At 73.0% G+C, this 114,744-nt stretch carries 99 protein-coding genes, 1 tRNA gene and 1 riboswitch (2 of these 101 only partly in view); of the genes, 56 read left to right on the forward strand and 44 right to left on the reverse strand.

What is annotated here, in order from left to right; all coding sequences use genetic code 11:
* The 6 genes from AOM46_RS18900 to AOM46_RS18925 all read left to right on the forward strand — a co-directional run.
* A protein-coding gene (locus tag AOM46_RS18900) for an FGGY-family carbohydrate kinase (RefSeq protein ID WP_062213443.1) crosses the window boundary here: on the forward strand, positions 1–665 show its 3' end. Its footprint begins 811 nt before the window's first position; the window shows 665 of its 1,476 coding nt (coding positions 812–1,476); its start codon lies off the left edge, out of view; its stop codon occupies positions 663–665.
* 67 nt (positions 666–732) lie between these two features.
* Positions 733–1,782: a 2-hydroxyacid dehydrogenase gene (locus AOM46_RS18905; RefSeq protein WP_078856960.1), complete on the forward strand. Its 1,050-nt coding sequence runs from the start codon at positions 733–735 to the stop codon at positions 1,780–1,782.
* On the forward strand, positions 1,779–2,393 hold the full coding sequence (locus AOM46_RS18910) for a histidine phosphatase family protein (protein ID WP_062213445.1): 615 nt from the start codon (positions 1,779–1,781) through the stop codon (positions 2,391–2,393). Before AOM46_RS18905 ends, AOM46_RS18910 begins: the two co-directional genes overlap by 4 nt.
* A 12-nt stretch (positions 2,394–2,405) precedes the next feature.
* The gene (locus AOM46_RS18915; protein WP_062213447.1) at positions 2,406–3,482 is read left to right on the forward strand and encodes a substrate-binding domain-containing protein; all 1,077 of its coding nucleotides are present in this window, start codon (positions 2,406–2,408) and stop codon (positions 3,480–3,482) included.
* The gene (locus AOM46_RS18920; protein ID WP_062213449.1) at positions 3,482–4,297 is read left to right on the forward strand and encodes an ATP-binding cassette domain-containing protein; all 816 of its coding nucleotides are present in this window, start codon (positions 3,482–3,484) and stop codon (positions 4,295–4,297) included. The genes AOM46_RS18915 and AOM46_RS18920 overlap by 1 nt, the downstream gene beginning before the upstream one ends.
* Positions 4,290–5,546 (forward strand): ABC transporter permease, encoded by a 1,257-nt coding sequence (locus AOM46_RS18925; protein WP_062213451.1) that lies wholly within the window; start codon positions 4,290–4,292, stop codon positions 5,544–5,546. The genes AOM46_RS18920 and AOM46_RS18925 overlap by 8 nt, the downstream gene beginning before the upstream one ends.
* A gap of 61 nt (positions 5,547–5,607) precedes the next feature.
* Here the strand turns inward: AOM46_RS18925 and AOM46_RS18930 are convergent, their stop codons facing one another.
* Genes AOM46_RS18930 through AOM46_RS18940 form a run of 3 tightly spaced genes read right to left on the reverse strand, consistent with a single transcriptional unit; the run spans position 5,608 to position 8,983 of the window.
* A complete protein-coding gene (locus AOM46_RS18930; protein WP_107080111.1) occupies positions 5,608–6,507 on the reverse strand; it encodes a CPBP family intramembrane glutamic endopeptidase in 900 nt (299 codons plus the stop codon).
* On the reverse strand, positions 6,504–8,102 hold the full coding sequence (locus AOM46_RS18935; protein ID WP_062213453.1) for an ABC transporter permease: 1,599 nt from the start codon (positions 8,100–8,102) through the stop codon (positions 6,504–6,506). Before AOM46_RS18935 ends, AOM46_RS18930 begins: the two co-directional genes overlap by 4 nt.
* Complete coding sequence (locus AOM46_RS18940; protein ID WP_062213455.1) at positions 8,099–8,983, reverse strand: ATP-binding cassette domain-containing protein; 885 nt, start codon at positions 8,981–8,983, stop codon at positions 8,099–8,101. The genes AOM46_RS18935 and AOM46_RS18940 overlap by 4 nt, the downstream gene beginning before the upstream one ends.
* A 133-nt stretch (positions 8,984–9,116) precedes the next feature.
* On the opposite strand from AOM46_RS18940, the gene AOM46_RS18945 reads away from it, so the two are divergent.
* The 4 genes from AOM46_RS18945 (at position 9,117) to AOM46_RS18960 (ending at position 13,008) form a co-directional block, all read left to right on the forward strand.
* Positions 9,117–10,361 (forward strand): sensor histidine kinase, encoded by a 1,245-nt coding sequence (locus tag AOM46_RS18945; protein WP_067226360.1) that lies wholly within the window; start codon positions 9,117–9,119, stop codon positions 10,359–10,361.
* Positions 10,358–11,032, forward strand: coding sequence for a response regulator transcription factor (locus tag AOM46_RS18950; protein WP_062213458.1), 675 nt, complete (start codon positions 10,358–10,360; stop codon positions 11,030–11,032). Before AOM46_RS18945 ends, AOM46_RS18950 begins: the two co-directional genes overlap by 4 nt.
* Positions 11,033–11,126: 94 nt before the next feature.
* Positions 11,127–11,984: a maleylpyruvate isomerase family mycothiol-dependent enzyme gene (locus AOM46_RS18955; protein ID WP_062213461.1), complete on the forward strand. Its 858-nt coding sequence runs from the start codon at positions 11,127–11,129 to the stop codon at positions 11,982–11,984.
* A 49-nt stretch (positions 11,985–12,033) separates the two neighbouring features.
* Positions 12,034–13,008 carry a CehA/McbA family metallohydrolase gene (locus AOM46_RS18960; protein WP_078856961.1) on the forward strand — a complete coding sequence of 325 codons (975 nt, stop codon included), beginning with the start codon at positions 12,034–12,036 and terminating at the stop codon, positions 13,006–13,008.
* 32 nt (positions 13,009–13,040) lie between these two features.
* Here AOM46_RS18960 and AOM46_RS18965 read toward each other — a convergent pair whose 3' ends face one another.
* The 3 genes from AOM46_RS18965 to AOM46_RS18975 are packed head-to-tail and all read right to left on the reverse strand — an operon-like array spanning position 13,041 to position 17,311.
* The gene (locus AOM46_RS18965) at positions 13,041–14,138 is read right to left on the reverse strand and encodes a PQQ-binding-like beta-propeller repeat protein (RefSeq protein WP_062213464.1); all 1,098 of its coding nucleotides are present in this window, start codon (positions 14,136–14,138) and stop codon (positions 13,041–13,043) included.
* A 46-nt stretch (positions 14,139–14,184) separates the two neighbouring features.
* A complete protein-coding gene (locus AOM46_RS18970; RefSeq protein WP_062213466.1) occupies positions 14,185–16,380 on the reverse strand; it encodes a bifunctional serine/threonine-protein kinase/ABC transporter substrate-binding protein in 2,196 nt (731 codons plus the stop codon).
* Between the two features lie 49 nt (positions 16,381–16,429).
* Complete coding sequence (locus AOM46_RS18975) at positions 16,430–17,311, reverse strand: hypothetical protein (protein WP_199824002.1); 882 nt, start codon at positions 17,309–17,311, stop codon at positions 16,430–16,432.
* Positions 17,312–17,675: 364 nt separating this feature from the next.
* On the opposite strand from AOM46_RS18975, the gene AOM46_RS18980 reads away from it, so the two are divergent.
* From AOM46_RS18980 to AOM46_RS19005, 6 genes are all read left to right on the forward strand, one after another.
* Entirely contained in the window at positions 17,676–18,176 is a 501-nt protein-coding gene (locus tag AOM46_RS18980; RefSeq protein ID WP_062213470.1) for a hypothetical protein, read from the forward strand.
* Positions 18,176–19,567, forward strand: a complete 1,392-nt coding sequence (locus tag AOM46_RS18985) for a hypothetical protein (RefSeq protein WP_062213795.1) — start codon at positions 18,176–18,178, stop codon at positions 19,565–19,567. Before AOM46_RS18980 ends, AOM46_RS18985 begins: the two co-directional genes overlap by 1 nt.
* Positions 19,564–20,934: a VWA domain-containing protein gene (locus AOM46_RS18990; RefSeq protein ID WP_062213472.1), complete on the forward strand. Its 1,371-nt coding sequence runs from the start codon at positions 19,564–19,566 to the stop codon at positions 20,932–20,934. Before AOM46_RS18985 ends, AOM46_RS18990 begins: the two co-directional genes overlap by 4 nt.
* A 9-nt stretch (positions 20,935–20,943) precedes the next feature.
* A complete protein-coding gene (locus AOM46_RS18995) occupies positions 20,944–22,080 on the forward strand; it encodes an AAA family ATPase (RefSeq protein ID WP_062213473.1) in 1,137 nt (378 codons plus the stop codon).
* A gap of 50 nt (positions 22,081–22,130) precedes the next feature.
* Positions 22,131–24,965: a DUF5682 family protein gene (locus AOM46_RS19000; RefSeq protein WP_062213797.1), complete on the forward strand. Its 2,835-nt coding sequence runs from the start codon at positions 22,131–22,133 to the stop codon at positions 24,963–24,965.
* A gap of 402 nt (positions 24,966–25,367) precedes the next feature.
* Complete coding sequence (locus AOM46_RS19005) at positions 25,368–26,762, forward strand: endo-1,4-beta-xylanase (protein WP_062213475.1); 1,395 nt, start codon at positions 25,368–25,370, stop codon at positions 26,760–26,762.
* 389 nt (positions 26,763–27,151) lie between these two features.
* On the opposite strand, the gene AOM46_RS19010 is transcribed toward AOM46_RS19005, so the two are convergent.
* Both AOM46_RS19010 and AOM46_RS19015 read right to left on the reverse strand, forming a co-directional pair.
* Positions 27,152–27,811, reverse strand: a complete 660-nt coding sequence (locus AOM46_RS19010) for a permease prefix domain 1-containing protein (RefSeq protein WP_062213477.1) — start codon at positions 27,809–27,811, stop codon at positions 27,152–27,154.
* Positions 27,808–28,149, reverse strand: coding sequence for a PadR family transcriptional regulator (locus AOM46_RS19015; protein ID WP_062213479.1), 342 nt, complete (start codon positions 28,147–28,149; stop codon positions 27,808–27,810). The genes AOM46_RS19010 and AOM46_RS19015 overlap by 4 nt, the downstream gene beginning before the upstream one ends.
* A gap of 84 nt (positions 28,150–28,233) precedes the next feature.
* Between AOM46_RS19015 and AOM46_RS19020 the strand changes: the two genes are divergently transcribed.
* The 3 genes from AOM46_RS19020 (at position 28,234) to AOM46_RS19030 (ending at position 30,292) form a co-directional block, all read left to right on the forward strand.
* Entirely contained in the window at positions 28,234–28,710 is a 477-nt protein-coding gene (locus tag AOM46_RS19020; RefSeq protein ID WP_062213481.1) for a hypothetical protein, read from the forward strand.
* Between the two features lie 71 nt (positions 28,711–28,781).
* Positions 28,782–29,468, forward strand: coding sequence for a hypothetical protein (locus AOM46_RS19025; RefSeq protein ID WP_062213483.1), 687 nt, complete (start codon positions 28,782–28,784; stop codon positions 29,466–29,468).
* Positions 29,469–29,560: 92 nt separating this feature from the next.
* Positions 29,561–30,292 carry a siderophore-interacting protein gene (locus tag AOM46_RS19030; RefSeq protein ID WP_062213485.1) on the forward strand — a complete coding sequence of 244 codons (732 nt, stop codon included), beginning with the start codon at positions 29,561–29,563 and terminating at the stop codon, positions 30,290–30,292.
* Between the two features lie 48 nt (positions 30,293–30,340).
* On the opposite strand, the gene AOM46_RS19035 is transcribed toward AOM46_RS19030, so the two are convergent.
* A complete protein-coding gene (locus AOM46_RS19035; protein ID WP_062213486.1) occupies positions 30,341–31,270 on the reverse strand; it encodes an aldo/keto reductase in 930 nt (309 codons plus the stop codon).
* Between the two features lie 301 nt (positions 31,271–31,571).
* Here AOM46_RS19035 and AOM46_RS32095 point away from each other — a divergent pair, with 301 nt between their 5' ends.
* A complete protein-coding gene (locus AOM46_RS32095) occupies positions 31,572–32,618 on the forward strand; it encodes a porin PorA family protein (RefSeq protein ID WP_158920485.1) in 1,047 nt (348 codons plus the stop codon).
* Positions 32,619–33,103: 485 nt separating this feature from the next.
* Positions 33,104–34,639, forward strand: coding sequence for a PQQ-dependent sugar dehydrogenase (locus AOM46_RS19045; protein ID WP_234313855.1), 1,536 nt, complete (start codon positions 33,104–33,106; stop codon positions 34,637–34,639).
* 88 nt (positions 34,640–34,727) lie between these two features.
* Here the strand turns inward: AOM46_RS19045 and AOM46_RS19050 are convergent, their stop codons facing one another.
* Positions 34,728–36,050, reverse strand: coding sequence for a pyridoxal phosphate-dependent aminotransferase (locus tag AOM46_RS19050; protein WP_078856964.1), 1,323 nt, complete (start codon positions 36,048–36,050; stop codon positions 34,728–34,730).
* Positions 36,051–37,057: 1,007 nt separating this feature from the next.
* Between AOM46_RS19050 and AOM46_RS19055 the strand changes: the two genes are divergently transcribed.
* Positions 37,058–37,894, forward strand: a complete 837-nt coding sequence (locus AOM46_RS19055) for a lytic polysaccharide monooxygenase (RefSeq protein WP_078856998.1) — start codon at positions 37,058–37,060, stop codon at positions 37,892–37,894.
* An 86-nt stretch (positions 37,895–37,980) separates the two neighbouring features.
* Here the strand turns inward: AOM46_RS19055 and AOM46_RS19060 are convergent, their stop codons facing one another.
* Complete coding sequence (locus tag AOM46_RS19060; RefSeq protein WP_062213494.1) at positions 37,981–39,174, reverse strand: RtcB family protein; 1,194 nt, start codon at positions 39,172–39,174, stop codon at positions 37,981–37,983.
* 82 nt (positions 39,175–39,256) lie between these two features.
* The gene (locus tag AOM46_RS33265; RefSeq protein WP_062213496.1) at positions 39,257–39,499 is read right to left on the reverse strand and encodes a hypothetical protein; all 243 of its coding nucleotides are present in this window, start codon (positions 39,497–39,499) and stop codon (positions 39,257–39,259) included.
* A gap of 150 nt (positions 39,500–39,649) precedes the next feature.
* Between AOM46_RS33265 and AOM46_RS32105 the strand changes: the two genes are divergently transcribed.
* Positions 39,650–40,366: a trans-aconitate 2-methyltransferase gene (locus tag AOM46_RS32105; protein WP_062213498.1), complete on the forward strand. Its 717-nt coding sequence runs from the start codon at positions 39,650–39,652 to the stop codon at positions 40,364–40,366.
* Positions 40,367–40,378: 12 nt separating this feature from the next.
* Here AOM46_RS32105 and rph read toward each other — a convergent pair whose 3' ends face one another.
* Entirely contained in the window at positions 40,379–43,018 is a 2,640-nt protein-coding gene (rph, locus tag AOM46_RS19075) for a rifamycin-inactivating phosphotransferase (RefSeq protein WP_062213500.1), read from the reverse strand.
* Between the two features lie 990 nt (positions 43,019–44,008).
* Here rph and AOM46_RS32110 point away from each other — a divergent pair.
* Positions 44,009–44,725 (forward strand): HAD hydrolase-like protein, encoded by a 717-nt coding sequence (locus AOM46_RS32110; RefSeq protein ID WP_078856967.1) that lies wholly within the window; start codon positions 44,009–44,011, stop codon positions 44,723–44,725.
* 9 nt (positions 44,726–44,734) lie between these two features.
* Here AOM46_RS32110 and AOM46_RS35440 read toward each other — a convergent pair whose 3' ends face one another.
* Positions 44,735–46,303, reverse strand: coding sequence for a helix-turn-helix transcriptional regulator (locus AOM46_RS35440; RefSeq protein WP_234313856.1), 1,569 nt, complete (start codon positions 46,301–46,303; stop codon positions 44,735–44,737).
* Positions 46,304–46,742: 439 nt separating this feature from the next.
* Here AOM46_RS35440 and AOM46_RS19080 point away from each other — a divergent pair, with 439 nt between their 5' ends.
* Positions 46,743–47,054, forward strand: a complete 312-nt coding sequence (locus AOM46_RS19080; RefSeq protein ID WP_062213502.1) for a hypothetical protein — start codon at positions 46,743–46,745, stop codon at positions 47,052–47,054.
* 174 nt (positions 47,055–47,228) lie between these two features.
* Here AOM46_RS19080 and AOM46_RS19085 read toward each other — a convergent pair whose 3' ends face one another.
* Positions 47,229–47,615 (reverse strand): VOC family protein, encoded by a 387-nt coding sequence (locus AOM46_RS19085; RefSeq protein ID WP_062213504.1) that lies wholly within the window; start codon positions 47,613–47,615, stop codon positions 47,229–47,231.
* A gap of 198 nt (positions 47,616–47,813) precedes the next feature.
* Here AOM46_RS19085 and AOM46_RS19090 point away from each other — a divergent pair, with 198 nt between their 5' ends.
* Positions 47,814–49,538, forward strand: a complete 1,725-nt coding sequence (locus tag AOM46_RS19090) for a cellulase family glycosylhydrolase (protein ID WP_062213506.1) — start codon at positions 47,814–47,816, stop codon at positions 49,536–49,538.
* 54 nt (positions 49,539–49,592) lie between these two features.
* On the opposite strand, the gene AOM46_RS19095 is transcribed toward AOM46_RS19090, so the two are convergent.
* From AOM46_RS19095 to AOM46_RS19110, 4 genes are all read right to left on the reverse strand, one after another.
* The gene (locus tag AOM46_RS19095; RefSeq protein ID WP_078856968.1) at positions 49,593–51,068 is read right to left on the reverse strand and encodes a PQQ-binding-like beta-propeller repeat protein; all 1,476 of its coding nucleotides are present in this window, start codon (positions 51,066–51,068) and stop codon (positions 49,593–49,595) included.
* A 214-nt stretch (positions 51,069–51,282) separates the two neighbouring features.
* Entirely contained in the window at positions 51,283–53,115 is a 1,833-nt protein-coding gene (locus tag AOM46_RS19100; RefSeq protein ID WP_062213799.1) for a glycoside hydrolase family 15 protein, read from the reverse strand.
* On the reverse strand, positions 53,112–54,569 hold the full coding sequence (gene zwf, locus AOM46_RS19105) for a glucose-6-phosphate dehydrogenase (RefSeq protein ID WP_062213511.1): 1,458 nt from the start codon (positions 54,567–54,569) through the stop codon (positions 53,112–53,114). The genes AOM46_RS19100 and zwf overlap by 4 nt, the downstream gene beginning before the upstream one ends.
* 206 nt (positions 54,570–54,775) lie before the next feature.
* On the reverse strand, positions 54,776–56,524 hold the full coding sequence (locus AOM46_RS19110) for a BTAD domain-containing putative transcriptional regulator (RefSeq protein ID WP_062213514.1): 1,749 nt from the start codon (positions 56,522–56,524) through the stop codon (positions 54,776–54,778).
* Positions 56,525–56,723: 199 nt separating this feature from the next.
* Here AOM46_RS19110 and AOM46_RS19115 point away from each other — a divergent pair, with 199 nt between their 5' ends.
* Together AOM46_RS19115 and AOM46_RS19120 are read left to right on the forward strand one after the other, a co-directional pair.
* A complete protein-coding gene (locus AOM46_RS19115) occupies positions 56,724–59,690 on the forward strand; it encodes a type 2 lanthipeptide synthetase LanM family protein (RefSeq protein ID WP_062213516.1) in 2,967 nt (988 codons plus the stop codon).
* A gap of 5 nt (positions 59,691–59,695) precedes the next feature.
* On the forward strand, positions 59,696–59,899 hold the full coding sequence (locus AOM46_RS19120; protein ID WP_158920487.1) for a hypothetical protein: 204 nt from the start codon (positions 59,696–59,698) through the stop codon (positions 59,897–59,899).
* Between the two features lie 123 nt (positions 59,900–60,022).
* On the opposite strand, the gene AOM46_RS19125 is transcribed toward AOM46_RS19120, so the two are convergent.
* From AOM46_RS19125 to AOM46_RS19135, 3 genes are all read right to left on the reverse strand, one after another.
* Positions 60,023–62,989, reverse strand: a complete 2,967-nt coding sequence (locus AOM46_RS19125; protein ID WP_062213520.1) for an AAA family ATPase — start codon at positions 62,987–62,989, stop codon at positions 60,023–60,025.
* Positions 62,990–63,210: 221 nt separating this feature from the next.
* Positions 63,211–63,555: a hypothetical protein gene (locus AOM46_RS19130; protein ID WP_062213523.1), complete on the reverse strand. Its 345-nt coding sequence runs from the start codon at positions 63,553–63,555 to the stop codon at positions 63,211–63,213.
* An 85-nt stretch (positions 63,556–63,640) separates the two neighbouring features.
* Positions 63,641–64,117, reverse strand: a complete 477-nt coding sequence (locus tag AOM46_RS19135; protein WP_062213525.1) for a MarR family winged helix-turn-helix transcriptional regulator — start codon at positions 64,115–64,117, stop codon at positions 63,641–63,643.
* A 60-nt stretch (positions 64,118–64,177) separates the two neighbouring features.
* Here AOM46_RS19135 and AOM46_RS19140 point away from each other — a divergent pair, with 60 nt between their 5' ends.
* The 4 genes from AOM46_RS19140 (at position 64,178) to AOM46_RS19155 (ending at position 68,759) form a co-directional block, all read left to right on the forward strand.
* Complete coding sequence (locus AOM46_RS19140; protein WP_062213529.1) at positions 64,178–64,672, forward strand: MarR family winged helix-turn-helix transcriptional regulator; 495 nt, start codon at positions 64,178–64,180, stop codon at positions 64,670–64,672.
* Between the two features lie 155 nt (positions 64,673–64,827).
* On the forward strand, positions 64,828–65,142 hold the full coding sequence (locus AOM46_RS19145; protein ID WP_234313857.1) for a hypothetical protein: 315 nt from the start codon (positions 64,828–64,830) through the stop codon (positions 65,140–65,142).
* A 237-nt stretch (positions 65,143–65,379) separates the two neighbouring features.
* The gene (locus AOM46_RS19150) at positions 65,380–67,125 is read left to right on the forward strand and encodes a CoA transferase (protein WP_062213534.1); all 1,746 of its coding nucleotides are present in this window, start codon (positions 65,380–65,382) and stop codon (positions 67,123–67,125) included.
* On the forward strand, positions 67,122–68,759 hold the full coding sequence (locus AOM46_RS19155; protein WP_062213536.1) for a class I adenylate-forming enzyme family protein: 1,638 nt from the start codon (positions 67,122–67,124) through the stop codon (positions 68,757–68,759). The genes AOM46_RS19150 and AOM46_RS19155 overlap by 4 nt, the downstream gene beginning before the upstream one ends.
* Before the next feature lie 33 nt (positions 68,760–68,792).
* Here AOM46_RS19155 and selB read toward each other — a convergent pair whose 3' ends face one another.
* From selB to AOM46_RS19170, 3 genes are all read right to left on the reverse strand, one after another.
* On the reverse strand, positions 68,793–70,628 hold the full coding sequence (gene selB, locus AOM46_RS19160) for a selenocysteine-specific translation elongation factor (protein ID WP_234313858.1): 1,836 nt from the start codon (positions 70,626–70,628) through the stop codon (positions 68,793–68,795).
* Between the two features lie 4 nt (positions 70,629–70,632).
* Positions 70,633–71,940 (reverse strand): L-seryl-tRNA(Sec) selenium transferase, encoded by a 1,308-nt coding sequence (gene selA, locus AOM46_RS19165; protein ID WP_062213539.1) that lies wholly within the window; start codon positions 71,938–71,940, stop codon positions 70,633–70,635.
* Between the two features lie 24 nt (positions 71,941–71,964).
* A tRNA-Sec gene (locus AOM46_RS19170) sits at positions 71,965–72,060 on the reverse strand.
* A 64-nt stretch (positions 72,061–72,124) separates the two neighbouring features.
* On the opposite strand from AOM46_RS19170, the gene selD reads away from it, so the two are divergent.
* The 8 genes from selD to AOM46_RS19205 all read left to right on the forward strand — a co-directional run bounded on the left by selD (position 72,125) and on the right by AOM46_RS19205 (position 77,775).
* On the forward strand, positions 72,125–73,132 hold the full coding sequence (selD, locus tag AOM46_RS19175; RefSeq protein WP_062213541.1) for a selenide, water dikinase SelD: 1,008 nt from the start codon (positions 72,125–72,127) through the stop codon (positions 73,130–73,132).
* A 95-nt stretch (positions 73,133–73,227) separates the two neighbouring features.
* Positions 73,228–73,932: a hypothetical protein gene (locus AOM46_RS19180; protein ID WP_062213543.1), complete on the forward strand. Its 705-nt coding sequence runs from the start codon at positions 73,228–73,230 to the stop codon at positions 73,930–73,932.
* 7 nt (positions 73,933–73,939) lie between these two features.
* Positions 73,940–74,593 carry a MauE/DoxX family redox-associated membrane protein gene (locus AOM46_RS34630; protein ID WP_067226362.1) on the forward strand — a complete coding sequence of 218 codons (654 nt, stop codon included), beginning with the start codon at positions 73,940–73,942 and terminating at the stop codon, positions 74,591–74,593.
* A complete protein-coding gene (locus tag AOM46_RS19190) occupies positions 74,581–75,102 on the forward strand; it encodes a hypothetical protein (RefSeq protein ID WP_062213545.1) in 522 nt (173 codons plus the stop codon). The genes AOM46_RS34630 and AOM46_RS19190 overlap by 13 nt, the downstream gene beginning before the upstream one ends.
* Positions 75,102–76,022, forward strand: a complete 921-nt coding sequence (locus AOM46_RS19195; RefSeq protein ID WP_062213547.1) for a peptidoglycan-binding protein — start codon at positions 75,102–75,104, stop codon at positions 76,020–76,022. The genes AOM46_RS19190 and AOM46_RS19195 overlap by 1 nt, the downstream gene beginning before the upstream one ends.
* A complete protein-coding gene (locus AOM46_RS34635; protein ID WP_199824004.1) occupies positions 76,023–76,199 on the forward strand; it encodes a hypothetical protein in 177 nt (58 codons plus the stop codon). It begins immediately after the preceding gene.
* A gap of 81 nt (positions 76,200–76,280) precedes the next feature.
* Positions 76,281–76,775, forward strand: coding sequence for a hypothetical protein (locus AOM46_RS19200; RefSeq protein WP_234313859.1), 495 nt, complete (start codon positions 76,281–76,283; stop codon positions 76,773–76,775).
* A 67-nt stretch (positions 76,776–76,842) separates the two neighbouring features.
* A complete protein-coding gene (locus AOM46_RS19205; protein WP_062213549.1) occupies positions 76,843–77,775 on the forward strand; it encodes a LysR family transcriptional regulator in 933 nt (310 codons plus the stop codon).
* Positions 77,776–77,798: 23 nt separating this feature from the next.
* Here the strand turns inward: AOM46_RS19205 and AOM46_RS19210 are convergent, their stop codons facing one another.
* Positions 77,799–79,121, reverse strand: a complete 1,323-nt coding sequence (locus AOM46_RS19210; protein WP_062213551.1) for an aminotransferase class V-fold PLP-dependent enzyme — start codon at positions 79,119–79,121, stop codon at positions 77,799–77,801.
* Between the two features lie 124 nt (positions 79,122–79,245).
* Positions 79,246–79,362, reverse strand: a riboswitch (SAM riboswitch).
* A 149-nt stretch (positions 79,363–79,511) separates the two neighbouring features.
* Between AOM46_RS19210 and AOM46_RS19215 the strand changes: the two genes are divergently transcribed.
* The 5 genes from AOM46_RS19215 (at position 79,512) to AOM46_RS19235 (ending at position 85,728) form a co-directional block, all read left to right on the forward strand.
* Positions 79,512–80,258: an SDR family oxidoreductase gene (locus AOM46_RS19215; protein ID WP_062213553.1), complete on the forward strand. Its 747-nt coding sequence runs from the start codon at positions 79,512–79,514 to the stop codon at positions 80,256–80,258.
* A gap of 151 nt (positions 80,259–80,409) precedes the next feature.
* Positions 80,410–81,738 carry a hypothetical protein gene (locus AOM46_RS19220; protein WP_062213555.1) on the forward strand — a complete coding sequence of 443 codons (1,329 nt, stop codon included), beginning with the start codon at positions 80,410–80,412 and terminating at the stop codon, positions 81,736–81,738.
* A gap of 72 nt (positions 81,739–81,810) precedes the next feature.
* Positions 81,811–83,073 (forward strand): AAA family ATPase, encoded by a 1,263-nt coding sequence (locus AOM46_RS19225; RefSeq protein WP_107080113.1) that lies wholly within the window; start codon positions 81,811–81,813, stop codon positions 83,071–83,073.
* Complete coding sequence (locus AOM46_RS19230; protein ID WP_062213559.1) at positions 83,070–84,314, forward strand: VWA-like domain-containing protein; 1,245 nt, start codon at positions 83,070–83,072, stop codon at positions 84,312–84,314. The genes AOM46_RS19225 and AOM46_RS19230 overlap by 4 nt, the downstream gene beginning before the upstream one ends.
* A gap of 178 nt (positions 84,315–84,492) precedes the next feature.
* Positions 84,493–85,728, forward strand: a complete 1,236-nt coding sequence (locus tag AOM46_RS19235; protein ID WP_078856973.1) for a right-handed parallel beta-helix repeat-containing protein — start codon at positions 84,493–84,495, stop codon at positions 85,726–85,728.
* A 49-nt stretch (positions 85,729–85,777) separates the two neighbouring features.
* Here AOM46_RS19235 and AOM46_RS19240 read toward each other — a convergent pair whose 3' ends face one another.
* Positions 85,778–86,419, reverse strand: coding sequence for a TetR/AcrR family transcriptional regulator (locus tag AOM46_RS19240; protein ID WP_062213561.1), 642 nt, complete (start codon positions 86,417–86,419; stop codon positions 85,778–85,780).
* A gap of 157 nt (positions 86,420–86,576) precedes the next feature.
* On the opposite strand from AOM46_RS19240, the gene AOM46_RS19245 reads away from it, so the two are divergent.
* The gene (locus AOM46_RS19245; protein WP_078856975.1) at positions 86,577–88,106 is read left to right on the forward strand and encodes an MDR family MFS transporter; all 1,530 of its coding nucleotides are present in this window, start codon (positions 86,577–86,579) and stop codon (positions 88,104–88,106) included.
* A 106-nt stretch (positions 88,107–88,212) separates the two neighbouring features.
* Here the strand turns inward: AOM46_RS19245 and AOM46_RS19250 are convergent, their stop codons facing one another.
* The 7 genes from AOM46_RS19250 to AOM46_RS36110 all read right to left on the reverse strand — a co-directional run bounded on the left by AOM46_RS19250 (position 88,213) and on the right by AOM46_RS36110 (position 93,682).
* Positions 88,213–88,728 carry a hypothetical protein gene (locus AOM46_RS19250; RefSeq protein WP_062213563.1) on the reverse strand — a complete coding sequence of 172 codons (516 nt, stop codon included), beginning with the start codon at positions 88,726–88,728 and terminating at the stop codon, positions 88,213–88,215.
* Positions 88,729–88,940: 212 nt separating this feature from the next.
* The gene (locus AOM46_RS19255; protein ID WP_199824005.1) at positions 88,941–89,780 is read right to left on the reverse strand and encodes an ABC transporter permease; all 840 of its coding nucleotides are present in this window, start codon (positions 89,778–89,780) and stop codon (positions 88,941–88,943) included.
* Positions 89,777–90,985: an ABC transporter substrate-binding protein gene (locus tag AOM46_RS19260; protein ID WP_062213565.1), complete on the reverse strand. Its 1,209-nt coding sequence runs from the start codon at positions 90,983–90,985 to the stop codon at positions 89,777–89,779. Before AOM46_RS19260 ends, AOM46_RS19255 begins: the two co-directional genes overlap by 4 nt.
* Positions 90,982–91,764: an ABC transporter ATP-binding protein gene (locus tag AOM46_RS19265; protein WP_062213567.1), complete on the reverse strand. Its 783-nt coding sequence runs from the start codon at positions 91,762–91,764 to the stop codon at positions 90,982–90,984. The genes AOM46_RS19260 and AOM46_RS19265 overlap by 4 nt, the downstream gene beginning before the upstream one ends.
* Complete coding sequence (locus tag AOM46_RS19270; RefSeq protein WP_062213569.1) at positions 91,740–92,798, reverse strand: acyl-CoA dehydrogenase family protein; 1,059 nt, start codon at positions 92,796–92,798, stop codon at positions 91,740–91,742. Before AOM46_RS19270 ends, AOM46_RS19265 begins: the two co-directional genes overlap by 25 nt.
* Entirely contained in the window at positions 92,795–93,337 is a 543-nt protein-coding gene (locus tag AOM46_RS19275; protein ID WP_062213572.1) for a DUF4242 domain-containing protein, read from the reverse strand. The genes AOM46_RS19270 and AOM46_RS19275 overlap by 4 nt, the downstream gene beginning before the upstream one ends.
* 255 nt (positions 93,338–93,592) lie before the next feature.
* Positions 93,593–93,682 carry a putative leader peptide gene (locus AOM46_RS36110; protein ID WP_370592741.1) on the reverse strand — a complete coding sequence of 30 codons (90 nt, stop codon included), beginning with the start codon at positions 93,680–93,682 and terminating at the stop codon, positions 93,593–93,595.
* Between the two features lie 50 nt (positions 93,683–93,732).
* Here AOM46_RS36110 and AOM46_RS19280 point away from each other — a divergent pair, with 50 nt between their 5' ends.
* The 4 genes from AOM46_RS19280 to AOM46_RS19295 all read left to right on the forward strand — a co-directional run bounded on the left by AOM46_RS19280 (position 93,733) and on the right by AOM46_RS19295 (position 96,190).
* Entirely contained in the window at positions 93,733–94,341 is a 609-nt protein-coding gene (locus tag AOM46_RS19280) for a TetR/AcrR family transcriptional regulator (protein ID WP_062213573.1), read from the forward strand.
* 209 nt (positions 94,342–94,550) lie between these two features.
* Positions 94,551–94,739 carry a hypothetical protein gene (locus AOM46_RS19285; protein WP_062213575.1) on the forward strand — a complete coding sequence of 63 codons (189 nt, stop codon included), beginning with the start codon at positions 94,551–94,553 and terminating at the stop codon, positions 94,737–94,739.
* 133 nt (positions 94,740–94,872) lie between these two features.
* Positions 94,873–95,250 (forward strand): VOC family protein, encoded by a 378-nt coding sequence (locus AOM46_RS19290; RefSeq protein ID WP_062213577.1) that lies wholly within the window; start codon positions 94,873–94,875, stop codon positions 95,248–95,250.
* 193 nt (positions 95,251–95,443) lie between these two features.
* Positions 95,444–96,190 (forward strand): chitinase, encoded by a 747-nt coding sequence (locus tag AOM46_RS19295; protein WP_078857002.1) that lies wholly within the window; start codon positions 95,444–95,446, stop codon positions 96,188–96,190.
* A 71-nt stretch (positions 96,191–96,261) separates the two neighbouring features.
* On the opposite strand, the gene AOM46_RS19300 is transcribed toward AOM46_RS19295, so the two are convergent.
* A complete protein-coding gene (locus tag AOM46_RS19300) occupies positions 96,262–96,753 on the reverse strand; it encodes a glutathione peroxidase (protein ID WP_062213579.1) in 492 nt (163 codons plus the stop codon).
* 149 nt (positions 96,754–96,902) lie between these two features.
* Positions 96,903–98,183 carry an MFS transporter gene (locus tag AOM46_RS19305; RefSeq protein ID WP_078856976.1) on the reverse strand — a complete coding sequence of 427 codons (1,281 nt, stop codon included), beginning with the start codon at positions 98,181–98,183 and terminating at the stop codon, positions 96,903–96,905.
* 170 nt (positions 98,184–98,353) lie between these two features.
* Between AOM46_RS19305 and AOM46_RS19310 the strand changes: the two genes are divergently transcribed.
* On the forward strand, positions 98,354–99,088 hold the full coding sequence (locus AOM46_RS19310) for a type 1 glutamine amidotransferase (RefSeq protein ID WP_062213583.1): 735 nt from the start codon (positions 98,354–98,356) through the stop codon (positions 99,086–99,088).
* Between the two features lie 13 nt (positions 99,089–99,101).
* Here the strand turns inward: AOM46_RS19310 and AOM46_RS19315 are convergent, their stop codons facing one another.
* The 8 genes from AOM46_RS19315 to AOM46_RS19350 form a co-directional block, all read right to left on the reverse strand.
* Positions 99,102–100,076, reverse strand: coding sequence for a bile acid:sodium symporter (locus AOM46_RS19315; RefSeq protein ID WP_062213586.1), 975 nt, complete (start codon positions 100,074–100,076; stop codon positions 99,102–99,104).
* A gap of 11 nt (positions 100,077–100,087) precedes the next feature.
* Positions 100,088–100,822 carry a MerR family transcriptional regulator gene (locus AOM46_RS19320; RefSeq protein ID WP_062213588.1) on the reverse strand — a complete coding sequence of 245 codons (735 nt, stop codon included), beginning with the start codon at positions 100,820–100,822 and terminating at the stop codon, positions 100,088–100,090.
* Positions 100,823–100,950: 128 nt separating this feature from the next.
* Positions 100,951–101,652 (reverse strand): response regulator transcription factor, encoded by a 702-nt coding sequence (locus AOM46_RS19325; protein ID WP_062213590.1) that lies wholly within the window; start codon positions 101,650–101,652, stop codon positions 100,951–100,953.
* On the reverse strand, positions 101,645–102,919 hold the full coding sequence (locus AOM46_RS19330; RefSeq protein WP_062213592.1) for a sensor histidine kinase: 1,275 nt from the start codon (positions 102,917–102,919) through the stop codon (positions 101,645–101,647). Before AOM46_RS19330 ends, AOM46_RS19325 begins: the two co-directional genes overlap by 8 nt.
* 35 nt (positions 102,920–102,954) lie before the next feature.
* Entirely contained in the window at positions 102,955–103,695 is a 741-nt protein-coding gene (locus tag AOM46_RS19335) for an ABC transporter permease (RefSeq protein ID WP_062213593.1), read from the reverse strand.
* Positions 103,692–104,684, reverse strand: a complete 993-nt coding sequence (locus AOM46_RS19340) for an ABC transporter ATP-binding protein (RefSeq protein ID WP_062213595.1) — start codon at positions 104,682–104,684, stop codon at positions 103,692–103,694. The genes AOM46_RS19335 and AOM46_RS19340 overlap by 4 nt, the downstream gene beginning before the upstream one ends.
* Before the next feature lie 161 nt (positions 104,685–104,845).
* On the reverse strand, positions 104,846–105,760 hold the full coding sequence (locus tag AOM46_RS19345; protein ID WP_062213597.1) for an ABC transporter substrate-binding protein: 915 nt from the start codon (positions 105,758–105,760) through the stop codon (positions 104,846–104,848).
* A gap of 40 nt (positions 105,761–105,800) precedes the next feature.
* Entirely contained in the window at positions 105,801–107,492 is a 1,692-nt protein-coding gene (locus tag AOM46_RS19350) for an ABC transporter substrate-binding protein (RefSeq protein ID WP_062213599.1), read from the reverse strand.
* Between the two features lie 293 nt (positions 107,493–107,785).
* Here AOM46_RS19350 and AOM46_RS19355 point away from each other — a divergent pair, with 293 nt between their 5' ends.
* The 5 genes from AOM46_RS19355 to AOM46_RS19375 form a co-directional block, all read left to right on the forward strand.
* Positions 107,786–110,737, forward strand: coding sequence for a glycoside hydrolase family 2 TIM barrel-domain containing protein (locus AOM46_RS19355; RefSeq protein ID WP_062213601.1), 2,952 nt, complete (start codon positions 107,786–107,788; stop codon positions 110,735–110,737).
* 83 nt (positions 110,738–110,820) lie between these two features.
* The gene (locus AOM46_RS19360; protein ID WP_062213603.1) at positions 110,821–111,849 is read left to right on the forward strand and encodes a nitronate monooxygenase family protein; all 1,029 of its coding nucleotides are present in this window, start codon (positions 110,821–110,823) and stop codon (positions 111,847–111,849) included.
* Positions 111,850–111,970: 121 nt separating this feature from the next.
* A complete protein-coding gene (locus tag AOM46_RS19365; RefSeq protein ID WP_062213811.1) occupies positions 111,971–112,732 on the forward strand; it encodes a dioxygenase in 762 nt (253 codons plus the stop codon).
* Between the two features lie 5 nt (positions 112,733–112,737).
* Positions 112,738–113,841, forward strand: coding sequence for an NAD(P)-binding domain-containing protein (locus AOM46_RS19370; protein WP_199824007.1), 1,104 nt, complete (start codon positions 112,738–112,740; stop codon positions 113,839–113,841).
* A 388-nt stretch (positions 113,842–114,229) separates the two neighbouring features.
* Positions 114,230–114,744: the beginning of a type I polyketide synthase gene (locus AOM46_RS19375; protein WP_062213604.1), read on the forward strand. It continues 6,589 nt past the right edge of the window; 515 of the gene's 7,104 nt are visible here — the first part of the coding sequence; the start codon lies at positions 114,230–114,232; the stop codon falls past the right edge of the window.

Genomic DNA, 114,744 nt, shown 5'->3' on the forward strand with positions numbered 1-114,744 from the left:
ACCCGACGGGCGCCGTCTACTCGCATCGGGCGCCGCACGGCGATCTGTGGCTGCCGGGCGGCGCGTCCAGCACCGGCGCCGGCGCGATCCGCGCGCTCTTCCCCGACGCCGACGAAGCCGCCCTGGCCGAGCTGACCAGCGCCGCCGCCCGGGTGACCGAGGTCCCCGTCTGCTATCCGCTGGTCGGCGAGGGCGAACGCTTCCCCTTTGTACTGTCGACCGCGCGCGGTTTCCTGGGCGAAGGACCGCTGGCGTCGGACGGGGACGCGCCCACCGTGTTCGCCGCCGTCCTCACCGGGGTCGCCCATGTCGAGCGGCTTTCGTTCGCGCTGCTCGCGCAGGCCGGCGCCGATGTGGGGGGCCCGGTCGCCTTCACCGGCGGCGGGGCCCGCAACGACTGGTGGAACCAGCTGCGCTGCGACATGCTCGGCGTCCCCGTCTGGCTGCCGGAGAACCCCGAGCCGGCGCTCGGCATGGCGGTGCTCGCCGCCGGCGCCGTCTCCGGCGACATCCCGCTCGCCGCCCGACGCCTGGTGCGGGTGCGCCGCACCCTGCAGCCCGACCCCGAACGCACCGCCGCGCTGCTGCCCGGCTACCACGCCTTCGTCGAAGCCCTCGCCGCCCGCGACTGGCTCGATCCGCGCCTCGCCGAGCACCCGGGTTGACCTCCGGGGCAGAAACAGAACACCGAACCAACGGGCAGCCACTCCCAGGAGAGGAAACCAACCGACCGTGAACCAACCGATCCCCGCGCTGGTCGCCGGCGACGACTTCGTGCTGAACCGGCTGCTGGTCGACGCGCTGCACGAGGCCGGCGGCGCCTCGGCCTGGCAGGTACGCGAGCTGGAACTCCCTTGGCCCCATGTGCCGTTCGGCCCGGTCGCCGAGGTGGACGAGGCGTCGGGCTCCGAGGAGGAGATGATCGAGGCGCTGGCCGGCGCACGGGTCTGCCTGACACAGATGGGCCCGCTCACCGAACGCGTCCTCGCCGCCAGCCCCGATCTGGAGCTGTTCGCGGTCTGCCGGGGCGGCCCCGTCAACGCCGATCTGGCCGCCGCCACCCGGCACGGCGTCCGGGTCACCTACGCCCCCGGGCGCAACGCCGAATCGACCGCCGAGCACACCCTCGCGCTGATGCTGGCCGCGATGCGCCGCGTGCCGGAGGCACACGACAGCATGCGCGCCGGCCGCTGGGACAGCAAGCTCTACGCCTATCAGGCCACCGGGTTGGAGATCTCGGGGAGCACCGTGGGCCTGGTCGGCTGCGGCGCCATCGGCGCCCGGGTCGCCAGGGCACTGGTCGCGCTCGGCGCGCGGGTGCTGATCGCCGACCCCTACGCCGATCCGTCGACCCTGCCCGACGGCACCGGGGCGGTGCCGTTGGACGAACTCCTCGCCAACTCCGACGTGGTGTCGCTGCACGCCCGACTCACCGACGAGACCAGGGGGTTGATCGGCGCCGCCGAACTCGCCGCGATGCCCAGGGGCTCGGTGCTGGTCAACTGCGCGCGCGGCGCCCTGCTCGACTACACCGCGCTGGCCGGGGCGCTCGCCGACGGGCAGCTCTTCGCCGCCGGACTCGACGTCTACGACGACGAACCCCTCGCCGCCGACCACCCGTTGCGCCGCGCCCCGAACGTGGTGCTCACCCCGCACCTGGCCGGCGCCAGCCGCGCCGTCGCGCGCCGCGCCGCGCGACTGGTCGCGGCCGAGGCGGGGCGCTGGCTGCGCGGCGAACCCCCGCTGAACTGCGCCAACCCGGCCGTGCTGGCGGCGTCATGAAGGGCCGGCTGCTGCTGGCCCGGCACGCCGAGACCGTCTGGCACCGGGAGAACCGCTACGCCGGCTCGCGCAGCGACCCCGATCTCACCGAACGCGGACTGCGGCAGGTCGGGACGCTGGCCGCCGGCGCCAGGGCCGCCGGCGTGGACGCGGTGGTCAGCTCCGCGCTGCGCCGCGCCGTGCGCACCGCCGAGCCCGCCGCCCGGGCGGTCGGCGTCGAACTCCAACGGGTACCCGAACTGCGGGAGGTGGACTTCGGCGAACTGGAGGGACGTACCAGGGCCGAGGCCGATCCCGAGCGCGTGCGCCGGTTCCTCGCGGATCCGGTGGCGCATCCGTTCCCCGGGGCCGAACCGCCGGTCGAGGCCGCGGCGCGGGTCAGCGCCGCGCTGCGCTCGGTCGCCGAACGGCACCCGGAGAGCACCGTGTTGGTCGTGGCGCACAGCACCGGGCTCCGCCTGGCGCTGTGCGCACTCCTGGGCCTGCCGGTCGCCGAGTACCGGCGGATCTTCCCCCGTCTCGACAATGTCGCGGTCACCGAACTCCGGCTGCCCGACGACCCGTCCAGGCCCGCCTCCCTCCTGTCGCTCAACCGCATACTGCTGGCCTGAAAGGAAAGCACCGTGAGCCGACGATTCCTCGCCCTCTCCCTCACCGCCGTCTTCGCCGTGACCACGGCAACCGCCTGCTCGTCCGAGTCGGAGGAGGGTGGTGGCGGCGGTGGCGGCGACAACGCCAAGATCGCGTTCCTGATGCCCGACATCGCCTCGCCCCGCTACGAGATGTACGACGCTCCGCTCTTCGAGGCGAAGATCCAGGAGCTCTGCGCCGGCTGCGACGTCATCTACCAGAACGCCAACGCCGACGCCTCCCGCCAGCAGGAACAGGCCAACTCGGCGCTGGCGCAGGGCGCCGACGTGATCGTGATCGATCCCGTCGACTCCGACGCCTCGGCCAGCATCGTGAACGCCGCCCGCTCCCAGGGCGTGCCGGTGATCGCCTACGACCGGCCGATCTCCAGCACCCCGGCGGACTACTACATATCCTTCGACAACGAGGCGATCGGCGAGAGCATCGGCCAGTCGCTGGTCGACCATCTCGACGAGACCGGCGCCGAGGGCGGGCTGCTCCAGGTCAACGGCTCCCCGACGGACGCCGCCGCCGGCCTGATCAAGCAGGGCATCCACAACGCGATCGACGACAGCGGCTACGAGCTGCTGGCCGAGTTCGACACCCCCGGCTGGCAGCCGGCCGAAGCGCAGGACTGGGTGGCGGGCCAGATCAACAGGTTCGACGACGCGATAGCCGGCGTGGTCGCGGCCAACGACGGCACCGGTGGCGCCTCCATCGCCGCCTTCCAGGCCGCCGGCGCCTCGATCCCGCCTGTCACCGGGAACGACTTCGAGGTGGCCGCCGCCCAACGCATCGTCGCCGGCTACCAGTACAACACCATCTCCAAGCCCATCAAGATCGTCGCCGAGGCGGCGGCCGAGGTGGCCTGGCAGTTCGTCCAGGGCGAGACCCCCGAGGGGGAGGTCGAGCTGTTCGACACCCCGTCGCAGCTCTTCGAACCCACCGTGGTGACCCTGGAGAACCTGCCCGAGGTGCTGGCCGAATCCGACCAGATGGACGCCTCCGAGGTGTGCACCGCCGAGTACGCGGATGCCTGCACCGAGGCCGGCATCGTCTGGGAGGAGTGATGACGGCCCAGCACCCCGCGAGCGGGGCGCCCGCCACGGCGACCCGGCCGATCCTGGCGCTGCGCGCCATCAGTAAGAACTTCGGAGCCGTCGCCGCGCTCACCGAGGTGGATCTCGATGTCGCCGCCGGCGAGGTGGTCGCCGTGGTCGGCGACAACGGCGCCGGCAAGTCGACGCTGGTCAAGGTGCTCGCCGGCGTCCACCGCGCGGACAGCGGATCGATCGCCTTCGACGAGCGGGAGGTGACCATCACCAGCCCGGCCGACGCGCACGACCTCGGTATCGCGACGGTCTTCCAGGACTTGGCGCTCTGCGAGAACCTCAATGTGATCCAGAACCTCTTCCTCGGCCGGGAGTTGCGCCCCGGCCGGCTGGACGAGGTCACCATGGAGATCAGGTCCTGGGAGCTGCTGCGGCAGCTGTCCGCGAAGATCCCCACGGTGCGGGTCCCGGTCGCCTCGCTCTCCGGCGGGCAACGGCAGACCGTGGCCATCGCCCGCTCGCTGCTCGGCGACCCCAAGGTGATCGTCCTGGACGAGCCGACGGCCGCGCTGGGCGTGGCCCAGACCGCCGAAGTGCTCAATCTGATCGAACGCCTTCGGGAACGCGGCCTGGGCGTGATCATGATCAGCCACAACATGGAGGACGTCCGCGCCGTCGCCGACCGGGTCGTGGTGCTGCGGCTCGGCCGCAACAACGGCGTCTTCGACGCCGCGACCGCCTCGTCCGAGGAGATCGTCGCGGCCATGATCGGGGCGAGCGACAACGTGGTGTCCCGCCGCAGAAACCGAAGGGAGCGACCGGGCGATGAGTGACGTCAAGGCCGCCCAGGAGGCGGCGCCGCTCGACCTGTTGGACGAACGGCTGCGCAAGGGCGAGGGCATCAGGCCGGTGCTGACCGGCATCTGGGACCGGATCCGCTCCGGCGACCTCGGCGCGCTGCCGATCGTCCTGGGCCTGGTGGTGATCGCGGTCGTCTTCCAGTCCCTGAACTCCGTCTTCCTCTCCAGCGCCAACCTGGTGAACCTGCTGATGGAGAGCGCGTCCGTCGGCATCATCGCGCTGGGCGTGGTCTGTGTGCTGCTGGTCGGGCAGATCGACCTCTCGGTCGGCTCGGTCAGTGGCCTGGCCGCCGCGCTCACCGCCGTCACCTTCGTCCGGGAGGGCTGGCCGCTGCCCCTGTCCATGGCGGCGGCGATCGGCGCCGGCGCGGTGATCGGCTGGCTCTACGCCCAGATGGTCACCCGGCTCGGCGTGCCCAGCTTCGTGGCCACCCTGGCCGGGCTGCTCAGCTTCCTCGGCCTCCAGCTCTGGCTGCTCGGCGACACCGGCGCGATCAATCTGCCGTTCGACTCCGATCTGGTGCACTTCGCGCAACTCGCCTTCGTACCCGAGTGGTTGTCCTATCTCCTGGTGGTGGTCGCCGCCGGCTGGCTCTTCGCCACCGGCTACGGCCTGGCGAGGACCCGGCGCGCCGCGGGACTCTCCGCCCGCTCCACCACGCTGCTGGTGGCGCGCAGCGCCAGCGTGCTGGCGGGGCTCGGCTTCGCCGCCTGGTATCTCAACCGGGCCCGGGGCGTCGGCTGGCTCTTCGTCAGCTTTGTCGCCCTGGTGCTGGTGCTCAACTACGCGCTCACCCGCACCTCCTGGGGACGTTCGGTGTTCGCCGTCGGCGGCAACGCGGAGGCCGCCCGCCGGGCCGGCATCAATGTGGGACGCGTCTACACCTCGGTGTTCGTGCTCTGCTCCTCGCTGGCCGCGCTCGGCGGCATGGTGGCCGCCGCCCGGCTGGCGGCGGCCAACCAGTCCAGCGGCGGCGGCGATATCAACCTCAACGCGATCGCCGCCGCCGTGATCGGCGGCACCAGCCTCTTCGGCGGCCGGGGCAGCGCGTTCGCCGCGCTGCTCGGCATCCTGGTGATCCAGTCCATCTCCAACGGGCTGACGCTGCTGGACCTGGACTCGTCGTTCCGCTTCATCATCACCGGTCTGGTCCTGGCGGTGGCCGTGATGCTCGACTCGGTGGCCCGCCGCTCCCGGGTCGCCCACGGCCGCGCCGCCTGAAACGTGCCGCCTGGAGGCGCCGCCTGAAACGTGCCGTGCCGCCCCCCTCGCCGCCGGACCCCTAACGGGCATGGCGGCGGGGGGACTTCCTCGCCCCGCCCCGGAACGCGCCACGCCACAGCAGCCAGCCGCAGAGTACCGCCATGGGGACGATCGGCAGCCAGGTCAGCGTGGTCGCGCCGAGCCCGTCGCCGCCGTCCGGGTCCTCCATCAGAACGGCGAGCAGCAGTGACAGCACCATGTTGTTGCCCGCGTGCGCCAGCGCCGCCGTCCATATGCTGCCGCTGCGGATGAACAGCCAGGCCAGCAGCATCTCCTGCAGCAGGAACGAGACCGTCCAGACCAGCAGACCGGCGCCGACGTTGCCGAACTCCACATAGCCGACAAACGCCAGCGGATAGTGCCACACGGCCCAGATCAGCCCGGTCACCGTGATCGAACGGAGCTGACCGCCGCCGATCCGCGGCCGCAGATAGCTGGTCCAGCCGAACTCCTCGCCCCAGTAGACCGGCGCCAACAGCGGCATCACACTCACCAGCAGCAGGACCGTCAGCCACCAGGGGACGCCCGGCAGGGCATCGCGCAACGGGGCGAGATCACCGTCCCACAGCCCCAGCAGCACGGCCGTGCCCGCCGCACCGGCCGTGATCGCCAACGGGCCCAGCCAGGCCGCGACATAGTAGGGCCAGGCGCCGCGCAGCCGCAGCCCGAGCCCCGCGTCCGCGAAGCCCTCCCGGGTCACCCAGCGCCGCGCCACGATCGCGCCCAGCGCGGGCATGAAGGCGAACGGCAGCTGCACCAGGGGATTGACCAGGGACTGGCCCAGGGCGTTGGCGCCCAGCACCCACAGCCAGCCGCCGCCGAAGGCGATGGCGAAGAAGGCCACCAACCCCCTGCGCCTCGCCCTGTCGGACGGCGTCGGGGCGGCGTCGGGCGTGTCCAGGAGCGGAACGGCGGTCATCGGCGGAACCCCTTCTCCGAGTCGGCGCGCTGTCGGGCGGCACCGGTGAGCAGAACAATGGCGAGCAGCAGCAGGGCGATCCCCACGAAGACGGCCGGATGCGGCCCCGCCGGGCGCCCGTCGTCCCGCACCGCGCCCATGAAGTCGAGCAGCGGCAGACCGTTGGCCGTCATGTACCAGACCGGCAGGTAGACGGCCTGGAACGCGCGGCGGGTGCGGCTGAGGGTGCCCAGCGCGAGCGCCAGGGACGGCACGAACAGCACCCCGCCCACCCAGGCGGCGACCCCGGCCCCGTCGCCCGCCGCCACCAGCCGGACCAGCGCGGTCAGTCCCGTCGCCGCCGTCAGGGCGAGGCCGGCGCACCACTCCGCCAGGGTCCGCCGCACCACGGAGGGGCAGGCGTCCAACAGCACGGCGACGCCGTGCTCGTGGCGCTGCGCCCCCAGCCGCGACCACACCAGCAGCGGCCACAGCCAGGCGAGCGGCAGCACGATCCGGCTGACCGAGTCGAGCGGGGCGACCAGCGCGGCCAGCGAGACCACCGCGACACCGGCCCACCACCACAGCGGGCCATGCGCCAGCAACCGCGACTCCCCGACGAACAGCCGAGGCAGCGGCCGGCCGAAGGCCGCGGGGGTACGCGGGGGACCGGCGGGGGCGGCCGGGCCCCGCGGCGGCTCGGGCGTGAGCGACGCCACGGCGGTGGCCTTCGGCGCGGTGCGCGACGACGCCCGCCCCGACCTGGCCGGATCGAAACGGTGGAACCACAGCGCCGGCAGCAGGGCCAGCGGCAGCGCGAGCAGTGTCACCGCCAGCCGCCCGGCGAGGAACCAGCCGTCCGGCGTGAAACCGCTCCAGACAAAGGTCCGCAGCGGTTCCTCCACCATGGTGAGGCCCAGGCTGAAGTCCCCACCGGACAGCGACATCCCCTGCCCCGCCAGCTCGTCGCCCATCGAGGCCGCGACCTCGTGCACCCCGGTGCCGCCCAGTGGCGCCGACGGACTCTGACCGCCCACCACCAGCAGCAGCCAGACGAAGAACCAGATGCCGTTGCCCAGGCCCGATCGCAGCACCGGCGTCGTCTCGAACAGCACGGCCGCCGCCGCGGTCACCACCACCATCGGCAGGGTCAGCACCAGGAACGGCAGCAGCAGCGGCACCGGTTCGAGTGTCCGGTCCTCCGCGCGCGCCAGCTGCATGACCACGGCGGTGCCCGCCAGGACGACGGCCATGGAACCGAGCAGCAGCACATTGCTCAGGAACTTCGACGCCAGATAGCGCCACCGACTCAGCGGCGTCGCCGCCAGCAGCTGACCCACGCCCGAGGACTCGTCCCTGGCCACGCCGTTGCGCGCCACATAGAAGCCGCCGAACGTCAGCCAGAGCGTCCCGGCCAGCGCCGTGGCCATCCCGACGTAGTGGCTGTTGTAGAGGCCCCGATAGTCGCCCAGCTGCATGATCACCCAGCGGCTGTCGACCGACGGCACCGCCAGACAGCCGAGCGCGACCGCCCCGGCCAGCGTTACCGCGTAAGCGGGCCGCCGCACCCGGTCCAGGAAGTCCGCGAAGGCCAGCCGGCCCGACGCCCCCCTCACGGCAGCTCCCCGGGCGTGCCCGTCGAGCCGACGACGGCCAGATAGACATCCTCAAGGCCCGGTTCGACCGGTCGTGCGTCGAAGGACGGCGCCCCGTCGGCCAGCACCCGCAGCCGCACCCCGGCGTCCGTGCGGAGCATCCGGCTCACCAGATGCCGGGTCCTGACCATCGGCACCTGCTCGGGTGCGATCGTCAACTCCCACACCCGGCCCGACATCTCGCGCAGCAACTCGCCCGGCGAGCCCCGACGCACCAGCCGACCGCCGACCATCACGGCGATGTCCGAGGCCACCGACTCGATATCGGAGACGATATGGGTGGAGAGCAACACCGCCCGGTCGGCCGCCAGATCGCTGAGCAGATTGCGGAACCGCACCCGCTCCTCGGGGTCGAGCCCGGCGGTCGGCTCGTCCACCACCAGCACCCGGGGATCGGCGAGCAGACTCTGCGCGATGCCGACCCGGCGCAGCATTCCGCCGGAATAGCCGCCCAGCGGCCGCCGGGCGGCGTCGGTGAGATTCACCGTCTCCAGGAGTTCCCCGATACGTGCCCGCGCCGAACGGGCCGAAAGCCCTTTCGCCGCGGCCAGATAGGAAAGGAACTCCCAGGCGTTCAGCTGCGGATGGACGCCGAAATCCTGCGGCAGATAACCGAGCGCGCGCCGCAACGGCTCCGGCTGGGCGACGGCGTCCGCGCCGTCGAACAGCAGGGAACCGCTGCTGGGCCGGGTGACGGTGGCACATATCCGCATCAGCGATGACTTGCCGGCGCCGTTGGGGCCGAGCAGCCCCAGCACTCCGGGGCCCAGACGCAGTGTCATTCCGGAAACGGCGTGTCTGCCGTCCCGATAGACCTTTCCGATATCGATCAGTTCGAGCATGCCGAAACTCTCGCCCAACGGCCCCTACCGGCACATCACGGCCGGGAGGGAATTTCTCTCCCCCGATCGGGGGAGAGAGGAAATGGCCCACCGGGGGAGGTAGTTGTCAGAGCCCACTGCGATACTTCCCGGTGTGCGGATTCTTCTGCGCCCGCTCCGGCGGGCCGACACCTACCGGGGCTGGGCCCTGGCCATGGCGGGGGCGGCCTTCGGCCTCCCGGCCGTGGCCGTCGCGTTCGTGGCCGCCCTCGCCCCGGGCGACTGGGCGAGGGCCACCCGCTGGGCGGCCTTCGTCGTGCTGCTCGCGCTGCTGACCGTGGCCGCCGGCGCCCTGCCCGCCGTCCGGCGCCTGCATGTCCGGTTGGCCAACCGCCTGTTGAACACCGGCCTCCCCGCTCCGCTGCCCCGGGCCGGCTCCGCCTGGTCGGCGGGGATCCGCACGACGGCCTGGCTCGTTCTGCACCAGGCCGTCGGCTGGGCGCTGTTCGCCGGCACCCTGGTCTGTGTCACCAGCGCCCTGGTGTTCACCGGCGTCTGGATAGGCGGCGGGGACGACATCACGTTCTTCAACCTCTCGGTCCATATCGCCGCCGGGCCCGCCGGGGCGTGGACGCCGCCCGTCTCCGCCACGGCCCTCCTGCTGGGCGCGCTGTCGAGCGCCGCGGCCACCCGACTGCTGCGCCGCGCGGCCCCCGCGCTGCTGGGCCACGACCCGGACGAACGGTTCGCCGCCCTCGAAACGCAGATACGCGAGTTGGAACAGCGCAACCTGCTGGCGCGCGAGCTGCACGACTCCGTCGGCCACACCCTCACCGCTGCCACCGTCCAGGCGGCCGTGGCGGGCCAACTGCTGGAGACCGATCCGGCGGCGGCCCGGCGGGCGCTCACCGCCATAGAGGAGTCCAGCCGCAGCGCCCTGGACGATCTCGACCATGTCCTCGGCGTGCTGCGCGAGGGCCGTGCCCCCACCACCCCCGAGCACACCCTCGCCGATCTCGCGCCGCTGCTGGACCGCCTGCGCCACACGGGCACCGACATAGACGCCCGTGCGGAGGGCGATCTCACCCGGCTGCCCGCCGCCGTCTCCCGCGAGGCCTACCGGATAGTGCAGGAGGGCCTGACCAACGCCCTGCGCCACGCCCGCCACGCGCCCGTCACCCTGCGGGTCACCGCCGCCGACGACTGGCTCGCCATCGAGCTGAGCAATCCGCTGCCCGAGCGGCGCATCCCCCGTGCGCCGAGGCCACGCGGTGGGCGCGGGCTCACCGGCCTGGGCGAGCGAGTGCGGCTGCTGCGCGGCGAGTTCACCGCCGGCCGCGACGCCAGGAAGGAGCGCTGGCGGCTCGCCGCGCGCATCCCCCTGCGGCCCGTCTCATGACCGGCGAGCCGCTGACCCTGCTGCTCGTCGACGACGACGAGCTGACCCGCACCGGGCTGCACGCCCTGTTGTCCGCCCAGCCCGATCTGACCGTGGTCGGCGAGGCGGCGGACGGTGCCGAGTCGCTGCCGCTCGTCGAGCGGCTGCGCCCCGATGTCGTCCTGATGGACGTCCGGATGCCCCGCATGGACGGCATCGAGGCCACCCGCCGGCTGCGCGCCGCCGACGACCCGCCGAAGATCATCGTCATCACCACCTTCGAGAGCGACGACTACATCTATGACGCGCTGCGCGCCGGCGCGGACGGCTTCCTGCTCAAACGTGCCCCGGTTCGGCAGATCGCGCAGGCCGTCCGGCTGGTCGCCGCCGGCGACACCCTCCTCTTCCCCGACGCCGTGCGCGGACTGGTCGGCGCACGCGCCGCCCCCGCCGGCCGCCCCCGGCTCCCGGCCCCGCTCACCGGCCGCGAGACGGACATTCTGCGGCTGATGGCCTCCGGCCTCTCCAACCCGCAGATCGCCGACCACCTCACCGTCGGCATGGAGACCGTCAAGACCCATGTCAGCAACGTCCTGGCCAAGCTCGGCGCCCGCAACCGCACCCAGGCCGTGATCTTCGCCTACGAGAGCGGCATCGTCACACCTGGCGAACGCGCGCTCGGCCCGCCATGAGGGCACCCGAAACGAGGCGACCGCTCGACCGGCCCGTTCGGTGGGCCCGTTATTCGGCTGGCCCGGCCCGTCGGGGGGCTGGCAGGCTGCCGTCATGGATGCCCCGACCGCAGACGGAGTGGAACTGCCCTGGCTGGGACCGCCCGTCGACGCCCGTCCCCTGCTGGCACCCGAACTGGCCGAGCTGTGCCGCATGTTGCGCGCGCTGCCGGCCGCCGACTGGCGGGCCCCCGCGGTGCCGGGGTGGACGGTGCGGGATCTCGCCGCGCATCTGCTCGGCGATCTCCAGGGCCGTCTCGGACACGACCTCGAAGGGCGACCGCTGGCCCGGGTCCGCGCCCCCGGCGAGTCGTTGGAGGCATGGATCCACCGGGCCAACCAGGAGTGGATCGACGCCCACGCCGACCTCGCCCCGAGCGCGCTGGTCGACGCCCTGGAGCGCGCCGCGCCCCGCGTCGTCGCCCGGTTCCGGCGGGCCGATCCCCGGGCGCCGGCCGTCGCCGTCTCCTGGGCGGGCGCCGATCCGGCGCCCGCCTGGTTGGACTGCGCCAGGGAACTCACCGAGTACTGGACGCACCGGCAGCAGATCCGGCATGCCGTCGGCCGGCCGACGGATCCCGAACCTGCCGTGCTGGCCGTCGTGTTGGACACCCTGTTCCGCGCGCTGCCGCATACCCTCCGCGACCATCGGGCGCCCGCCGGCAGTCAGCTGGGCGTGCGGGTGCCGGGGCCCGCCGGCGGCGTATGGACCGTGACCGCCACCGGCCGGGGCTGGTCCCTGGCCCCGCCGCCCACCGGCCGGCCGGCGGCCACCGTGGAATGGGACGCGGAGACCGCCTGGCGGCTCTGCACCCGGTCCGTCGACCCGGCCACGGCCCTCGCCCGCGCCCGCGTCACGGGCGACCGGACGCTCGCGGCGGCCGCCGCCCGGATCGTCTCCATCGTCCACTGAGTTCTCCCCCGGCGGGGAACGCACGGCGGGTGGGGGACGTTGCCCCGGCATGACCCGGAGAAACGCCTGGTCGCGCTGGTATCGGGGCGACTGCCACGTGCACTCGACGCACTCGGACGGCACCCTGACGCCCGAGCGGATCGCCGCCGACGCCCGCGCCCTCGGCCTGGACTTCCTCGCGACCACCGAGCACAACACCGCCGCCGCGCACGCCCCCTGGGGCAGGCTCGCCGCCGACGATCTGCTGGTGATCCTCGGCGAGGAGGTCACCACCGACGACGGCCACTGGCTGGCGCTGGGCCTTCCGCCCGGCCGGCTGATCGACTGGCGGCACGGCGCAGGCGACGGGACGCTCGCGCGGCGCCGGCGGGAGGTCACGGACGCCGGCGGGCTGACCGTGGCCGCCCACCCGCACGCGCCCTACCCCACCGGCACCCTGCGCCATCCCTACCCGGGCTTCGACGTCGTCGAGGTGTGGAACGGGCTCTGGTCCTCCGACCGCCCGTGGAACGCCGACAACGAGGCGGCGCTCGCCGACTGGGCGCGCGCCCTCGCCGAGGACGTGCCCCGGGGGCGGTGGCGGCCCGCGATGGGCAACAGCGACGCCCATCTGCCGGACCAACTCGGCGTCCCGCACACCGTGGTGTGCGCCGAGGAGCTGACCGCCGAGGCGATCCTCGCCGGCCTCCGGGAGGGCCGCAGCTGGATCGCCGAATCCACCTCGGTCGAGCTGACGTTCACGGCCCGTGCCCTCGGTCGGTCCGCCGTCGGCATCGGCGAGCGGCTGGCCGTCGGGACGCGGCCGGTCACCGTGCGCGCCGAGGTGCGCGGCGTGCCCGACGGCACGATCGCCTTCCACACCGCGCGGGGCGAGGCGCACCGCGGGTCGCTGCCGGCATCGGGCGTCGGCGAGTCGATGGCCCGTATCCCGCCGGACGGCGCGGAGTTCATCCGCGTCGAGGTGCGCCATCCCTCGGGGGCCATGGCCGCGCTCAGCAACCCGATCGTGCTGGAGCCGGTGTGAGGCGGTGTGAGCCGGTGTGAGGCGGGCCGAGTTCAGGTGGTGAGGGCGATGGCGGTGGCCTGGTCGGTGCCCAGATAGAGGGTGTCGTTCGAGACCGCCAGGTTCAGCACGCTCTCGCCCGGGGCCTCGGCCGCGCCGATCTCGAACTCCCAGCGCACCGTCCCGGTGGCCAGCTCGGCCGCCACCAACAGGCCCGGCTCGGCCGGGTAGTAGACGGTGTCGCCCCGCACGGCGACCGGCAGCAGCTCGCCGGACACCGTCGCCTGCCAGCGCTCCTCGCCGCTCTCCCCGTCCAGGGCGTGCAGGCGCCGTCCGGAGGGGCACGGCGCCAGTACCAGCCCCTCGGCGGCCACGGGATCGATCACCTGCCCCGACACATCGGACGTCCACCCCGGCTCCCCGGAGCGCGCGTCCACCGCGTGCACCCGGCCGCCGGCGGTGCCGACGCACACCAGATCGCCGACGAACGCGGCCGTGGAGACCATGCCCTCGCCGGTGTCGAACGACCAGCGTTCCGCCCCGTCGGCGACCTCCCAGGCCGTCAGCAGTCCGTCGCTGCCGCCCAGATGCACCGCGCCGTCCCGGAGTTGGGGGTCGGCGAAGAACTGTCCCCCGGTGGTCACCGTCCACAGCTCGGCGCCGTCGGCCACCGCGACGGCGCGCACCACCCCGTCCAGGCCGCCGACGAACGCGGTGCCGTCGGCCACGGCCGGCGCCGCCATCACGCCCATCCCCGAGGTCGGCACCCGCCAGCGCTCCTCGCCCCCGGCGGTGTCGAGCGCCACCAGATCGCCGCCGCCGAGCCCGGTGACCAGGAGATCGTCGACCAACGCCGGGCGGCTGGCGCTCGTCCCGGTGGGCGACTCCCACCGGGAGGAGCCGTCCCGCGCGGAGATCGCGTACACCGAGGCCCCGTTGCGTGCCACATAGACGGTGTCGCCGACCTGGACCGCCGGCGCCGCCGAGGCGACGCCGTGCGGGGCGAAGACCCACAGCGGGCTGCCCGGGGTGGTGGGCCGCTCGTCGGGTGTGTCCGAATCGCCGCCACAGGCCGTGGCGACCAGCGCCAGACCGGCCAGGCCGAAGAGGCCACGACGGGACGTCGGAACGGACAGCAGAGGTCGTCTCATGGTGCGCTTAACTCCCAACTGGCGCTCCCCGGTGGGGAGATCGCGGTCAGAACTCGTCCGGGACATCGGAGCCGAGAAAGCGGAACGCGCCGTCCTCCACCCGGTAGAAGAAGACGCCCTCCCCGACGAAAAAGCCGTTCTCCTCCTCGAACGCGTACTCCTTGGCCACACCCTGATGGGCGGTCAGCCGCAGCACCTCGACGATGTCCCGATGATCCACCGAGGCCGTGTCCAAACCTTCGACGCAGCGCGCCAGGACCTCGATCACGTCATAGCCCTCGGCCGCGTACGGCGGCGGCGGCTCGCCATGGTGCTCCTCGAAGACCTGGGCGAACTCGGCGGCGGACGGGGCGGCCAGCGGATCCGTCACCGTGGAGACCACCAGCCAGCCGTCGGCGGCCGGGCCGGCCGACTCGACGAACCGTGGATCGTGCATCGCCTGGGTGCCCAGACAGGGCCCCCGGTAGCCGGCCTCGGCGAGCAGGCCGGCGAACACCGCCGCCGACTCCCAGCCGCCCCCGAACAGCACGGCGCCCGGGAGGTGGCCGACGATCCGGCGTACGGCGTCCCGCAGTTCGGCCTCCCCACCCTCGGCGCGCTCCGGGATCACCTCGGGGCCGCCGCCCAGCAGCCCCGTCCTGGCGCTGCGGGTGATCTCCCAGCCGTACTCGCTGCCGTCGTCCACCAGCACCACCGGGCCCTCCACCGTTCCCGAGGTCAACAGCGTGACGATCGGCCGAAGTTGCAGGGCGTCGATCGGACGGGCCATCGTGTAGACGGCGTTGAGGTTTCCGCCGGCGCCGTCCGTCACGGTGACCACCGACTTGCGGACCCTGGTGTAGGGGTCCATCAGCGCCCTGGTGGCCGCGGGGGAGGTCGCGGCGACCACCGCGACCACCGCGTCGTCGGCGGCGAGCCGTTCCGCGACCCGTACCGCCTCGTCTGCCGAGCCGGCGTCGTCGACGGAGCGCAGCACCAGGTCGAAGGACCGCCGGTCGTCCGCGTTGTGCCGGGCCACCGCGACCTCGGCGCCGCGCAGTTGGGCGTCGGCCGCCTCGGCGAGCGGGCCGGAGAGGTCGGCCTGGAAGGCGACCGTCAACGCGGTCAGCTCCGGCGCCGGGTCCTCGCCGCCGCCCGTGTCCGAGGCGTTCCTGCCGTTCCACCACAGCACCCCGCCGCTGATCCCGGCCAGTCCGAGGCCCGTGCCGAGCAGCCCGAGCAACGCCCGGCGCCGGGTCCTGCCGGGCGCCTGGCTGGGCGGCCCGAACGAGCCCGACGGCGGGTAGGGCGTCTCGCTCCTGGGCGCGCTGGTGGTCTCCAGGCTGTCCACCGCGCCGTGCGGCACCTGCGTCGGCTCGATCGGCGGCAGCGCCAGCATGCCCGCCGAACGCTCGGCTATCAGATGGGTGACCGGCCCCGGCAGCCAGCCGCCGGCGGTCGCGCCGGCATCGCGCCAGGCGGCTTGAAGCGCCCCGGTGCCGGGCCGCACCGAGGGCTCCTTGGCCAGACAGCGCTCCAGCAACTCCCGCAGTGTGCCGGACAGTTGGCCGAGGTCGGGCTCGTTGTGCACGGTGCGGTAGAGCACCGAGGCCACCGGGCCGCCGCCGAAAGGACGGCGTCCGGTGGCGGCGAAGGCCAGCACACAGCCCAGCGAGAACACATCGCTCGCCGGCCCCACCGACCGGCCGCCGGCCTGTTCGGGGGAGAGGAACCCGGGCGAGCCGATCACCGCGTCCGTCGCGGTGAGCACGGTGTCGTCCAGGGCCCTGGCGATGCCGAAGTCGATCAGCCGGGGCCCGTCCGGCGCGAGCAGCACATTGCCCGGCTTGACATCGCGGTGCACCAGACCGGCGGCGTGCACCGCGTCCAGCGCCTCGGCCAGCCGCAGGCCGAGCGTCCGCACGCTCCGCTCGGGCAGCGGCCCGGTCGCCGCGACCGTCGCGTCGAGCGCGGGACCCGGCACGAACTCCGTGGCGAGCCACGGCGCCTCGGCCTCCGTGTCGGCCGCCACCACCGGCACCGCCCAGCGGTTGACGACCTGACGGGCCGCCGCCACCTCGCGCCGGAACCGGCGCCGGAACGACGGCTCGTCGGCGAACTCCGAACGGATCAGCTTGATCGCGACCAGCGTGCCGTCGGTGCCGCGCCCCAGCAGCACGGTGCCCATTCCGCCGGCACCCAGCCGACCCACGCACCGGTAGCGGCCGACCCACGCGGGATCGCCGGGACGCAGGGGCCGCATCAGGCGCCGCCCCCCACCACCGCGCCCGACCGGCCCACGCCGTCCCGCGTCATGTCAGCTCCAGCTCGATCTGGTACAGCACCCGGGCCAGGCCCTCGGCCGCCATCCGCATCAGCTCCATGTCGTCGTGCCCGGGGCCGCCCTTGACGGCGACGGAGGCGGTGACCGGGCCGATGCGGGACTTCACCCACAGATAGGAGTAGGGCACCGGGCTGTCGGGACCGCGCCACTGACCCATCTCGAAGAGCGAGGCGTCCGCGTTCAGCACCTCCTCCTCCGGGTACTCCAGCGACATCAGCCCGGACAGCCGCTGCCCGTCGCCGAGTTCCTGGTCGGGGCAGCGGTAGCTCTCGTCCAGCGTCGCGGCCATCTCCGCGTCGGCTCCGGCGTCGTCGCGGTGCGCCGAGACGGTGACCGTCGCCAGCACCTGCCCGAGGCCGTCGGCGGGCGGCAGCTGGTAGCGGCGGGTGAGCGAGTCGAGCACCCCGTCCGGCAGCTCCGCGCGCGACCAGGTGCAGTCGTCGCCCAACACCGTCCAGGTGGCGGCGACTTCGGGCGGGTCGTCCGGGGTCAGCCCCGGCCACCAGATCTCCGGGTCCACCTGGGCGCCCTCGGTGAGGGCGCGGGCCTCCGTCGCGTCGGTCGGCAGCCGGTCAGGGTTGGGCGTGAAGTCGTACTCGTCCGGCAGCGCGCCGACACCTCCTGCCTCCTCGTCGTCGCCCTCGCCGCCCTCTTCGTCGGGCTGTTCCTCGTCCGGCTCGTCCGGCTCGTCCGGCTCGTCCGTGTCCTCCGAGGTGTCACCCCGGGGCGACTCCCCGGTCTTGCCCGGTTCCCCGTCGGCGTCCGACGTGCCGCAGCCGACCAGCGTGACCGCCAGCAGACCGGCGGCCAGCGCGGTCGCGCGTCTCGGTCCCCTCCGCACCCGACGCATGAGCATCCCCCGTCTTTCGTTGTGTCCGCACCCCTACGGCTGGTGATTCTATGGTTGCCGAACCCCCAGATCAGCGCGCTCATGTCACGGGTGGGTACCGGTCGTGTTCTCGTTCGGATCGCCGCGGCCCCCGCCGAACGGCCCGCGGCCCAGGCGGATTCGGGGCCGTAGGCCGGTCGGGCGCGGCGGGCTCGGCAGCGATTGTCAGTGGCGTGCACCATGCTGTCTTCCGGATCACCGAACGAGGCCGAAGGGCTTTCGTTCGAGGCGGTCAACCCTGTCCTCCCGCACGTCGGTCGCGGTGTCGGGCATGCCGTCTCCCGGGTGGTCCTCCCGTTGAGGCGCAGGTGTGAGCTGGAGGTCGATGATCGTGAACGCGGACACAACCGCGTGGGAGGAACGCGGCACGGTGCGGGTGGTCGAGCCCGTACGGTCCCGCAAGTTGGCGAAGGTCCCCTTCGTCGAGCTGGCCGAGGGACGGCTGCAGGGCGTGGTGTCGAGCGGCTCGGACATCGCCCGGGTCTATGTCTCGGCGATCGCCGCCGACAGCCACGCCCTCAGCTGCGGCACCAACAACAACCGTCCCTGCGGCGGCAGCCACGGCTACGCGTGCAAGCATCTCCAGGCGCTGGTCAAGGAGGCCGAGATCCAGTACGGCGTGGAGCGGGTCGCCCGCTATCTCGGGGTCGAGGTCGGCGAGGACGGCGGCGTGCTCGCCGGGCTGCGGACCGCGCCGGCCGGCGCTCCGGTCGGCGGGGTCTTCAGCCGCTTCCTGCGCCATCTCGCCTATCTGGAACGGGCGGACAGCAAGGCGCCGCTGCCGGAGATGGCGTGGTTCCCGGCGACGGGGGCGGTGGCCGGCTGATGTTCGGTATCCAACTCGCCGAGCTGCTGGGCCAGGAGCCCGCCGGCGCCGACGAGGCCATGGCGGTGGTGACCGGCTGCGACGAGGCCCTGGTCGAGGGCTTCGCCCGGCTGGGCGCCGACCGCGCCGCCGCACTGCGGGTGCTGGCCGGGGCCGTCGCCGCCTCGCCGCTCGGCCCGGCCGTCGCCGAGGCGGTCGAGAAGACCGCCGTCGGCTCCGCGACGGACGAGCATCTCGCCGCCGTGGCCGGCGCCAGGACCGCCCTGCTCGGCGCCCTGCACGACGCCCGACTCGCCTCCCTCGACGCGGCGTTGGGCCGCGCCAGGGAGCCATGGCCGGAGACGGCGGACGGCGTGTGGCAGTCCGAGCCCCGGCTGGCCGGCGCCCGTTCCTGGCTGCGGGAGCTGGCCCTGGTCGGCTGGCGCGGGGTCGGGGACGATCTGGTCTCCTCGGCCGACCCGACGGTCGAGGCCCTGTGGGACGCCCCGGCGACCCGCCGGCTGGCCGTCCTGGTCGACGGCCTCGCCGCCGAGCTGCACGCCCTCGCCCCGCTGGCCACGGCCGAGCGGCTGCCCGTCCGCCGCTGGGCCGATCTGTGGGCCAGGGCCCTGCTGCTCTCCCAGCCGGGACCATGGGATCCGGAGGCCACCGAGGCGACGACGGTCTCCGGCCGGCTGCTGCCGCTGGGCACCGAGATCCACGAACACGGCACCAGCGTGCAGGTCGTGGTGCACGCCCTGCTGGAGCAGGCCGGCGAGACGCAGACGCGGCTGGTGCGGGTCGGCGTCGGCGCGGCCAAGGTCGACACCATCGTCGGCCCCGCCGTCTGGCGCGTGCTGGGGCGCTGTCCGGTGCTGCTGGCGGCGCTCGCCGAGCGCCGCGCGCTGGAGATCGCCGAGCTGCCGCTGCTTGCCTCCGGCGATCTGCGCTGGCACGACGACCGGGCCCGCGCCGGCGAGCCGGCCGATCCGTTCGTCACCGCCAGGGCCGGGCTCCCGGGCGCGCTCGCCTCGCCCGTCCCGCCGCTGGACCGCCATCCGGTGCGGCTGGCGGAGCCGGTGCTGCTGGAGGGATACACCATCAAGGGCGACACCCTTCACCTCGACGGGCAGCAGCTTCCGCTGGCCCTCGAACAGCTGCCGAGCAGCGGCCCGTTGACTCGTCAACTCGTGGCCGCTTCGACGGAGTTGATAGGGCTGCTCGGCTGGGACGGCGGCTGGTCGCTGCGCCCGCTCGCGGTGCGCGCCACCGTCAAGCGCAAGCAGGTCGAGGCGCACAACGGCGACTGGGCGCTCGGCCCGACCGATCCCAAGATCGCCAAGGCCGAGGCCAGGAACGGCGACGCGGTCGCCGTGCTGCGCGAGCGGGCGGGACGGTTGCTGCGCTCATGACCCAGGCAGAGAACCCCCCGACCGGGGCCGACGGCGCGCACGAGGCCGCCGTCACGGCCGCCGAGAACCGCCGTCAGGTCCTCTACTGGCGGATGCTGGCCCGCGTCTTCGACGCCGGCGAACAGCCGAGCCTGGAACAGGCCAGCGTCGCCGTCGTCGACGATATCGGGCTGCCGCCCGCCCTGCTGGACCCGGGCGTCTCCGTGGACAACCTGGTGCAGCGCTTCCCCGAGCTGGCGGACGCCTTCCGCCAGGTGCTCCCCGAGAAGGCGGATTCGCCGGCCGACCCCGAGGACCGGGCGACCCCGGCGGACCCCGAGGACCCGGAGCTGTCGGTGCGCCGCGCCGCCCTGGTCTCCAAGCTGCTGCTCAACACCTTCGCCACCGGCAACGGTTCGGTGACGGCCGGCCAGCTGGCCAGCTGGCAGCAGGACGCGGCCTGGCTGCGGGGCGCCATCGGCGGCGCCGCGCCCGGCGAGGCCGGCGGTCTCGGCGGCATCATCGCTGGCCTTGAGGCCGACCTGATCAAACGGATGCAGCTGCGCGAGGTGCTGGCCGACCCGGCGCGGGCCGCCAGGCTCACCCCCAGCATGTCGCTGATCGAGCAGCTGCTCCGCGACAAGGACAACCTCTCGGGCGTCGCGCTGGCCAGCGCCAAGGCCCTGATCCGCCGATTCGTCGACGAGGTCGCCGAGGTGCTGCGCACCCAGGTCGAGCGGACCACGGTCGGCAGCATCGACCGGTCCGTCCCGCCCAAACGCGTCTTCCGCAACCTGGATCTCCAACGCACCATCTGGAAGAACCTCACCAACTGGAGCCCGGAGGACGAACGGCTCTATGTGGACCAGCTGTTCTACCGGCACACCGCGCGGCGGACCACCCCGTCCCGGCTGATCGTGGTGGTCGACCAGTCGGGTTCCATGGTCGACGCGATGGTCAACTGCACCATCCTGGCCTCGATCTTCGCCGGGCTGCCCAAGGTCGATGTGCACCTGGTCGCCTACGACACCCGCGCGCTCGACCTCACCCCCTGGGTGCACGACCCGTTCGAGGTGCTGCTCCGCACCCGGCTGGGCGGCGGCACCAACGGCACGGTCGCGATGGAGGTGGCCCGGCGGAAGATCGCCGAGCCGGGCAACACGGTGCTGGTGTGGATCTCCGACTTCTACGACAACCCGGCGCTGCTCACCGACTTCCAGTCGGTGCACCGCTCCGGGGTGCGGCTGATCCCGGTCGGCTCCGTCAACAGCTCGGGACGCGGCAGCGTCAACCCGACGTTCCGGCAGCGCCTCAAGGATCTGGGCACCCCGGTGATATCCGGCCATATCCGCAAGCTCGTGTTCGAACTCAAGAACTTTCTCGCCTAGGAGACGACGATGACCGACAACATGCTCCGCGCCCCCGCCGAGGCCAAGTACGCCGAGGAGCTGGACTGGTTGGAGTCCGTCGACGACGGGCCCAAGCCCTTCTCCTGGCGGCTCAGCCCGCGCATGGTCCGCCTGTTCGTCCTCGGCTCCGAGCGCGCCGACGGACTGGAGCGGGAGATCTCCCAGAAGTGGTTCGGCGACCGGGCGTTCGTCGAACGCGCCATCGTCACCCTGGCCTCGGACCGAGGGCTGCTGCTGATCGGCGATCCCGGCACGGGCAAGAGCTGGCTGGCCGAGCTGCTTTCGGCGGCCATCTCGCGGAACTCGACGCTGGTCGTCCAGGGCACCGCCGGCACCACCGAGGACCACATCAAGTACGCCTGGAACGTGTCCATGGTGATCGCCAAGGGCCAGTCCAGGGAGTCGATGATCCCCTCGCCGATCATGACGGCGATGGAACGCGGCGTCATCGGCCGCTTCGAGGAGCTGACCAGGGCGACCAGCGACGTCCAGGACGCGCTGATCTCGATCCTCTCCGAGAAGTACGTCTCCATCCCCGAGCTGGGCGACGGAGACGGTGAGATCCCCGAGAACATCGTCTTCGCCCAGCCCGGGTTCTCGATCATCGCCACCGCCAACAGCCGCGACCGGGGCGTCAACGACCTGTCGTCCGCGCTCAAGCGGCGGTTCAACTTCGTCCGCATCCCGGTGGTCACCAACAAGCGCAGCGAGGCGGAGATCGTCCGCTTCCGCACCAGCGAGCTGCTGCGCCGCCACCAGATCGATCTCGAAGTGCCGCCCTCGCTGCTGGACATCCTGCTGCAGAGCTTCGCCGATCTGCGCGCCGCCTCCGCCTCGGCCACCAGCGACGACGAGAAGCTGGAGTCGGCGCTCTCCACCGCCGAGCAGATCGGCGTCCTGGAGGACGCCATCCTGCACAGCCAGTTCTTCGGCGACCGGGTCCTGGGCGCCGGCACCCTGGCGGGCTCCCTGGTCAGCTCGCTGGCCCGGCGCAGCCCCGAGGATCTGGCCATCCTCAACAAGTTCTGGCACGGCGTGGTGGAGCCGCGCGGCGAGAAGGACAAGGGCGGCCCCTGGGAGGACTTCCTCAACGGTGGCCGCGAGGCGATAGCGACCCTCTCGTGAGCGAGATCGTCGAGATCGTCAAGGAACGCACCGACGGAGGCGAGGACGGGGTGGACACGGAGCCCACCGGCCCGTTTGTCGCGCTGGGCGAGCGGCTGCGCGACGCCGCCGAGGCCTTCGCCGGCCACGGGGACGCAGTGCCCGACATCCTGGCCGGCATGGTCGACGACGTCGACCGGGCGCTGCGCGAGGAGTTGGAGATCTTCCCGGTCTGCCACCACTCGCCCGCGTCGGCGCTGGCCATGGTGCGCCGGCTGCGCGAGAAGCAGCCCCAGGTCGTCTATCTGGAGCTGTGCGAGGATCTGCGGCCCCTCATCGACGAGCTGCACAACTGCCAACTCCCCGTCGCGCTCCAGGCGTTCGCCACCGAGATCGACGGCTTCCCGGCCCGGTGGGCGCCGCTGAGCGTGGTGGCGCCGATCACCGAGGCCTCCGCCGAGTACCAGGCCATCGCCTATGCGCTGGGGACCCCGGGCGTGGAGCTGGTGTTGGTGGACCGCTCGACCGACCATGTCTTCCAGTGGAACCGCCCGGCCCCGGAGGCCGAGGAGCCCACGCCCCCGGCGGAGGCCGGGGAGGGGGACCCGGACGGCGAGGGGGAGCTGCACGGCGACGCCGTCGGCATCGAGATCGGCGCTCTGCGGCCGGGGTTCGCCGAGCTGGAGGCGTACCTCCTGCACCACGGCAAGGTCAGGCACTGGTCCGAGTGGTGGGACCAGTACGTCGAACAGCCGCTGGCCGGCGCCGACTACACCACCTACCGCCAGGTGATGGTGATGATCGGCAGCCTCTTCCGGCGGCTGCGCCCGCAGGACCACGCCCGGCAGGCCGTCGACGAGGACCGCGAGCGCTATATGTGGACGCGGATGCGGGAGCACCTGGCCACCTCGGGCGCCGACCCCGAGCGCTGCCTCTATGTCTGTGGCGCCTTCCACGCGGCCAGCCGAGTGGAGGAGTTCGGCCTGGCCTCCGAGGCCGAGCCGTTCCCGATCTCCCCCCGCACGGAGACCGCCTGGCGGTACGGGCTGATCCCGTCCAGCCACTCCGCCATCGAGGCCCAGTTCGGTCTCGCCCCGGGCGCGGTGTCCATCGCGGCGGCGAGCTGGCGGCGGACGATCGGCCGAACCCGGCTCAAGCCGTTCCGGCTCGAAGGCCGCAAGACCACGAAGAAGCGTGCCACCAAGGCCACGGGCACCACCAGGGCGGCGCCCGCCGCCGGTGGGGCCCCCGTCACCGACCAGCTGTCGGGCTTTCTCCAGGCCCCGCCCGAGCCCCATCTCCTCGACGAGGACGAACTGCTCGGCTGGTGTGTGGACATCGTCCGGCTGGCCCGCCGCAACCACTACCTCGCCAGCACGGCGGACGCGATCGCCGTCTTCGAGACCTCCATCCTGCTGGCCGGGATGCGGGGCCGGGCCCGGCCGACGCCGTACGACTTCGAGGACGCGGCCGTCACCTGCATCGAGAAGGACCGCGTCCCCGGGCGGCGCGATGTGCGTCGGCTCTGCGAGATCCTGCTCGGCGGCGACCGGGTCGGCTCCGTCGGCTATGACGCGCTGCCGCCGCTGGCCAGGGACGTGCTGGACCGGTTGGCGCCGCTCGGCCTCAACCTCACCGCGCGCACCAAGCAACGGGCGCTGCTCGATCTGCGGCAGCACCCGGAGTTGGCGCCCTGCTCCGATCTGCTGTGGATGCTGCGCCGCCTGCTCGGGGACGTGGTCCGCCCGATCATGGGCGCCCGCACGCTGGGGGAGCGGTCCATCCAGGAGAGCTGGGATCTCACGCTCGGCCGCGACCAGCGGGCCCTGGTGCAGATCGGCTACGAGGGCGTCACCATCGAGCAGGTGCTGGAGCGGCGGCTGCGGGAGGCCGTGCGGGCCCCCGACGCCACGGCGGCCACCGCGCTGGACGCGGTGGAGGAGGCGCTGCTCTATCTGGACAGCCCACGGCTCGGAAACGACCTCGGCAACCGGGCGGTCGAGCTGCTGGCCGCCGAACGCACCGTGGACGGGGCGCCCCGGGTGCTGCGCGGTATCCGTCGGCTGCTGGCGCACTACCGGGGCACCGAGGACGGGCCGCCCGCCTGGTCGGAGGCGTTTGTCACCGGCGGTTACGCGCACTACTGCACGCTGCTGCCGACCGCGTTCGCCGACGAGGAGGCCGGGCCCCGGCAGGTCGGCGCCATGCTGGGCTTCCTCTTCGGGATGGAGAGCTTCGCGCTCTCGCTCGGCTGCGAGCGCACCCAACTGGAGCTGGCGGTACGGCAGTCGCACCCCAGCGCGCCGGACAAGGTGGCCCTGCACTGGGCCGCGATGGCCCGGCTTGAGCTGATCTCGCAGGCCGAGCTGCGCGCCCGGTGCGACGAACTCCTCGCCAACCCGCTGGTCGTGCCCGCGTTCCCGCGCTATCTGAGCGGGTTCATCCAGGCCCTTGAGGCGGTCCCCACCCTGGCCCCGTTCGTGGTGGAACTGCTGTCCAAGGCGTTCGCCCGGCTGCCGGACGCCACGCTGCTGCCGTGGCTGCCCCAGCTGATCAGCACGCTGCGCAAGGAGGCCGGCGAGCTGGTGCCCGTGCTGGTGCGGGAGGCCGGCCGTACCTTCCCCGGCGGCCTCGCCGAGCTGGACGGCTGGACGCCGCCCTGGGACGCCCCGGCGGGGGCGGAGCCGGCGGCCGAGGAGGCGTCGGCGACGCCGGTGAACCGCGCCGTCGCCGAACTGCTGGCCGCGCACCCGGAGTCCTGCTCCTCCGTGGCCACCCTGCTCGGGGTGGCGGGGGAGTGGCGGTCGCTGCCCGCCGCCGATCCCGCCGACTCCGCCGGCGAGCTGGTGGCCCGCCATCCGGAGTCGGCCCAGGCGGTCGCCGCGCTGCTGGCCCCTGCGGGCTGAGCCCCACCCAGCCGCCCCCCCCCCGCGGCCAGGCGCCCCGTGTTCCGTCGTCGAGAGACGGCGGGACGCGGGGTCTTTCTTGATCGATCACGCTTTCCGAAAAGCTTGCGGTGACGCTCCGAAATATTTTGGTACAGATCCCGTCGACAGAAAACGGTTCCTCTGGATCAACGCCGGTCAACTGGGTTTGCAGCGCCCGAAGTTGATCCGGAAATTTTCGGGGACTTCTCTTGACGGCCCCTCGGGGCGGGCGCATATTACTCCCACGATCGTTGCCGACCGCCATGGCACCGTCGCTCTCCGCCCGGTTCGGGAGACCCGACGCGCTGCCCTGAGAGCCGCGGCAGATCCCGCCCCTCCGGACGGCGCGTCCGCCCGTCCGGCCATGACGAAGGGACCGCGATGATCAACGAGTTCGCACACGAGCAGAGACCTTCGCGCTGGCGGCTGGCCGCCCGCCGGGCGATCGCCGGCTGTGCCGTCGTCCTGCTCTCGGCCACCGGACTGGTCGCCCTGTCCGGCACCGCCCACGCCGCCGGCACGCTGGGCGCCGCGGCGGCCGAACAGGGCCGGTACTTCGGCACCGCCGTCGCCGCCAACCGGCTCTCCGAGTCCGACTACACCGCCACCCTCAACCGTGAGTTCAACAGCATCACGGCCGAGAACGAGATGAAGTGGGACGCGCTCCAGCCCAACCAGGGGCAGTTCACCTTCGGCAACGCCGACCGGATCGCCGACCACGCGCGCGCTCAGGGCATGTCGCTACGCGGCCACACCCTGGTCTGGCACTCCCAACTCCCCGGCTGGGTCGGCAATCTGGGCACCGACCAGCTGCGCACCGCGATGAACAACCACATCTCGCAGGTGATGGGCCGCTACCGGGGCCAGATCGACTCCTGGGACGTGGTCAACGAGGCGTTCGAGGACGGCTCCAGCGGAGCCCGCCGCAACTCGCCCTTCCAACAGCGCCTGGGCAACGGCTATATCGAGGAGGCGTTCCGCGCCGCGCGCGCCGCCGACCCCAATGCCACCCTCTGCTACAACGACTACAACACCGACGGCATCAACGCGAAGAGCAACGCCGTCTACGCCATGGTCGCCGACTTCAAGCAGCGCGGCGTGCCCATCGACTGCGTCGGCTTCCAGTCCCACTTCAACAGCCAGTCGCCGGTGCCGGGCGACTACCAGCAGAACCTCCAGCGGTTCGCCGCGCTGGGCGTGGACGTGCAGATCACCGAACTGGACATCGAGGGCTCGGGCACCGCACAGGCCAACAGCTACCGCACCGTGGTCAACGCCTGCCTGGCGATCTCCCGTTGCACGGGGATCACCGTCTGGGGCGTGACCGACAAGTACTCCTGGCGGGCCGGCGGCACCCCGTTGCTCTTCGACGGCAACTACAACAAGAAGCCGGCCTATGACGCGGTGCTCGACGCGCTCGGCGGCACCCCGGGCGGCGGCGACCCCGGCGGCCCCGGCGAGCCGGGTGACGGGTCCTGCACGGTGACCTACCAGGAGACCGACCGCTGGGGCGACCGGTTCAACGGACAGGTGACCGTCCGCGCCGGCGACGCGCCGATCAGCGGCTGGACGGTGACCGTCACGGTTGGCTCCGCGCAGCGGATCTCCACCACCTGGAACGGCACGCCGAGTTGGGACAGCACCGGCAACGTCATGACCATGCGGCCCAACGGCAACGGAAACCTCTCGCCGGGACAGTCCACGAGCTTCGGCTTCACGGTCATGGCCGGCGGAGACTGGTCGGCCCCCAGAATCGGCGCCTGCGTGGCCTCCTGACCACCCCCCCGGCGGGACCCCGCTTCAGCGGGTCCCCGCCGGGGGGCTCGACGGCATCCCCCGGCCGGCGACCCGCCACGGATGAACGCCGGCGCCCGCCGGGACCGGCCGGTTGGCGGGTGCCGGTAGCGACTCCCGGCCCGCTCCGCTCCGCGCCCCTTGCCCTCGCTGGCGGCCCGTCGGCGGGGTGCCGGTACGGTTTCCGGTCGGCGCAGCGCCGCGCCCCGGGGCCTCGCGGGGCTCCGTTCCTCAGCCGCAGGTAACGACGTCGACCCGCGGCGGACCTCGTCGGCGTGCCCCGTCCCGTCTGTCCGCAAAGATCGGTCACCGCCCCGGGTCGTGCGGGCAACCCCGTCGCGACCGAGCCCGTCCCCCGTTGACGCGGCCGGTCAGGCGGTCGCCGTCAGTCGGGCGCAGCGGCGGCAGGTGCGGGCGGAGCCCGCGACCGTGGCGTGGGACAGCGCCGTGAGTCCACCGGTGAGCGCGAGCAGCGGCCAGTTCGCCGCCACCAGCGCGGCCAGCGCCAGCGTCAACGTGGCGACCGCCATGGACACGCTCACCGCGGTGCCCGCCCAGGCGACCGTCCCCGGCAGCCGGCGGGGCGTGGGCAGCCAGCGGGAGAGCACACCGGTCGCGGCCAACGTCCCCCCGGCGAGCAGCGCCACGACTCCCGCCACGCCCGCCGACGAGACGGCCACCAGCCGCGCCGCGCCCCCGTCGGCGACCGCGTCGCCGACCAGGTACCAACACAGCAGCAGGTAGGGCGCGACCAGCATCAGCGCCCGCGCGGTGTGCCGCGCCTGGGCGATGGTCAACTCCCGCTGGTAGGCGGGCGCCAGCTCGGCCGGGCTCCCGAACTCCGCCACCGCCTCCCGGGTGGCACGCTCAGGGGGCAGCCCGGCGGCGGTGTACGCCGCCACCGTCTCGCTGAGCCCTTCGTGCGCCTCGCGCAACAGCCGGGACCTGACGCGCGCCGGGCCGTACAGGGCCTCGGCCAGCTCGGCGACCTGCCGTTCGACGAACTCCTCGGCCGCCAGCCCGCCGTTCATCCGGTGGTCCCGAGCGGCCGCGCCGGGTTGAGCACCGCGTCGATCGCCGAGGTGAAGGCGCGCCAGCTGTCCCGTTCCCCGGCCAGCGCGCTCCGTCCCGCGTCCGTCAGGGCGTATCGACGGCGCCGACGTCCGCCCGCCGACTCCCAGTCGCTGCTGAGCAAGCCGAGCCGTTCCAGCCGTTGGAGTGCGGGATAGATCGTGCCGGTGCGCAGGTCGAGCACGCCCCCGCTGCGCTGTTGGACGGCGGTGATGATCGCGTACCCGTGCAGGGGCCCGGGCTCCAGCACGGCGAGCAGCAGCCCGTCCAGATGTCCTCGTACCGCGTCTGACTTCATGAGTAGGCAGTCTACCTATCGAAAGCGTAGGCGTGCTATCTATTGGCAGCCAATGTATTCAGCAACCCGTGGAGAGGCTTCCCGGTGACCAAGCTCCTGCTGTCCCTGCATGTCCTGGCGGCGATCCTCGCGATCGGACCGATCGCCGTCGCCGCCTCGATGTTCCCCCGCTTCGTGCGCGCCCCGGCCGCCGGCCAGGCCCGGGCGGAGCCGGCGGGCGAGGGCCGGGGCGGCGGCGCGCTGCTGCACCGGATATGCCGCGCCTACACCGTCGTCGGCGTCACCGTGCCGGTCTTCGGGATCGCCACCGGCGCGCAGCTCGGGGTGCTCACCGACGCCTGGCTGATCGCCTCGCTGATCCTGACCACCATCGCGGCCGTGCTGCTCGCCGGCGCCATCCTCCCCGCGCAGGAACGGCTCCTCGAACCGGCCGCCTCCGACGCCGACGAACCGGCACGCGCCGCCCGTCGGTTGGCCATGATCACCGGGATCTTCAACCTGCTCTGGGCGGTGGTCGTCGTCCTGATGATCGTGCGCCCCGGCTCGACCACCTCGGCCTGACCGCCCGGCCGCCGCTGTCAGTGCCCGCCCCTACGATGTGGGCCAAGGGGGCAAGAGGGGCAGGGGGTTCGATGGCGATGGTCGGTTGGGCGCTGCGCCGAGGGTTCGGCGGCGCCGGGGCGTTCTGGGGGGTTCTCCTCCTGCTGGGTGGGGGGATCTTTCTCTCCTGGGTGGTCTACGCGGTGGCTGTCGGCCTGTGGCTGGCGACGGCGTTGCCGCTCTCGGTGCGTTTCTATGTCCGGGGCCTGCGGGCGCGCGCCGCCCGTGCGCGATCCGCCGGCCTCGACGAGGTTCGGCTGGACCGTTGGCGGCGGCGGGGGCCGGGCGGGCTCCGCCGGGAGGCCGCCTGGGGTGCCCACCGCTTCGAGCTGCGCCTGCCGACAACGCTCGGCATCCGGCGCGGGGTGCTGCGCGACGGGGACGGGTGGCAGTGGTTCACGCTGAGCCGCTGGGACCAACACCCCGGCCCGCTGGCCTGGCTCATCGATCCCTGGCGGGAGAAGGCGCGCCTGTGGATACCGTCCGCCGCACCCCGCACGGTCAGCTTCTACCGGGGTGCGGACGGCGTCCGTCTCCATGTCGACGACGGGCGGCCCTATCTACTCACCCCGTCAGCGGTGCGCTTCGGGGCCCGCGAGCTGGCGCTCGGCGATGTCCTGGGCTGGCGGATAGCCCGTGATCTCTCGCCCGAGGAGACGGCGGTCTGCGCGTTGGCGATGCTCTCCGCCCTCACCGACCCGCTGCCGCCCCGGCGTTAGGTTAGGCTGCCCTAATCTAAACGGCAGTTGGGGTGCCAGACGCACGGACCGTTCCGACGTCGGGAACGCGCCCCCGGAAGAGAGGACCGCGGATGGCCCACGGTTGGGAAGGCGCCGTGCTCAAGCTGATGCGCGGCAAGGACTTCACGTTCACGGTCACCCAGGTCGAGCGCGTCAGCGACCGCTACCACCGGCTGCGACTGACCGATGGCGGGCTGCTCGCCGAGGTGCCACCGCATCCGACGATGTGGGTCCGGCTGTGGTTCGAGCGTGCCGGCAAGCCGCACCAGCGCGCGTTCACCCTCGTCGACCCCGACCCCGACCCCGCCTCGGGCACCTTCACGCTGGAGTTCGCCCTGCATCAGGGCACCGCCAGCGACTGGGCCCGGGCCGCCGTCCCCGGCGACACCGTCGACGCCACCCTCCAGGGCACCGGCTTCCCGCGCCCCGAACCCGCGCCCGACCGACTGCTGTTGGTCGGCGACCCGGCGTCGCTCCCCGCGATCAACTCCCTGCTCGACGCCTACCCCGACACCCCCGCCACCCTCTGGTTCGAGACGCCCCACCCGGCCGACGGAGAACTGCCGTTCCGCGTCGACCCCGCCCGCCACGACCTCCGCCGGGTGCCGAGGGCGGACGGCGACGCGGGGCTGATCGCCAGGGTCAAGGCGGAGCTGCCCGCACTGCTCGGTGACGACCCGGCCACCGCCTATGCGTGGATCGCCTGCGACACCGCCACCACCCGCACCCTGGCCGCCTTCCTCAAGAAGGAGTCCGGCCTCCCCAAACGCCGCGTCCACGCCCTCGGCTACTGGCGCGCCTGACCCACCCGCCGTACCCGGCCGGCGCCGCCGGCGGGCCCGCGCCTCGGGTCATCCGCCCGAGCGGGCTCCGTTCAGGGCCGCCGTCTCCTCCTCGGTGAGGCGCAGCGCGCCGGCGGCGACGTTCTCCGTCAGGTGGTCCGGGTTTCCCGTGCCGGGTATCGCCAGCACATGCGGCCCCCGGCCCAACGTCCAGGCCAGTCGCACCTGCGCCGGCGTCGCGCCGTGGGCACGGGCCACCTCGCGCACCGTCTCGTGTTCGGCGGCGACCGCGCCCTGTTCCCGCCCCGCACCGGCGATGGCGAAGTAGGGGACGAAGGCGATACCCGCCTCGCCGCTGGCGCGCAGCACCTCCTCCTGCGCGGCCGACGCCTCCAGACCGTAGGGGTTCTGCACACAGACCACGGGCGCGATGGCGCGCGCCTCGGCCAGCTGCGCCGGCCGGACATGGGAGACGCCGAGGTGCCGGATGAGCCCGGCCTCCCTGAGTTCGGCCAGGGCGCCGAAGTGGTCGGCGATCGAGCCGGTCCCGACGCTCGGTGGCACCCGAAGGTTGACCACGTCCAGATGGTCGCGCCCCAACTGGCGCAGGTTCTCCTCCACCTGCCCCCGCAACTGCTCCGGCGTCGCCCACCACCACTCGCCGGAGGCGTCGCGCCCCGGCCAGACCTTGGTGGCCAGCACCAGATCGTCCGGGTAGGGCGCCAGCGCACTGTTGATCAGCTCGTTGGCGGACCGCAGGGCGGAGAAGTAGAAACTGGCCGTGTCGATGTGGTTGACGCCCAACTCGACCGCCCGCCGCAGCACGGCGATCGACCGCTCGCGGTCGCTGGTGGACCCGGCGGCGAACGCGGACCGACCGGTCAACCGCATCGATCCGAACCCGAGACGGTTGATGGTCAGATCCCCCAGCCGCCAGGTGCCGCTCGCCGCCGCCGTCACGGTTTCCGGGGATGTCCGACCCCTGTGGTCCTCAGGCATACAACTCCTTGATAACGACAAAGAACCTTTCGTACGAGACCAAATCCGGTCCGAAAGGCTCAAGTTCGTCGAATACCTTAACGGGGGTGAACATCGCGCCCAGGCGTGTGACCAGGTGCTCACCCGCCCGCGACACCATCCACGGGTTACCGACGGGTCACTCACGGGTTACCCGCGAGTTGGAACGGGCCCCACTCCGCCCGTGAACAGGGGCCATATGCCCATTGACGGGCTACCTCGCGGATCCATAGGTTGTCTCAGCCGTCGCACAAAGCCGTGTGCGCGTAGTCGGGAGATGCCCATGCGAAGAAGCACTTGGATTCTGTCTGGATCGGCCGCCGTCCTGGTGGCCGCCTCGGTGGTGACGCGAGTCGTGGTCTACCCGAGCGTGCACCAGCTTCCGGACGATACCGACAGCGTCTTCGAGTACACCGGCACCGCGTCGATGCTCAACGCCCAGGCGCTGGAGGCCGGGGATCTGGCCAACGCCTTCCTCAACGACATACCGGTGACCCTGGACCGCCACGTCAAGGTCGTGGACACCGACGGGGGCACCGCCGTCATCAGTGACGATGTTGTCATCAAGGGCCCGGACGACTCCGAGCTCTCCACCACCAGCCACCGCTGGGCCGTCGACCGCAAGGACCTGGAGGACCGGCCCGCCCCCGAGGGCTCCGAGGCCGAGGAGCACCAGGGTCTGGTGATCTCCTGGCCGCTGGACCCGAAGGAGCAGGACTACACCTTCTGGGACCCCACGACCGGCAGCGAGGCGCCGGCGGTCTATGACCGCACCGAGGATGTCGAGGGGCGCGACGCCTATGTCTTCGTGATCAACCACGAGGGCCCCGTCGCCGACCCGGCCATCCAGGCGCGGTTCCCCGAGGCGCTGCCCAAGGAGGTCCTGGCCGGCGTCGCCCAGAGTCTGCCGCCGGAGCAGCAGCAGTTCGACCCGGCGATGCTGGAGCTGCTGCCGGACATGGTGCCGCTCACCTACGCGGCCACCACCCAGCGCACCGCCTGGGTCGACTCCGAGACGGGCGCGGTCCTCAACGGCACGCTGGAACAGGCCATCGTGGCGCAGACGGAGGGCCCCGAGGGGCCGGTGACGCTGGCCCCGGTCAACGCCATGTCCGTGGAGGGGACCGAGGAGGGCACCAAGGAGCGGGCCGACGACGCCGATTCGGCGGCGAACCTGCTCTGGCTGGTCCGCACGGTGATCCCGCTGGGTCTCGGCGGCGTCGCGGTGATCCTGCTCGCGCTGGCCGTCTGGCTGGAGTTGAAGGCCCGTAGGGGCGCGGCGGGCACGGAGGACGGCCCGTCGACCTCGCCGGCCGCGGCGACCGACTGAGGCGGCTTTCGGGAGAACCGGCACACCGGGAAAACCGACACCACCGGGATCGCCAGGACGGCCGGCACCCCCGGGACATAAGGAAAACGAAGACCGTGCGCAGGGGCGCTCGGCGGGTCTCCCGCCGGGCGCCCCTGCGGCGTCTTCTGAAAGGCACAAAACGGCGCTCCATGGGAGCGCGGGCGCGTTACGGGATCACTCATGGGAACGAAGTTCCGGTACGCGATCTGGCGTCGGGGGGTGGGGAGCGGATACCGTCTCGCCAGCCGCAACCGATATGCGGCCGCTGGCGAAAACTAGGCACAACTCCCCTTAAACTATGCGAATTTGACCGGCCAAGGGCCGGAGTTGCGCTCAGTCCGCTCTCCCCTGTTCGAGGAGTTCCAAGGAGCCAAGGCACTCCGCAACCCCCACGAAACCAGGGGAACCACCCCCCCTCACCTCTGGAGCCGCAAATGAAGAGACGTCGTTGGTTGGGACCGTTGATGGTAGCGCTCCCACTCGCGCTGCTCGCCCCGCTGACCGCCTCAGCGTCCATGCCGTCCGGCACCGCCCAGGAGGCGGCGCCGGCGGAGGCCCCCGTCGAAACCGCCGCCGTACCGTTGGAGGACCTGACCGCGCTCAGCACCCAGGTCGCCTCCGGGCTGCGCCGCCCCACCAGCCTGATAGCACCGGACGACGGCACCGGCCGGCTGCTGATCACGGAGAAGCTCGGCACCGTCCGCGCCTACCACCCGGACACCGGGCTCGAAACGACCCCCATCCTCGACATCTCGGAGGTGGTGGACCCCTCCGGCAACGAGAGCGGGCTGCTCGGTATCGCGCCGGCGCCCGACTTCACCGAGAGCCAGGTGCTGTACCTCTCCTACACCGCACTGCCGGACGGCGATGTGACCCTGGCCCGCTACGGGCTCGACGACTCCTCCCTCGACGTGCTGCTCACCCAGGAACACGCCGAGTTCGACAACCACAACGGCGGCCAGATCGTCTTCGGCCCGGACGGCTATCTGTACTGGGCCATCGGCGACGGCGGCGGCTCGGGCGACCCGTTCTCCTCCGGGCAGCGCCTGGACACGCTGCTGGGCAAGATCCTGCGCCTCGATGTGAGCGACAGCTGTGGGGACCTCAACTACTGCGTGCCGTCGGACAATCCGTTTGTCGGCGTCGAGGGGGCCCGCGAGGAGATCTGGACCTACGGGGTGCGCAACCCCTGGAAGTTCTCCTTCGACCCGGCCGACGGCTCGCTCTGGATCGCCGATGTCGGTCAGGGCGGCTATGAGGAGATCAACCACCTGGCCCCCGGGCAGGGTGGCGCCAACCTCGGCTGGTCCTGCCGCGAGGGCCTGACCGAGTTCGACCCGGAGCAGTGCCCCGACGCGTCCGAGCTCACCGACCCGATCTACACCTACCCGCTGACCGGCGGCAACTGCGCCGTCATCGGCGGCCAGGTCTACCGGGGCGCCGAGTACGCCGACCTGGCGGGCGGCACCTATATCGCCGTCGACTACTGCTCGTCCAGGGTCTTCGGCATCCGCGCCGACGGCAACGGCGGCTACGACGCCGCCGAGATCGGCAACATCGGCCAGACCTCCACCCAGGTGACGTCGATCGCCGCCACCGTGGACGGCGAGCTGTACACCGTCAACGACCTGCCCGGCGGGCTGCACCGCCTCTCGTTCGAGGGCCCGGCGGCCGCCAGCACCTGCGCGGTCAGCGTCGACGCCCAGACCTGGGGCACCGGGCTGACGGCGGACATCACCGTCACCAACACCGGCGAGGAGCCGCTCACCGGCTGGTCGCTCTCCTTCGAACTCGCCGCCGGCCAGGGGCTGATCTCCGGCTGGGGCGCCGCGTTCAGCACCTCGGGCAGCACCGTGACGGCCCAGGGCGAGGCCCACAACGAGACGATCGCCCCCGGGGCCAGCGTCGCCCTCGGGTTCGTCGCCAGCCACGGTGGGAACAACTCGACGCCGAGCGTCTTCACCCTCAACGAGGGAGCCTGCGTCCTCGCCGACGCCTGACGGCACGTCGACGGCCACCGCTCGGTCCCGGGCCCGCCGCACCACGGTGCGGCGGGCCCCGTCGTCCCTCCGGCGGGGGCGCGCCCGGTCAGTCGTGGACCACATCGCCGGCGCGCGCGGCGGGCGCCGGCTCCGTCCCCGCCGCCGCCGTCCCCGCCGTCCCCGGCTTCGCCGTGACGGCGGTCAGCGCGTCGCCGAGGTGCCGCAGCGCCGCCTCGATCCACGGCAGCCGCTCCGGCTCCGGCGCCGCCAGCGCGGCGAGCCGGTCCCGTTCCGTCTCCCCGTACAGCAGCCCGGTCGCGATCCGCAGGGTCAGCGTCGACGCGGGATCGCCGAACGCGTTGCCCGGCAGTGTGGCGACGCCGTGCGTACCGAGCAGGGCGTTGGCCAACGCCGCGCCGGTGGTGATGCCGCGCGCCCGGAGCGGCCGGCCGACCGGGGCGAAGTCCGGGTAGAGATAGAAGCCGCCCCGGGGCGGACGGCAGCGCGCGCCGGCGGCCACCAGCCGGGTGTACGCCGCTTCGGCCACCCGCGCGTGCAACTGCCGCGCCCGCCCCAGATAGGCGGTGATCTCCGGCGGTTCACGCAGCGCGTGGACGGCCACCGCCTGCATCGGCGCGGCCAGGCTGGACCAGATCTCGCTGGCGATCCCGGTCAGCCGCTCGCCCAGGCGCCGCCCCCAGGCGCCGGACGGCAGCCGGGCGAAGCCGACGCGCCAGCCGCCCACCGCGAGGGACTTGCTCAACCCGCCGGTGACCACGGTCCGTTCCCAGCCGAGCGCGGCCGGGCTCGGCACCGGACCGTGATGGCCCAACTCGGCGTAGATCTCGTCGCTGATCACCGTCAGACCCCGACGCGCCGCCACGGACATGACGGACGCGATCCGCTGTTCGTCGGCGACGGTGCCGGTGGGGTTGTCCGGCACGGTCAGGACCAGCACCCCCGGGCGTGCGCCGGCCGCCTCGGCGCGGCGCAGGGACAGCTCCAACAGCTCGGGCGCCGGGATGCCACCGGCGTCGGCGGGGATGGGCACCTCGATCACCCGCCGGCCCAACAGGGCGGCCTGCGCGGCGTAGGAGACCCAGGAGGGACGGGGCAGGACCACATCCCCCTCCAACGCGGCCAGCAGCGCGAAGAGCAGGGGTTTGCTGCCCGGCGCGAACACCACCTGCTCGGGCTCGGTGGCCAACCCACGCCGGCCGAACCAGCCGGCCGCCGCCTCCCTGGCCTCCGGCGAACCGACCACCGGGCCATAGGAGTTGCGGCCGGCCGAGGCGGCGAGCACCTCGGTGAGCCCGGGGGCGACCGGCAGTCCGGCCTCGCCGAAGCCCAGATGGAGCGTCGCCAACCCGGCCGCCCGGCGCGCCCGTACGGTCTCGTCGATCGCCAGTGTCGCCGAGTGCGCTGTCAAGGGGAACCACTCCTGTCCTGTGCCGCGTCGGCCGCCGGAGGCGGGGCCCGCCCCGGCCCGGCCGGCCGCGTCCGCCCATCCTTCCGTCGCCCGCCCCCGGCCAGGAGCACCGACGCGCCCCGCACCGGGTGAGCCGAAAGCCGCCGCACCGCCCCCGGGCGGTGGGCGCAACTGCCAGGACCGGCGCGCGGTGGTCCAGGGGGCCGGTGGACTCCGGGACCGGGGAGGGGAGCGGACGGGTGGGTCCAGGCGCTCGATCCGGTCAAGGATTCAGATGCCCTGCCGGGGCGGCGTTCTCAATTACCACGGGGATCCGCTCCGGAAACGGACATGGCGCGGAAGCAGACATGCGGGATCTGATCCCCCGCGATGAAAGCCGGTCCCCTGAGGTGCCGGAGACACCGGGGACGGCAGAGATACCGGAGGCCCCGGTGGCCTGCGAGGCCCACCCGCTCCCGCGGTCCGCCCGAGCGCCCCATGGAAAGGCACCGACCGCAGGTGACAGTTTCTTGGCAATCCGTGCACGGTCCCTGCCCTCATCCGTACCCCGATGACCGGTCATCTCGGCCCATGCGCATCCTGTCGGGCGGGTGCCACCCCGGGCCGGGCCATCCGCCGGGCGGGCAGGGGGTGTTGGGGCGCGCCGGGGGCGGCCCCTGGCGCCCCGTGCCCGGACGGGCGCCGAACGTGATCGAACGGGCGCCGTTCGATGGCCGAAAGTGATCGGTCGGGACGAGAGAAGGCCGGCACACCCACTTACCGACTCCCGTAAGCGGCGCTACCTTGCCTGCGGGAGCGCTCCCATGCGCATGCCGTAGCACCGGCGACGGGCCGCCGTGCACCGATTCCGAGGGTGACGACCTCCGGTGCGCCACGCCCTTCGCCGGAGACGACTCGTCTGACGAAGGAGTACCCCCGTGTCTCATGTATCCGCCGGTCGGAGACCGAGAGCGACCGGAAAGTTCCGCTTCCTCAGCATCCTGGGAACGGCCCTGATCGCCCTGGTGATGGCCTCGCTGCCCACCCCCGCGGCGGCCCATGGCGCCACCACCCTGCCGGGCTCGCGTACCTACCTCTGCTATCTCGACCTGCGCGAGAACAGCAGCACCCAGATGCCGGCCAACCCGGCCTGCGCCTCGGCGGTCCAGCAGGGCGGCACCGGGCCGCTCTACAACTGGTTCGCCGTGCTCGACTCCAACGCCGGCGGCCGCACCACGGGATACATCCAGGACGGGACGCTCTGCAGCGCCGGCAACCGGGGCCCGTTCGACTTCAACGCGTACAACGCCCCGCGCAACGACTGGCCGAAGACGCATCTCTCCTCCGGCGCCAACATCGAGCTGCAGCACAGCAACTGGGCCCACCACCCGGGTGAGTTCAACGTCTACATCACCCGCAACGGCTGGTCCCCGAACCAGCAGCTCGGCTGGGGCGACCTGGAGCAGATCAGCAGCGTCACCAACCCGCCGCAGCGCGGCGGCGTCGGCACGGACGGCGGCCACTACTACTGGAACGTCCAGCTGCCGAACCGCTCCGGCGAGCACATCGTCTTCGTGCACTGGATCCGTTCCGACAGCCAGGAAAACTTCTTCTCCTGCTCCGATGTCGTCTTCGACGGCGGCAACGGGCAGGTGACCTTCGGCGACGGACGGACCATGAGCGCCGGCGAGGTCGCCGAGGCGTACGAGGCCACCCAGGCCGCGTACAACCCGAGCGCCGACCAGCACCACGCGCACTCCGACCACTCGGCCCACGACGCGGCGGCCGCGCCCGGCGGGCTGCCGACGGTCGTCTCGCAGATGGTGCGGATCGCCATCAGCGATCTGGCCGGCTTGCTCGACTGACCGGGGCCCGACGAGGCTCCTGACCAGCAACCGAACAGGGCCCGCCCCGTGCCGTCGTCCGCCGACAGCACGGGGCGGGCCGCGTCTCAGCCCTTGACGCAGACCACCTGCTTCAACTCGGCCACCACCTCGACCAGATCCCGCTGCCGCGCGATGACCTGCTCGATCGGCTTGTACGCGCTCGGGATCTCGTCCACCACGCCGGAGTCCTTCCGGCACTCCACGCCGGCCGTCTGCGCCTCCAGATCCCTGGTGGTGAAGCGCCGCTTGGCCGCCGCCCGGCTCATCCGCCGCCCCGCGCCATGCGAGGCGGACTGGAAGGAGGCCACGTTGCCAAGGCCCTTGACGATATAGGACCTGGTGCCCATCGACCCGGGCACGATGCCGAACTCCCCGGACCCGGCCCGAATGGCGCCCTTACGGGTCACCAGCAGGTCCATCCCGTCATAGCGCTCCTCGGCCACATAGTTGTGGTGACAGCTGATCATCGTCTCGAACGTCGGCTTGGCCCTGCTGAACTCCCGCCGCACCACGTCCTGGAGCAGCGTCATCATCAGCGCCCGGTTGAGCCTGGCGTACTCCTGCGCCCAGAACAGATCGTGCCGGTAGGCCGCCATCTGGGGCGTGTCGGCGACAAAGACCGCGAGGTCCCTGTCCACCAACCCCTTGTTGTGCGGCAGCCGTTGGGCCTCGCCGATATGGAACTCGGCCAGCTCCTTGCCGATGTTGCGGGAGCCCGAGTGCAGCATCAGCCACACCGCGCCCTCGGTGTCCAGGCAGACCTCGACGAAGTGGTTCCCCGAGCCGAGCGAGCCCATCTGCCGCCCCGCCCGCTCCCGCCGGAAGGCCACCGCGTCCGCCACCCCGTCGAACCGCTCCCAGAACGCGTCCCACCCCGCCGTCGGAAAACCGTGCAACCGCGCCGGATCCAGCGGCTCGTCGTGCATCCCCCGCCCGACCGGAATGGCCGCCTCGATCTTCGACCGCAACCGCGACAGATCCCCCGGCAGATCCTCCTGCGTGAGCGAGGTGCGCACCGCGCTCATCCCGCATCCGATGTCGACGCCAACCGCCGCCGGGCAGACCGCGCCGTGCATGGCGATCACGGAGCCGACGGTGGCGCCCTTGCCGTAGTGCACGTCCGGCATCACGGCCAGGCCCTTGACCCAGGGCAGGGTGGTGACGTTGCGCAGCTGCCGCATCGCTCCCTCGTCGACGTCGGCCGGATCGGCCCACATCCTGATCGGGATCCGGGCACCGGGCAGCTCGGTGTACTCCATGGCGTTATCCCCCTGACAACGTTTGATGACTCATTGTGACGCCCTGGCCCAGGGGAGCGGCAACAGGTTTTCACCGGAACGATCAGCCGCGTCGGCGCCTGGCCGCGCGGTCCTGGAGCGTCAACCGGCGTTTGCGCAGCGCCGCTTGACGGCGTCGGCTCGCCGCCCGCCGTGGCGCGTCCGGATCCGGGCGTCGCTTCGGGCCCAGCCGGATCAGCGTCCGGAACACCACGGCCAGGAGGACCAGGACCATCACGCCCAGCACGGCGGCGGCCTGCGGCGGCAGCGCGTCGAGATCGAAGTACCGCACCGTGCGATGGTTCACGCGGTCTCTCCTCTCGTCCGCCGGCAGCCTACTCACCCGTCCCCGACGGCGGGCTACGATGCCGCCCGACGGGAAACGGGCAAGGCGAGGAGAACGGTTGTGACGGCGTCAGGGACGGGCCCTTCGGCCCCGGACCCGGGAGTGTCCCTGATGTACGGCGCACTGGCCCGCTGGTGGCCGCTGATCTCCCCGGCCGAGGTGTACGAGGACGACGCCCGCAGCACCGCCGAACTGTTCGCCCTGGCGGAGCGCCCGGTGCGCGACGTGCTCGAACTGGGCAGCGGCGGCGGGCATCTGGCCCACCACCTCCGCGAACGGTGGACGATGACCCTGGTCGACCTCGCGCCCGAGATGCTGGCCGTCTCCCGCGCGTTGAACCCGGATGTCGAGCATCTGCTGGGCGATATGCGGGAGTTGCGGCTCGGCCGCACCTTCGACGCGGTGCTGGTGCATGACGCCATCGACTACATGACCACCCTGGACGATCTGGCCGCCGCCTTCCGCACGGCCTACGCGCACTGCCGCCCCGGCGGCGTCGCCGCGTTCTTCCCCGACCATGTCGCCGACACCTTCGAGCCGGGCACCGACTGCGGCGGCAGCGACGCGCCCGACGGCAGCGGCGCCCGCTATCTGGAGTGGAGCCACCCACCGGGCCCCGGGGAGACCACGGTCACGACGGAGTACACGTTCACCCTGCGCGCCGCCGACGGCACCGTCGAGTTGGCGCACGAGGCGCATCGCACCGGTCTTTTCGCCGTCGCCGACTGGCAACGGCTGTTGGGCGACGCCGGGTTCGAGGTGGTCACCGTCCGGGAGGAGGGCGGCGCCGACCGTACGCTCTTCGCCGGCCGCCGCCCCCGTGCCTGAACGGCCGGCCGGTCACAGCAGCTCGACATACCCGTCGGTGCCGTGCACGCGGATCCGCTGCCCGTCCCTGATCAGCCGGGTGGCCCCGGCCACGCTCAGCACCGCCGGCAGACCGTACTCCCTGGCGATGACCGCGCCATGGGTCATCAGGCCGCCGACCTCGGTGACCAGCCCCGCGATGCCGAGGAACAGCGGTGACCAGCTGGGGTCGGTGAAGGTGGTGACCAGGATGTCGCCCGCCGCCAGATCGGCCCGGGCCAGGTCGAGGACCACCCGCGCCCTGCCCTCCACGGTCCCGCCGGAGACCGGCAGGCCGAGCAGCGCGCCGGCCGGCGCGTCGTCCCGCCGGTACGCCCCGCTCAGGGCCTCACCGTCCGAGGTGAGCACCCGGGGCGGGGTGAGCGCGTGGTACGACCGGAACGCCTCCTCGCGCCGCCGGATCAGCCCCTCGTCCGCCCGTTGCGACCGCACCACCTCGTGGAACTCCTGGAAGGTGAGCGAGAAGACGTCCTCCCGCCCGGCGAGCACGCCGGCCCCCACCAGCCGGTCGGCCTCCGCCAACAGGGCCCGCTTGTAGACGAGATAGCGGCTGACGATGCCGTACTTCGGATACTCCCGGTAGCCGATGAAGGTTCTGACCCGGTCGATCATCCGCTTGGTCTCGTCGGCCTTCCGGTCCCCGTCCGGCAGCGCCCGCAGCCGGGCCAGCACCTCCGCCTCCTTCCGCTCCGCCTTCCGCCGCCCTTCAGCGAAGCGCCGCTCGGCGGCCCCGGGAGCGAAGTTGCGCACGTTGTCGAGGATGGCCGGCACCAGGGTGGTGGGCCGCTCGCACCACCGTGGCCTGGTGATGTCGATCTCGCCGGCGCAGCGCATGCCGTACCGGTCGAGATAGCCGGCGACGGCGTCCCGCGCCTCCGCCCCGCCCGGGATCCTCGCCAACGCGTCGAGAAACGCGCCGTCCCGGAAGTCGCCGCTCCGGAAGTCCTCGTCCGGGAAGCCCTCTTCGACGACCGACCGCAGGAAGGCCACCACCTCGGGGCGCGGGCGGATCACATCCGCGACATCGAGCAGCGCCAGCCCCATCTCGGAGGTGACGTTGTCGGGGGCCGACAACGTCAGGGTGTCGGCCGCGTTCTTCTCGCCCAGCCACTCCCACAGCCGGTCGTTGAGCCACCAGGTGGCCTCCATCCCCGCCATGATCACCCGCAGGCTCAACGGGTCGGTGAGGACGCGTCGATGCTCATCGAACGCCGCCAGCAGGAAGTCGAAGAGCGCCGGCCCGCTCTTCGTCCCGATGTCCCGCTCCAACGCGGCGACGGACGCCGCGCCGCGTTCGATCAGCTCGGCGACGATCGCCGGATCCGTCTCGATCGGCGCGGGAGCCGCGCCGGCCGGCGGGCCGCCCGGCTCCTCGTCCGGGACCTGCAGGACGAAGTCCTCGCGGTCGACGACCGTCTCCAGGGCGTCCCTGACCAGCGGATCGCCGCGCCCCATGACCTCCAGCAGGGCGGCCCGGCCCGTGGGGGAGGCCAGGCGCTCGGTGACATCGACGAACAGCCTCCCGCCCGCCTCGTGCATCGGCACCATGGCCGTCAGCCGCCACACCGAGAGCCCCAGCGGCCGCATGGGGTCGGTCATCATCTGCCCGTGCCCGACGGAGACATAGACGCGGTTCTCCTCGTCGTCGGCCTCGGGAACGGGGAACAGCGTCGTGATCGGCCGGCTCTGCACGATCCGGAAGCCGTCGTCCGCCAGGCACCACTCGATGTCCTGCGGACGGCCGAAACGCGCCTCGATCCGCCGCCCGAGCCGCACCAGCTCGACGGCCTGCTCGTCCGTCAACGCCGGCCGCCGCTGCCGCCCCGCCTCGACCGCCACCTCCCCGGTGCCGCCGGCCGGCAGGGCCCGGACGGCACGCTCCTTGACGGCGATCGTCCGGTCGACGACCACCCCGTCGCGCACCGTGAGGACATCCGGGTTCGTCTGCCCGGAGACCAGCGCCTCGCCCAGGCCGAGGACCGCGTCCACTTTGGCGACCCTCCGGTTGCCCGTGACCGGATCGGCCGTGAACAGGACGCCGGCGGCGTCCGGTCGGACCATCCGCTGCACCACCACGGCCATCCACACCGCCCGGTGGTCGATGCCCATCCGCTGACGGTAAATCACGGCCCGCTCGGTGAACAGCGAGGCCCAACACCGGCTGACATGCCGGAGGATCGCCTTCGGCCCCACGATGTTCAGATAGCTGTCCTGCTGCCCGGCGAAGGAGGCCGTCGGCAGATCCTCCGCCGTCGCGCTGGACCGGACGGCACAGGCGGCCCCCTCGCCGAGCCGACCCGAAGCGGCGGTGATCGCCGCCGCGACATCGTCGGGGACGCCGACCCCCTCGACCGTCCGGCGGATCCGCGCGCTGAGCGCGGCGATCGCCTCCCGGTCGTCCGGATCCAGCCGCGCCAGCCGATCGAGCTGATCGTCGAACGAGGGCGCCGCCGCCACGATCCGCCGGAAGGCGTCCGTCGTCACACAGAAACCGGCCGGCACCCGGACGCCCTCGATCCGCGACAACGCGCCCAACTGCGCGCCCTTGCCGCCGACCACCGCGACCAGCGACTCGTCGACCTCCCCGAGATCCCGCACATGACGCCCGGTCACCGCGACCCCTCCGAGACGGACGGCCCCGCCGGCCCATATGTCGACAACACACGCACGTCGTGCCCCATTTCCGCAGGTGATGGCCTTGGCCGACGATTTTGCGCCACACCCCCGGCCTTGCCGCAAGCCCCCCACCGAGCTATATGTATAGGAGAGGCAAGGAGAACGGACTCTCCTCGCCGACCCCGAGCCCCCGAGCTGAGCGCACGATGCCGGGGCATGCGCGCCCGGCGCGCCTTCGTGAATCCGGTGCGTGATCCCCGAAGCAGCCCGATTGTGGTCTCGTCGTCACTGGTCGGGAAAAGAGGACCATGTCAGCAGTCGCTGTTGTCGGAACAGGCGCATCATCGCGTGAGCAACCCCCGTACCAGGTGGGGGGTGACCCCCGTGGTCAAGGGCTTGAAGACCACAAGCGCATAGCAGCCCGGAACCTGTACGGGTTCCATGGGTTGTGACATGGCAGGCCGAGATTTTTTCTTACGTGTTGTTGGAATATTCACGGGCGGCTTGACGGGAGTCGCTCACATGCTCTTTGAAATCCCTCATGGCCGCTTGAATATGGCATCGCGCTGCTCTTCGGATTCCTGCACAAGAAGAGCAGCCGAGCTGCCCGGAGTGGCGAGATCGAATGGAATGGCAGGTGCAAGGCGAGAACGCCTCTCCAGGTCTATTACGGTGCTGCCGCAGCGATTTATCCCATTGAGTGGGTTGCGGGATTCATTGAATCTCGACCCGAACTCATGGTCGGGGCGGGCTGCGTCCTCCTTGCTCTGCTCATCCGGCCACATTGGCAGAATCGAATTGTGCGTGAACAGTTCTCCCAGTGAATCATAAAAAGCGCGAACGGGGCTTGGCTTCCGATGACACTCTGTGATGGAGGTCGACGGCCCACTGTGGGACGTCTCGCCGGACCGGTCTGGAGGCCGTGGTAGCCAGGCCGTTGAGGTGAAGGGCTTACCTCGCGGCAACCCGGCGTGAGACGATGCTCCGGTGTCGAAAAGTCAGCGCTATTCAGCACTTGTCCTGTGGGATGTTGACCATACCCTTGTCAGCATCAGCGGCGTCAGTCGCGCCATCTACGAGAAAGCCTTCGAATCGACTATCGGATATCCGCTCGATCGATTGGCCTCTATGGCTGGGCGTACAGAGAACGCCATTATTGTCGAGACCCTGGAACTGAACGGTGTTGAGGTTTCGCCGGCCACTGTTTCGAGATTTTACTCCGCTCTCAGGCTAGCCGCTCGACAACTCGAAGACCGAATGAAGGAGTCCGGGCAGGCTCTGTCCGGGGCGGCTGAGGCGATCTCTGCGCTGCGAAACCGGCGTGTGGTGCAATCCTTGGTGACAGGGAACATCAAACCTATAGCTAGGGCGAAGCTCGACGCATTTGCACTCTCTCGGGGCATCGATTTTGAAGTCGGCGGCTACGGCGACGACGGAAGTGACCGCGCCATCCTTGTTCAACTAGCTCGCGAGAGGGCAGAGAAGAGGTACGCTGCTCCGTTTCCGGGTAGGCGGGCCTTCGTCATTGGCGACACGCCCCACGACATCAAGGGCGCACACGATGCGGGAGCATTCGCGATCGGCGTGGCAACGGGAAGTAGCTCCGCCCAGGCTTTGGAAAAGTGCGGCGCTGACCTGGTCCTACCCGATCTTATGAACGTTGAGGCATTGTGCAGCGCTATCCTCGATGCGTCTCCGCGCTAGGCCCTTGATTTATCCCTGGGTGGCCATGCGATACTGCTCCTGAAAATCGACCACGCTCGCAACACGGGCATGAGGGGTGAGGGATTTTGCGAGTTCCCCCAGCCGCTCGGTAACACGTGCCGAACCGATGGTGCCACTCAGTTTGAGGGCGTAGCTCCCAGTTCTACAAGCTTCCTCGATCTCCCCATCAAGGGTATAGCATTTTGCCAAACGGGAAAGGTAGTGAACTCTGTCGCGCACTCTATTCGGGGCGTGAATGCTAAGTAGGCCAATGGCGCTGGTTAGCGAGGTGACCGCGTGCTGAGTCATGCCGAGGTCGAGATAGCAGGCTCCCTCTTGTGCTGCGACCTCGATAGAATCCACGTATGACACATACTGAGGTTCTTCATGGCTCCCAGCCTGTTGGTAATCATTCCGCATGGACTCTAGAGATTTTAGGCAGGCCGCCTTATCACCTAGCCCTGCGTGTGCGCGGGCGAGTCTTGTGCCAAGCATGGTCCGGGTCAGCGGGGACAAGTTCTCATGCTGAAGGGTGACAGCCTCTTGCGCCAGTGTGAGGGCAGCGGAATGTTCACCTCGGTAGGTCTCTTGCAAGCTCCTATAAGCTAAAGCACTCGCCTTCAAACCATGGTCCCGCACTTCAGCCCCGACACCGACCGCCATGTCAAAATGTCGGTGTGCTGCGGCATGACTGCTCGCATCCAGAGCCAACCAACCCGCCATCTGATTCAGTTGACCGAACGCCTGCAAACCATCCTTGGCGTTCTCACGCACACTGACAGCCATACGTGCCACGTAACGAGAGAGCGGCAAGTACAGGCTGTCTCCTCCCATCTCGTCATCAAGGTGAAGGAAGGTTTTCAGCAGATGTTCGCCACTCTGTTGGAGCGTCATCCCCTCGAACGGTGAAATCCCAAGATCTGGCGGCCCAGGCATAGTCGGCAGGCCAGCCTGCCCAAACCCGGGAACACTCGGCTTGGAATCCTTGTGGACCTCGATACCGCCACTCCGGCCACGTGCCACGGATGACATTTGGCTGTTGTCGGATGTGCTGGCAGCCATAAGGCTCGCTGCACCGGCCGATAGGTCTCTACGCCTGATTGCCACGACCTGTTCCTTGCCTTCAATCCAAACTGAAGCCAAGAGCATCTCAGGCAGTTCAGGGGAGAGTTCTTCCTCCGTGGTCGGCGCCGTGTCGTGAGAGCCTGCTGCCTCTCGGCTCTTGTCAACATAGAGGATGTCTCCCCCGTCCGGACTCCCCGCCGGGGAACTCTCCCATGCCTGGGCCGAAACGCCGAGCATTTCCCCAGGGATACCGAACGCATCGGCAATACGTTCGATCACATGTGTCCCGCGAATCCCCCGCGTGCCCCGGATGATATCGCTCACCCGTGAACTCGTCATCTTGCCGATGGCTGCCGCCATGTCGGCCTGGCTCGTGCCCGTGCGACGGTTCACGAGCCGGAAGATCTCGGCGAAGTCGCGTGTTGCGCAGGCTCGTTGCATCGGTTCGCTCTGCAACAGGGCATCGGGAATCGTCAACGGGTAGTTGGCTCGCTTGGCTGTGCGGTTGTCCATGTCCCACCTGGCAGGGGCTGCGGTGACCTCCCCCAGAGTAGCGGTGCCTCGCAACGGGGTTCCCCAAAGCCCCTTGTGGGGTTCCCCGTTCGCTGTGCCCAACTCCGCCGAGGCCCGCGAAGCTTTTGGGGCGGGCAAAGGCCGCACCTCCGCAACCGTGGCCAGACGGCCCGGGGGCATGGACCACCTGCCAAGCAAAGGAGAGACAGGCAGTCATGAGTGGCACCAGCGGTGAACTCCCGGCTGTCGGAACACAAGTTAACGACACGACCAAGGGGCGAATCGGTGTCTACCTGGGCGCGACCTTCCCCGGCGGGGGAGGCGCGATGGTCCTGCCGAAGGGCGGGGGCCGCGAGCGGTCCGCCGCTGCAAAGGGTCTTCACTCCGATTCATCGTTGACACCGTTCGCCGACGCACCGAACCACCAGGGAGTCACCCGATGATGATCTACCTACGCAACGATGAAATCGACCTGAAGTTCGATGACGCGGACCCTCTTCAGCTGGTCGCCGAGATGGAGAAAGCCGTGCGTCGGCATGGAATCACGTTGACGGATGTCGGCGTCGATTCCCGTTACCTGGATGCAGGGTTGGACCATAATGACTCGGCCATGATCGAGCTGGGTGCGTGTCGGGGGAACCACCTGAAGAAGCTCATTCGCATTCTGAACGCTGCCCCGGTGGAGGATGAGCCGGCCAGCGAGGAGACGACCTCGGAGGAAGCAGCCGCCGAGTTCTGTCAGACCAGTTGAGCCGGGCACCACGGACACCCCCGTATCGGAATGCCTCGCACCGGATGACGCGGTGGCCTCTCGTCCCCAACCCGGATCAACACTCTCTCAAGCCCTGACGAGGGTCCGGCCCCGTCCATGCGTTGCCCCCGTGGCGCATGGACGGGGCTTCCGTACGGCGGCGCAACGGCCGTGTCAGGGCTGCGGCGTCGCCGCACGGTCGGATGCGCTGCGCAGGACGCAGAACTCGTTGCCCTCGGGGTCGGCGAGGACGGCCCAGCCGGTGCCGTCGGGGTTGCGGTGGTCGGCGACAAAGGTGGCGCCGAGGCCCAGCAGTCGTGCCACCTCCTGGTCGCGGGAGGTCTCCGGGCGCAGGCAGAGATGGATCCGGTTCTTGACCGTCTTGGGCTCCGGCACCTGGTTGAAGTACAGCAGCGGGCCCTCCGGGAGCAGTACCTGGACCTCGCGGTCACCCGGCTTGTCGTCCGGGTGCAGCGGGCGGCCGGTCACCTCGCTCCAGAAACGGGCCAGTTCAAAGGCGTCCGCACAGTCGATCGCCACATTCTGCACTACCGAGACCATGGGGCGAGCCTTCCCGATGACCGCTCGAAATGCCAACCGGGCGCGCTGGCGCCGTCCCGCCGACCGGGCTCGGCGGGACGGTTATGCGAACGTCGTTCGACAGCTAGCATCCGTCGGACATGGCGGCATGGGAGCGCTCCCGTGCGTTGGTTCCCGTTGCCGCCGGGACCCCCACAGTTCGCCAACGGAAGGGCTCGCATGAAGAGCCGCTCACGAGCTTTGCTGACCGTTCTGACTCTCCTTCTGACCGTTTTCGGGCTGGCGGCCCTGCCCTCCGCCTCCCTTGCCTCGGCGCCGGACGCCTCAGGGGCGCCCGCCGGTCCGGGGGCCACCGCCGCGCAGGACGTGGTGGCGGCGATGCAGCCCGGCTGGAACCTGGGCAACACCCTCGACGCCACCGGCGACGACGAGACCTCCTGGGGGAATCCCCGGGTCGAGCCCGAACTCTTCGGCGCCATCAAGGCCGAGGGCTTCAACAGCGTCCGGATTCCGGTGACCTGGGGCCAGCACCAGGGCGCCGGCCCCGACTACACCATCGACCCCGAGTATCTGGAGCGCGTCCAGGAGGTCGTGGGCTGGGCCGTGGACGAGGGGCTCTATGTCCTGATCAACGTGCACCACGACTCGTGGCAGTGGGTGATGGACCTGCCCACCCGGCATGACGAGGTGCTGGCGCAGTACACCGCCACCTGGGAGCAGATCGCCGGGGCGTTCCGCGACGCGCCGGAGCTGCTGCTCTTCGAGAGCATCAACGAGCCCTTCTTCGAGGGGTCTTCCGGCGAGGCGCAGGACGCCGAGCTGCTGCACGAGCTGAACACCGTCTTCCACGCGCTGGTGCGGGACTCGGGCGGCGGCAACGCCGACCGGCTGCTGGTGCTGCCCACCCTGCACACCTCGTCCGACCAGCCCAGGCTGGACGAACTAGCGGCGACCTTCGACGAGTTGGACGACCCCAACCTGGCCGCCACGGTGCACTACTACGGCTTCTGGCCGTTCAGCGTGAATGTCGCCGGCTACACCAGGTTCGACGAGGAGACGGAGGCGGATCTGACCGGCGCCTTCGACCGTGTCCACCAGACGTTCGTGGCCCGGGGCATCCCGGTGATCCTCGGCGAGTACGGGCTGCTCGGCTTCGACCGGCACACCGGCACCGTCCAGCAGGGCGAGAAGCTGAAGTTCTTCGAGGCGTTCGGCGCCGAGGCGCGGGAGCACCAGGTCACGACCATGCTGTGGGACAACGGGCAGCATCTGGGGCGGACTTCGTTCGAGTGGAGCGATCCGGCGCTGTTCGGGCAGATCGCGTCGAGCTGGGAGGGCCGTTCCGGCACCGCCACCACCGACCAGGTCTATGTCGAGCGCGGCGCCGACCCGGCCCCGGCCACCGTCGGGCTGAACCTCAACGGCACCACCCTGACCTCGGTGGCGCACGGCGCGGAGCCGCTGGTCGAGGGGGTGGACTACACGCTGGACGGGGACGCGTTGACGCTGGCCGCCGAGACCCTGGTGCGGCTGACGGGCTCCCAGGAGTACGGCGTCAACGCCACGCTGACGCTGGAGTTCTCCGCCGGTGTGGACTGGGATCTGCATGTGATCACCTACGAGGCGCCGTCCCTCGACGCGGCCTCGGGCAGCACCGAGGGGCTGGACATCCCGACCGCCTTCCGGGGTGACCAACTGGCCACCATGGAGGCGGTGTACGCGGACGGCGGCAACGCCGGGCCGCACGACTGGACGTCCTTCAAGGAGTTCGGCGCGGCCTTCGAGCCGGACTACGACGCCGGCACCATCTCCCTGACCTCGGACTTCTTCGCCGAGGTCGACGATGGGTCGACGGTCGGTCTGACGTTCCACTTCTGGAGCGGCGAGACCGTCGAGTACACCCTGACCCGCTCGGGCTCCCAGGTCACCGGCAGCCCCGCCTGACGCGTCGGTGCCCGCCCGCCCGGGAGCGGGCGGGCGGGCACCACCGTCGGAGGACTACTGGTAGACGAGCAGCGCCGGGGGGTTGGCGCCGCCGGAGTGGAACATCTCGTTGCTGAGCACGAAGGTGCCGGACGCCGCGTCCCACAGCGGCTGGACCTGGTGCAGCAGCAGGTTGGGGGAGACGGCCTCGTTGCCGGCCAGGGCGGCCTCCAGCGGGGCGGCCTCGGGGTCGAGCGTCATCATCGGCGTCGCCTCTCCGGTCTCCGGATCGATGGTGACGACCGCGCCCGGCTGCGCGCCCACCGCCGGCTGGTAGGCGAGCACGGCGCCGTCGTGGCTGCCGAAGGGCCGGATGTCGTCGTGTTCCCCGACCGGTTCGGTCTCGTACAGGGACTGCCCGGTGGCCAGGTCGAAGGTCACCACGGTGGGCGTCGTCCGCGTCGTGGACACCAGGGCCAGCCGTCCGTCGGCGACCACGGCCACGTCGCAGGTGCGCCAGACGCAGGGGGCGACATAGCGGTCGCTGCTGTAGTCGAGGGTGTGCGCGATGCCGGTGTGGTTGTCGTGGACGACGAACAGGCGCGCCTCTCGCTCCTCGCCGACGGCGGCGTGCACGACCAGCGGGTCGGCCGACAGGACGGCGTTGACCTCGATGGGCTCGCCCTCGTGCTCGGGCCCGTAGGCCCAGGACCACAGCTCGCGCCCCTCCTCGTCGAGGCCGCGGACCTCGCCGCCGTCCGTCGCCTCCTGGCCGCCGCAGCGGGTGAGGGCCACCAGCGTCTCGTCCAGGACCTGGTAGGAGATGTCGGCGCACGGGTCGTCGAGCACGCTGTGGCGCCACAGTTCGGTTCCGTCGCCGACCCGGTAGGCGGCCGAGCCCAGCTGGATCCCGGAGCCGATCGCGACGGTGTCGCCGAGCAGCGCCGGCGCCTCGTCCCGTCCCGGGGAGACGGGGAGTTCGACGTCGAAGGTGGTGATCTCCTCGCCGGTGGTGATGTCCAGGACGGTCAGCGCCTCGCAGTCGCGGCCCTGGAGCACGGCGATGCGGTTCTGGTCGGCGTGCGGCGAGGCCAGGCACTCGCTGTCGCCGCCCAGCCGTTCCACCGGGAAGGTCCAGACCTCCTCGCCGGAGGCCAGATCGTGGGCGACGACGGCGGTGTCCATCAGTCGGACCACGGTGTTCTCGGTGAACCAGGTGCCGCTCGCGGAGAGCATCAGGTCCTCGGCGCTGACGCCGGGGGACGGCAGGTCCCAGGCGAGGGTGCCCTCGGTGGGGCCCGCCGGGTCCTCCAGCACCTCGCCGGGGTCGTCGTTGCCGCCGTCATCGTCGTCGCCCATCAGCAGGACGCGGGCGAAGGCTCCGCCGACGATCAGCAGGAACGCGACCGTCAGGATCAGGAACAGACGGGAGCGGCGCGGGTCGCCGGGGCCGCCCCTCCGTGGCCCGGCGGGCGGGGTCGGTGGGCCGAACCCGGCTGGCTGGGTCGGCGCGTACGGCGACACCGGATGCTGTGGTGGCTGCTGTGACATGTCCGTCGGTCCCCCTGTGGCTGGCGGGAGCGAACGCCTTTCACCGGCGTCCGTCGCGGTGGTGAGACGCCGGTCGGCGCGCGGTCAGTTCCGCGTCGGCGGGGCGGCGGGGCGTTCCTGGAACGCCCAGGGCCGTACGGTACTTCAGCGCCGCGGGGGCCGGGGCCGACGGGGCGTCGGCCCGGGGGAGACCGATGACGCCCCGCCGTGCGGGTCAGCCCATGGCGCGGTCGAGGTTGGCCGCCGCGCTGATCAGGGCGAGATGGGTGAACGCCTGCGGAAAGTTGCCCAGGTGCTCGCCGGTGAGGCTGATCTGTTCCGCGTACTGGCCCACGTGGTTGGCGTAGGTGAAGGTCTTCTCCAGGGCGAGTCTGGCCTGTTCGATCTGGCCGGTTCTGGTCAGTGCCTCGACCCACCAGAAGGAGCAGATGGAGAAGGTGCCCTCGGCGCCGCCGAGTCCGTCGGGGGCGAGGGCGGGGTCGTAGCGGAAGACCAGGCTGTCGGCGACCAGGTTGTCGGTGATGGCGGTCAGGGTGGAGCGGAAACGCGGGTCGGTCGGGGAGATCAGTTTGACCATGGGCATCAGCAGCAACGAGGCGTCGAGCAGCGGCTGTTCGGTGCGTCGGCCGTCGTCGAGCAGCCGTTGCACAAAGGTGCCGGCCGCCGCGTCCCAGCCGCGTTCCATCACCTGGGCGTAGATCCGGTCGCGTTCGGCCATCCACCGTCCGAGGTCGCCGGGGAGGCCGCGTTGGCGGGCCATTCTGACCATGCGTTCGACGGCCACCCAGGACATCACCCGCGAGTAGGTGTGGTTCTGCTTGCCGGCGCGGGTCTCCCAGATGCTTTCGTCGGGCTGGTCCCAGTTCCGCAGCAGCCATTCGAGGACCCCGCAGAGGTCCGTCCAGCTGTCGTGCGAGATGCCGGTGCCGTATTTGTTGAACAGATAGACGCTGTCGACGAGTTCGCCGTAGATGTCCAGCTGGAGCTGGTCGGCGGCGCTGTTCCCGGTGCGCACCGGTCGGGAGCCGCAGTAGCCGGCGAGGTGGTCCAGTTCCTCCTCGGGGAGGCAGGGGTCGCCGTCGATGCTGTACATCACGCGCAGCGGTCCGACGCCGCTCTCGGTGGTGGAGCGCAGACAGCGGGTCAGCCAGCCCATGAAGGCGCCGGCCTCGTTGGTGAAGCCGAGCCGCAACAGGGCGTAGAGGGAGAACGCGGCGTCCCTGATCCAGACGTGCCGGTAGTCCCAGTTGCGTTCCCCGCCGAGCAGTTCCGGCAGGCCGAGCGTCGGTGCGGCGACCACCGCGCCGCTGGGTTCGTGGGTGAGCAGCTTGAGGGTGAGCGCGGAGCGGTGGACGGTCTCCCGCCAGCGGCCGGCGTAGGAGGACTGGCCGATCCAGCGGCGCCAGAAGAAGACGGTGGCCTCGAACAGTTCCTCGGCGACCCGCTCGTCGAGCCCGCCGGGCGCGGTGCCGCCGGCCGTGTCCAGGACGAAGAGCGCCGACTGGCCCTCGGTGAGGGTGAACTCGCCCCAGGCGTCCTGGTCCTGGACGTGCAGCGGGGTGCTGCTGAGCAGCGACAGCGCCAGCCCGTGGCCGATGAACCTGACGCCGTGGGGCTGCTGCTCCGTGCGGTGCCGGCCGCGTCCGTAGTCCATCCGGGGCGCCACCTCGATCCGCATGTCCATCCCGCCCCGGACGCTCACCACGCGGCGCACCAGCCGCTGCCGGTGGTCCGGGTCGCGCTCCTTGCGGACCGGCATGAAGTCCTGGACCTCCAACATGCCGTCCTCGGTGAGCATCCGGGTGATCAGGATGTTGGTGTCGGGGAAGTAGAACTGCTGCCGGGACGCCACCTCGCAGCGGGGTTCGATCAGCCAGTGGCCGCCCTTGGCGGGGTCGAGCAGGGCGCCGAAGACGCTGGGGGAGTCGAAGCGGGGCGCGCAGAACCAGTCGATCCTGCCGTCGGTGCCGACCAGGGCGGCGGTGCGCATGTCGCCGATCAGACCGTGTTCGGCGATCGGCAGATAGGGCGGGTCGAGCGGCTTCATCGTCCGGGCACCGCCCATCCGGGTGGGCCGGGCAGTTCGAGGGCCGCCGGTGGGCCCCAGGAGCCGGCGGGGTAGGGCAGCGGTTCGGGTGGGTCGCGCAGCACCGGATCGCACACCTCCCACAGCCGTTCGATCTCGGCGGATCCGGTGAACAGGGTCTGGTCCCCGCGCAGCGCGTCCAGCAGCAACTTCTCGTAGGCTTCGAGAGGTTCGGCGTCCGGGAAGGCGTCGTCCAGGCGCAGCGTGAACGCGGCCCGGCCGACCCGGAGTTCGGCGCCCGGCGCCTTGGCGCGGACATACAGCGTTGCCGTCGGGGTGTCGCTCAGCTCCAACGACAGCTCGTCGGGGCGGTCGGCGTCCGTCGGCCGGTCGGGGTCCTCGGGGGCCCGCTCGAAGAGCGTCAGCGGCGGTTCGCGGAAGGCAATGGTGACGGTCCAGCGGGAGCCGCCCAGCGCCTTGCCGGTGCGCAGCAGGAACGGCACGCCCTGCCAGCGCCAGTTGTCCACCCAGGCGCGCAGCGCGACAAAGGTCTCCACCCGGGAGTCGTCCGCCACGCCGTCCTCGTCCCGATAGCCCTCGAACTGGCCGAAGACGGTCTCCGCCGGGTCGAAGGGCCGCAGCGCCCGGTAGACCTTCAGCTTCTCGGCGCGCAGCTCGTCGGCGGCGATCCTGGCCGGCGGTTCGATGGCGACGATGCCCAGGAGCTGGCACAGATGGGTGGAGACCATGTCGCGGAAGGTGCCGGTGGACTCCATGAAGCCGGCGCGTCCCTCCAGGCCGATCTCCTCCGGCACGTCGATCTGGACGGAGGCGATATGGTCCCGGTTCCACAGCGGGGCGAGGACGCCGCCGGCGAAGCGCAGGGCGAGCAGGCCGCGCACGGCCTCCAGGCCGAGGAAGTGGTCGATGCGGAAGACCCGTTCCTCCGGGACGATCCCGGCGATGGTCGCGTCCAGGGAGCGGGCGCTGGCCAGGTCCCTGCCGAACGGCTTCTCCATGATGAGCGAGGCGCCCTCGGCGATGCCGGAGTCGCCGAGCATCCGCACCATCGCCTCGGCGATGGACGGGGGGACGGACAGGTAGAGCAGGGTCCGGCAGCGGTCGCCGGCCTCCCGTTGGGCGTGCCGGACGGCGGTGGCCAGCTCCGCCGCGTCGTCGGCCGACGAGACGACAAAGCCGATATGCCGGGCGAACGCGTTCCAGCGGGCCTCGTCGTAGATCTCCCCGGCGTGGGTGCGGACGGCCGCGCCGAGATCGTCTCTGAACTCCTCGTCGGTGCCGGGGGAGTGGCGTCCCGAGCCGATCACCCGGAAGTCGTCGGGCAGCAGCCCGGCCAGGTGGAGCCGGAAGAGTCCGGGGAAGAGATTGCGTCGGGCCAGGTCTCCGGTGGCGCCGAAGATGACCAGGAGCTGGGGGTCGCCAAGGGCGGCGGTGGGGTGGTCGGCGGGGGTCACGTGGTGGTGTTCTCCCTTCCGTGCGCCGGCTACTGCCCCACACTCTGGGGCCCGGACCGGCCGCGACCCACGGAACCCGCCGGCGCGTCCGCCGAGGTCACCGGCCCGATGACCCGCGTGGACGGTCGCCCGCCGGCGGGTCGGCCCTCTCGGGCACGGACGGCGGCGCCCTCGGCGGGAACGGTCCCGGCGGCGGCGTGTCCTGGTCAGGCGGACTCCGGCACGGCGCCGCGCGCCGGCCGGGAGTGCCGCGCGAACTCGCGGACGAACGCGGACATCCCATAGCTGGCGAACCGCGCGCCGACCGCGCCGGTGGGTGGCGTCAGCAGCCCGCATTCCACCAACTCCTCGGCACCGGCGGCGACTTGCTCGGGCCGCAGCGGCGGGGCGAGCTCCGCGAGACGCCGACAGGCCGCGCGGCGCTCCGGCGGCAGGGTCCGCCAGAACGTTTCGTACGCGGCGCGCAGCGTCAGCTCGCCGACGGCCAACTCGTCCAGCGGCGAGGGCGCGGCGGCCAGCCGGTCGGCGTACTCGGCCGGCCGCAGCCCCGGCAGCGAGTCCAGCTTGCCGCCGGCGATCCGGATCGCCAGCGGCAGCCCCTCGCAGGCCCGCACGATCCGTTCCGCCGCCGGCCGGTCGGCGTCGATCCTGGCCGGCCCGACGATGCGGCCCAGCAGTGCGACGCCGTCCGCCTCGTCCAGCGGGGCCAGCGGCACCCGCACCACGCCCGGCAGGCCGCTCAGCCGAAAGTGGCTGGTCACCAGCGCGGCGCCGCGCCCCGAGCCGGGCAGCAGCGTCTCGGCCGTCGAGGCCGACACCGCGTTCTCCAGCACCAGCAGCGGCCGGTGCCCGGCGAGCCAGGTCCGCCATCGGGCCAGCGCCCCGGCGGTGGAACGCTCCGCCGGCAGGCCCGCCGCGGCCAGCAGCTCGTCCAGCACCGTGCCCAGCGGCCGGTCGCCGAGTTCGACGCGCAGCAGCCCGTCGGGGAAGGAGCCGGCGAGCCGGTGCCCGACCCGCACCGCGAACGTCGAGGCGCCGACGCCCACCGGGCCCGTCACCAGCAGCACACAGTCGCCCCCGGCGCGCTCCGCGTCGTGGAACGCGGCGAGCGCCCGGCGCGTCTCGACCGCCCGGCCCACGAAGTCCGGTGGCTCACGGGGCAGTTGGTTGCCGACGCCACGTGAGTGCGGCAGATGGTTGCCGATGCCGCGCGCGTGCGCCGGCGGGTCGACCAGCTGACTCCGCAGCCCGGTCAGCACCGGACCCGGGGTCGCCCCCGACTCCCGCGCCAGGGCGATCCGCACCGTCTCGTAGTGCGCCAGCGCCTCGCTCGTCCGGCCGCTCTCGGCCAGCGACCGCATCCAGGCGGCGGCGAGCCGTTCCCGCAGCGGATGCGCCGGCGCGTGGTCCCGCAGCCGCTCGCGCACCAGCCGGTGCCGGCCGCGTTCCCCCTCGATCTCGGCCCACTCCTCCAGGACGCCCAGGAACATCTCGTCCAGGCGCTCCATCGACGCGGCCAGGGACGGCAGCCGCCCGCATTCGGCCAGGGGGCGGCCGCGCCAGAGCGCGACGGCGTCGCCGAGCGGTCCGGCCGCCGCCGGATCGCCCTCGCGCGCCAGCCGCCGGCCCTCCCGCGCGGCCTCGGCGAACCGCACCAGATCGCATTCGGCGGGGCCGAGCCGCAGCCGGTAGCCGCCCTGGGTGTGCGTCAGCCGGTCCCCGAGTGTCCCCCGCAGCCGCGACACATACACCTGGAGGTTGCGCCGCGCGGTGGCCGGCGGCCGGCCGGGCCACAGCTCGTCGACCAGCTCTTCCACCGGGAACACGTCGCCGGCCCGGCTCAGCAACAGGGCGAGCAGCAGCCGGGACTTGGGGCCACCGAGCGGTACCGGCACCCCGCCGCCGTCCCGCACCGACAGTTCTCCGAAAGTGGTGATGGTGACGTCCCCGTCCATGACTCGACCGTGCCAGCCGCACCCGGCGCGCACATGGGGAGGCGCCCCCCACATTCCCCGCACGGCGGCCCTCGGACTACCCACACCCTCCCGGGGACGGGGCGGGCGGCCGGGTGTGGGGACCGACCGGGTCGACAGGACGCAAAACTGGGGGACTTCCACCCATGACCGCGCCCGGCCGTTCTGAAAGAGTCGTCCTATGCACCCAGTCACCGCCCCGCCAGCCGCCCGGCCGACGGCCGCCGCGTCGACGGCCTGGTGGCTGCCCGCCCTGGCGGAGGAGGAGGCCGGCGCCGACGGGCGGCCGCCCGCGTGGGCGCGGCTGGTGGAGCACGCGCTCACCCTGGCCCCGGCGGAGGCGCACCCGCCGGGTCGGCGGCTGCGCACCGTGCCGGGCCAGGGCCCGGAGGGCCGGCTGCTGCATCCGCTGTGGCCGCTGCTGACCGCCGCCGACGTCAGGTTCACCGCCGTCGTCGCGCGCCGTCCAGGGGCGGCGGCGGATGTCCGGGCGATCTGGTCGGGGGCGCGGCGCTGGCTGGCCGCCGAGCTGACCAGGCTCGCCGGCCGCACCCTGGTCGACTGGCTCCAGACGGCCCGCCGCGTCGGCACCCTGACCGGCACCGACCCGGGGGAACGGTTCGACGCGGCGATGCGCGCCCTCGCCGCCCGCCCGGCACTGGGCGCGCTGCTCCGTCAACACCCCGTGCTGGCACGGTTGTTGGGCCAGCGCTGCCTGGATGTGGTGGCTGCGGCCGCGGAGCTGGTGCGCCGGCTGCGCGCCGACCGGCCGGCGCTCACCACCACCCTGCTGGACGGCACCCAGCCCGGGCCGCTGGTCCGGGCCGGCTTCGGCCTCGGCGACGCGCACGGCGCGGCCAGGACCGTGGCGCTCCTTGAGTTCCGCGACGGGCGGCGGCTGGTCTACAAACCGAGGCCGCTGGGGCTGCACGCCCGCTGGAACGAGTTACTCGCCTGGTTCGCCCACCAGCGGCCGGCGCTGGCGCCACGCGCCGTCCGGCTGCTGCCGTGCGCCGGCTACGGCTGGGCCGAGTACGTGGCCGCCGCACCGTGCGATCCGCCCGCCGGGGTTCCCGACTTCTACGCCCGGATGGGCGCCCAACTCGCCCTGCTCTACGCCCTGGACGCGGTCGACATCCACGCCGAGAACGTCATCGCCTCCGGGGCGCACCCCGTGGTGGTGGATGTGGAGACCCTGCTCCACCCCGCCCTGCCGTCCCGCACCGACGGGGGACCCGATCCGGCCGGCGGGGCGCTGGCGGCGTCCGTGCTCCGCACGGCGGTGCTGCCGCAGCCCGTCCTCGGCGAGCACGGCGCGGTGGACAGCTCCGCCGTCGGCGGGCGGGCCGGGCAGCTCTCCCCGGACGAACTGCCCGCCTGGTACCGCCCGGGCACCGACCAGATGCGGCTGTGCCACCGCCGGCTGCCCTGGCCCGGCGGCCCCAACCGCCCGTTCCTCGCGGCCGCCCCCGGAGCCGTGGCACCCGTCGATCCCGCCGCCCATGGCGCCGCGCTGCGGCACGGCTTCCGCTCCGCCTATCGCGCGCTGGCCGCGCACGCCGCCGAACTGGCCGCGCCCGGCGGCCTGTTGAGCCGGTTCGCCGGGGAGCGGGCGCGGCTGGTCGCGCGGCCGAGTCAGGAGTACGCGCTGGTCCTCGCCGAGGCCAGCCGGCCGGCGGCGCTGCGGGATCTCGCCGGCCGGCGCCGGGCGTTCGCCGCGCTCTTCGAGGACACGGGCCGCCCGCTGGCCCAGGCGCTGGCCCGGCACGAGCTGGACGATCTGCTCGACGGCGACATCCCGCTCTTCACCATGACCCCCGGCTCGCCCACCGTCCACGACTCCAGGGGACGGGCCGCCGGGCCGCTGCCGACCACGGGGCTCGACGCGGTCCGCGCCAAGTGGCTTCGCCTGGGCGAGGCCGATCTGCGCCACCAGGAGTGGCTGCTCACCGCGTCACTGGCGACCCTGACGCCGGCCCCCGAGCACCGCGCCGCCGTCCCCGCCGCGCCGGCCGGGCCCGAGCCGCCCACGGACCCGGGGCCCGAGTTGGCGCTCGCGCTCGCCGCCGCCGTCGGGGACCGGCTGCTGGAGCTGGCCGACGCCGGCGAGGGCCGCGTCAACTGGATCGGCCTCCACCAGCTGGGCGACCGCTGGCTTCTCCACCCGCAGGGCGCCGCCCTCGCCGACGGCTATCCGGGCACCGCGCTCTTCCTCGCCGAACTGGGCCGCGCCACCGGCCGGGCCCGCTACGCGGAGGCGGCGGCGCAGGCCGTGGTCGGCCCGCTGCCCGCGACGCTGCGGCTGTTGGCCGCCCATCCGGAGCTGGCCGCCACGGTCGGCCCCGGCGGCTTCCTCGGCGTGGGCGGCCTCGCCTATGCCACGGCCCGGTTGGCCGGCCTGCTGGACAGCGCCGAGCTGGCGGCCGCGCTGCCCGAGGCGCTCAGCGCGCTGGCCGCCGCCGGCGCGGCCGGTGAGCGCGCCGATATCGCCGAAGGGCTCGCCGGCGCGGCGCTGGCCGCCGGGGCCGTGCACGCCGAGAGCGGCCTCGACGCGGCCGCCGAGCTGCACCGCGCGCTGGTCGCGCGGTGCGCCAGGATCGACCAGCCGACCGAACCCGGCCTCCTGTTTGGACGCGCCGGCGTCGCGCTGGCGCTGGGCCGGGTCAGAAAGGCCGCGCCCGCGCCCGACGACCCGAGCTGGTGCTCCGGGCTCGCCGGGCTCGCCGCCGCCGGCGGCGACGACCGGGCCGCCCGTGGCACCCATATCGCCCGGCTCGCCGACCGCGCGCCGCTGGCCGACCACTCCCTGTGCCACGGCGAACTCGGCGTTCTGGAACCGCTCGTGGAGTGGTACGGCGCCGACGGCCCGCCGGCGCATCCGGCGATCACCCGGCTGCTGCGGCAGGTCGAGCGGCACGGCCCCCGGTGCGGCACCCCCGACCATGTCGCCACCCCCGGGCTGCTGACCGGCCTCGCCGGCGTGGGCTACGGGCTGCTGCGGCTGGCCCACGGCACCCGGGTGCCGTCCGTGCTGCTGCTGCGACCCGACGAGCGCACCCGGGCCGGGGCCCCACAGACCAGCCGGTGGACCACCGGACCAGCAGACCATCGCCAAGCACCCGAGAAGGCCCCAGAAAAAGGAGCGTGAACAGCGTGGCAGGCGAGCAGTGGAACGAGCCGGTCGACGACCGGTCGGAACCGCAGGAGCAGGAAGGGACCCCCTCGCGCGTGGAGGCAGGCAAGGCGAGACTCCGGTTGGCGATTCTCACCGGCGCCACCGTCGGTGCCGTGGTGGTGGCCGATCTCAGCGCGGTCGCCGGCACCACATCGGTCAGCATCAACATGAACATCGGCTGACCCACCCGAACGCGCGGTCCGGGTCACCCCCGGGGCCCGGACCGCGCCTCAACCCCGGGACGACAGAACGTGACGGCAACGGTGGCGACAGGCCGTGACGACAGACCGTGACGGCACCGGCCGTCACTTGGGGGTCGACATGAAGTCGGCGGCGAAGTCGCAGAGCTGGTCCCGATCCCGGGTGCCGGTCTTGCTCAACAGGCTCGCCACATGCTTCTCCACCGTGCGGACCGAGAGATGCAGCCTGGCCCCCAGCGCCTTGTTGCCCAACCGGTCGACGAGCAGCCGGAACACGTCGTACTCGCGGGCGGTGAGCCCCATCGCCCGCAGCCTCTCGGGAATCCCGTCGGTGCCCGCGCGGCGCTGCCGCACCACCACGCCCACGCCCCGCAGTTGGGACCGGCAGGCGCCGGCGACCGCGATCACCCCGGCCCGGTGGAAGTACTCCTCCGCCTCGGCCAGCCAGCGTCGCGGCTCGCCCCAGCCGTCGGCGAGCGCCGCCTCGGCGACCAGCCGCAGCCCCAGATAGCGGGCCGTCGGGAACGGCTCCGCGCTCGCCTGCGCGGCCCGCAGCGCGGCCTCCGCCCGCTCCGGGCACCCCTCCCGGCCGGCCAGCACCGCCTCCGCGAGACCGCCGAACTGCCGGTTCCAGCGCAGCCGTCCGGCCTGGCCGGCGCCCAGCCGCTCGCATTCGGCGCGACCGGCCCGCCCGTCCAGCACCTCAAGCAGCAGCACCAGACCGTGCGGCCCGGTCAGATGGAAGAAGCTCCCCTCGTCGGCGCTGGCCATCGCGGACAGCGTCGCCGCCAACTCCCGCGCCTGCGCCCGGTCCTCCTCCAGCAGCGCGCAGAACAGCTCGCCCAGGCCGAGCGCCAGCGGCGCCTCCATGGACTCGGCGCCGCCGTGCGCCCGGAACTCGGCGAGCGCCGTCCGCAGACCGGGACGGTTGCCCTGGTGCGCCGCGACCACGGCCCGCACCATCAGCAGATACCGCGTCACCGAGTGCAGCCGCAGCCGCCGGGTTTCGTCGAGCGACCCGGCCACCAGCGCCTCGGCCCGCGCGAAATCGGAGCGCAGCGCCGCGTCCAGCGCCAGCAGTTCACCCGCGTAGTGCGCCAGGCTGACACAGCCGGTGCGCAGCGCCTCGTGCCAGGCGTAGGTGAGGGAGTCCGTGGCGCCCTCGGCCAGCCAGGCGTTGCTGCCGAGCCCGAACAGGCCATGCGCGCGCCACCCCATCAGATCGTGCTCCGAGGCGATCCGCAGCGTCTGCCGGAAGCTGCGGTCCGACTCGGTCAGCGAACGGCCCCGGCTGGCGGCGCCCACCGCGTACCACGCCTGACAGGCCAGTGCCGGATCCGACAGCTGCCGCGCGCCCTCGATGGCCCGCCGCGCCAGCCGCTCGCTGCGCTCGATCCGGTCGGGCGCGGTGTCGGACACCGTCAGATACGCCTCCACCGCGTCCAGTCCCGCGGTGTCCCGTTCGGTCGCGGCCGCCGGCAGCAGCGCCCTGGCCGCCGCGACCTGTGCCAGGCCCTCCTGCCAGCGCCCGGCGACCTCGGCGGCCCAGGCCAGCCGCACATGCAGCCCCACCCGGCGGGACACATCGGTGTCCTCGGCCGGCTCCGCGTCCAGATCGGCGCGCCGCAGCCGGTCGGCCAGCTCGACGGCGCGGTCGAACTGCCCGTCGTCGGCCAGCGCGAGCAGCAGCGTCTCCAGCAGCTCCCGGTGCACCCCGCCGCGCACCGGCGCGAACGGGGCGTCCCCCAGCATCAGTTGGGCCTCGTCGATCACCGTGATGGCGCTGCCGGGGCCGCTGCGGGCCAGCGCCCGGCGGGCCACCTCCAGATAGTGCCCGGCGGCGGTCGGCCGGTCGCCCGCGTGCCGGCGCAGCCGCGCCGCCAGCAGGCACCAGGTGCCGGGCAGCCCCGGATAGAGCCGGTCCACCGCGTCCGCCGCGCGGGTCGAGAGATCGGCCCGGTCCGCCGGGCTCAGCAGCGAGAGCAGCGCCTCCTCCGCCAGCGGATGGGCGAACGCGTACCAGTCGGGGCCGCGTTCCTCGTCCGGCTGCAGCAGGCCCTCGGCCAGCGCGGCGCGCACCCGCTCCCGCAGCAGGCCCTCGTCGAGGCCCGCGCAGTGCCGCAGCACCGACAGCGGGAACGAGCGGCCGAGCACGGCGGCCACGGAGAGCGCCCGCACCCCGCCGGGGCCGAGCCGCGCCGCCCGCTCCTCCACGACCCGCACCAGGGTGACCGGCACCCCGGGCCGCTCGGTGCTGACCAGCTCCCAGCCGTCGTCCGCCGTCCTCGCCAGCCGGCCGGCGGCGAGCATGCCACGGATCAACTCCTCGGCCACGAACGGGACTCCATGCGAATCGGCATAGACCTCGGCCGACACCTCGCGGGGCAGCGCCGCCGGCGAGCTGCCCAGGCAGGAGGCGGTGAACGCGTGCACCTCGGCCGCGTTGAGCCGGCCCAGCGGCAGCAGCCCGCCCTCCCGGCGCTGGGCGACTGCGGTCGCCAACTCGTAGGCGGCGGACGGCGCCGAACGCACCGTGGCGAGGACGACGACCGGCTGGGTCGCCAGGTTGGCGGCCAGATACTCCGTCACCGCGAGGGTCTCCGGATCCGCGTCGTGCAGATCGTCGATCACCAGCAGACAGCCCTGTCGGCGGCCGCGCGCCGCGGCGAGACGCAGCACCGCCTCGGCCAGCACCACGGGCGAATCGTCGCAGTCGGCGCCCGTCGACCATTCGGGCACCAGCCGTCCCAGCACCGGCAGATAGGGGCCGAGCACCTCGGCCGGCGGCTCCTCGCCCGACCTGGTGAGCGACAGCAACGCCTCGGTGAGCGGCCGGAACGGGACGGCGGGGCCGATGGTGGTGCACCGGCCACGGAGCACCGTCATGCCCTCGTCCCCCGCCTCGTCGAGGGCCTGGGCCACCAGCCGGGTCTTGCCGATGCCCGGCTCGCCGGCGACGAAGACGATGCCGCCCCGCCCCTCGCGCGCCTCCCGCAGCGCCCCCGACAGGGCGGCCAACTCGCCGTCTCGTCCCACTAGTTCGACCGTGCGCAGTCGGAAGGGGCTTGCCATGCTCCTGCGGTACTCCCTCGTGCCGTCCGGTGCTCGGGATCTCCCCGGCGCATCCACGGGACCGCTACACGGCCCCCCTCGCCAGCCTCATTTCCCCATCCTGCGGTAGCTACCCCGACTTGGGCCTTCTTCCTCCGCCGGCGATCGTTCTTTCTCCCCTTCTTCTTCGCTTTCTCTCCCCACCCGAACCCCGTCCGAACGTTTCAGGGGTGCCCGGGCGTTCAGTCGAGGCGCGCGCCGACCACCAGTTCCACGTCGTTCGACGAGCTGGCGGGCGCCGTCCTGAACTCCCGGACCGACCAGTTCCGTTCCGGCAGCGCGGTGCCGGCCGCCGTGGTGTGGGCGGTGACCGCCAGCATCGCATCGCCGGTCGCGGAGAACAGCAACTCCGCGTCCACGGCCGTGCCGTCGGACATCCGCAGCACCAGGTCCAGGGGCCGTGGCGCCGCCGCGTAGCCGGCCGGGTCGGGGAGTTCCCTGATGCGCAGTCTCCCGCCCCGGAACAGATGGGTGTGCGGGCAGAGCGCGGAGTAACGAGCCGTCGGGTCGGTGGCGGAGGAGGACATGGGCTCCCTGCGTTCGGTCGGGGGCTCCCGGAGAGGGCGGTCGCGCGATCCACTGTGCCGCGCGCCGGGCCGGCCCGCGCGTCCGTCACCGCCGGTCGGGTGGCTCGGTGACGGTGGAGAGCGCGTCGACGAACGAGCCGAGCAACCGGGCGAACGTGACGCGGTCCGCGTCGGGCCAGTCGGCCGTCGCGCGTGCGAAGGCCGCCTGACGGAAGCGGTGCACCCGGTCGAGGCGGGCCCTGGCCCGATCGGTGAGCGCCACCGGGGTGCGCCGGCCGTCGCGCTGGTCGGCCAGCCGCAGCAGCAGCCCGTCGTCGACCGCGCGGGCCACCAGCCGGCTCGCCCGTGGCTGGTCGACGCCGAGCGCGGCGGCCACCTCGCCCACCGTGGCGGGCCGCCCGATCCCCTCCACCGCGTCCAGCACGCCGAAGGTCGTCGGATCGACCGCGTCCGCGCCGAGATCCCGGTCGAGCCGGCCGAGCGCGCGGCGCGTCTGGCTCCGCCGGATGGCGATCATGGCGCGCTCGATCGCGACCAGGGCCCTTTCCTGTTCCGCTTCCATGAGTGTTAGCTTACAACTTCATGTAAAAGTGCATCTATTGAGGGACGGGAGACGAGGACCATGACAGACGACCCCTCCACCAACGCCCGGCGCCCCCTGGGGTACTGGCTCAAACACATCGACCGGCGGATCGAGGAGCGGTTCGACGAGCTGCTGGCCGAGGACGGCCTCGGCCGACGGCACTGGCAGCTGTGCACCACCCTCGCCCGTGGCCCCCTCGACGTCGAAGGGCTCGACGAGGCGCTTGCGCCGTTCCGCTCCGCGCGCGAGCCAACCGTCCGCCCCCTGGTCGACCAACTCGTCGCGCGCGGCTGGGTGATGCCGTCCGGCGACGGCGCCCTCGCGCTCACCGAGGAGGGCCGGGCCCGACACGCCGAAGTCGCCGAGCGGGTCGGCGGGTTCAGGGCCCGCGTGGCGGCGGGCCTCGCACCGGACGAGTACGCAACCCTGTTGCGCCTGCTGGAGCGGGTCGCCGACAACCTGGACGCTCCCCCCGACAACCGCGCGGACAACCCCCGGGACAACCGTGGGAACGACCAGGTCGGGGTGACCTGACGGGTGGCCGGGGCCGTCGGCGGAGGTACGGTCGTCGGGTGGAGTCCGGTGAATCAGTCGTGTGCCCCGTTCATGGCGCGGGGGTCGGTCCGCACCGCCTCGCGGGGCGGCGGTTGGCCGGCGTCGTCGTGTCCCGGCACCACGGGGGCACGGAGGTGTCGGGCCCGATCGACGTGTGGCTGATCGACGCCGAGGGGGACGCCACCCTGGTCACCGCCGGCTCCGACTGGTGCCTGATCGTCGCGGACGGCGTTCCGCACGAGGGCCATGACGCGGGGGAGTGGGGCCGCGTCGAGGTGGCCCGGGCGGACGAGAAGACGCCCTTCGCCGCGCACCTCGGCGAGACGGTGCTGGCGGTCCACGAGGTGTCGGAGCCGGGCAACGGACGCCGTCGGGTCGACTTCACCTTCGAGTCGGGCGATGTCCGCTGCGAGGTCCTGGCCGGGGAGCTGCGGCTCTCCGCCGGCTGACGCCGCCCCCGTCCCTCCCGCCGTCCCCCTTCGCGTCCGCTTCGGTGAGCGAGCCCATCACCCGTAAGGGTGCATCTGGTCGGTTGCGCGGCCAACTCCCGGCGCGCTTCCGCACGATGAGGGGCGCGGCCGCCCGGTGGAGGCGCCGTCGGCGCGCGCCGCACAGCGCCCGCGCCGTAGAACGCCCGCGCCCCACCGCGCCCGCACGACGAGACGACGAGACGAGAGGACACCTCCTTGCCTTTCCCGCCCCCGCCCATCCGACAGCGCGCCGGCGAGGCCACCGTTCCGGTGGCCGAACGGGTCGCGGGGCGCCTGCTCGGCGCGCCGGCGTTGCCCGCCGCCGCGCTCGGGGCCGTGGCGCGCGATATCGACTGGGCCGGCCCGGTCGCCCTCCCGCTGCCGGACGAGCGGGCCGTCCAGGCGGCCTGCGGGATCATGCAGGTGCACGGCAGGGCCCATGGCCGGCCGCGTCCCCTGGCCGTCGACTACGCCGCCACCGTGGCGGGCGTCCTCGCCGCCCAGGGCGTCTGCGCCGCGCTGCTCGCGCGCCGGCGCGGGCTGGCGATCGACCGGGTCACCACCTCCGTCGCCGAGGGCGCGCTGCTCTCCCTCACCCAGTACCTCGCCGCCGCCACCGCGCCCGACGAGCCGGCGGTCGAGCCGGCCGCCGACCTCCGGGGCGGCGCGACCCTGGTGTCGGCCGACGGCGTCCCGATCGAGATCGAGACCCTGGACCCGGTCGCCTGGCGGGAGTTCTGGCGCCGCCTCGGCGTCCGGCCGCCGCTCGCCGGGCGGGGCTGGGCGCCGTTCCAACAGCGGTTCGCCACCGCCGTCTGCCCGCTGCCCGCCGCGCTGCGCGAGGCCGCGGCCCGGCGGCCGCTCGCGGCGCTGACCGAGGCGGCCACCGCCACCGGCGTCAGCCTGGCGGCGCTCACCGCCGAGCCGCGCCCGGGCCACCCGCCGGCCCCGGTGCGGATCACCCCGGCGCCAACACCCCTGCCGAGCAAGCCCGTTCCACCGGCCGCCGGGCCGGCGCCGCTGGCCGGGCTGCGGGTGGTGGAGGCCACCCGCCGGGTCCAGGGGCCGCTCGCCGGGCATGTGCTGCGGCTGCTCGGCGCCGAGGTGGTCCGGATCGAGCCGCCGGGCGGCGATCCGATGCGCGGGCTGCCGCCGCTGGTCGGGGAGTGTTCGGCGCGCTTTCTGGCGCTCAACGAGGGCAAGGCGGTCCACGAGGCCGATCTGGGCACCGAGGCCGGCCGGCGCGCGGTGCGCGAACACGCCGCCGGCGCCGATGTGTTCCTCCACAACTGGGCGCCGGGCCGCGCCGAACGCCTCGGCCTGGCGGCGGCCGACCTCTGGCCCGTGGCGCCGCATCTCGTCCATGCGGGGGCTTCCGGATTCGGGGACGCGTTCGGTGCCGCACGGCCGCCCATCGGAACCGACTACCTCGCACAGGTCCACAGCGGCCTCGCCGCCGCGCTCCGCCCCGCGCCCGAGCCGCCGGCGCCCTCGCTGCTGACGCTCACCGATGTGCTGGGCGGACTGCTCTGCGCCTACGGCGTGTTGGCGGCGCTGCTGCGGCGCGCCGACACCGGAAGGGGCGCGCGCGTCGAGTCCTCGCTGTACTCCGCCGCCTGGCTGGTGGAGCGCCCGGCGGCCCGCGCCCGCTGGACGCCGCTCGACCTCCCGTTGACCACCGCCGACGGACTGCTCTGCCTGACCGGGGCCGACGCGCGCCGGACCGCCGAACTGGCCCGCGTCACGGCCGCCTCGGGCACCACCCCCGACGCGGTCGCGGCCCGGTTCCGCGCCCTGACCACCAAGGAATGGCTGGACCGGCTCGGCGAGGCCCGGATCCCGGCCACCGAGGTCAGGACCGATCTCGCCGCGCTGGCCCACGACCCGGCCTTCCGCGCGGCCGTCGCCCCCGCGCCGCCGGACGGCTGCGCCCGTCCCCTGACCCCCTGGACCTTCTCATGAGCCCCCCACCGACCACCCCCGTCCTGACCTCGCGCAACGGTGTCCCGTTCCCCGACCATGTCCCGCCGGCGACCCGCGCCTCCTGGGTGGCGCGCGGCTGGTGCCCCGACCGGGATCTGTACGGCCTGTTCCACGCCACCGCCCGCGCCCACCCCCGACGGCAGGCGCTGGTGGAGAGCGGCGATCCGCCGGGCGGCGGCCTCGATTTCGCCGCCCTGGACGCCGAGGTCCGCCGGATCTGCGCCCTGTTCACCGAGGCGGGGCTCGGCGCCGGGGACGTGATCGCGCTCCGCCTGCCCAACGGCCGGCACGCGGTCGCCGCCGAGCTCGCCGTCTACGCCATCGGCGCCGTCGCCCTGCCCTACCCGCCGGGCGGCGGACGTCGGGACACCCTGACGCTGCTGGGCCGTTCCCGCGCCCGCGCCGCGGTCTTCGCCGACGCGTCCGATATCGCGCTCCATGACCAACTCCCCGATCTGGAAACGGTGTTCAGCCCGATGCCGGACCGTCCCGGGGCCCGGTGGCTGGGCGCCCAGCCACGGCGGGACTGGCGGCCGGTCGAGGTGGATCCCACCGCGCCGGCCCGGCTGCTGGTCTCCTCGGGCTCGGAGGCCGAGCCCAAGATGGTCGCCTACGCCCATCACGCGATGGCCGGCGGCCGGGCCAACTACCTGGCCGCCCTCGCCCCAGGCGACGGGCCGCGCCGCCATCTGGTGCTGGTCCCGCTGGCCTCGTCGTTCGGCTCCTGCGGGATCGTCACGCTGGCCGCGCTCGGCGGCACGCTGCTCGTCCAGCGCGCCTTCGAGCCGCGCCAGGCCCTGGCGATGGTCACCGCGCACCGGCCGACGCTGGTGTTCGCCGTACCGACGATGCTGCGTCGGATCGCCGACACGCCACGGGACGCCGACGAGGACGTCAGCTCGGTGACCGCGCTCGTCTCCAGCGGTGCCGATCTGCCCCAGGAGACGGCCCGGGTCTGCGGCGCCCGCTTCGACCGGCCGGTGATCACCGTCTATGGGTCCTCGGACGGGGTCAACTGCCATACGGAGGCCGGTGACGCGGGCTGTGTCGGGGTCCCCGACCCCTCGGTCGCCGAGATCAGGATCGCCGACCGGGACGGCCGGCCGCTGCCGCCGGGCGAGCCGGGCGAGATCCTGGCCCGGGGGCCCATGACGCCGCTCTGCTATGTCGGGGCCCCCGAACTCGACGCCCGCTACCGCACCGCCGACGGCTGGGTGCGCACCGGCGACCGTGGCCTGCTGGACGCACGCGGGCGGCTGGTCCTGCTGGGCCGGATCAGGAACGTGGTGCTGCGCGGCGGTTACACCATCAGCCCGGCCGAGGTGGAACGCGAACTCGGCGCCCATCCGGCGGTCGCCGAGGCGGCCTGTGTGGCCGTTCCCGACCCCGACCTCGGCGAACGCCTCTGCGCCTGCGTCCGGACGGCCCCCGGCGCGCCCCCGCCGACGCTGGCCGAGCTCAATGCCTTTCTGCTGCGCCAACGCGGCCTGGAGAAGCGGAAACTGCCCGAACATCTCCTTCCGGTCCAGGCGATGCCCTACGGCCCCACCGGCAAGATCTGCCGCCGCACCCTCGCCGAGCGCGCCGGCGCCCGCTACGGCCCGGGCCGGTGACCGGCGCGGGCGATCCGCGCGCCGGGTCCTCCCTCAGCCGGCCCGGCGGGCCGGGGTGGTGCGGCGGCCTTCGGCGTCGCGGCGGGTGGCGCCCTCGGCGTCCAGGGCCTCCAGCAGCGGCACCGCGACCCGGCGGCTGGTGCCCAGCGCCCTGGCGGCGTCGCCGACGGTGAACGGCTGGGGCAGCGCCCGGAGTCGGGCGGCGGCCTCGGCCTTGGCGCCGCTGGGGAGATGGAGCGGGCCGATCCGCTCCAGCCGGCCGCGCCGCACCAGCAGGGCGAGCGCGTCGGCGGTCAGGCCGAGCGCGTCGAGCCGCCCCCGGGTCGGCGCGTCGAACGGGGCCCCGGCCAGCTCGGCGAGCAGCCGGTCCAGGGCGGCGGCCACCGGCGCCGGCAACCGCTCGGCGTCCCCGGCGCGGTAGATCCGGCCGTCCCGCAGGGTCAGGCCGTCGTCGAGCAGCGCGGCCAGGGGAAGGTCGTCCGGCAGCTCAAGTCGCTGCCTGGCCACGGTCGTCGGCAGTCCGGGGTCGGCCGGTCGGGCGGCGGCCCGCGCGTCGACCTCGGAGCCGAGCGCGGCCCGCAGTTCCCTCAGCCGCTCGGGGTCGAGCAGATAGGGTCCGGCCCGCTCCGCCGTCGGCACCTGTGCCGGGTAGCCCATCGCGGTGAGCCGGTCGCGGCGGGCGAATCCCTCGGCGCGCAGCCTGGCGGCGGTGTCGGCCGGGTCGGTGAGCCGGGCCAGCTGCCCGGCCCTGGCGGCGGCCGCGCCCCGGCGGCGGAGCGCGGGCGGGTCCACATCGAGCACGGTGGCGCCCAGCAGCAGGCGCGATCCGGGGTCGCGCAGCAGCAGCCGGTCCCCGACCCGCAGATCGAGCGGGGCGCGGAGGGTGAGCCGCGCGTGCCGGTCGCCCAGCGGGCGGAGCCGGGCGCTGGTCCCCGCGGTGCCGCAGTGCACCAGCGGTTCGGCGGGCAGCCGGCGCGCGGGGCCGGGCCGGCCGTCGGGTGGTGCGGGACCGCGTCGCAGCCGGACGTCCACGGTATCGGTGCGCCACCAGCGGTCCGGGGTCACCAGGGCATGCCCCCGGCGCACCGAAGCGGCGGCGATATTGCGGAGGTTGACGGCGACCCTGGCCGGCCCCCGCACCCGGGTGACGCGCCGGCCCAGGGAGTGCAGGCCGCGTACCCCGGCCGTCGTGCCGGCCGGGGCGAGCTCCAGGGTGTCGCCCACGGCGAGCGTGCCGGCGGTGAGGGTGCCCGTCACCACGGTGCCGGCGCCGGCGACGGTGAACGCCCGGTCCAGCCAGAGGCGCACCGGCGCTTCGGCGTCCGGCGCCCGATGGGCGGACGCCAGGGCGTCGAGTCGGTGCCGGAGCGCGTCGAGGCCCTGGCCGGTGCGGGCGCTCACCGCGAGCGCGGGGGCGTCGGCGAGGCCGGTGCCGGCGGTCAGCGCCCGCGCATCGGCGAGCGCGGCGGCCGGGTCGGCCAGATCCGCCCTGGTCACCACCAGCAGTCCGGCGCGTACCCCGAACGCGTCGAGGGCGGCCAGGTGTTCCTCGGTGCCCGGGCGCGGGCCCTCGTCGGCCGAGACCACCAGCAGCGCGGCGGGCGCGGTCGCGACGCCGGCGAACGCGGTGGCCAGATAGCGGTGGTGCCCGGGGACGTCGACAAAGGCCAGCGTGCGGCCGCTGGGCGCGGTGGTCCAGACAAAGCCCAGATCGAGGGTCAGTCCACGGCGCCGCTCCTCGGCGAGCCGGTCGGGGTCGGTGCCGGTGAGGGCGCGCAGCAGGGTCGACTTGCCGTGGTCCACATGCCCCGCGGTGGCGATCACAAAGGACTCGGCCGCCGGCGCGGCGTCTTCCGGGGAGGCCGGCACCGGCTCAGCCGGCGGCCGGGGCGACGGCGACGGCGAGGACGGCCGCCAGTAGCGCCTCGTCCTCGTCGGCCGGCACCGTCCGCAGATCGAGGAGGAGCCGGTCCTCGTGCAGCCGGCCGACGACGGCCGGGCGGCCGGCGCGCAGCGGCGCGGCGAACGCGGCGGGCAGGGCGACGGCGGCGCTGGGCAGCACCACGTCCGGCGCGCCGCCGCCGCCGACCCGCGCCTCGCTCGGCCGTCCCTCGGCCTCGACGTCCTTGTCGCGCAGCGCCCCGGCCAGCCGCCCGGCGCGCTCCCGAAGCTCGTCGAGCCGGGCCGACAGGGCCTGTCGGACGGGCGGTTCCGGGCCTCGGACGGTGGCTTCGAGCGCGGCCAGGGTGAGCTTGTCGACGCGCAGCGCGCGGGCCAGCGGATGGGCCCTGAGGCGGCCGACGAGATCGGCGCGGCCGAGCAGCAGCCCGGCCTGGGGGCCGCCGAGCAGCTTGTCGCCGCTGGCGGTGACCAGGGCGGCGCCGTCGGCCAGCGAGGTCGCCGCGTCCGGTTCGTCGGGCAGCGTCGGATGGGGCCGCAGCAGTCCGGAGCCGATGTCGTGCACCACCGGGGCAGCCAGCGTGGCCAGTTGTGCGACGGGCACCGAGGAGACAAAACCGGTGGTGGTGAAGTTGGACGGGTGGATCTTGAGGACAAAGCCGGTGTCGGGGCCGAGGGCGGCCGCGTAGTCGGCGAGGTGGGTGCGGTTGGTGGTGCCGACCTCGTGCAGCCGGGCGCCGGTGCTGCGCAGCAGGTCGGGCAGCCGGAAGCCGTCGCCGATCTCCACCAGTTCGCCCCGGCTCACGACGATGTCGCGGCCCTGGGCGAGGGCGGTCGCGGCCAGCACCAGGGCCGCCGCGTTGTTGTTGGTGAGGTGTACCGCCTCGGCCTCCGGCACGGCCTCGGCGACGGCGGCCAGGGCGCTGGTGCCCCGGCGCGCCCGGCGCCCGGTGGCCAGGTCGAACTCGACGTCGGTGGTGCCGGCGGCGGCCAGCAGGGCGTCGCGGGCGGCGGGGGAGAGCGGCGCCCGGCCGAGGTTGGTGTGGACGATCACGCCGGTGGCGTTGAGCACCGGCAGCAGCGCGGCGGCGGTGGGCGGCAGCGCGGCCAGCGCCGCTTCGGCCGCCGCCTCCGGCGCCAGCGCGCCGGCCCGCACCAGGGCCAGCGTCTCGGTGACCGTGCGACGCACCAGCGCGCGGCCCAACCGCCGGGCGGCGGCGGCGAGTCGGGGCTCGGCCAGCAGCGCGTCGGTGCGTGGCACGCGTCGTCTGGGGTCCGTCAACGGTCGCTCTCGAACGGGGTGGTCTGGCGGAGGCGCATAGGAATCGAACCTACCCGGCCGGGGTACCCGACCGCATCGGTGTTGAAGACCGAGGGGGCCACCAGGCGCCCGCCCGCCTCCGCCGGGCAGTCTAGATCCTCAACTGCCCTGTACCAACCGGTGGTTTTCCGGGTAGGTTCCGGCGATGACCGAGCTGCGACTGACCCAGTTCGCCGGTGGTGGCGGCTGCGCCTGCAAGATCCCCCCGGGTGAACTCGACGATCTGGTGGCCACGTTGGCCCGTACCGGCGGCCCGCCGGTGAGCCCGGCGGCCCCGCTGCTGGTGGGGCTCGACGGCGGCGGGGACGATGCCGCCGTGGTGCGGCTGGACGCGGAGCGGGCCATCGTCACCACGGCCGACTTCTTCACGCCGGTGGTCGACGACCCCTACGACTGGGGGCGGATCGCGGCGGCCAACGCGCTCTCCGACGTCTACGCCATGGGCGGCACCCCGTGGGCGGCCGTCAACCTGCTGGCCTGGCCCAGGGAGACGCTGCCGATGGAGCTGGCGGCCGAGGTGCTCAGGGGCGGACGGGACGTGGCGCACGCCGCCGGCTGCCAGGTCTCCGGCGGCCACAGCGTCACCGATCCCGAGCCCAAGTACGGGATGTCCGTGGTCGGGATGGTGCACCCCGACCGGATGCTGCGGCAGGACGCGGCGGAGCCGGGGCGCCCGCTGACCCTCACCAAGCCGCTGGGCAGCGGGGTGTTGAACGCCCGGCACAAGACGACCGGCACGGTCTTCCCCGAGGCGGTGGAGGTGATGGCGGCGCTCAACCGGGACGCCTCGCTGGCCGCCGTCGACGCCGGGATCAGGGCGGGCACCGATGTCACCGGCTTCGGACTGCTGGGGCACGCCTACAAGATGGCCCGCGCCTCCGGGGTGACCCTGGCCGTCGACGCGGCGGCGGTGCCCTATCTCGCGGACGCCCGCGCGGCCCTGGCGGACGGGTTCGTCAGCGGCGGCACCCGCCGGAACCTCGGCTGGGTGGAGTCCCATGTCGACTTCGGCAACACCCCTGACGGCGAGCGGCTGTTGTTGGCCGACGCGCAGACCTCGGGTGGGTTGCTGCTGGCCGGCGAGGTGCCCGGGTATCCGGTGATCGGCGAGGTGCTGCCCCGGGGCGAGGCGCCGGTGGTGGTCAGGGCCTGACCCCGCTCGTCTTGTCTGTACACTGACACGTCGAGCGGGTAGGGTGAACGTTCGTTAAGGCGTGCTCAGGGTTCACCACTCTCGGGAGGAACGGCGTGGCGCCATCCGCAGTTGTCGAACACCGCGCGCTGGACGGCGTGGCCTACCACCTCGGGGGCGACCTCGACCTCAGCCGGCCGGCCACCTCGGTCGTCGAAGTGGTCACCGAAGGGCGCCTGCACGAGTTCACCTCGGGCCCCCTCGGGCTCGCCGACGCGGTCGCCGGGTCCCTCGGCGTCACCGCCTTCGACTCCGAACTCTCCTTCCAGGGCGGCACCCTGCGGACCGTCACCACCAGCGAGTACGACCCGCAGGCCCAGCAGGTGGAGAGCCCGACCCTGGTGGTCTGGCAGGGACGCCGGCACAGCCTGGTCACCCGCCTCTACCGGGCCGCGCTGACCGATGTGTTGCTGCTGCTGCGCACCCTCGGCCTCGCCGAACACGACGACGGCGTCACCCTGACACCCGACCAGGACACCGGCAGCCGCTGGGCGCGGCCCGCCACCGTGGTCAAGGAGGTGCCGGGGCTCGGCCTGATCGAGATGAGCCGCCGCACCCGCGAGCACGGCGCCCAACTGCCGCCCTGGCAGGGCGCCTCGGTGCCCGCCGGCGAACTCTTCCGCGACACCCTCTCCGACGGCCGCCCGTTCTTCGTCCTCAACGGGGCCCGCGCCTGGGCCACCATCGTGCCGCTGGCCGACACCGTGGTCGACCGGGTTCCCGGTATCGTCGACGGGCTCGACCTGCGGGTCGAGGAGTGAGGACCGGGTGAGCACCCTCCTCGGCGCCGTGGCCAGCGGGGTGCTTCTGCTGGTCCTGTTCGCCGGCTGCGCCGCCCATCTGAGCCGGCCGGCCGCGCTCCCCGACGCGCTGCGCGCCCACCGGGTGCTGCCGGCCCGCGCCGTGCCGCTCGCCGCCCGGGCCGCCACCCTGGCCGAGGGGCTGCTGGGCGTCGGGCTCGCCGCCGCCCTGATCGGCCGGCACCGACTCGGGCTCGCCACGGCGCTGGCCGCCTCCGGCGCCCTCTTCGTCTGCTACGCGCTCTACGCGCGACACACCCTCGCCACCGGACGCGGCGGCCCCTGCGGCTGCTCCCGCGCCGAGGTGCCGATGAGCAACTGGATCGTCGGCCGGGCCTGGACGTTCGCCGTGTTGGCGTTCGGCGGCGCCGCGCTGGTGGCGGGCCGGGCCAGCCCGCCCGACGGCGCGGCCGAGACCACCACCTCGGCCCTCGCGGCGCTCACCTTCGCCGCCCTGCTCTGGGTGCTGCCCTCCGCCATGGCGCGGCCGACGGCCCCCGCGGCACCCCCGAAACGCTCGGCACCCCCGAAACTCCGTGAACCCACGGAGCCCACGGAAATTACGGAACCCACGGAACCCAGGAAACCCAGGAAAGGGGGCCACCCCGCGTGGACTTCGTGACCAGCGCCGTCCTCGTCTCCTGGATCGCCGTCGCCCTGCTCGCCCTCGTGGTGTCGGGCCTGGTGCGGCAGGTCCACCAACTGGCCAAGGGCGGAGTGGCGCGCTCCACCGGCCAGCTCGGCGTCACCCCCGGCAGCCCCGCCCCGCACGCCGACGATCTGCTCGCCGAGGGCCAGGACACGCTGCTGCTCTTCCTCAGCGCCGAATGCCGCACCTGCGCCGAAGTGCTGGCCAGGGCCGACGAGTTCGCCGGCGGCCCGGCGGCCGAGGCGCTGCGGGTGCGCGCGGTCTACGCGGGCGCGGCGCCCGCCGGCGCCGGCACCGAGGTGCCCGTCACCGACCACCGGCCCGACCTCTTCACCGCCTATGACGCGATCGCCACCCCGTTCGCCGTCCTCGTCGGCGCCGGCGGACGGGTGGTCCGTTCCGAACCGCTCGGTTCCGCCGCCGCGTTGGACGATCTGCTCCCCGAACCGCAACCCCGCCCCAGCCAGCCGAGGAGCGCCTGATGACCAGCCTCGACCAGGTCCCCCAACTCCGCCGCGCCGACGGCGACGCCCGGCCGGCCCAGCGCCGGGAGAGCCGGGGACTGCCCCGGCTCACGCCCAGCCGCCGCACCGTCGTGCAGGGCGCCACCGTCGTCGGCTTCGCCGCGCTCGGCGTCTTCTCCGCCGCCCGCGAGGCCTACGCCGACGGCTACGACATCTGGACCGGGGACTGCCCCTCCTACGCCTCGGAACACGACTGCTCGCCCGGCTGCGGCCCCAGCATCGTGCATGTCGCCTCCTGCGAGACCAGCGGCGAGTACGAGGGCTTCCACAAGAACGACGGCGTCACCTGGACGCTGCGCCCCAACCAGTGCTACTCCGGCACCTACGACGGCTGGCTGTGGCGGTTCAGCGGCGCGTGCGGCGCCTGCGGCTGCGGCATCGAACGCCGCTGCCACGACGGCTACTTCAACTCCGGCTCCGGCTGGGTGCGGTCCATCTGCCGCTGGACCACCGACTGCGGCTGCGAGGGCACCGTCACCTGGCCCACCGTCCGCAACGGCTCCCGCGGCCCCGACGTGTACACCGTCCAACACCTGGTCACCGAGCACGGGTTCGCCACCGACCCGGACGGCATCTTCGGCCCGAACACCGAGGCCGCCGTCCGCGACTACCAGGAGTCGGCCGCCCTCGAACCCACCGGGATCGTCGACTCGGCCACCTGGCCCTGGCTGGTCGTCACCGTCCGGCAGGGCGACACGGGCGAGGCGGTGCGCGCGGCCCAGCGGCAACTCGTCAAGCACGGCCACCCCATCGAGGTGGACGGCTCCTTCGGGCCGCTGACCACCGAGGCGACCCGCGCGTTCCAACGCGCCAGCGGCCTCACCGCCGACGCCATCATCGGCCAACAGACCTGGCGTGCCCTCACCGGCGGAGCGTAGGTGGGCGACGTTCAAGCGGGCGCGACCCGACCCGGTTGGCGCGGACGGCTGACGGATCCGGCCGTGCCGGTGTTCGCGCTGGTCTGCGCCGCCGTGGCCGCGTCCTTCTACGCCCCGCTGCTGACCTGGGCGGTGATCGGCGGACTCGCCGGCTACTCGCTCTCCGGCTCCGTTTGAACGCGTAACAGCGCGCATGCGCTTGCCTCGCCAGGTTGGCGGGCGGTACATCGACAGACCACCGTACTGGGGGTCTTCACGGTGGGGCTGTTCCTCGGCGGACTGCTCTCCGCCGGAGTGCTCTGGCTTGTCTCCGGGCTGTTCTCGCCTGTTCCCGAGACCGGGCGGACCTGGACGGCCGTCGGCGTCGCGCTGCTCGGCGTGGCCAGGGACGCGGGCTGGATCAGCGTGCGGCTGCCGCAGAACGCGCGGCAGGTGCCCCAGGACGTGCTGCAACGCGATCTGGTGCGCGGCGCCCTCCAGTTCGGCTTCGAGCTGGGCACCGGGGTGCGGACCTATGTCTCCGCGAGCCTGCCCTATGTCGTCGCGGTCGCCGTGCTCTGCGCCAACGATCCGACGGTCGCGCTCCTGGTCGGCCTCGGCTTCGCGCTGGGCCGCGCCATCACCCCGGCGCTCCGCCTGGCCGCCGGCACCGGCGACGAGTGGGACCTGCGGCTGCTCGACCGACTGCCGCTGCTGGCCGTCGGCGGCGGCAGCGTCCTGGCCCTCGCCCTGACGGCGCTGGCCCTCGGCTGACCCGGCGGGCCCTTCGATCGCCAGGACAGGGCCTAGGCTGATCCACGGGCCGGCTCGGGGAGGCGCGATGAACCAGGTGCAGGTCCAGGAGATCGAGTGCCTGCTCGCGCTCGCCGACGAACTGCACTTCGGCCGGACGGCCACCCGGCTGGGCTGCTCCCAGAGCCGGGTCAGCCAGCTGGTGGCCGCCCTGGAACGACGCGTCGGGGTACGCCTGGTCGACCGCACCAGCCGCCGGGTGGCGCTCACCCCGTTCGGCGCCCAGTTCGTCGACGAGGTGCGCCCGGCGTACGAGACCATGACGGCCGTCTTCACCCGGGCCAGGGAACGCGCCAGCCGGGGCGCCCTGCGCCAGCTGCGCATCGGGTTCCACGGCAGCGTCTACGAGGAGGTCACCGAGGCGTTCCGGCAGCTTCGGGCCCGCCACGGGGTGGCCATGGCGCTCAGCGAGATCCCCCTCGGCTCGCCCTTCTCCGCCGTGCTCGACGGCCGAATCGACGCGGCGGTCGTCGAACTGCCCGTGCGGGAGGCCGAGTTGACCGTCGGCTTCTGCTTCCCGCCGCAGGACAGGCTGCTGGCCGTCGCCTCCGCCCATCCGCTGGCCGCCGTCGGCCGGGCCGGGGTCGAGGAGCTGTCCGGCCTGGACGTGCTGCATCCGGTCGGCGACGCCCCCGACTACTGGCGGGTCGCCCGGGTGCCCCGCACCACCCCGGCGGGCGCCGCGATCCGCTCCTCCACCGGGATCAGCACCGTCCAGGAGGGCCTGGCGCTGGTCGCCGCCGGGGAGCACGCCATGCTGGTCTGCCGGCCACTGGCCGAACGCGCCACTCGGGGCGATGTGCGCTATCTCCCGGTCGACGGGCTCGACGAGCCGTCCCAACTGGGCCTGATCTGGCGCACCGACCGCGCCAACACCCCCCTGGCCGCGCTCGCCCGGCTCCTTGACAACGCGTTCCGCCGCGCCGCCGGCGGCGGGCCCCCCGTCCCGCTGGCGGGCTGACGGGCCCTCTCCGGCGGAAGACCTCAGCCCCGGGGGCGGCCCGTCAGATCGGCCAGCGCGTCGAGCAGCCGCTGGACATGCTCGTCCGGGGTGCCGGCGCCGAAGCTCGCCCGCACCGCCTGGAGCGCGCCCCCGCAGTCGTCGGCCGGCCCTTCGGAGCGCAGCAGCCGCCGCACCAACGGCTGGGCACAGAACATTCCCGAGCGGACCCCGATCCCGTAGCGGTCGGAGAGCGCCCGCGCCAACTCGGCGCTGTCCCAGCCGTCCACCGTGAACGACACCACCGCGACCCGCTCCGACCTGCCGCCGAACAGCGACAGTTCGGTCACCGCCGGCAGCCGCCCCAGGCCCGCGCGCAGCGTCCCCAGGAGCTCCCGCTCGCGCGCCACCAGACCGTCGTAGCCGGGCCCTTCCGTCAGCGCCCGGCAGGCGGCGGCGATGGCGAAGGCGCCGATCACATTGGGCGAGCCGGCCTCGTGCCGCGCCTCGCCGTCCGCCCACTCCACGCGCAGGCCCTCGTGGGGGTCGCGCGAGACCACCCGGGTGGCGCCGCCGCCCGCCAGATAGGGCGGCGCGGCGGCCAGCCAGTCCGCCCGGCCGGCGAGCACCCCGGCGCCGAACGGCGCGTACAGCTTGTGCCCGGAGAACGCCACCCAGTCCACGTCGAGGTCGGCGACGCTGACCGGCCGATGCGGCACCAGCTGGGCCGCGTCCAGCACGATGCGGGCGCCGAGCCGGTGCGCCACGGCGGTCAGCTCCGCCACCGGCCACAACTCGCCGGTGACATTGGAGGCGCCGGTGACACAGAGCAGCTTGGGCCCCTCGGGCGCCCCGGCCAGCGCCGACTCCACCGCCCGCACCGCCGACTCGGGTGTCTCCGGCGTCGGCAGACAGGTCACGGCATGGCCGTGCCGGGCCCAGGGCAACAGCGCCGCGTGGTGCTCGGTCTCGAAGACGAAGACCCGGGTGCCGGCGGGCAGTGCGGCGGCGAGCAGGTTCAACGAGTCGGTCGTGGACCGGGTGAACCACAGCTGGTCGTCCGTGCGGCAGCCCAGGAAACCGGCGACCGTGGCCCGGCTGCGCTCGAACAACTCGGTGGAGAGCCGCGAGAGATGGCCGGCGCCCCGATGCACGCTGCCGTAGAGCGGGGCGTAGCCGGCGACCTCGTCCCAGACCCGACGCAGCACCGGGGCGCTGGCCGCGTAGTCCAGGGCGGCATAGCCGATCTCACCACCGCCGGCGACCGGCGCCGTCACGGCGGCGCTGAGCACGGCATGCGGATCGGCGTCGGCCGACAGGGGAGCGGAGTTGACGGCAGAAGACAGGGGGGCAGTACAGGTGGGCATGGCGAGATCTCCGGACAGGACCCGACGGAGTGAACGGTCACGACACGGCCGCGACCGAAAATGGCAGGCGAGAGGGGGAGCCGATGCGGCTCTAGAACATTCGCTGACGCACGAGAACTCCAAATGGCCGCACTTGCCGTGGACCCTGCTGTCCACGGCCCGGTCATCACCCGGGGCACCCCGCCGCGACGGAGGGTTGCCGGACAGCGGGCCGGGGCCCAGATCGCTGTCACTCGTGACCTTGCCGGGATTCTGTCATACCGGCTCGCCGGACGGTAGCCGGGGCCCGTGGGCGAGGCCGTGACCGTGCCCACGCGTGTCCCACCTGCCCGGCGCCGCCGGGGCGGGCCATGCTCCAGGGGTGACCCCCGTACGAAGGGAAGAACCTGCATGAACAGCGGCACCGACAACGGCCCCCGCGTCGCGCTTGTCACCGGCGGATCCGGTGGCATCGGCCGCGCCTGCGCCCGGCGGCTGGCACGGGACGGCATGGCCGTCGGCGTGCACTACGCCGGCAACAAGGGCCGGGCGGACAGCGTGGTCGAGGAGATCACCTCGGCCGGCGGCCGGGCCCTCGCCGTCGGCGGCGACATCGCGGACGAGGCGGCCATGCGGGCCGCGTTCGACGACGTCGAGGCGGCCTTCGGGGGCCTCGACGTCCTGGTGAACACCGCCGGCATCATGCTGCTGGCGCCCGTGGTCGACCTCGATCTCGACGATCTCGACCGGATGCACCGCACCAATATCCGGGGCGCGTTCGTCGTCTCCCAGCAGGCCGCCCGCCGGCTCAGGCGCGGCGGCGCGATCATCAACTTCTCCTCCAGCGTGCACCGCACCCAGTTCCCAAACTACGCCGGCTATGTGGCGAGCAAGGCCGCCGTCGAGGGCATGACCCTGATCCTGGCGCGGGAACTGCGCGGCCGGGACATCACCGTCAACGTGGTGGCCCCCGGGCCCACCGCGACGCCGCTCTTTCTCGACGGCAAGGACCAGAAGACCATCGACGGACTGGCGAACGCCGTCCCACTGGAACGCCTCGGCGAGCCGGAGGACATCGCCGAGTCGGTGGCCTTTCTCGCCGGACCGGCCCGCTGGGTCAACGGGCAGACCCTCTACACCAACGGCGGCCTCGCCTGAGCCGCCGCCTGAGCCACCGCCCGCCGGAACGTCCCGTCGGCCGGGCCGAGTTGGTCACTGGCGCGGCGGGCGTCCCGGCGGGTACGCTCCCCGGGATGACGACTTATTCCCGTACCGGATTGGGGGTCTCGTCCGCGCAAGGTGAGCGCTGATGCTCAACCGACCCGCGAGCGAGAATCCCCGCCTTTCCCTGTGGCAGCGCGTGCGTGCCTACGCCGTGCCGCCCGCCATGATCGAGACCGCGACCGCCCGCCGCCAGGCCGGGGACTGGGCCGGCGCCTGTGCCGCCGCGCGTTTCGACGTCGACCTCAACCTCCGCTCCCTGGGCCGCGCCCATGGCCGGGAGTTCGCCGCCCTGGTCCGCGCCGATCTGCGGCGGCTCGCCCCCGACCTGCTGCGCTGGCATATGCCACGGATCGCCCCCGACGGGCTGCTCCGCCCCGGCCTGACCATCGCGCTCGCCCGTTACCCCGTCACCGGACGGGACGGCCGCCCGCTGTGCCTGGCCGTCAGGACCCCACCGGTCCTGGCCGCCGCCGGGCAGCGGATCAGCCTGACCGTGCTGGACGGGTCCCACCCCGGGGCCCGTCCCCGGCGCAGGTTCCGGCTGGATCTGCACCGCCATCTCTGGGACGCGCACCGGGCCGACGAGCTGCGGATTCGTTCCTGGCCCGACCGTCCGGCGGCGGACCGCTGGGCGGCCGAGGCCGCGCTGCTGCTCCGCGCCGAGGGAAGGACCAGCGGCGCCGTCACGGTGCGGCTGACCGGGCGGCGTCGGCTGCTGCTGACGCTGACCGGGCCTGACGACGGCGGCGGCGGGAGCCCGGCCGTCAGGATCGAGCCGATGCCGGCCACCGGCGACCGCGCGACGCTGCCGGTCCTGCCCGAGGCGGCGACCAGGCCGCTCCCGGATCTGGAGCTGCTGGCGGCCGGACTGATCGAGGCCGATCGACTGCATCCGCTGGTCGCCTCGGCCCTGGGCGGGCCCCGAACGGGCCCGTCGGCGCCGCCCGCCACGCCACCGGCCGAGCCCGGAACGCTCCGGGTGGACTGCCGAGGCGCCCGGCACCGGATCGCGCTGGTGGACGGCGAGTTGGCCGCCCTGGACCACGATCCCGCCGAGCTGGCGCGGGAGGAGCTGCTGGCCGCGCTGACCGGCACGCCCCTGCCCTGCCTGCGGGCCATCGACGCCGCGTACCGCAGCAGCCCCGAGACGCTGGCCGATGTCGGCGAACGCCTCGACCACGGCGACACCGCCGGTGCCTGGGCCGTCGTCGAGGGCCTGCTCGGCCCGGCAGCGACGCTGCCCGATGGACCGCTGCGGGACGCCCTGGTCCATGACCAGCGGCGCCGGATCGTCCGTGGCCTGTTCCGGGCCGGCCTCGCCGAGCCCGACCGGGCCCGTGTTCTCGCCCCGCCGCCGAGGCGACGCCGTTCGCCCGAGCACCGTTCCCACCCCCGGCACGCCCTCGCGCGCTGAGCCTTCCTTCGTACGTCTGCCGCGCGAGCGGCCCGCACCCACCCCAGGTGATCACCCATGCCTCAAGAGCCCATGTCCCAACAGTCCGTGTCCGCTGCGTCCGTTCCGTCCTCGTCGCCCCAACTCCAGGTGGCCGACCAGTTGTTGGCCCTGCTGCGGGATACCGCGACCGAACCGCGTCCCGATGTCAGGCTTGAGGCCCTGACCCTGGCGGTGGCAGCCGATCTGCCGGTGCTGCTCTGGGGCGAGCCCGGCATCGGCAAGACCGCCGCCCTCACCCAGCTCGCCGCCGCCCTCGACCTGCCGTTGACCACCGTGATCGCCAGCGTGCACGAGCCGTCCGACTTCGCGGGGCTGCCGATCGTCGGCGACGATCCGGCGGAACAGGGCGTGCCGATGGCCCCGCCCGACTGGGCGGTGCGCATGGTCGGGGCGGGGCGCGGACTGCTCTTTCTCGACGAGCTGTCCACCGCGACCCCCGCCGTGCAGGCGGCGCTGCTGCGGCTGGTGCTGGAGCGGCGGATCGGCTCGCTGCGGCTGCCGCCCGAGGTGCGGATCGTCGCCGCCGCCAACCCCAGGTCGTCGGCGGCCGACGGCTGGGAGCTGAGCGCGCCGCTCGCCAACCGGTTTGTCCACCTCCGCTGGACCCATGACCACGAGGTGGTGGTCCGGGGCCTGGGCGGCACCTGGCCGACGGCGACCCTGCCCCGGCTCGATCCCGAACGGCTGCCGGCCGCCGTCGACTTCGCCCGCCGCGCCGTCTGCGGGCTGCTCGCCGCCCGGCCCGGTCTGGTGCACCGGCTGCCCACCACCGAGACCCAGCGCGGCGGGCCCTGGCCCTCCCCGCGCAGCTGGGAGATGACGCTGCGGCTGATCGCCTTCGCCACCGCGGCCGACGCCACCAGGGACGCGCTCTCCGAGCTGGTCAGGGGAACGGTGGGGGACGGCCCCGGACTTGAGCTGCTGGCCGGTGTGGACCGGATGGACCTCCCCGACCCCGAGACGCTGCTCGCCGACCCGGCCGGCGCCGAGCTGCCCGAGCGGGGCGATCTGCGGCAGGCCGCGCTCGACGGCGTGGTGGCCGCCGTCCGTGGCCGTCCCGAACGTCAACGCTGGGACGCCGCATGGGCGTTGCTGGTCCGGGCGGTGGAGACGGGCGCCCCCGATCTGGTGGTGGTGCCGGCGACCACGCTGGCCACATTGCGCCGTGAGGACTGGGAGGTGCCCGAGTCGATCGAACGGCTCGCCGGCGTGGTGTCCCTCTCCCGGCGAGCGGACCGCGCGGCCGACCGGGCGGCGGCCAGGACCGTGACCGCCGGCCGGGCGGGCCGATGAGCGGGCGGGCGCCGGAGGCGCTGGACCTCGACAAGCTCTACGCCGCCCGGCTGCACGCCGCCCGCGTCCGGCCCTATCTGGCCACCGCGCTGTTCGCGCTGCATGTGGTGGAGTCGCGCCAGGTGCCGACGATGGCCGTCGACCCGCACTGGCGGGTCTATGTCTCGCCGGCCTTTGTGGCTGCCACCCCGGAGGAGGAGCTGGCCGGCGTGTGGGTGCACGAGGTGTCGCATCTGCTGCGCGACCACCACGGGCGCGGCGACCGGGTGGCGGCGGAACGCGGGCTGAGGGGCCCCGGCGAGCGGCTGCGGATCAATATCGCCGCCGACTGCGAACTCAACGACGACCTGTTCGGCGACGGTCTCGTCCGCCCCGAGGACGCCGTCCACCCGGCCCTGTTGGGGCTGCGCGAAGGGGAGCTGATGGAGGACTACCTGCGTCAGTTCCGGCTCGGTCCCCGCACCCTGGCCCTGGCCTGGCTGGAGTGCGGCAGCGGCGCCGACGGACTGGCCCGCGCCTGGGACCTCGGTCCCGACGGTGCCCATGGACTCAGCGCCGAGGAGCGGGACGTCATCCGGTTCCGGGTGGCCCGCGGCATCTCCGGGCGTCCGGGAAACGCCCCGAGGGGCTGGCGCCGGTGGGCCGAGGAGGTGTGCCATCCGCCGCAGCCCTGGCGTCAACTGCTGGGCGCCGCCGTCCGGTCGGCGGTCTCCGGCGCCGGGGCCGGCGACGACCACAGCTACGGCCGGCCCGCCCGGCGCGCCGCCGGGGTGCCCGGGGTGCTGCTGCCGGCGCTGCGGCGCCGGCCGCCGCAGGTCAGCGTGGTCGTCGACACCTCGGGCTCGGTCAGTGACACCGAGTTGGGCAGCGCCCTCCTCGAAGTGACCGCGATCGTCCGGGCGTTGGGCGGACGCCGGGATCTGGTGCGGGTGCTGCCGTGCGACGCGGCGGCCTCGGTCGTGCACCGGCTCTGCCAGGCGGAGGAGATCCCGCTGGTGGGCGGCGGCGGTACCGATCTGCGCACGGGGTTCGCCCGGGCGCTCCGGGCGGCGCCGCGCCCCGATGTGGTCGTGGTGCTCACCGACGGGCAGACGGCCTGGCCCGGTCGCCGGCCGCCCTGTCGCACGGTGGTCGGGCTCTTCCCCAGGCAGCCGCCGGCCAGGCCCTGGGACGACGAGGAACCGCGGTACCGTCCCGACCCGCCGCCTTCCTGGGCGCGGGTGGTCACCCTCGGCGGCTGAGTCACGGCCCCCGGCCGGGGGTGCGCGGTATTGTCCGCGTACCGCGCTGAATTGTTCTGTTTCTCGCCCCTACGCTTCCCCTGCATACGGCCCGAACGGGCGGGGACGGGACCCCCGCCCACCCCGCCGGCCCGGCGGAGTACCCCCACTTCGGTTGCCGGTCAGGAGAGTTGAACCCATGTCACCACACCGTGCCTCCCGAGGAACCCGAGGAACCCGAGGAACCCGTCGTCGCCACGCGGCGGTTGTCGCCGCGTCGCTGACCGGCGTGCTGGCCGCCTGGACGCTCGGCACCACCACGGCGGGCGCCGACGACTCGGCCGTCGGAACGGCGGAGGACACCCTCCATGTCGCGCCCGACGGCACGGACGAGGCGGCCGGCACCGAAGCGGACCCCACGACGCTCACCTCGGCGATCGACCGCGTCTCCGCCGGCGGGACGATCTATCTGCACGGCGGCACCTACGCGTTCGCGGAGACCGTCACCCTGGAGGCCGGCAACGACGGCACGGCGAGCGCCCGCACCACGCTGACCGCCTACCAGGACGAGACCCCGGTGCTGAACTTCTCCGCCCAGGAGGAGGATTCGGCCGCCCGTGGACTCGCCGTCAACGCCTCCTACTGGCACATCTACGGCATCGTCGTGGAACACGCCGGCGACAACGGCATCTTCGTCTCCGGCAGCGACAACATCATCGAGCGCACGGTGACCCGCTTCAACCGGGACTCCGGGCTCCAGCTCTCCCGCGCGACCTCCGACACCCCGGAGAGCGAGTGGCCGGCCAACAACCTGATCCTGAGCGCCGAATCGCATGACAACGTCGACTCCGACGGCGAGGACGCCGACGGCTTCGCCCCCAAGCTCACGGTCGGCCCCGGCAACGTCTTCCGCTACACCGTGTCGCACAACAACATCGACGACGGCTACGACCTCTACACCAAGTCGGACACCGGCGCCATCGGGGCGGTGACCATCGAGAACTCCCTCGCCTACGAGAACGGCACCCTCAGCGACGGGTCCCAGGCGGGCAACGGCGACCGCAACGGCTACAAGCTCGGCGGCGAGGACATCGGCGTCGACCACACCATCCGCGACAACATCGCCTACGACAACGGGAAGCACGGCTTCACGTTCAACCGCAACACCGGGACGATGGACGTCTCGGGGAACGTCAGCATCGGCAGCGCCGAGCGCAACTTCAACTTCGACGGCGGTTCCTCGGTGTTCCGCGACAACGTGTCCTGCGACAGCGGATCCAACGACCGCACCATCGGGGACGTCGACGACTCCAACCAGTTCTGGTCCGGGGACAACGGCCCCGCCTGCTCCTCCTACGCCGGGGAGCTGGACTGGTCCTTCGCCGACGACGGCAGCCTGGTGGTGACCTTCGGCGGGAGCCGCGTCCTGGGGTGAGCCGGCACAGCGCGACATGGCGGGCCCGGGCCTTCGACCCGGGCCCGCCTCATGTCACGACCTCGGCTGTCACGACCTCGGCGCCGCGCACCGAGTCCATCGCGGAGTCCAGCAGATCGGCCAGCGCGCCGGGCTCGTTCCCGCAGGCGTGCGAGATGGCGGCCTGGAGACAGGCGAACGCGGCGCCGACCGTTGCGCGCAGCACCACCGGGTCGGCGGCCCGGCCCCGGGCGGCGGCCCGTTCGGCGAGCCGCCCGGTCATCCGCTGCTGGATGCCGTCGAGCCGCTGCAGGTAGGGCGCCAACAGTCCGGGCGTGGAGTCGACCAGCCGTTGCACGGCCGTGCCATGACCCCGCACCTCGGGATCGGCCAGCTGCTCGGTCACCACATCGAAGGCCCGGCGCAGCGCGACCCAGTCGCTCTCCGTCTCGGGACGGGCGGAGAGCCGGGCCAGCAGATCGTGGCCGAGCCGGTCGTAGTTGTCGAGGACGATGTCCTCCTTGGACGCGAAATAGCGGAAGAAGCTGCGCTGGGACATTCCGACGCCGGCGGAGATCTGGTCGACGGTGGTCTCGTCATAGCCCCGGGTGAGAAACAACTCCTCGGCGGTGCGGCTGATCCGCGCGCGGACCTCGTCGCGTGCGATGGCCCGCGTGATGGCCCGTAACCCCGGCCCGCGTCCCGTTTCCATGCCGGGACGATAGCAGCCGCCATGTTTGACAGTCGCTGACAGCGAGGACGTAAGCTTTCCCGCCGGGGGGTCCCAAGTGTGCCTTCCCGTGCCCGCATTCGCTCGGCCGAGTCCGAGTCCACACGGCTGCCCGCCGTCTTCCGCACCAAGGACCCCTATGGAACCCGTCCCGCAGCAGCCCGGCCCGGACCTGGACAAGGCCGACGATTCGATGTCCCCCGCGGTCGTCCTCGTGATCGGGGTGCTGCTGGCCGCCTCGTTCGTGATGATCCTCAACGAGACCGTCATGGGGGTGGCCCTGCCCCGCCTGATGGAGGACCTGGAGATCCCCTATGCCACCGGGCAGTGGCTGACCACCGGGTTCATGCTGACCATGGCCGTGGTGATCCCCACCACCGGCCTGATCCTCAAGCGGTTCTCCACCCGCGCGGTCTTCGTCACCTCGATGTCGCTGTTCACCGTCGGCACCGCCCTGTCGGCCGCCGCGCCGGGCTTCCCCGTGCTGCTGGCCGGCCGGATCGTGCAGGCCGCCGGCACGGCGGTGATGCTCCCGCTGCTGATCACGACCGTGCTGACCTTTGTGCCGGCCTCCCGCCGTGGCCGCACCATGGGGCTGATCTCCATCGTCATCGCGGTGGCGCCCGCCGTCGGCCCCAGCTTCTCCGGGCTGATCCTGGAGGGCTTCAGCTGGCGCTGGATCTTCCTCTTCGTGCTGCCCGTCGCCGCCGTCGCGCTGGTCATCGGCACGGTGAAGATCACCAACATCACCACCCCGACCAGGGTCCAGTTCGACGTGGTGTCGATCGTGCTGTCGGCCGTCGCCTTCGGCGGCCTGGTCTACGGGCTGAGCAGCATCGGGGAGGCCGCCGAGAGCGACACCCCGATACCCCCGGTGGTGCCGATCGTCATCGGCGCCCTCGCGCTCGCCGCGTTCACCGCCCGCCAGCTGCAACTCCAGCGCGACGCCGACCGTCAGCCCCTGCTCGACCTGCGCCCGTTCCGCACCCGCTCGTTCTCCATCGGCCTGCTGATGCTGCTGGTGTCCATGGGCGCGCTCTTCGGCACGCTGATCCTGCTGCCGATCTACCTGCAGAACGTCCGGGACCTGACGACGCTCCAGACCGGCCTGGTCCTGCTGCCCGGCGGCCTGGTGATGGGCCTGATCGCCCCGATCTCGGGCCGCTTCTACGACCGTCTCGGGCCGCGTCCGCTGGTGATCCCCGGTGTCCTGACCGTCACGCTGTCCCTCGGCCTGATGCAGCTGCTGGACACCACCAGCGCCACCTGGCTGGCCATCCTGGTGCATGTCGTGCTCAGCGCCGGCCTCGGAATGCTGATGACGCCGCTGATGACCTCGTCGCTCGGTTCGCTGCCGGCCGACCTCTACTCCCATGGCAGCGCCATCCTCAACACGCTGCAGCAGCTCGCCGGCGCCGCCGGGACGGCCCTGTTCATCACCGTGATGACCAGGGGCGCCACCAGGTCCGCCGAGGACGGGCTCGATCCGGTCGCCGCCCAGGCGTCCGGGATCAGCGACGCCTTCCTCTACGGGGTGGGTCTGGCGCTGGTCGCGGTGGCGCTGTCCTTCCTGGTGCGCCGGCCGCCCACCGACCCCGGCGTCACCGGGGCCGGCGGTCAGCCCGATCTGGACACCGAGGCACCCGTCCCCGCGCCCACCTCGCACTGACCACCGATTTCCCTGCGCAGGCACCGAACGGCGCTTTCCCCCGACCCATGTCGGGGGAAAGCGCCGTTTCGGCTCGGTCGGCTTTTCCGGCCGGCCGAGGTAATCCCTACGGGAGGGCGTTGAGATCCACGCTCTGGCCCGCGAGGCTTTCGACCTTCTGCAGGCTCTCGTGTCCCGCGTCCCATTCGAGGGTCACCGTGTCACCGGACAGCCGCAGATTGACGTGCTTGGTCCCGATCTGCTCGCAGGTGAAGAGCACCGGCTCCCAGTCGAGACCGCCGGCGATGCCGGCCTGCTGCCGGCAGACCTCGCCCGACTGGGCGTTGGTGTACAGGACGCCGGTCGTCGTGGTGTAGAGAACGATGCCGTTGGACTCCCAACGGGCGTACCAGTCCTCGTTGCCCTCGATCTGCGGCGGCCCGTCCGCCGGCCCGTCGGCGGGGGCGTCCTCGTCCGGTCCCCCGAAACCGCCGGTGGTCTCCAGATCGAGATCGCCCGCGTCGAAGTCGGGCAGTTCGGGGCCGCCCCCGCCGAGCCCCGAACCACCCTCGTCGTCGTCGCAGCCGGTGAGCAACATGGCGAACGCGACAGCGGCCACCGGTGCGATCAGTCGTATGCGCACAGCTATTTCCCCCGTTATCCCTATGAGTCGGATCGGTTTGCGGACTCGAACATAGTGAATGGATCAGGGGAAATCCAATCGAGCGGGGGCCCGTTCCGGAACGGTTACCAGCTGGTCATCGTCAGAGGATTAAGAAAGCGCCGAGAAAGCGTCGAGAAAGTTGGAAGAAAGAGTTTCGCGATAACGGGAAAGCGGGGTTTGGGATGGTGAAATCAGTTGCCGGCGGCCCCGTTCCTTCGGCGCGGGGTGAGCAGCCGCTGGGCGAGGGAGTCCAGCAGATAGCCCAACAGTCCGATGACCAGGATCACCGCCATCAGCTGGTCATAGGCCAGCTGATCGCGCGCGTTGAGGATCTGGTAGCCGAGCCCGGAGGCCACGCCCAGCATCTCCGCCGGCACCAGGACCACCCAGGCGACCCCGAGGGCCAGCCGCAGCCCCGTCAGCACATGGCCCCTGATGGCCGGCAGCACCACGCTGACCACCACCTCGGGACGGCTCGCGCCCAGCGAACGGGCCACCAGCAGATGCCCGGGGTCGACCGCCCTGACCCCGGCGGCCGTGTTGATCACCACCGGCCAGACCGTGGCGGCCGCCACCAGGAAGATCACCGGCGGGCCGCCCACCCCGAACACGGCCACCGCAACCGGCGCCCAGGAGAGCGGCGAGATCATCCGGAGGAACTGGAAGACCGGCCGGGTGGCCCGCTCCGCCGTCGACGAGAGGCCCACCAGCAGCCCCACCGGCCAGCCCACCACCACGGCCAGCAACAGGCCGACCAGCAGCCGGGACAGGCTCGCGCCGATGTCCTCCCAGAGCACCCCCCGGCTCGCCAGGTCCCCGATCGCCGGGACCGCGTGCTGCGGGGCGAAGGACGACAGCAGCGGATCGTCGCCGACCAGTACATCGGTGACCAGCCACCACACCGCCACGGCGACCACGATCGCCGCCACCGGGGGCAGCCAGCGCGCCCCCGGTGTCCGGCGCGCCTCGCCCGCCGGCGCGGCGCGGTCCGCCACCGCCACCGGAGGGGCCTGGGAAGGGATCTCGCTCACGCGGGGTTCACCTCTTCGATACGGGTCAACTCGGCCGGCAGGCCGAAGGTTTCGGGACCGCCCAGCGCGTCGAGCGCACGCCGGACGAACCGGTCGTCCACCAGATCGCCATGGACGGCCGATGGGTCGAGGGAGTCCAGGAAGCCGGTGTCCCCGTCCACCCGGGTGGTGCGCATCGCCTCGATCAGCCGCTCCGTGAAGCCGGGGAAGGGGAACGGCCGGAAGTCGATGCGCTCGCCGTGCCAGTCGGGGCGGCGTAGCGCGCCGGACTCGGCATAGGGCGCCGCGGGATAGGTCAGCGCCCTGGTGATGGCGGGCAGCGGCTGCGGCAGATAGCCGCCGGTCGACAGCAGCGTCGCCGTCTCCTCGCGGTGCTCGCCGGCCCACCGCTGGGCCTGGCTCAGCGCGTGCAACACGCCCTGGATCCGCTCGGGTCGACCGTCGATCAGCGAGCCGTGGCTGAGCACGGCACAGCAGGCGTGGTCACGCCAGACGTCCCCGACGAACCGCAGGACCCGCCCCACGCCCCTGGCCTCGGCGGCCGCGTTGAACGGATCGGCCACGATATAGCCGCCGATGGTGCCCACATGCAGCGCGGGCAGCATGTCGGCCGGGCTCATCACCACCAGCCGCACCGTGCCGTCGGCGCGCGACGGGTCACGGCGGATGACGGGGCGCAGGCCCGCGCCGCGCAGCATCTCCTGGAGCACGATGTTGTGGATGGACCACCAGTAGGGGATGGCCACGCTGGTGCCCGCCAGCTCCTCCACGCCGCGCACGGACGGCGCCACGGTGAGCGCGCTGCCGTTGGTGTGGTTCCAGGCCAGCACCTTGACATCGGCGCCCAGCCGGTAGCGCAGCTGCACCGCCAGCGGCATCAACAGATGGACCACATCCACCTGTCGGGTGGTGAACGCCTCGGCCAGCGAGGCCCAGCTCCGGAAGAGCACGGGCCGGGCCACCGGGACGCCGGCGTCGTCGAACAGGCCCCGGCCGTGGGCCAGCAGCAGCGGGGAGGCGTCGGTGATGGGCAGATAGCCGATGCGCAGCGGCCCGTCGGGGCGCCGCCCGCCGGCGCCGCCGTGCCGGGCCAGATCGGCGGCGGCGGCCACGCCGGCGCCACCCACCAGGGTGGCGGCGCCCAGGGACGCCGCGCCGCGCAGCAGACCGCGCCGGGTCGGCTCGGTGCCGGGAAGGTGGATCATCGGGCCGCCACCCCGCTCGTGTCGGCCCCGACCACATCCGTGCGGTAACCGGCCAACACCCGGGCGCGCAGCGGGAGATCGCCCACCTCGGCCCGGTCGGCCGGCGGCTGGTGCCGCCAGCTGTCGGCCACCCGCCCCGAACCGTCGAGCAGCGCGATCCGGTCGCCCAGATAGAGCGCCTCGTCCACATCGTGGGTCACCAGGACGACGGTCAGCCGCAGCGCCGCGACGATCTCGCGCAGCCAGTCCTGGAGCGCGGCGCGGGTGGACGGGTCGAGCGCGCTGAACGGCTCGTCCAACAGCAGCACATCCGGTCGCACCGCGACCGCCCTGGCCACCGCGACCCGCTGCGCCTGACCGCCGGAGAGCTGGTCGGGATAGGCGTCGCCGAGCGCGGTCAGCCCGAATCTGGCCAGCAGCTCCTCGGCCGCGCCGGCGTCGAACCGCCCCCGGTTGGCGCGGTAACGCTGCCCGAGCCGAATGTTCTGACGGACCGTCAACCAGGGCAGCAGCAGGGGCTGTTGGAAGACCACCCCGGTGGGTGGCCGGGGCCCGGCCACGCCGTCGCCGGCGGGCCGCTCCAGCCGGCCGGCGTCCAACGGCTCCAGGCCGGCCAGCACCCGCAGCAGGGTGGACTTCCCGCTGCCGCTGGGGCCCACGACGACCAGGAACTCGTCCCGGTCCACCGTCAGATCAAGACCGTCGAGCACGGCCCTGGCGGCCGGCGCGCGGCCATGGCGCTTGATCGCGCCGGTCAGTCGAACTGCGACAGTTCCCACCGGAGTTGTCCTTCCGTCGGTGACTGGATGGGCAGAAAGGCGGCCTCGCGCAGTCGCCGGTTGGTCGCGCTGCCGACGGCGAAGCCGGCGCCGCCCAGCACGGTCGACTCCAGGCGGGTCGCGAGGCCGGCGGCGTGTGCGGCGTCCAGCCGCAGCCGCAGCAGCGTCGGCCGGTCGGCCAGGTGCGGCGCGGCGGCCAGCGCGTGCAGCCGGGAACGCGCGCTCGCGTGGGCGGCTTCGGCGGCCGTCGCGTCCTCGGCGAGGGTGGCGTTCGCGCCGGTCAGCCGCCCGTCGGCGGCCCGCAGCGCGGCGCCGGCCAGCCCGACGCAGAAGGCGCTCTGCAGCAGCAGGAAGGTGGGCCGCACCCGGCCGACAAAGGCCGGCAGTTCGTCGGCGAGCACCGCATCGGCCGGCACCCGCACCCCCTCCAGGGTGAGCGCGGACGAGGCGGTGGCGCCGAGCGCCAGCAGCCTCGGCGGCTCGTGGGCCCGCACCCCGGGGGTGTCCGTGGTCAGCCCGACGACGGCCCGCCGGTCGTCGTCGAGACGCACCGGGAGGATCAGCAGCGCCCCGGGGAAGAGGTTGGAGGCCCAGCGCACCGGCCCGTCCAGCCGCAGCCCGCCGGGCTCCCGCCGCGCCCGCACCGGCACCGGCTCAAGACCGGCGACATCGCGCAGCGCCGGCGCCAGCGCGGTGCAGCCGACGCCGTCCCCGGCCCGCAGCCGCGCCGCCCAACCGCCGGCGAACGCGCCGGGCCGGCCGATCCGGAGATAGGTGTGGGCCATCAGCTGCGCCCAGAGCGAGAATCCTGAGCTGAGGCAGCAGGCCGACACCTCCTCCACCAGCCGGACGCCGCTGGTCAACGGGGCCTCGCCGCCGTCCGGGGCCGCCTCGGCCAACAGGCCGCGCTCGCCGAGCCAGCGCAGCCCGGCCCTGGTGTCGTCGGCACCCGAGTCGAGCGCGGGGGCGCGCTCGGCGAACCAGGAGCGCAGCGGCTCGACGGCTGTCCCGGCTGTTCGCGGCGCGGTGCTCATCGTTCCCCCTCGGTCGGCGCCAGCGCGTGCAGCCGGTCCACCGGCGTCGACACGGCCTCCCGGGCCCGCAGCACGTCCGCCTCGCCGGGGGCGTCGTAGAAACAGAGGCACTTGACCATGTCCTCGCGCACATAGGTGCGCAGAAAGCTCACCTCGGGGACCTCGGCATAGCGGGGCGCGTTCGCCTTCTTGCGGGCCAGATAGCTCTCCATGTCGAGATCGGCCGGCAGATCCCACTCGACCAGATAGCCGGCCTCCGGGCGCGCCGCCTTCACCTCGGCGAGTTCCGCGCCCACCAGCCGCACCGGGTCGGGCCCCGACACCATTGCCCCGGCCGGGAGTCGGGCGGCGCGGACGGCGCCGGCGACGACGTCGGCGGTGGCCGCCTCGGCCACCAGGAAGACGCGTTCCGCGCCCCGGGTCACCTGTGCCTCGACGATCTCGCCGCCGGCGCGCGCGACCACGGCGCCGAGCGCGTCGATCGCCTCGGCGGCCCGGTCGGGACGGCCGGTGGTGACCTCGAACAGGTAGAGCGGCATGGGGTGTTCCCTTCCTCGTGAATGGGGCAGGCACGGGCCTGACGTGCCGTCAGGACCGGTGTCCGGTAGGGGGTTTATGGCGCGCCCGGGGGTCGGCAGCACCGGCGGGCCCCGGTGCGGGGCGCGAACGGGGGCCGCGACACGGCTGGTTGGGGTGCGGCGGATCGGGTGCGGCGGCGAAACGTCGGCGCGGTGGCCGGAAACGGGCGCGGCCGATGAGAACGCGGGCGCGGCCCGGAGAGACGGGCGCGCGGGTCAGCGCCGGGCGCCGCCCGGGCGACAGGCGGCGCTCTGCACACGCTGGAGGTCGACGTGGAGGCGTCGGACCAGCGGGGAGTGCGTCATGCCGGGGACTCTAACGGATAGACCGATCGGTCTGCATCTATTCTTGCCCCATGGCTTCCCCATCGACGCCCCCCACGTCCTCGTCCGTCACCCGCCGCCCCGACAGGGGGCTGCCGGCGGAACGTCTGATGGCCGCGGCGGAGCGGCTGTTCCTGCTGGAGGGCATCAGGGCGGTCGGCATCGAACGGCTGATCGCCGAGGCCGAGGTCGCGCGGGCCAGCCTCTACCACGCGTACGGCTCCAAGGACGGTCTGGTGGTGGCCTATCTGGATCGGCGCGACGCCCTGGACCGGGCCGCCTGGAGCAGCGCCGCCGACCGGGTGGAGGGGCCGGTGGCACGGCTGTTGACGCTCTTCGACCTGGCCGAACGGGGCGCCCCCGGCCGGGGGTACCGGGGCTGTCTCTATCTGAACGCGGCCACCGAGTTCCCCGACCCCGACCATCCGGTGGCCCGTTCGGTCGCCCGGCACCGTGCCTGGCTGCGGACGATGCTCACCGACGAGCTGACCGCCGCCGGGGTGCCCGACCCGGCGGGGCGGGCCGCCGTCGTGGAACTGCTCTATGACGGGGCGCTCGCCGGCTCCAAGTTCAGCGGCTCGACCGCGCCGATCGTCCTGGCCAGGGAACGCGCCCGCGCGGTGGTGGGGGGCGCCGACTGATCGAGCGGCGGCCGGGGGCGGTTGACAGTGCGGCGAGGTGTTGGCTACAAATGCCCCCAGCGTCGCGTGCACCCGGCCAGGAGACCGCCGTGGGCATGGAGGCGCCGAAGCATCAGGATGATCTTGCTGACATCCCACGAACGCCTGAGAGCGTTCGGCAACCAGTCGATCGACACGCGTTCCCGGCTCCGTGAGCGAATCGCAGAGCCGTGCGCGGACGTGACGCCACCACCGCCCCCGAGGGCGGCTCCGACGGTGGCGCCCGGTTCCGGGAGTCGCGCCCCCAGCGCCTCGCCCTCCGTCCCGCGCCGGACCGCCGCCTCGCCGGCGGGGGCGCCGTCGCGTTCCCCGAGATCGCCGAGCGGTTTCCCGAACCGCGCCCGGAGCCGGGGGAGTAGCGCCTCGTCCCGCCCGGCCAGGACCGTTCCCCGCCCGCCCCTCTCCTGATCTCCTGGCCGACGGCGTCCCCGGCCGACCCGGCCGCGCCTCGCGCACCCACCACATCATCATTCGCACCGAGGGAGTTCCCGCATGCCCGCAGCCTTCAACCACACCATTGTCGCCAGCCGTGACCGCGAGGAATCCGCCCGGTTCTTTCGGGAGTTGTTCGAGCTGGAGGATGCGCCGTCCTGGGGCCCGTTCGTCAACCTCCGCCTCGAAGAAGGGGTGTTGTTCCAGTTCGCCGAGCCGCCCGTCGAGGAGATCCAGCCGCAGCACTACGCGTTCCAGGTGGACGAGGAGCAGTTCGACCGCACCTATGCCCGCATCCGGGAGCGGAACATCGAGCACTGGGCCGATCCCCGGCGGACCCGTTCCGGCGAGATCAACAACGACCACGGCGGGCGCGGCGTCTACTTCCTGGACCCGGCAGGACACTACATCGAGATGCTGACCGGCGCCTACGTCTGACCGTCGCCGATCCGCCCGCCGCCCCAACGGCGGGCGGACGGCCGGCGGTTCGGTCGGCGGTTCGGGACATGGCCGGCGGCCCGCCCGGGATTGGTACAGACCAAACCCTTGACACTCCGTTGCCCGACTTCTTCAATCACTCTTGGTTCCCCCCGCGTGACTCCGCATCACCCCAGGAAGGATTGACATGGGCATGCTTAACAGATGGCGGCGTACCCTCCGCACCGTCGGCCTGCTGGCCGTCGCCATGATGCTGGCCGGACTGGCGAACGCGCTCCCCGCCGCGTCGGCGACGGCCGCCGCCGACGATCCGTCGGCCCAGGCGTTCCCCGTCTCCGAGGCGCAGTTCAACGAGATGTTCCCGAACCGGAACCCGTTCTACACGTACCAGGGCCTGACCGCCGCGCTCAGCTCCTACCCCGACTTCGCCAACGCCGGCGGCGAGACCATCGCCCGCCGGGAGGCCGCGGCGTTCCTCGCCAACGTCAGCCACGAGACCGGCGGCCTGGTGCATGTGGTGGAGCAGAACACAGACAACTACCCGCACTACTGCGACTGGAGCCAGCCCTATGGCTGCCCCGCGGGCCAGGACGCCTACTACGGCCGGGGCCCGATCCAGCTGAGCTGGAACTTCAACTACAAGGCCGCGGGCGACGCCCTCGGCATCGATCTGCTGGGCAACCCGTGGCTGGTGCAGAACGACTCGGCCGTCGCCTGGCGCACCGCGCTCTGGTACTGGAACACCCAGAGCGGACCCGGCACCATGACCGCGCATGACGCGATCGTCAACCAGGTCGGCTTCGGCGAGACCATTCGCGCCATCAACGGCTCGATCGAGTGCAACGGTGGCAACCCGGGCCAGGTGCAGAGCCGGGTGGACATCTTCCACCGGCTCACCGGCATCCTCGGCGTCGACCCGGGCGGCAACCTCTACTGCTGACCGACCGCGCCCGACACCGGGCCGGCCCCGCGTCCCGCCTCGCACGGGCGGCACGCGGGGCCATGGGCGGCTCAGCCGGGGAGGTGCGCCTCGATGGCCGCCACCAGCTCCTCGCCCTCCGGCTCGGTGCGCGGCCGGAACCGCCCCACCGTCTCGCCCTCGGGGGACACCAGGAACTTCTCGAAGTTCCACTGGACGTCGCCGGCCTCGCCCTTGGCGTCGGCCGTGGCGGTCAGCTCCGCGTAGAGCGGGTGCTGGTCCGAGCCCCTGACCTCGATCCGCTCGAACATCGGGAACGTCACCCCGTAGGTCGCTGAGCAGAACGTGCGGATCTCCTCGGCCGATCCCGGCTCCTGACCGGCGAACTGGTTGCAGGGGAAGCCGAGCACGGTGAAACCCCGCTCCGCGTACCGCTGTTGCAGCTTTTCGAGCCCGGCGTACTGCGGCGTCAACCCGCAGCGGGACGCCACATTGACGACCAGGAGCAGCTTGCCCCGGAACGCGTCGAGCGAGCTGTCCTCCCCTTCGAGCGTCCGCAACGGGATGTCGTACAGCTTCGCCATGATGTCTCCCTCTTGTCGTCGTGGGATGCCCCCACACCCGCGTGATCTCCCAACGCTCGGGCATCCCCTGGTGTTTCCGCCGGGGCGGGTGGAACAGGTGGGACGAGTGGAACGGTGAACGGTACGCCGCCGGTCGGTCGATCGGCCGTTCAGTCGATCTGCCGGTCGCGGCCGGCGAACACCCCGGCGGCGATCTGGAGCAGCATCAGCAGCGCCATCACCGCCAGCGGCAACCGCCAGCCGTCACTGTGACCGTAGAGCACGCCCACCAGGAGCGGTCCGGGGATCGACAGAAGATAGCCCATGCCCTGGGTGAAGGCCGACAGCCGGACCACCGTTCCGCCGTCCCTGCCGCGCAGCGCGATCATGGTGAGGGCGAGCGGGAACGAGCAGTTGGCCACGCCCAGCAGACAGGCCCACAGCCAGGGCGCGGTCGCCGGGGCCGCCCAGAGCCCGGCATAGCCGGCCAGCCCGAAGAGCCCCAGCGCCACGGCGATGCCGCCCTGTCCCGACAGCCGGCCGGCGACGGTGCCGAGCGCGAAGGACAGCGGAATGCCGAGCACCGAGGTAAGCGCGAAGAGCAGTCCGGCGCTCTCGGCGGAGAGCCCGGCGTCCCGGTAGATCTGCGGCAGCCAGCCGATGATCACATAGGCGGCGGTGGCCTGGAGACCGAAGTAGACGGCGAGCGCCCAGGCCGTCGGGGACCGGCTCAGCCGGGTGCGCGCCGGCGCCCCGTCCCGCGGTGCCTCCGGCGGTGCGGCCCGCTGCGGGTCCTTCGGTGCGGACGGGCCCGTGGCCGTGCCGGTGGTGGCCCGGTCGCGGGCCAGCGCCAGCCAGGGCGGCAGCGCGAGGACCGCCAGCAGCGCCCAGGAGCCGAGGCCGACCCGCCAGTCGCCGAGGCTGTCCGCCAGCGGGACGGTGACGGCGGCGGCGGACGAGGCGCCGACGTTGAGCGCCATCGAGTAGGCGCCGGTCATCGCGCCGACCCGAGCCGGGAACCGCTCCTTGACGACGACCGGCAGCAGCACGTTGGTGACCGCGATGCCCGCCAGCGCGACCACGCTGAGCGCGATGAAGACCGCGCTGTTGCCGGCCAGCGGGCGCAGCGCCAGGCCGGCCACCAGCACCAGCATGCCCGCCAGCACCACCGGATCGGGACCCCGGCGGCGGGCCAGCGGCGGGGCGGCGAAGCCGACCAGGGCGAAACAGGCCGCGGGCATCGCGGTGAGCAGCCCGGCGAGCCCTGCGCTCATCCCGAGACCGGCCCTGGTCTCCTCCAGCACCGGGCCGAGGCTGGTGACCGTGGGACGCAGGTTCATCGCGGCGAGCAGCAGGGCCGGGACGGCGAGGCGGCGCGTCCACACGACCGACCGGGACACCTCGGGGCGCGGCCCGGTGAGGCGCGGTCTCGCCGCGTCTGGGGAAGGCATCCCTCGATCGTATAGTGAGCGCTCGCACGCCAGGCGCGGTCTCCGGCCCGCCCGGGGCCGGTCCGGGGGAGAATCCCAACTCACGCCCGGACGCGTCGTGTTCGGGCGCCGGGCCGCCCCGGCGGCCCCGTTCGTCCGAACCGAGGACTACCAAGGAAGGCGGTGGGCCCGTGGCCCCGCAGACCGTTTCCGCGCCCCGTGTGCTGCTGGTCCGCAACCAGGAACAGAGCGGCGGAGGGCGGCTGTTGAGCTGGCTGCCGGCGGACGGGCTCGACCTCGTCCAGGTCGAGGGCCCCCACGCGCCCGACACCCCGGAGGGCTATGACGCCGTGGTGCTGCTCGGCGGCGGGTTCCTGCCCGACGACGACGCCCGGCGCCCCTGGCTGGCCGGCGAACGGCGGCTCGCCCGCCGGGCCGTGGCCGACGGCGTGCCGCTGCTCGGCATCTGCCTGGGCGCCCAACTGCTGGCCGCCGCCCATGGCGGCACGGTGGAGGGAGACCACGGCATCCCCGAACGCGGCTCCCACCGGGTCACCCGACGCCCCGAGGCCGACGACGACCGGCTGCTGCGTTCGCTCCCCGACGCCTTCCCCGTGATCCAGAACCACCGGGACCAGATCACCGTGCTCCCGACCGGGGCGGTCCATCTGGCGGAGAGCCGGCGCTGTCCGGTGCAGGCCTTCCGGCTGGGCGAGAGCGCCTGGGGAGTGCAGTTCCACCCGGAGGTCGGCGCCGAGCGGCTGGCCCACTGGAACGTGGCCGCGCTCGCCGACGACGGCTTGGAACTGGGCGCCCTGCGGGCCGAGGCCGAGACGCGCGAGCCGGAATCCGCCCGCGCGGCACGGCGGTTGGCGGCGAACTTCGCCACGGTGGTGCACGAGCGCGCCGCCGCCGCGCGCACCTGAGCCGCCCGGCCGGTCAGCGGCGCAGGGGCAGCAGCCGGGGGACGGCCCGGACATAGACCACCATGCCGACCACCTCGACCAGCGTCTGGGTGACCACCACCACGGCGGCGATGGCGAACGCGTCGGGCAGCGCCAGCGCGAGCGGCAGCACAACCAGGGAGTTACGGGTCGCGCCGGTGAAGACGACGGCCCGCCCGTCCGCCGGCGCCAGCCGGAACAGTCGGGCGACGCCGACCCCGACCGGGGCCATCACCACCAGGAACAGCGCGTAGAACGGCACCACGGCGGCCACGTCGGCAAGGCTCTCGTCGAGTTTGGGTACCTGGGAGGCGACCACGGTCAGCAGCGTGGCCGCCATCAGCGGCACCATGGCCACGCCCAGCGCGTCCACCGTCCGCCGACCGACCGGACGGGCGGCCGCCCACGCCTGGGTGAGCCAGGCCAGGGCCAGCGGAATCGCGATCAGGACGACGAACGCCTCGACAAACGGGCCGGCCTCGACCACATCCGCCAGCTCCGAGCCCAGGAACAGGAAGAGGAAACCGGGCAGCAGCAGCATCTGGGCGAGCAGCAGCAGCGGGGTGGCCGCCAACAGCCGCTGGCTGCTGCCCCCGGCCAGCCCGCTGAAGACGATCACATAGTCCACACAGGGGGCGAGCAGCACCAGCAGCACCCCGAGCCGAAGCGCCCGGTCGTCGGGCAGGAAGACGAACATCGCCGCGACCACCAGGGGGACGGCGACAAAGTCGACCACCAGCGCGGCGGCCAGAAACCGGCCGGCCCGCAGCGAACGGACCAGCTCGGCGGCCGGCACCTGGAGGAACGTCACATACAACAGCGCGGCCAGCACCGGGTTGATGGCGTGTTCCAGTCCTGGCCCCGCGTCCGGCGCGGCCAGGCCCACCAGCGCGCCGGCGGCCAACGCCCCCACATAGACCGCGACCTGATGCCGTTCCATGCCCGCGACCAGGCCGGATGACGGTGACATGACGCGCTCCTCTAGGCGGGGAAGGCGGGGAAGGTGGGCGGCGGACCGAAGAGCGCGGCGAGCTGTTCCTCGGCCTCCGCCGGCGCGGTGACCTCAAGGCGCAGCTTCGGCCCGTCGAGGCGCAGGAGGAAGTCGAAGAACGGGCAGCACCGCTGCTCGGCGGCGGCCAGCGTGGCGAGATCCCCCGCGGCGCCGGCGGGCAGCAGCAGGCGCAACCCGCCCTCGATCGGCTCGCGTTCGGCCCCGGCCAGCAGATCACGCCACCGCCGGGCCCGGTCCTTGGCCTCCGCGCCGGTCAGCGAGCAGGCCACCGGCACGGCCGCGCGCGGCTCGGGGGCGGCCGCCGGGGCGGTGGCAAGAAAGGTGCAGCCGGGATCGCACCGTTCGCTCCGGTCGGGCAGCGCGTCCAGTTGGGCCAGCGCCCGGTGCAGCGCGGCGACAAACGCGGCCAACTCCGCCGCGCGCCCCTCGGCCTCCGCGATCCGTGCCGCGACCCGGGGCCTGAGGTCGGCCTTCACCTCCGCGCAGGCTCCCGACTCCCACACGGCCAGCAGTTCGGCGATCTCGTCGAGCGCGAGCCCCAGGCGTTTGGCGGCGCCGATGAACGCCAGGCGTTCCATCGCCTCGGCACCGTAGCGGCGGTAGCCGGCCGGGGTCCGCTCGGCGGTCAGCAGCCCCGAGGACTCGTAGAACCGCAGCGTGGTGGCCGGTACGCCGGAGCGCTCGGCCAGTTGGGAGATCAGCATCGTGCTCACGCCGCGACGTTAGACCTTCGACCCGACTCGAAGGTCAACCGGCCCCGGCGGGCCGGCGGCGGCCGGGAGATCCGGCGGTCCCGGAGCGGTGCCGGCCGCCGAGGACGACACCGCGTCGGTCATCCCTCGTCCGTGGGGTGTCGGCCCTCGTCCCGTTCGTCCCCGGCGGGTAAGCCGAGGATGCCCCGCTCGTAGGCGGTGGCGACGGCGGCGGCCCGGTCGTTCGCGTCGAGCTTGGCGTAGAGGTGTGCCAGATGCGTCTTGACGGTGGCCTCGCTGATGAAGAGCCGCCGCGCGATCTCCCGGTTCGGCGTGCCCCTGGCCACCAGCATCAGGACCTCGCGTTCCCTGGCGCTCAACGGCCGCCGTTCGGCCGGGCCCCTGGGGTTGCGCATCTGGTGCATCAGCCGGGAGGCGACCGCGGGGGAGAGCACCGTGCGGCCCTCGGCCGAGGCCCGCACGGCGGCGAACAGCTCCTCGCGCGGCGCGTCCTTCAGCAGATAGCCGGTGGCGCCCGCCTCGATGGCGGGCAGCGTGTCGGCGTCGCTGTCGTAGGTGGTGAGCACCAGGACCCGGCACGGCAGCCCGCGCGCGGTGATCGCAGCGATGGCCGCCACCCCGCCGCCGCCCGGCATCCGCAGGTCCATCAGCACCACGTCGGGCCGGAGCCGTTCGGCCAGCTCGACCCCGGCGGGTCCGTCGGCGGCCTCGCCCAGCACGGTGAACCCCGGCACCGAGCCGAGGATGCCGCGCAGCCCGTCCCGCACCACGGGGTGGTCGTCCACGATCAGCACGGTGATCGGCGCCGTCCGCTCAGCCACGGCGCACCAACGGGACCCGGGCCGAGACGGCGGTGCCGCCGCCCGGCTCCGTCTCGACGGCGACCGCACCGGCCAGCCGCGCGGCGCGGGACCGCATGCCGTGCAGCCCGAAGCCGTGTCCTGGGACCTGCCCGGCCGACTCGGCGGCCGGGCTCGGCGGGACGAACCCCCGACCGTCGTCCCGTACATCCAGGCTGACCTCGTCGTCCATATAGGACAGGGTCACCCCCACCCGGGAGGCCCCGGCGTGGCGCTCCACATTGGTCAGCGCCTCCTGCGCGATCCGCAGCAGCGTGGCGGCCACCTCGGGGTGCAGCGGCTCGGCCGGACCGGTGACGGAGAACGCGGCCGGCACGCCCGCCTCCCGTGACCACTCCGCCGTGGTCTTGGCCAGCGCGCTGGGCAGCGGATCCTGGTCGAGCGCGACGGGGCCGAGATCGTGCACCGAACGGCGCGCCTCGGCGAGCGCGTCACGGGCCAGGGCGGCGGCCCGCTCGATGCGCTGGTCCTTCTCCGCCGGCCGTGCCTCGACGGCGGCCTCCAGCTGGGTGACGATCCCGGCCAGCCCCTGGGCCAGGGTGTCGTGGATCTCCGCCGCCAGCCGGCGGCGTTCGTCCAGCACTCCCGCCTCCCTGGCCTGCACCAGCAACTGGGCGTGCAGCCCGGCGTTCTCGTCCAGTGTCTGCGCCAACCGAGCGTTGGCGCGGCCGAGTTCGACGATGGTGGCCTCGTTGGCCCGGGTGCGTTCGGCGTCCTTCAGGGTGAGCCGGCTCAGGATCAGCAGCAGCCCGATGTGCACGGCCAACAGCGCGCCGAACAGCACCCAGCCCAGCCAACCGTCCGGCGGCAGCCCGCCCGACTGGGAACCGGCCATGGTCACGGCCGTGGCGATCAGCCCCACCCGCGCCCACCGGGGCGGCAGCAGCTGGTGCGCGTCGAAGTAGCCGAGCGTGGCATAGACGGCGAAGAGCGGGTTCAGCCAGGTCAGGGCCGCCGCCAGCACACTGCGCACGGTGTAGTGGAACGCGCCGCCGGACGCCGACGTCCCCGCCCGGCGGCTCCGCAGCGACCAGCGGATCTGCTCGGCCAGGGTCAGCGCGCCCAGCGGCCAGACCAACCACCGTTCGGTGGCCGTCATCAGGGAGTCAGCGCTCAGCCACGCCAGGAGGGCGCCGAGCGCCAGGAGCGGAAACGGGCCCCAGCGGAAGAAGGCGCCACCGCTCACCCGCGGGGCGCTCTCGCCCTCCGCGACGCTCTCGTTCCGCACGGCCGCCCTCCCCTCACTCCCGGCGCACCGCCGGCTCACTCCCAGCGGAACCAGCGGGCCGCCGCCGAGGTGGCCAGCACGGTCCAGGCCACCAGCACCCCAAGATACGGCCAGGACGGCCAGTCTCCGACAGCGGCTTCGTCCAGCGCCAGGGACGCGGCGCCGAAAGGTGTCCAGGCCACCGCCCACTGCACGGCGTCCGGCAGCACCGTGATCGGCACATAGACCCCGGAGGCGAAGAGCATCGGGAAGAACAGCGTCATCCCCAGCGCCTGCGCCGCCTTGACGGTCCTGGCCAGGGCGCTGACCAGCGCGCCCGTGGCCAGCGCGGCCGACACGGCCAACAGCACGACCAGTGCGTAGCCCGGCACCTCGCGCGGCAGCGGCACGTCGAACACCAGCCGGCCCAGGGCGATCACCAGGATCCCGGAGATCAGCACGGCCACCGCGTGCACCACGAGTTGGGCGCCGAGCAGCGCGCTCGGCCGCGCCGGGGTGGCGTGCAGCCGCCGCAGGATGCCGCGCTCGCGGTAGCCGCTGAGGACCACCGGCATCGCCTGCAGGCTCGCGAGGACCATCGAGGTCAGCAGCGCGATCGGCACATAGAGATCGATCACCCGGCGGCCGTCCAGATCCTCGCTCACGTCGCGGAACGCGGGGATCAGGCCGAGCACGCCGAGCAGCAGGGCGGGGAAGAACAGGATCCAGAAGACGCTCGCCGGCTCGCGCCCGAAGAGCCGGACCTCGGACCGCAGCAGGGCTGTTGACGCGCTCATCGCCGCGCCTCCGTTTCCTTGTCGCCCGCGTTCCGGCCGTCGGCGCCCGGGCTGCCGTCGGCGCTCTGGTCGTCGGTCAGCTCCAGATAGGCGTCGTCCAGGGTGGACTCGGTGATGCGCAGCTGTCCCGCGGTGATCTGGCGCCGCGCCAGCAGCGAGAACAGCGCGTGCGAGGTGTCGTCGGTGCCACGCAGTTCGATCCGGCCGCCGCCGTCGTCCTTCCGGCCCGTTCCGCTGACGCCGACCGTGCCGGGCAGCGCGGCCAGTTCGGTCAGCTCGTCGGCGTCCGGCGCCCGGGACGGGTAGAAGGTGATGACGACGGTGCCCGGGCGGCTCCTGATCAGCCCGGCCGGGCTGTCCACGGCGGTGATCCGGCCCCGGTCGATCACGGCGACCCGGTCGCAGAGCCGCTGCGCCTCCTCCATCACATGGGTGACCAGCACCACCGTCACGCCGCCGTTTCTGATCTCCTCCACCAACTCCCAGGTGGCGCGGCGGGCATGGGGGTCGAGCCCGGTCGTCAACTCGTCCAGCACCACCACACGCGGGTCGCCCAGCAGCGCCAACGCGATGAAGAGCCGCTGCCGCTGGCCGCCGGAGAGCGCGCCGAAGCGGACCTTCAGCCGGTCGGTGAGGCCGAGCCGTTCGGCGAGCGCCCGCCAGTCCGCCGGCCGCCGGTAGAAGGCGCTGTGCAGTTCCAGCGCCTCGCGCACGGTCAGCTTGGCCTGGAGTTCGCTGGACTGGAGCTGCACGCCGAGGAGTTCGGTGACCTCCTGGTGCTGGGAGACCGGATCGAGCCCGGCCACCCGCACCTGCCCGCCGTCCGGCACCCGAAGACCGGACACGCATTCGACGGTCGTCGTCTTCCCCGCCCCGTTGGGGCCGAGGACGCCGAAGACCTCCCCCTCAGCGACGGTGAAGCTGACCCCGTCCACGACGGCGCGGCCGTCGTAGACCTTCCGCAGCCCGTCGACTTCGATGATCGTCATAGGTCGAGCCTTTCGCCGCCGCCCCGGTCGGCACATCCCCCGACCGGCCAGGGCCGCCATCGGCCGATCGGATGATGGCGGCCGCCGTCCGGAACCCCCTCGACGTCGACGCGCGCACCAACTCCGCCCGGCCCGCCGGTGGTTCGGGCCCGGGGCGGCGTTCACGGGAACGGGCGCGCCTCGTCCGCCGTCACCGGGGCGCCGACCCGCGCCCCGTGCAGCAGCCGGGCCAACACCTCGGCGCCCCTGACCACCCGGGGCCCCGGCCGGTTGAAGTACGCGGGGCCGTCGAGCACCCAGACGCGCCCGGCCCGCACGGCCGGCAGCGCCGCCCAGCCCGGCAGGCCGGTCAGCAACTCGGCCTCGGCCAGGGTCCGTTCGGGCGGGAAGCCGCAGGGCAGCACCAGCAGCACCTCGGGCGCGGCGGCGCGCACCGCCTCCCAGGTCATCGGCCGGGTGTGCGCGCCCGGTTCGGCCAGCAGCGGTTCGCCGCCGGCGGCCGTGATCTGTTCGGGCACCCAGTGCCCGGCCGGCCAGAGCGGGTCGAGCCATTCCACCGCCACCACCCGGGGCCGCGGCCGGCCGGCGACCGCGGCACGGACCGCGGCGAGCCGGTCGAGCAGCTCGCCCCGTCGCCGCTCGGCCGTCTCCCGCACGCCCAGCAGCTCGCCGACCGTGACCAGATTCGTCAACACATCGTCCAGCGTGCGGGGTTCCAGGCTCAGCACCCGGGTCTCCGCGTCCAGCAGCCGGACGGCCCGGCTCACCGGGGCGTAGGAGACCGCGCACACCTCGCACAGGTCCTGGGTGAGCACCACTTCGGGGCGCAGCGCCGCGAGCGCGTCGGTGTCCAGGGTGTAGAGGGACGACCCCGAGTGCGCGGAGCCGCCGACCGCGTCGGAGATCTCCCGGCTGCTGAGCCTGTCCTGGTCGAGATCGGCGGCCGTCACCACGGGCACCCCCTCAAGCTGGTCGGCCGGCCAGTCGCATTCGTGGGTGCGGCCCACCAGCCGTGCGGCGAGCCCGAGTTCGGCGACGATATCGGTGGCCGCCGGGAGCAGCGAGACGATGCGCATCCCACGACTCTAGGCCGTGTCCGACACCTCTCCCGATCGGTCAGGACCCGTCGGCCGGCGTGAGGTTCTTGAGGATCTGGCTGGCGTCCGGGCTCTGCCACAGGGCCGGGAAGGCATAGAGATCGTCCTCGGCGGGCCAGCCGGTGAACTTCTCCGACTGCCAGACGCTGACCGTGCCGTTCAGCAGGACCGGGATATAGGGCATGTCCCGTTCGACGGTGGTCTGGATGACGTCGAGGTGCGGCTGACGCGCCTGTTCGTCGGTCGGGTCGAGGTGGCTCAGCTCGTCGATCGCCTGCTCCACGTCGGGGTTGACATAGCGCGCGAAGTTGGTGTTGGCGGTCTCGCCGACCGGGGCGGTGTTGATCTCCGAGAAGAAGTAGGCGTACTGCCAGTAGGGGTCGGCGGTGGGCCCCGGGGAGAGGGAGTCGATGATGAGCTGGTAGTCGCCCCGGCTCTTGGCGTCGGACCACTCGTTCCAGGAGGACTGGTCCACGATCAACTCGACGCCCACCTCGGCCAGTTGCTCGGTCAACGTCTGCAGGGTGGCGATGTAGTCCGTCCAGCCGGATACCACCCGGACGGAGACGGAGAGCCGTTCGCCGTTCTTCTCGTAGAAGTCGCCGTCACGCTGCCAGCCGGCCTCCTCCAGGATCGCGGTGGCATGTTCGGGATGGGACTCCATGGGGGTGACCTGGTTCTCCAGGTCGGCCGAGACATAGTCGCGCTCGGGCAGTCCGAAGCCGGGCGACATCGGGGCGCCGATGTGCTGGAACGCCAGCGCGTTGATGTGGTCGCGGTGCATCGCGTAGTAGATCGCCTGCCGCACGGCCGGTTCGGTCTGCGGTCCCTCGCAGCCCATCTCCTCACTGGCGCAGGCGCCCAGCACCACCTGGAAGGTGTTGGCGATCAGCGCCTCGTAGCCGGGGTAGACCTCCTCCACCCGGTCCAGGCTGGGGATCGGGCTGGTCAGCCAGTCGACCTCGCCCGCGCTGACCGCGTCGGCCCCCGCCTGGTTGCCGGAGAGCGACACCGATCGGATGGTCCGCACGGCCGGTTCGCCGCCCCAGTGACCGGGGTTGGCGACCAGGGTGAACGCCTGTGGCTTGAACTCGTCGAGCGTGTAGGCGCCGGTGCCGACGGGCTCCGTCATGGTGTCGGTGGTCGGGTCCTCGATGCCGCCCCAGATGTGTTCGGGGACGATCCAGGTCCGGCCGAGCAGGTTGGCGACGTCCATATAGGCGGGCGCGTCGAAGGCGACCGTCACCGTGGCCGGATCGACGACGGTGGTCTCGCCGTCGAAGCCGATGCTGTTGATCGCGTCGTACTCGCGCAGCATGTCGAAGGTGAACTTCACGTCGTCGGCGGTGAACTCCTCGCCGTCGGACCACTCCACGCCCTCGCGGAGCGAGATCGACAGCTCGGTCCCGTCCTCGTTCCAGGAGTACTCGGTGCCCAGCAGCGGGACGGGGTCCTCCTGGCGTGCGGTGTTCAGGAAGAACAGCGGCTCGAAGATCGTGCCCGCGCCCTCCAGCTTGGTGGGGGAGTACGGGTTGAAGTTGGCCTGGAAGTCGGTCGAGGCGCCGCTGAACACGACGATGGTGTCGGTCGCGCTCGCGCCGTCGCCGCCCTCGTTCGACGAGCCGCCGCCGCATCCGGCGACCAGCAGGGCGCAGAGCGCCCCACTCGCGGTGGCCGCGCGGAAGCGGCGGGATCTCAAGGCTGGGGACATGTCGCTCCCTCTCTCGGACGCCCCTCCCGGGGCGTTGGGCGAGCCGCCCGGGCCGGGATTCTTGGCCCTGGGCGGGGCGGGGTCAACAGCCGTGGCAGGCCACCGGAAGGACCGTTGCGGAAACGCAACTGACTGAACAGCTTTCAACAGCTTTTGGCCTATTGCTTTCCAGTGCAACAGCAACTGGCCGGAGCCGCCGGGGGATCGGCGCCCTGGACAGGGCATCGGGGGGCACATAGATTTTGGCGAGAAGCCAACGTGCGCGCACGCCCCGCGCCGGGAAGAGGGAGAACATGCACCACCGGCCCCAGGGCGAGGCGTCCTTCGACGCCCTGCCGTACCCCGAGAACCCCACCCCGGCCCCCGGCGTCCTCCCCGCCCGGAGCTGGTGGTCCACCTCGGACGCCGCCCGCCACTCCCTCAACGGCGACTGGGACTTCCGGCTCGCCCCGACCGCCGACGGCACCGGGCCCGCGTTCCCCCGTGACGACCCGTCCGTCACCGCCGGATGGGACCGGATCACGGTGCCGGGCCACTGGGTGCTCCAGGGCCATGGCGCCCCCGCCTACACCGGCGTCGCCTATCTGTTCCCCGTGGACCCGCCCCGCGTTCCGACGGAGAACCCGACCGGGGACCACCGTCGCGTCTTCGATCTGCCGGACGAGTGGCCGGACGGCGGCGAGAGCGTGCTGCGCTTCGACGGGGTGGACTCCTGCGCCCGGGTCTGGCTCAACGGCACCGAACTGGGCACCTTCCAGGGCAGCCGGCTGCCCCACGAGTTCGCCGTCGGACACCTGCTGCGCCCCGCCGGCAACGTGCTGGCCGTCCGGGTCCACCAGTGGTCGGCCGGCAGCTATCTGGAGGACCAGGACATGTGGTGGCTGCCCGGCATCTTCCGGGACGTCACCCTCCTCCACCGCCCCCAGGGCGCGCCCACCGACCACTTCGTCCACGCCGACTACGACCACACCACCGGCCAGGGCACCCTCCGCGTCGACAGCGACGCACCCGGCCGCGTCCTCGTCCCCGAACTCGGCCTCGACCTGGCCACCGGCGAACCCGCCACCGTTCCCGTCCACCCCTGGTCCGCCGAGACCCCACGCCTCTACACCGGCCAACTCCGCACCGAGGGCGAACGGATCGAACTACGCATCGGCTTCCGCACCGTGCGGATCGAGGACGGACTGCTGAAGGTCAACGGCCGGCGGATCCTCTTCCGTGGCGTCAACCGGCACGAGTTCCATCCGGAGACGGGCCGCGCCCTGGACCCGGAGACCATGCGCGAGGACGTGCTGCTGATGAAGCGGCACAACATCAACGCCGTGCGCACCAGCCACTATCCCCCGCACCCGGCGTTTCTCGACCTCTGTGACGAACTGGGCCTGTGGGTCATCGACGAGGGCGATCTGGAGACCCACGGCTTCTGCTGGATGCCCGACTGGCGCGGCAACCCGGTGGCCGACCCCCGGTGGAACCCGGCCCTGCTCGACCGGGTGCGGCGGATGGTCGAACGCGACAAGAACCGTCCCTCGGTGGTGATCTGGTCGCTGGGCAACGAATGCGGCAGGGGCGAAGGGCTCTCCACGATGGCCGCCTGGGTCAGGGAGCGGGACCCGTCCCGCCCGGTGCACTACGAGAACGACGCCGACTACCCGGACAGCGATATCTACTCCCGGATGTACGCCCCGCACGACGAGGTGGAACGCATCGGCCGCCGCGAGGAGGAGCCGCTGGCCGATCCGCGACGGGAAGCGCACCGCCGTTCGTTGCCGTTCCTCCAGATCGAGTACGCCCACGCGATGGGCAACGGCCCCGGCGGACTCGCCGACTACCAGCGGCTGTTCGAAACCTACGAACGGCTGCAGGGCGGCTTCGTCTGGGAGTGGATCGACCACGGCCTGGCCACTCGCACCGACGACGGCAGGACCTACTTCGGCTACGGCGGCGACTTCGGCGAGGAGGTGCACGACGGCAACTTCGTCTGCGACGGACTGCTCTTCCCCGACCGCACCCCCTCGCCCGGGCTGCTGGAGTACAAGAAGGTCATCGAGCCGGTCCTGATCGCCGGCAACGCGGCCGGCGGCACGGTGACCATCCGCAACGGCCATGACTTCGCCGACCTCGGCCACCTCGCCTTCACCTGGAGCTATGCCGTGGAGGGGCGGGAGATCGCACACGGCGAGCTGGACGTCCCCCCGTTGGCCCCGGGCGAGTCCACCGAGCTGGCGCCGCCCCCGGCGCCGGCCGAAGCCCCCGCCGGCGAGGCCGTCCTCACGGTGCGCGCCCTGCTGGCCACCGACACCGCCTGGGCCGACGCGGGCCACGAGGTGGCCTGGGGCCAGCTGACGGCGGTGCCCCGGCCGGCCCCCACCCCCGCGCGCGGCCCGCTGGCGGCGCCGCGCCGGGACGGCGAGCGGATCGCGCTCGGTCCGGCGACCTTCGACGCCGGCAGCGGCCGGCTCACCGCGCTGGCCGGACTGCCGCTGAGCGACGGCCCCCGGCTGGACGTCTTCCGCGCCCCGACCGACAACGACCGGGGCATGCACTGGGAGAAGGACGCCCAGATCAGCGTGGTGTGGGAGAAGCACGGGCTGCACCGGATGCGGCACCGCACGGACGCCGTCGAGCTGACCGGGGACGCGCTGACGGTCCGCACCAGGGTCGCCCCGCTCTCCCTCGACCTGGCTTTGAGCACCGTCTACCGCTGGACCGCCGACGCCGAGGACGCGCTGCGGCTGACGGTCTCCGTCCGTCCCGAGGGCGACTGGGCCTGCCCGCTGCCCAGGCTCGGCGTCCGACTCGGCCTGCCGGCGGCGTTCGGCCGGGCCACCTGGTACGGCGGCGGCCCCGACGAGTCCTACCCCGACACCGGGGAGGCGTCCAGGATGGGCCGGTTCGCCGCGACCGTGGACGAGTTGGGGACGCCCTATGTCCGCCCGCAGGAGAACGGCGCCCGCGCCGACGTGCGCTGGGCCGAGCTGCGCGACGAGGCCGGCACGGGGCTGCGGATCGAGGCCGGCGCCGAGCCGTTCTGGTTCACCGCGCGGCGCTGGACCAGCGAACAGCTCGCCGCCGCCGAGCACACCGTCGACCTCACCCCGGGCGACACCGTCTGGGTCAACCTTGACCACGGACAGCACGGCATCGGCAGCCAGTCCTGTGGCCCCGCCCCGCTGCCGCGCTACCACCTGGCGGTGGAGCCGGCCGAGTTCGGCTTCCTCTTCCGCGCGCTCGGGCGGGAGTGAGGGGCCAGGTCGTGTCCGGCGGCGGCCGATCCGGCACACTCGCAGCATCACGACCGCCCGCCCGTGCCCCAGGAGCCGCCGCCATGCCCCTCCTCCACCGACTCGGCCGCACCCTGCCGTTGGTCGCCGCCCCGATGGCGGGCGGGCCCAGCACCCCCGAGCTGGTGCTGGCCACCGCCCGCGCCGGCGGCCTCGGCTTTCTCGCCGCCGGCTACCGGACCCCGGACGCCCTCGCCGCCCAGCTCACCGGCGTCCGCGCGGCGGGCCTCCCGTTCGGTGTCAACCTCTTCGCCCCCAACCCGGTGCCGGTCTCCGCGGCGGACCATCTGGCCTATGCCGAGCTGCTGCGCCCCGAGGCGGAGCGGCACGGGCTGAGCCTGCCCGCCGCGCCCGTCAACGAGGACGACGATCACTGGGCCGCCAAGATCGAGCTGCTGCTCGCCGACCCGGTGCCCGTCGTCTCCTTCACCTTTGGCCTGCCCGAGCCCGGCGTGGTGGCGGCGCTGCGGGCGGCCGGCAGCATCGTGCTGGGGACGGTCACCTCGCCCGCCGAGGCCGGGGCGGCGGCCGGGATCGGCGTCGACGGGCTGATCGTCCAGGCGGCCGCCGCCGGCGGCCACTCCGCCACCCTCACCCCGGGACGGCCGGTCGCCGAGATCCCGCTGCCCGATCTCGTCGCCGCCGTCCGCCGCGTGACGGAGCTGCCGCTGATCGCCACCGGCGGGCTGGCCACCCCGGCCGATGTGGCCGCCGCGCTCCGCGCCGGCGCCGAGGCCGCCGCGGTCGGCACCGTGCTGCTGCGTACCGAGGAGAGCGGCGCGTCCGCGCCGCACCGGGCCGCGCTCGCCGATCCGGCCTTCACCGGGACTGTGCGCACCCGCGCCTTCACCGGGCGCCCCGCGCGCGCCCTGCGCAACCGTTTCATCGAGCGGTACGGCCCGGCCGCGCCGCTGGGCTATCCCGCCCTGCACCACCTCACCGGCCCGCTGCGCCGAGCCGCCACCGCCGCGGGGGACACCGATCTGATCCATCTGTGGGCCGGCACCGGCTACCGTCAGGCGCGCGCCGAGCCCGTCGCCGACACCCTGGCCCGGCTGGCCGCCGACCTCTGACCGCCCACCGTTCCGCACGCTCCCGCCGCGCGGTACCCTGGACACCAAGAAGTTGAACCTTCAATGAGTTTCTGAGGAGACAGGAGAGGTCCCCGTGTCGCTCGCACCTCATCCCGAACGGATGCCCGCGCTCTACCTCTCCCATGGTGCGCCACCGCTGGCGGACGACGCGCTCTGGCCCGACCAGCTCGCCGCCTGGGCGGGCACCCTGGCCCGGCCCACCGCCATCCTGATGGTCTCCGCGCACTGGGAGGAGGCCCCCCTCGCTCTCGGCGCCACCCGGCCGATGCCGCTCGTCTACGACTTCCGGGGCTTCCCCGAGCGGTACTACCAGGTGCGCTACGCCCCGCCCGGCGCCCCCGAACTGGCCGCCGACATCCGCAAGTTGCTCCGTTCCCCCGGGCTTCCGGTACAGGATGTGCCGGATCGGGGGCTCGACCACGGGGCCTATGTCCCGCTGGTGGAGATGTATCCGGAGGCCGATGTCCCGGTCCTGCAGATGTCCCTGCCCACCCTCGATCCCGAGCGGCTGATGGACGTCGGCCGCCGCCTCGCGCCGCTGCGCGACCAGGGCGTCCTGATCATCGGCTCCGGCTTCTTCACCCACAACCTGGCCGCGCTCCAGGAGGGCGGCATCCCCGCCTGGTCGGCCGACTTCGACGACTGGGGCCGCCGGGCCCTCGACGCCGGAGACGCCGACGCACTGCTGGACTTCGCCCACGCCTCCCCGTCGGGAACCCTCGCCCACCCGCGCACCGAGCACTTCGCGCCGCTGTTCGTCACCATGGGCGCGGCCGACGCCGCCGGCGAGCTGACCAGCCAGCGCAGCGTCATCGACGGCTTCTGGATGGGACTGGCCAAGCGGTCGGTCCAGTTCGGCTGACCGCCGTGTCCACCGCCGAACGCCGCGCCACGGTGCTGGTCATCGGTGCGGGCCAGGCCGGTCTCTCGGCCGGCTACCACCTCAAACGACGGGGCTTCGCCAGCGCCCTGACCGATCCGGCGGCGGCCCGCACCTTTGTCGTGCTGGACGCCGAGGCCGGCGCCGGCGGCGCCTGGCGGCACCGCTGGGAATCGCTGCGGATGGCGACGGTCAACGGGATCTTCGATCTGCCGGGCTTCCCACGGCCCCCGATCGACCCCGCCGAGACCAGCCGCGCCGCCGTGCCCCGTTACTTCGAGGACTTCGAGAAGGCGACGGAGCCGCCGATCCTCCGCCCGGTCAATGTCACCGCCGTCACCAGGGCGGACGCCGACCCGCACGGCGATCTGCTGGTCGAGTCGGACGCCGGCCGCTGGCGCGTCAGGGCGGTCGTCAACGCCACCGGCACCTGGAACAACCCGGTGCTGCCGCGTTACCCGGGCCAGGAGACCTTCCTGGGCCGGCAGTTGCACACCCGGGACTATGTGTCGGCCGACGAGCTGGCCGGTTCCCGGGTCGCGGTGGTGGGCGGCGGGATCTCCGCGATCCAGCAGCTGGAGGAGATCTCCCGGACGGCCACCACCTACTGGTACACCCGCCGCGAACCCGTCTTCCTCGACGCCGAGTTCCGCCCCGAGGAGGAGGGACGCAGAACCATCGAGCGGGTCCGCGCCGATGTGGAGGCCGGCAATGTCACCGGCAGCGTCGTCTCCTACACGGGGCTCATCTGGACGTCCTACGCGCTGGCCGCGAAGGAGCGGGGCGCCCTGGCGCGGCGCCCCATGTTCACCGCCGTCGAACCACGGGGGGTGCGCGAGGCCGACGGCTCGTTCACCCCGCTCGACGCCATCCTGTGGGCCACCGGGTTCAAGGCGGCGCTGCGGCATCTCGACCCCTTGGGGCTGCGCAACGCGCGCGGCGGCATCACGATGCGCGGCACCCGGGTCGCGGCCGAACCGCGCGTCCATCTGATCGGCTTCGGCCCCTCCCAGTCCACCGTCGGCGCCAACCGCGCCGGCCGCGACGCGGTACGGGAGCTGGCCGGCGCCACGTTCGCCGGAGCACGCTGAGCCGGGGCGGGCTGACTGGAACGGGCTGAACCCGGGGCGGGCGTCGGCCCGCGCGCGGGAGGGGACGCTCACGAGACGTGCCCGGCTCCCGGCGGCCCGGGGAGGTCCCGCGAGACGCCGGTCCGGGAGGCCGAGACCGTGCATCCGGACGTCGGTTTTCGGCCGACCATCGCATTACATATGCATGTCATTCCCGTGTGGTCCGTGTTGATCACATGTGACACCCCGAAGAACCCCCTCGTCGCGGGGAGGTGCCGCCCGGCCGTGCGACGACATGTTCAACAGTGGGTAACGTGCCTTTCTCGCTGGGTGGTTGACCGTCCGGGTCTACGCGCGTGTAATTCCGTCGTCCCCCTGCTGGTTCTCCTCTCGCGACATCTGGAGTGTCATGCGATCCCCGGAGTTCGGCGCCCCACCCTCCCCGTCCCCGGTACCGCTCGTTCTCGCGGTGAACCCCCTCCACCGCCCCGCTCCCCGGCTGACGGCCGCCGCCGTCCGGGCCGGCGCCCTCGGCGTGCTGGAGCTGCCCGACCACGACGCACCCGGCGCCGCCCGAGCCCTGAGCACGACCTGCCGCTGGGCGAAACGCCCCTTCGCGGTCCGTGTCAGGCCGGGATTCCCCCTGGCGCCCGACGATCTTCCCGACCTCGTCCGGACCGTGCTGCTCGCCGACCAGGACCGCTCGCCCGTTGACTTCCCCGGCCGGCGGGTGCTGGTCGAGGTGGTCGACCTCGCCGGCGCCGAACGCGCCCTCGCGCGGGGCGCGTTCGGGCTGGTGGCGCGGGGCGCCGAGGCCGGCGGACGGGCGTCGGAGCTGAGCAGCTTCGTGCTGCTCCAACAGCTCATCGCCGCCCTGGCGGACCGGGCTCCGATCTGGGCCGCCGGCGGCATCGGCCCCGGCAC

Origin of the sequence: Streptomyces sp. NBRC 109706 (assembly GCF_000974485.1) — a bacterium.
Lineage (GTDB): Bacteria > Actinomycetota > Actinomycetes > Streptomycetales > Streptomycetaceae > Streptomyces.

Bases quoted from the DNA above. Each gene is read 5' to 3' on its own strand.
- AOM46_RS19260 (WP_062213565.1), bottom strand. From the start codon at position 90,985: ATGATCCACCTTCCCGGCACCGAGCCGACCCGGCGCGGTCTGCTGCGC.
- AOM46_RS19340 (WP_062213595.1), bottom strand. From the start codon at position 104,684: ATGACGATCATCGAAGTCGACGGGCTGCGGAAGGTCTACGACGGCCGC.
- AOM46_RS18940 (WP_062213455.1), bottom strand. From the start codon at position 8,983: ATGCTCGAACTGATCGATATCGGAAAGGTCTATCGGGACGGCAGACAC.
- AOM46_RS19085 (WP_062213504.1), bottom strand. From the start codon at position 47,615: ATGGTCTCGGTAGTGCAGAATGTGGCGATCGACTGTGCGGACGCCTTT.
- AOM46_RS19135 (WP_062213525.1), bottom strand. From the start codon at position 64,117: ATGGAAGCGGAACAGGAAAGGGCCCTGGTCGCGATCGAGCGCGCCATG.
- AOM46_RS19215 (WP_062213553.1), top strand. From the start codon at position 79,512: ATGAACAGCGGCACCGACAACGGCCCCCGCGTCGCGCTTGTCACCGGC.
- AOM46_RS19315 (WP_062213586.1), bottom strand. From the start codon at position 100,076: ATGTCACCGTCATCCGGCCTGGTCGCGGGCATGGAACGGCATCAGGTC.
- AOM46_RS18995 (WP_062213473.1), top strand. From the start codon at position 20,944: ATGACCGACAACATGCTCCGCGCCCCCGCCGAGGCCAAGTACGCCGAG.
- AOM46_RS19245 (WP_078856975.1), top strand. From the start codon at position 86,577: ATGGAACCCGTCCCGCAGCAGCCCGGCCCGGACCTGGACAAGGCCGAC.
- AOM46_RS18970 (WP_062213466.1), bottom strand. From the start codon at position 16,380: ATGCGGCCCCTGCGTCCCGGCGATCCCGCGTGGGTCGGCCGCTACCGG.
- AOM46_RS18965 (WP_062213464.1), bottom strand. From the start codon at position 14,138: ATGAGACGACCTCTGCTGTCCGTTCCGACGTCCCGTCGTGGCCTCTTC.
- AOM46_RS19055 (WP_078856998.1), top strand. From the start codon at position 37,058: ATGGCCTCGCTGCCCACCCCCGCGGCGGCCCATGGCGCCACCACCCTG.
- AOM46_RS19045 (WP_234313855.1), top strand. From the start codon at position 33,104: ATGGTAGCGCTCCCACTCGCGCTGCTCGCCCCGCTGACCGCCTCAGCG.
- AOM46_RS18975 (WP_199824002.1), bottom strand. From the start codon at position 17,311: ATGCGTCGGGTGCGGAGGGGACCGAGACGCGCGACCGCGCTGGCCGCC.
- AOM46_RS19275 (WP_062213572.1), bottom strand. From the start codon at position 93,337: ATGCCGCTCTACCTGTTCGAGGTCACCACCGGCCGTCCCGACCGGGCC.
- AOM46_RS18920 (WP_062213449.1), top strand. From the start codon at position 3,482: ATGACGGCCCAGCACCCCGCGAGCGGGGCGCCCGCCACGGCGACCCGG.
- AOM46_RS19030 (WP_062213485.1), top strand. From the start codon at position 29,561: ATGGCCCACGGTTGGGAAGGCGCCGTGCTCAAGCTGATGCGCGGCAAG.
- AOM46_RS18910 (WP_062213445.1), top strand. From the start codon at position 1,779: ATGAAGGGCCGGCTGCTGCTGGCCCGGCACGCCGAGACCGTCTGGCAC.
- AOM46_RS19035 (WP_062213486.1), bottom strand. From the start codon at position 31,270: ATGCCTGAGGACCACAGGGGTCGGACATCCCCGGAAACCGTGACGGCG.
- AOM46_RS19220 (WP_062213555.1), top strand. From the start codon at position 80,410: ATGCTCAACCGACCCGCGAGCGAGAATCCCCGCCTTTCCCTGTGGCAG.
- AOM46_RS19235 (WP_078856973.1), top strand. From the start codon at position 84,493: ATGTCACCACACCGTGCCTCCCGAGGAACCCGAGGAACCCGAGGAACC.
- AOM46_RS19305 (WP_078856976.1), bottom strand. From the start codon at position 98,183: ATGCCTTCCCCAGACGCGGCGAGACCGCGCCTCACCGGGCCGCGCCCC.
- AOM46_RS18980 (WP_062213470.1), top strand. From the start codon at position 17,676: ATGATCGTGAACGCGGACACAACCGCGTGGGAGGAACGCGGCACGGTG.
- AOM46_RS19355 (WP_062213601.1), top strand. From the start codon at position 107,786: ATGCACCACCGGCCCCAGGGCGAGGCGTCCTTCGACGCCCTGCCGTAC.
- AOM46_RS19195 (WP_062213547.1), top strand. From the start codon at position 75,102: ATGACCAGCCTCGACCAGGTCCCCCAACTCCGCCGCGCCGACGGCGAC.
- selD (WP_062213541.1), top strand. From the start codon at position 72,125: ATGACCGAGCTGCGACTGACCCAGTTCGCCGGTGGTGGCGGCTGCGCC.
- AOM46_RS19205 (WP_062213549.1), top strand. From the start codon at position 76,843: ATGAACCAGGTGCAGGTCCAGGAGATCGAGTGCCTGCTCGCGCTCGCC.
- AOM46_RS19230 (WP_062213559.1), top strand. From the start codon at position 83,070: ATGAGCGGGCGGGCGCCGGAGGCGCTGGACCTCGACAAGCTCTACGCC.
- AOM46_RS19015 (WP_062213479.1), bottom strand. From the start codon at position 28,149: ATGAAGTCAGACGCGGTACGAGGACATCTGGACGGGCTGCTGCTCGCC.
- AOM46_RS19290 (WP_062213577.1), top strand. From the start codon at position 94,873: ATGCCCGCAGCCTTCAACCACACCATTGTCGCCAGCCGTGACCGCGAG.
- AOM46_RS18955 (WP_062213461.1), top strand. From the start codon at position 11,127: ATGGATGCCCCGACCGCAGACGGAGTGGAACTGCCCTGGCTGGGACCG.
- AOM46_RS19125 (WP_062213520.1), bottom strand. From the start codon at position 62,989: ATGGCAAGCCCCTTCCGACTGCGCACGGTCGAACTAGTGGGACGAGAC.
- AOM46_RS19320 (WP_062213588.1), bottom strand. From the start codon at position 100,822: ATGCTGATCTCCCAACTGGCCGAGCGCTCCGGCGTACCGGCCACCACG.
- AOM46_RS19080 (WP_062213502.1), top strand. From the start codon at position 46,743: ATGATGATCTACCTACGCAACGATGAAATCGACCTGAAGTTCGATGAC.
- AOM46_RS19225 (WP_107080113.1), top strand. From the start codon at position 81,811: ATGTCCCAACAGTCCGTGTCCGCTGCGTCCGTTCCGTCCTCGTCGCCC.
- AOM46_RS35440 (WP_234313856.1), bottom strand. From the start codon at position 46,303: ATGGACAACCGCACAGCCAAGCGAGCCAACTACCCGTTGACGATTCCC.
- AOM46_RS19025 (WP_062213483.1), top strand. From the start codon at position 28,782: ATGGCGATGGTCGGTTGGGCGCTGCGCCGAGGGTTCGGCGGCGCCGGG.
- AOM46_RS18985 (WP_062213795.1), top strand. From the start codon at position 18,176: ATGTTCGGTATCCAACTCGCCGAGCTGCTGGGCCAGGAGCCCGCCGGC.
- AOM46_RS19335 (WP_062213593.1), bottom strand. From the start codon at position 103,695: ATGAGCGCGTCAACAGCCCTGCTGCGGTCCGAGGTCCGGCTCTTCGGG.
- AOM46_RS18925 (WP_062213451.1), top strand. From the start codon at position 4,290: ATGAGTGACGTCAAGGCCGCCCAGGAGGCGGCGCCGCTCGACCTGTTG.
- AOM46_RS19090 (WP_062213506.1), top strand. From the start codon at position 47,814: ATGAAGAGCCGCTCACGAGCTTTGCTGACCGTTCTGACTCTCCTTCTG.
- AOM46_RS19240 (WP_062213561.1), bottom strand. From the start codon at position 86,419: ATGGAAACGGGACGCGGGCCGGGGTTACGGGCCATCACGCGGGCCATC.
- AOM46_RS19155 (WP_062213536.1), top strand. From the start codon at position 67,122: ATGAGCCCCCCACCGACCACCCCCGTCCTGACCTCGCGCAACGGTGTC.
- AOM46_RS19295 (WP_078857002.1), top strand. From the start codon at position 95,444: ATGCTTAACAGATGGCGGCGTACCCTCCGCACCGTCGGCCTGCTGGCC.
- AOM46_RS18930 (WP_107080111.1), bottom strand. From the start codon at position 6,507: ATGACCGCCGTTCCGCTCCTGGACACGCCCGACGCCGCCCCGACGCCG.
- AOM46_RS19095 (WP_078856968.1), bottom strand. From the start codon at position 51,068: ATGTCACAGCAGCCACCACAGCATCCGGTGTCGCCGTACGCGCCGACC.
- AOM46_RS18950 (WP_062213458.1), top strand. From the start codon at position 10,358: ATGACCGGCGAGCCGCTGACCCTGCTGCTCGTCGACGACGACGAGCTG.
- AOM46_RS19350 (WP_062213599.1), bottom strand. From the start codon at position 107,492: ATGTCCCCAGCCTTGAGATCCCGCCGCTTCCGCGCGGCCACCGCGAGT.
- AOM46_RS19140 (WP_062213529.1), top strand. From the start codon at position 64,178: ATGACAGACGACCCCTCCACCAACGCCCGGCGCCCCCTGGGGTACTGG.
- AOM46_RS19130 (WP_062213523.1), bottom strand. From the start codon at position 63,555: ATGTCCTCCTCCGCCACCGACCCGACGGCTCGTTACTCCGCGCTCTGC.
- AOM46_RS18960 (WP_078856961.1), top strand. From the start codon at position 12,034: ATGACCCGGAGAAACGCCTGGTCGCGCTGGTATCGGGGCGACTGCCAC.
- AOM46_RS18990 (WP_062213472.1), top strand. From the start codon at position 19,564: ATGACCCAGGCAGAGAACCCCCCGACCGGGGCCGACGGCGCGCACGAG.
- AOM46_RS32105 (WP_062213498.1), top strand. From the start codon at position 39,650: ATGTACGGCGCACTGGCCCGCTGGTGGCCGCTGATCTCCCCGGCCGAG.
- AOM46_RS19210 (WP_062213551.1), bottom strand. From the start codon at position 79,121: ATGCCCACCTGTACTGCCCCCCTGTCTTCTGCCGTCAACTCCGCTCCC.
- AOM46_RS19110 (WP_062213514.1), bottom strand. From the start codon at position 56,524: ATGGACGGGGACGTCACCATCACCACTTTCGGAGAACTGTCGGTGCGG.
- AOM46_RS19115 (WP_062213516.1), top strand. From the start codon at position 56,724: ATGCACCCAGTCACCGCCCCGCCAGCCGCCCGGCCGACGGCCGCCGCG.
- AOM46_RS19300 (WP_062213579.1), bottom strand. From the start codon at position 96,753: ATGGCGAAGCTGTACGACATCCCGTTGCGGACGCTCGAAGGGGAGGAC.
- AOM46_RS19280 (WP_062213573.1), top strand. From the start codon at position 93,733: ATGGCTTCCCCATCGACGCCCCCCACGTCCTCGTCCGTCACCCGCCGC.
- AOM46_RS19365 (WP_062213811.1), top strand. From the start codon at position 111,971: ATGCCCGCGCTCTACCTCTCCCATGGTGCGCCACCGCTGGCGGACGAC.
- AOM46_RS19010 (WP_062213477.1), bottom strand. From the start codon at position 27,811: ATGAACGGCGGGCTGGCGGCCGAGGAGTTCGTCGAACGGCAGGTCGCC.
- AOM46_RS19345 (WP_062213597.1), bottom strand. From the start codon at position 105,760: ATGCGCATCGTCTCGCTGCTCCCGGCGGCCACCGATATCGTCGCCGAA.
- AOM46_RS32095 (WP_158920485.1), top strand. From the start codon at position 31,572: ATGCGAAGAAGCACTTGGATTCTGTCTGGATCGGCCGCCGTCCTGGTG.
- AOM46_RS19360 (WP_062213603.1), top strand. From the start codon at position 110,821: ATGCCCCTCCTCCACCGACTCGGCCGCACCCTGCCGTTGGTCGCCGCC.
- AOM46_RS19270 (WP_062213569.1), bottom strand. From the start codon at position 92,798: ATGAGCACCGCGCCGCGAACAGCCGGGACAGCCGTCGAGCCGCTGCGC.
- AOM46_RS36110 (WP_370592741.1), bottom strand. From the start codon at position 93,682: ATGACGCACTCCCCGCTGGTCCGACGCCTCCACGTCGACCTCCAGCGT.
- AOM46_RS19060 (WP_062213494.1), bottom strand. From the start codon at position 39,174: ATGGAGTACACCGAGCTGCCCGGTGCCCGGATCCCGATCAGGATGTGG.
- AOM46_RS19100 (WP_062213799.1), bottom strand. From the start codon at position 53,115: ATGAAGCCGCTCGACCCGCCCTATCTGCCGATCGCCGAACACGGTCTG.
- AOM46_RS19005 (WP_062213475.1), top strand. From the start codon at position 25,368: ATGATCAACGAGTTCGCACACGAGCAGAGACCTTCGCGCTGGCGGCTG.